Here is a 110,875-nt window from a genome sequence, read left to right on the forward strand (position 1 = left end):
CGACATCCTGTCGGGCCTGCTCTCGCAGGCGCAGGCGATGCTCGACAGCGGCGACCTGGAAGGCGCCGAGGCGCTGGTGGCGCGCGTGGTCGAAACCGACCCCAGCCATCTTGAACTGCCGGCGCTGCAGGCGCGCCTGGGCGAGGCGCGCCAGCAGCGCCAGCGCCTGCACGACGACGCGCTCGCGCAGTCCACGGCGCACCTGCGCGGCGGCGATCCCGAAGCCGCAGCGGCAGGGTTCCAGGCGATGCTGGCGCGCGAGCCGGGCTCGATCGAAGCGCGCCAGGGCCTGGACGACGCGGCCGCGATGATCGCCGCGCGGGCACGCCGCGAGGCAGCAGATTTTGATTTTGATGCAGCCGAAGCTTCGCTCGGCCTGGCCCAGGCCTGGGCACCGGACGCGCCGGCCATCGCAGACGCGCGCCGCCGCCTTCTGGAAGCGCGGGCCGCGCGCGGCCAGCTGCCGGCGGCGGCCGACGCCGATCCCGACCAGTTGGCCCGCCTGATCGCCCAGGCCCGGCGTGCGATGCAGCGTGGCGAACTGCTCGATCCGCCCGGCGAATCGGCCTGGGACCGGCTGCGCCAGGCGGCGGCGATCGCCCCGGATGCGCCGGCGTTGCGCGCGGCACAGGCCGAATACGACCGCCGCGCCCGCGCCTGCTTCGAGGACGCGCTGGCAAGCAACCGGCTGGCCAGCGCACAGTCCTGCCTGGATGCGCGCGCCCTGCGCGAGCCCGGCGGCGAGGGTCTTGCCACCGACCGCCGCCGTCTGGCCGACCGCTGGCTTGCGTTCGCCGATGAGCGCCTGGGTGCGAACGAGCTCGCGCTGGCGCGCCGCGCGATGCAGTCGGCGCAGGCGCTCGACCCGACCCACCCGGGCCTGGCCGCGATGGCCGAGCGCTTGGCGCGCGCGGGCGGCTAGCGCGGGCGCAGCGAGGCCAGCAGCGGCGCCAGCGTGGCGCGCACCGCGTCGGTGGAAAAATGCCGTCGCGTGTTCTCCAGGCCGCCTTGCGACAATCGCTGCCACAGGCCGGCGTCGTCGTGGAGGCGGACCACCGCATCGGCGAAGGCCTCTGGATCGTCAGCCACCAGCACGTCCTGGCCGTCCACCAGGTGCATGCCTTCCACCGCGCACAAGGTCGCGACCATCGGCAGGCCGTGCGCCAGGCTCTGGTTGACCTTGCCCTTCACGCCCGCGCCGTAGCGCAGCGGGGCCACGCCGACGCGCGAGCCCACCAGCAGCGGCACCAGGTCCGGCACGTAGCCGTGGAAGCGGACGCCGTCGAGTTCGCCGAGCGCGACGATCTCGTCGGGCGCGTCGCCGCCCACCAGGTGCAGTTCGATCCCGGGACGACGCGCGCGGATGCGCGGGAAGATCTCGCGCGCCAGCCAGAGCGCACCGTCCACGTTGGGCGGATGCCGGTAGCTGCCGACGAACAGCAGGCCCGCGCGTTCATCGAATGGACGCCCCGGGCCGTGCACCTCGTGGATGTTCGAGACCACCTCGACGGTGATGTCGGGCAGCAGTCCGGACAGCATCTGCTGCTCTGCCTGGCTGACCACCCAGGTCGTGTCGCTCTGCGCCATCAGCGCCAGCTCGGTCTTGCGGGTGCGGGCGGCCATCCGGTGCTGGGCGGCATCGCCGCTGACCTCGGCTTCGCGCAGCTCGCGCACGTGGTGCAGGTCCACGGTGTCGAACACCAGGTGCGCGCGGCGTGCATGGCTGCGCACCAGCGCCAGCAGCGGCGAGAGCACGTAGTGCCGGCTGGCGATCACCAGGTCGAAGCCGGGCCCGTGGCCGGCCATCCAGCCCGGGATGTCGCCCAGGTGCGGATGCCACCAGGCCTCGACGCCCAGCTGCTGCAGGGCACGGGTGTAGTCACCGTCGTGGGCGCGGTTCTCGGGGAAGAACGTCACGGAGCAGCCTTCCTCGCGCAGCACGCGCATCAGCGCCAGCATGCGCACCGATCCCGAATCGCGGTCCGGCGTCGGCGTGCACGCATCCAGCACCAGCACGCGATGGCGGCGGCCGCGTTCGCTGGCCAGCACCGGGTCGCTGCCGGGCGGCGCGTGGCTTGCCGCCAGCACGTCGCGCCAGCGCTCAAGGAACTTGCGATGGTTGCTGACCTGGTAGGCCTTGATGCCGCGGGTGAGGTCGGTGCCGCTGCTGATGCCCTCGTGGTGGATCACCACCGAGGCCGGCTGGTAGCGCACCTTCAGGCCGCGCGCGCGCAGGCGCATCGCCAGGTCGGTGTCCTCGTAGTAGGCGGGCGCATAGTGGTCGTCGAAGCCGTGCATCTGCAGGAACAGGTCGCGACGGATCGCGACGGCGGCCCCGGAGCAGTAGTCCACCTCGCGCACGAAGTTGTAGCGCGGGTGCTCGGGATCGTCGAAGCGACCATAGTTCCAGCCCGAGCCATCGGAGAACACGATGCCGCCGGCTTCCTGCAGCCGTCCGTCCGGGTAGACCAGCTTGCTGCCGGCCAGGCCGGTGTCGGGGTAGCGCTGGAAGGTGTCCAGCAGGGCGTCGAGCCAGCCCGGCATCACCGTGGTGTCATTGTTGAGGAACACCACGTACTCGCCCTTGGCCAGTTCGGCGCCGGCGTTGCAGGCGCCGATGAAACCCAGGTTGCGCGCATTGCGGTGGTAGCGCAGGCCGGGGATGCTGGGCAGAACGCGAGGCGAGGCGTCGGTGGAGGCATCGTCCACCACGATGACTTCAATGCTGCTCAGGTCGCCGCTGTCGGCCAGCGCGCGCAGGCAGGCCAGGGTGAAGTGCAGCTGGTTGTGCACGGGCACGATGATGCTGGCCCGGGGCGACGCGCTGCGGGGCAGGCGCAGCGCGCTGTCGGCCTGGACCGCGACCGGCAGCGGCGCGACGCGCGCCGCGGCCTGCTGGCGGCGGGCGGCCTGCCGATCGCGCACGCGCTGCCAGGTGCCGGCGATGCCGCGCACGCGCAGGCTCGACAGTCCCCGGCTCGCGAGCGAACGCAGGTGGCGACCGTGGTAGAGCATCGCCAGCAGGCGATTGTGCAGGCCCCGCGCGAACCGTCGCGGCACCGAGGTCATGCGCCAGAACGGACTGGCCCGCACCGCCGCCAGCAGGGCTTCCGCTTCGTCACGCTGCATCAGGGCGACGTCGCGCTGGCGCGCCAGGTCGTTGCTGTCGCGCTGGTAGTAGCCGTGGGCCTGGGCCAATTGCTGGTCTAGCTCGGCGATGTATTCCTCCAGGCGGTCGATCTCGTGCTGCTTTTCATCGCGCTCGATCTGCTGCTGGAGTTCCTCGATCCGGGACTGGCGGGCCTGCGACTCGAGCCGCAGGCGTTCCACCTCGCGCTGCAGTCCATGGGCCCAGTCGGCGCGCCGGGCGAGTTCTTCCGTGGCATCGGCCAGCTCCGAATCACGGCGCTGTAGACCCGTGCGAAGACGCGCGGCGGCCAGTTCCGCGGCCAGGCCCTGGATGCGGTGCAGGCCCGCGCCGCGGAAGCGCGGCGTGCGGATCTCCGCCGGCAGGGCGTCGCGCCAGGCGCGCGCCATGTCCTCCAGGCTGGGTTCGGCCGGCGCTGCCTCACGACGCACCGCCGCCAGCGGCGACCGGTCCCGCGCCAGCGCCGCCAGGGCCCGGTTGACGGCCGCGGCGTCCGGCTCGACGGTCCAGCCTCCGCCTTCGCGCTCGATGCGCTCGCGCGGTGCGCCCGGGGACGCGCACAGCACCGGCAGGCCCAAGGCGCGCATTTCCGACAGCACGTAGGCGAAGGTTTCGGGAACGGTGGCCGGCAACAGTGCGATGTCGGGTGCCAGGCGCTCGATCCAGTCCGGCAGCTCATCGCGCGCATAGTCGCGGTGCACGCTGACCCGGTCGCGGCCCTCGAAGCGTTCGCCGCGGTGGCCGGAGCCCAGCAGCGTCAGCTCGACGTCCGCAGGCAGGTCCTCGAGCATCGCCGCCAGCAGATCCTCGCCCTTGGCGCCGTTGATGCGGCCCGGCACGAGCACGCGCAGCTTGCCGTCGCCGCGCTCCGCCGGGGCCGGCACCGGGCGGTCGAAAGGCGCGAAGCCGTGCGGAATCACCGACCACGTCCGCGCGGCCAGCGCCGGCGCGATCCGGCACAGGCGATGTTTCGCGGCTTCGCTGGGCGCGACCAGGCGTGCCGCCGCGGCGTCCACCGCGCCGAGATACTGCTGGCGCAGGGTCCACCATGCAGGCGCCTCGCGGCCGGCGAGCAGGAAGGCGGGACCGGCCTCGCGCAGCCCGAGCTCCAGCGCGGCCAGGTCGTAGGCATCGTCCGGCGCGCGGCGGGTGTCGTGCAGCAGCGGCCACGCGGGATACGCGTCGTGCACGCAGATCGCGGTCGGCAGTCCCGTGCGCAACACGTCCAGGCTGTGGCCGATCAGCGACGACACCAGCACGGCGCCGATGCCCCAGGTGTCCACCAGCTCCGAGATCAGGTCCGCCACTTCCGGCGAATGCCCGTCGGTGAAGGCGATCGGCTGCGCCAGCGTCCAGGTGCGCAGGGGTGGCGCGGCGAGATCCTGGTGCAGGCAGAGGCGGCGGCCGAAGGGCATGCGGTGGTCATCGGTGCGCGCCACCAGCACCAGGTGCTCGCGACCGGTGTCGGCCCGCGCCAAGTCCCGCACGAAGCGCTCCACCCCGCCGCCCCAGTCGTGCAGCACGTGCAGCAGCACTGGCCTTGGCGCGGCCGGCCCTGCAGTTGTCGGGACATCCGGCTCAAGCCTGCCGATGCGCGCCTGAAGCGCGGCCAGCGGCAGCGGCAGTTCGTCCGGCCTTGGCGTCAGCGTCGGGCCAACGTAGGCGCAGGGAAGCAGCGCGGCCTGAAGGCCATCCTCCTGCACCTCACCCGGTGCCCGCCAGAGCGAACACACCGGTGACCAGTGCCGGCAGGGAAACAGCGCATGGTCGCCATGCAGCCAGGCGAGTCGCTCGCGTTGTGCCTGCGCCAGCGACGGCGGAAAGAGATGCCAATGACCGTCCACTGGGGACAGCACCTGCCAGGCTGCGTCCGAAGCTCGGGCGCCCAGCAGATGGCCCAGCGTCATGTCCGAAATCTGCGCATCGGCGCGCAGGAGCAGCACCTCCCGCCCCGGGTACAGCCGCACCGCGGCCTGCAGTGCCGCTTCGGGAGACGCGGCGATGCCCGGCACCTGGTCCAGCGCGGCGGCCTGACCTGGCAGCGTCGCTTCCGGCCCGGCCGGGGCGTGCGGCGCCCAGCGGGTCAGGACGGGAAGGGGGGAAGCATCCATGCGTGGCGTTCAGTCTCGGGTAGGGGCGCGGGGTCGGCGGCCTGCTAGACTCGCCGCACCTCCGGATTATCCATGTCCGTGCCTCGTAGCGCTCCCCCCAAAAAATCCGACACCGAAACCGCCCGCCCGCGCTGGCGCGGCTGGCTGTGGCGTGGCGCCCTGCTGGCGCTGGGCCTGGCCCTGGGCGTGGGCGTGCCGGTGCTGTGGATGTTCGACAAGCAGGTGCGTTCGGAATTCGACCAGCTGGCCTGGCAGGTGCCGACGCGGGTGTATGCCCGGCCGCTGCGGCTCGCGCCCGGGCTGCGCTTGGACGCGGCGACGCTGGAGCTGGAACTGGCCGCGTCCGGTTACCGCAAGGACGGCAGCGGCGACCTGCCCGGCACGTATGCCCGCAATGGCGGCCGTTTCCACATCGGTACGCGCGCCTACACCGACCTCGACGGCGTCGTGCCGGCGCAGCGGCTGGAAGTCGACCTGGCGGGTGGCAAGGTGGCCAGGCTGGCCGATCGCCGCGCTGCGCGTGCGCTGGAGTCCGCCCGCATCGATCCCTCGCGCATCGCCACGCTCTATGGCGGCAACGTGCAGGAAGAGCGGCGCCTGGTGCAGCTCAAGGAAGTGCCCACGCTGTTCGTCGCCGGCCTGCAGGCCGTCGAGGACCGCAACTTCAAGGACCACCACGGCATCGATCCCTGGGGCATGACCCGCGCGATGTGGGTCAACGTGCGCGAGGGCGAGCTCGAGCAGGGCGCCAGCACGCTCACGCAGCAGCTGGTGCGCAGCCTGTTCCTGACGCGCGAGAAGCGCTTCAGCCGCAAGTTCAAGGAAATCGCCTACTCGCTGATCATCGAGGCGCGCTACGACAAGCGCCGGATCATGGAGGCCTACCTCAACCAGGTCTACTTGGGGCAGCAGGGCAACCAGTCCATCCACGGCGTGGCCGCGGCCTCGGAGTTCTGGTTCGGGCGCGAGCTGGCCTCGCTGAGCACGCAGGACATGGCCCTGCTGGTGGGCATGATCCAGGGCCCGTCCATCCACGACCCGCGGCGCAAGCCCGAGGCGGCCAAGGCTAGGCGCGACCTGGTGCTGTCGGTGTGGCAGCAGCTGGGCCTGATCGACGCCGCCGAGGCCAAGCGCGCCAAGGCGGCGCCGCTGGGCGTCACCGCGCGGCCTGGCGTGGCGCGCAACCGCAATCCCGCCTTCATGGACCTGGTGCGGCGACAGCTGGCGCGCGACTATCCGGCCGACGCGCTGCGTGGTGCCGGCTTGAGCGTGTTGACCACGCTGTCGCCCTCGGCCCAGCTGCTGTCCGAGCAGGCGGTCAGCGGCACGCTGGCCAAGGTGCAGCGCAAGGACGGCCCCAGCCTGCAGTCGGGCATGGTGGTCACCGATACGCATACCGGTGAAGTGCTGGCCATGGTCGGCAACCGCGCCACCGACCAGCCCGGCTTCAACCGTGCGCTCGAGGCGCAGCGCCCCGTGGGCTCGCTGCTCAAGCCGATGGTCTACCTGCTGGCCCTGGCCCAGCCCAATCGCTGGTCGCTGGCGACGCCGGTGGACGATTCCCCGGTCAATGTCACGCTGCCCAATGGCAAGTCCTGGAACCCGGGCAACTCCGACGGCCGCAGCCACGGCACGGTGAGCCTGGTGGATGCCCTGGCGCAGTCCTACAACCAGGCGACGGTGCGCGTGGGCATGGACGTGGGGCCCGAGCGCCTGGCCGAGCTGCTCAAGGTGCTGGCCGGACTGCGCGCGCCGGCCAATCCGTCGCTGATCCTGGGCTCGGTGGACCTGAGTCCGTTCGCCATGGCGCAGGTTTACCAGTTCCTGGCCTCCGGCGGCGAAATCCAGCCGCTGCGCGCGGTGCGCGGCGTCATCGATCCGCAGGGCAAGGCGATCAACCGCTACGATTTCGAGGCCGAGCCCGCGAAGGAAGGCGATGCCATCGCGGCGCGCCTGGTCACGCTGGCGCTGCAGGACGCGGTCAGCCGCGGCACCGGCCGCTCGCTGCTGTCCGATGGCCTGGGCTCGCTGAACATCGCCGGCAAGACCGGCACCAGCAATGACAGCCGCGACAGCTGGTTTGCGGGGTACACCGGCGACCACCTGGCGGTGGTGTGGGTCGGCAACGACAAGAACGAGCCGACCGGCCTTTACGGCGCCACGGGTGCGATGCGGGTTTGGTCCGCGTTGTTCACCAAGCTGCCCAGCGCGCCGCTGAACGTGGGTGCGGCGGGGCTGGAGTGGGGGTGGGTGGACGCGGCGCAGTTCGCCACCACGGAAGAGAATTGCGAAGGCGCGCGGCGCTACGCCTTCGTCGCGGGTTACCTTCCGCCCGAGCACGTGAGCTGTGTGGACCGCAGCTGGCTGGACTGGTTCCGCTTTGGCGGCGACGATGGGCAGCAGGAGCGCCGTGACCGGCGCGATGAAGAGCGGCGCGAGCGCCGTGACGAGGAAAGGCGCGAATGAAGAAGATGCTGGTGATGGCCTGCGTGCTGGGCCTGGTGGCCTGCAGCAGCGGCAGTCCGCCGCCGGAGCGTGGCCGGCCGGTGGCCAAGGTCGATCCCGCGGCGCTGGTGGCGCAGGTGCGCGCGGCCGGCCAGCAGGGCAACGAGCTTGAGGTGCAGCCCCTGCGCGATCCGCAGGTGGAAGACCTGCGCGCCAGCGCCGAGGCGCTGGAGGCGGCGGGAAAGATCAAGCCCGCGATCGCGGCGCTGGACCGCGCGCTGCTGATCTCGGTCGGCGACCCTGACCTGCTGCAGTGGAAGGCCGAGCTGGCGCTGCTGCAGCGCGCCTGGCTTCCGGCCGAACAGCTGGCCAACGAATCCTTCACCCAGGGTCCGAAGCTGGGTGGCCTGTGCCGCCGCAACTGGACCACCATCGCGCTGGCGCGCAGCAGCCGCGGCGACGACGCGGGTGCGGAAGTGGCTCGGCGCCAGGTCGATGGCTGCACGGTGGCGCCGCCGGTCCGGATGTAAGTGGACGACCTGGCCGACCGCACGCGCGCGGCGCTGGCCGAAGGCGGACCGCTGGACGAGAAGCTCGAGGGCTACTCGCCCCGGGCGGCGCAGCTTCAGCTGGCCGAGGCCGTGGCCAGTGCGATGGACGAGCGCAGCACGCTGGTCGCCGAGGCGGGTACCGGCACCGGCAAGACCTATGCCTACCTGGTGCCGGCGCTGCTGTCGGGCCAGCGCGTGATCATTTCCACCGGCACGCGCGCGCTGCAGGACCAGCTCTACCATCGCGACCTGCCGCGGGTGCTGCAGGCGCTGGGCGCGGGGCTGAAGACGGCGCTGCTCAAGGGCCGCGCGAATTACCTGTGCCAGTACCGCCTGGAGCAGGCCAAGGGCGAGAAGTTCGCCAGCCGCGAGGTGGTCGCGCAGTTCCAGCGCGTGGTCGCGTGGGCCGGGCGGACCATGCGCGGCGATCTGTCCGAACTGGGCGACATCGCCGAGGATTCGCCGGTGTGGCCGCAGGTCACGTCCACGTCCGACAACTGCCTGGGCGGCGAGTGTCCGTTCTGGAGCGAGTGTTTCGTCGCCAAGGCTCGCCAGCAGGCGCAGGCGGCCGACCTGGTGGTGGTGAACCACCACCTGCTGCTGGCCGACCTGGCGATCAAGCAGGAGGGCTTCGGCGAAATCCTGCCCGGCGCGGCCGCCTTCGTGCTTGACGAGGCGCACCAGCTGCCCGAGCTCGCCTCGCAGTTCTTCGGAGAAGGCCTGGGCGCCAGGCAGTTGCTCGACCTGGCCCGCGACAGCCTGGCCGAGTGCAAGAACGTCACCGGCTCGCTGGCCAGCGTGATGTCGCCGGCCCGCAACCTCGAACACGCGATGCGCGAACAGCGCCTGGCGATGGACAAGCTGCCCCAGCGTGCCGCCCAGGCCCGCCTGATGGCGCATGCCCCCGCGGTCGCCGCGCTCGACGCCCTCGAACACGCCCTGTCCGAACTGCACCAGGCCCTGACGCCCCTGGCCGACGCCTCCCCCGGCTTCACCACCTGCGCCGACCGCGCCCGCGACCTCCTCCACCGCCTCCAAACCTGGCGCACCCCCGACCCGGAAAACATACCAGGTATGTTTTCTTCGACGGATGAGACTGACGGCGACGCCGCTCGTCTCAGCGACAAAGAAAACATACCTGGTATGTTTTCGGTGCGGTGGTTTGAGTTGACACAGCGGGGGTTTACGCTGCAGCGGACGCCGCTGGATGTGTCAGGGCCGCTGCGGCGGTATCGCGAGCAGAGCCGGGCGGCGTGGATCTTCACGTCGGCGACGATGGCGGTGGCGGGTGGCTTCGAACACATCGGCAAGCGCCTGGGGCTGGACCACCAGCGCGAGCTGCTGCAGCCCAGCCCGTTCGACTGGCCCCACCAGGCGCTGTGCTATTTGCCGCGCAACCTGCCCGAACCCAACAGCCGCGACTATGTCGGCGCGATGCTGGACGCGGTCTGGCCAGTGCTGGAAGCTTCGCAGGGCCGCGCCTTCCTGCTGTTCACCTCGCACCGCGCCCTGCGCGAAGCCGCCGAGATGATGCGCGACGCGCCCTGGCCGCTGTTCGTGCAGGGCACGGCGCCGCGCAACACGCTGCTGGAGCAGTTCCGCGCCTCCGGCAACGGCGTGCTGCTCGGCGCCGCCAGCTTCTGGGAAGGCGTGGACGTGGCCGGCGAAGCCCTCAGCGTGGTCGTGATCGACCGGCTGCCCTTCGCCGCGCCCGACGACCCGGTGCTGGAGGCGCGCCTGGATGCCGTGCGCCGCGCCGGCGGCAACCCCTTCCGCGACGAACAGCTGCCCCAGGCCGTGATCGCGCTCAAGCAGGGCGTCGGCCGCCTGATCCGCAGCCACCTCGACCGCGGCGTGCTTGTGCTGTGCGACCCGCGCCTGGTCGGCAAGTCCTACGGCCGCCTGTTCCTCGACAGCCTGCCGCCGTTCCCCCGCACGCGCGTGCTGGCCGACGTGCAGGATTTTTTTGCGACACAATCCGCGCCAGCCGCCGCCGTGGACGAGCCCGTGCCGTGAGCCGCCAGGAATCCGCCGCATGAAGCTGCTCGCTATCGAAACCAGCACCGAAGCCTGCTCGGTCGCCGTGTACGTGGACGGCGCCGTGCACGCACGGCATGAACTCGCACCGCGTCGCCACACCCAGCTGGTGCTGCCCTGGGCCGACCAGCTGCTGGCCGAGGCCGGGCTGCGCAAGTCTCAGCTGGACGCCATCGCGGTAGGCCGCGGCCCCGGCGCCTTCACCGGTGTCCGCCTGGCCATCGCCCTGGCCCAGGGCCTGGCGCTGGCGCTGGACCGCCCCGTGCTGCCCGTCTCCACGCTGGCCGTGCTGGCGATGCAGGGCCAGGGCCCGCACGTCGTGGCCGCGATCGATGCGCGCATGGGCGAGGTGTACCTGGGCCAGTTCCTTCGCGAGCACGATGGCCTGGTCACCGCGACGTCGGACGAACGCATCCTGCCGCCCGCGCGCGCCGAAGCGCTGGTGCAGCCGCATGCCGGCGTCGGCACCGGCTTCGCCGCCGAACAGGGCGCGCTGGTGACCGCGCTGGGCGCCGCCCTCTCGCATTTCGATGCCGCGGCCCTGCCGCGCGCCGCCGACCTGGCGCGACTGGCCGCCCGCGCCTGGACCCGCGGCGAGGCCGTCGCGCCCGACCACATCGAGCCCGCCTACCTGCGCGACAAGGTCGCACTGACCCTGGTCGAGCAGGGCAAGGCCTGACCGACCGGATCGCTTCCGAGGTAGGCGGCCGGCAGCGCGCCCCGCATAATGTGCCGGCCTCACCGGGAGCAACCTGATGGCCGAAGCCGTTCGCCACGACAAGACCGCGCGCCAGCTTCGCCTGCTGTCGGACGCGCTCGACACCGGCCGCCTCGGCCCGGTGCGTCGCCTGGTGAACACGCTGTCGCCCGCCGAGATCGGCAACCTGCTCGAATCGCTTCCCGCGGCCAAGCGCGGCATCGTCTGGGGCCTGGTCGATCCCGAGGACGACGGCGAAGTGCTGGTGCACGTGGGCGACGACGTCCGCGAAAGCCTGCTGGCCGAAATGGACCCCGACGAAATCGTCGCCGCGGTCGAAGACCTCGACATCGACGACCTCGCCGAACTGGCCGAGGACCTGCCCGACACGGTGATCGAGGAAGTCCTGAAGTCCATGGACCGCGAGAACCGCGAGCGCCTGGAGCAGGTGCTGAGCTACGGCGAGGACACCGCCGGCCGCCTGATGAACCCGGACGTGATCACGGTGCGCACCGACGTCACCGTGGACGTGGTGCTGCGCTACCTGCGCCTGCGCGGCGAGATCCCCGAGCACACCGACCACCTGTTCGTGGTCAGCCGGCGGCACCAGTACCTGGGCCGAGTCGCGATCGCGTCGCTGCTGATCCACGATGCCTCCACGCCCATCAACGAGCTGATCGACGACGAGCAGCCCGCGATCGCGGTGGACACGCCCGACACCGAAGTGGCGACGCAGTTCTCCGACCACGACTGGATCTCGGCGCCGGTGGTGGACGAGAACAACATCCTGCTGGGCCGCATCACCATCGACGACGTGGTGGACATCATCCGCTCCCAGGCCGAGCACCAGGCGCTCAGCGCCGCCGGCGTGGACGAGGAGGAAGACCTGTTCAGCCCGGTGCCGCGCGCATTCCGCCGGCGCGTGGTGTGGCTGGCGATCAACCTGGGCACGGCCTTCCTGGCCTCCAGCGTGGTCGGGCAGTTCCAGGGCACCATCGATCGCCTGGTGGCGCTGGCGGTGCTGATGCCGATCGTGGCCGGCATGGGCGGCAATGCGGGTACCCAGGTGCTGGCGCTGATGGTGCGCGGCCTGGCCCTGGGCCAGGTGGGCGCGTCCAACGTCAATGCGCTGCTGTGGAAGGAGCTGCGCGTATCGATGATGAACGGCGTGCTGATCGGCGGCATCGTCGCGCTGGCCACCTGGCTGTGGTTCGCGGACTGGCAGCTGGCGCTGGTGATCTTCGCGGCGATGGTGATTAACCTGATGTCGGCGGCGCTGGCCGGCGTGCTGGTGCCGATGACGCTCAAGCGCATGCGGCTGGATCCCGCCCTGGCCGGCGGCGTCATCCTGACCACGGTCACCGACGTGATGGGGTTCTTCTCCTTCCTCGGCCTGGCCACGCTGGTGCTGCTGCGCTGACATGGCCACGGTGTTCCTGCACCGCGTGGCGCGACTGCCCAATGCCTGGCTGCTGCTGTCGCTGATCACGCTGGTGGTGCTGTACCCGTTCCTCGAACCCTTCCAGGGCGGCCGCGCCGCCATCGCCGCGTTCGACCTGATGATCCTGTTCTCGGCCCTGCGCGCGGCCCGCGCCACCGGCCCGGAGGCGCGCATCGGCTACGTGCTGGTGTGGCCGGCGATCGCGCTGCACATCGCGGCGGCCTTCTATCCCACGGCCTGGCTGGTGCCGGCGAACCTGGCGACGCAAGCGGCCTTCCACGCCTTCGTGGTGGTCTGCCTGCTGCGCTACATGCTTCGTGACGAAGTGATGACGCTGGACGAACTGTTCGCGGCGGCGGGTCTGTACGTGCTGATGGCCTTCGTGTTCGCCTACCTGTACGCGCTGGTGGAAACCTTTTCGCCGGGCGCGTTTTTCATCAATCCCGCGAACAATCCCGACGGGATGACCCGCTGGTGGGAGCTGCTGTACTTCAGCTTCACCTGCCTGACCAGCGTGGGTTTCGGCGAGATCACGCCGGTCAGCGACCATGCGCGCTCGCTGGTGATGATCCAGCAGATGCTCGGGGTGCTTTACATCGCGCTGGTCATCTCGCGCCTGGTGGCGATGCAGGCCAGCCGCCGCCGCTAATTCGTACCAGGTATGTTTTTATGGGACGTCTGGCGAACACCGGACGCCGCACAAAAACATACCTGGTACGAATTATCCCTTGGGGTCAGTGCGCGCGGGCGGTGGCGTAGTGCACCAGGCCGCGCAGGGCCTGCAGCCAGGGTGACTCCGGCAGGCCGTCCAGCGCCTCGCCGGCCAGTGCGGCGTAGTGCGCGGCGCGCTGCTGGCTGTAGCCGATGCCGCCGGTCTGGCCGATCGCCGCCAGCACTTCGGGCATGGCCGTGGCGTCGCCCGCCTCGACGATGTCGCGCAGGCGCGCCCGCACCGCGTCGCTGCTGTGGGCCATCGCATGGATCAGGGGCAGGGTGGCCTTGCCTTCGGCGAGGTCGTCGCCCAGGTTCTTGCCCAGCGCGCCGGCGTCGGCGGTGTAGTCCAGCACGTCGTCGGCGATCTGGAAGGCCAGCCCGAGGTTCATGCCGAAATCGTGCAGCTGCTGCTGCACCTTCGCAGACGCGCCTGCCTGCAGCGCGCCCAGCCGGGTGGCGGCCGCAAACAGCACCGCCGTCTTGCGTTCGATCACGCGCAGGTAGGCGGCTTCGTCCGTATCGGGGTTGTGCACGTGCAGCAGCTGCAGCACCTCGCCCTCGGCGATCTGGTTGGTGGTGTCGGCCAGCACCTGCATCACCGCCATCGAGTCCAGCTCCACCATCAGCTGGAAGCTGCGTGAATACAGGAAATCGCCCACCAGCACGCTGGGCGCATTGCCCCACAGCGCATTGGCCGTCTTGCGTCCGCGGCGCAGGTCGGACTCGTCCACCACGTCGTCGTGCAGCAGGGTGGAGGTGTGGATGAACTCGATGATGGCCGCCAGCTGGTGCGGACCGGGGCCACCGTGGCCCAGCGCGCGCGCGGCCAACACCACCAGCATCGGCCGCAGGCGCTTGCCGCCGGCGGCGATGATGTGGTCGGAAATCTGGTTGATCAGCACCACGTCCGAGGCCAGCCGGCTGCGGATGAGGCGGTTCACCGCCTCCATGTCGCCGGCGGCGAGCTGCTGGATGTCGGCGATGCCGGGCAGGGAGGTAGCGGTGGCGTAGGCAGGCATGCCGTGATTATAGCGGGTGCCTCGCGGGCATCAGGTGACGCCGTCGGAAAACACCCGGTAGCGCCGCAGGTTCAGCCCGATCTGGTCGCCGGGCCGGGCGGTGGCGCCGGACGTGGCCGGCAGGTCCACCTCCACCGGACGCGCCTGTCCGGCAAGGCTGGCCTCCAGGATCAGGCGCCCGGCCAGCGTGCGCACCTCGGTGACGGTGGCCGCCAGTCCCTGGTCGGCGCCGACCACGTCGATGTCGTGCGGTCGTGCGAACAGCGTGGCGGCGCCCGTTGCCGGCGCAAGCACGGACAGGGGCGCGCGACCCTCGCCGGCCAGGAACTCGCCGTCCTGCACCTGTCCCCGGATCTGGTTGCTGCGACCCAGGAAATCGAACACGAACGGCGTGGCCGGCTCCGCATAGACCTGGTCCGGCGCACCGTCCTGCTCGATGCGTCCGCCGTTCATCACCACCACCCGGTCGGCCAGCTCCAGCGCCTCTTCCTGGTCATGGGTGACGAAGACCGTGGTGAACCCGGTCTCGTCGTGAATCCGGCGCAACCAGCGCCGCAGCTCCACCCGCACCCGGGCATCGAGGGCGCCAAAGGGTTCGTCCAGCAGCAACACGGTGGGCTCGATCGCCATGGCGCGGGCCAGGGCCACGCGCTGCTTCTGGCCGCCCGAGAGCTGGTCGGGCAGGCGGTCGCGCAGCTCCGACATCTGCACCAGCGCCAGCAGGTCACCGACCCGGCGGGTGATGGTGGCCGCATCGGGGCGGGTGGCGCGCGGGCGGCAGCGCAGCCCGAAGGCCACGTTCTCGAACACGCTAAGGTGCGGGAACAGCGCGTAGTGCTGGAACACGAAACCCACGCGCCGCTCGCGCAGCGACAGGCGCGTGGCGTCGCGATCGCCGAACAGCACGCGGCCGCCATCCACCGGCAGCAGGCCGGCGATCAGGCGCAGCAGGGTGGTCTTGCCCGAGCCCGACGGCCCCAACAGGGCCACCAGCTGGCCGGACGGAATCGCCAGGTCGGTGGGATGCAGGGCAGTGGTTGCCTCGAAGCGCTTGGACACGCCTTCGATCCGGATATCCATGCAGAGTCCTCAGTGTGCCCGGGCCCGGCGCGCCAACGCGTCGCCGTGCCGCCATTCCAGCCAGAGCTTCAGTCCCAGCGTCACCAGGGCCAGCAGCGCAAGCAGCGAGGCCACCGCAAAGGCGGCGGCGAAATTGAATTCGTTGTAGAGGATCTCGACCTGCAGCGGCATGGTGTTGGTCAGGCCCCGGATGTGGCCCGACACCACCGACACCGCGCCGAACTCGCCCATGGCCCGCGCATTGCACAGCAGCACGCCGTACAGCAGCGCCCACTTGATGTTGGGCAGCGTGACCCGCCAGAACACGGTCCAGCCGCCGGCGCCCAGCGAGGCGGCGGCCTCCTCCTGGTCGCGGCCCTGCTGCTGCATCAGCGGGATCAGTTCGCGCGCCACGAACGGGAAGGTGATGAAAATGGTGGCCAGCACGATGCCCGGCACCGCGAAGATCACCTTGATCTCGTGCTCGCGCAGCCAGCCGCCGAACCAGCCCTGCGCACCGAACAGCAGCACGAACACCAGGCCCGCCACCACCGGCGACACAGTGAAGGGCAGGTCGATGAAGGTCAGCAGCAGCCGCTTGCCGGGAAAGCTGAACTTGGTGATGGCCCACGCCGCCACGACACCGAACACCGCATTGGCCGGCACGCTGATCGCGGCCACCAGCAGGGTCAGCCGGATCGCGGCGCGGGTATCGGCTTCGGTCACCGCCGCCAGGTAGGCCTGCCAGCCCTGGCGCAGCGCTTCGACGATCACCACCGCCAGCGGCAGCAGCACCAGCCCGCCCAGCAGCAGCAGGGCCAGTGCTATCAGGCCCCGGCGCACCCAGGCCGGCTCGGCCGTGGGGTCGCGGAAGGCTTCAGTCCTGCTGTCCACGGGCCAGCCTCCTCTGCAGCAGGTTGAGCAGGAACAGCAGCACGAAGGACACCGCCAGCATCAGCGCCGCCACGGCGGTCGCGCCGTCGTAGTTGAATTCCTCCAGCCGGATCACGATCAGCAGCGGCGCGATCTCGGACACGTACGGCAGGTTGCCGGCGATGAAGATCACCGAGCCGTACTCGCCCACGCCGCGGGCGAAGGCCAGCGAGAACCCGGTCACCATCGCCGGCAGCACCTGCGGCAGCACCACGCGCCACAGCGTGGTGTAGCGGCGCGCGCCCAGCGACGCGGCCGCTTCCTCGTGCTCGCGGTGCAGTGCCTCCAGCACGGGCTGCACCGTGCGCACGGTGAAGGGCAAGCCGATGAACACCAGCGCCACCACGATGCCCAGCGGCGCATAGGCCACCTTCAATCCCAGCGGCTCCAGGAACTGGCCGATCCAGCCGTTGCCCGCGTACAGCGCCGTGAGCGCGATGCCCGCCACCGCGGTGGGCAGCGCGAACGGGAGATCCACGATCGCATCGGCCAGCGCATGCCCCGGGAAGCGGTAGCGCACCAGCACCCAAGCGATCAGGGCGCCGGCGACGACGTTGAACAGCGCCGCCGCCAGCGCCGTGCCGAAGCTCAGCTTCAGCGCCAGCAGCACGCGTTCGTCCGACAGCACCCGCCACCAGCCGTCCAGCCCCAGGCCTGCCGCATTCCAGACCAGGGCTGTGAGCGGCAGCAGCACGATCAGGCCCAGCCAGGCCAGGCTCAGGCCCATCGTCAGGCCGAAGCCCGGCAGCGGGCCGGCGACGGTGAACGGGCGGGTGGCGGCGAAGGCCATCAGCTCATCGTCCCGCGCGGTAGATCTGGTCGAAGGTGCCGCCGTCATCGAAGTGCAGCGCCTGCGCCTTCTTCCAGCCGCCGAACGCGTTGTCGATGGTCACCAGGGGCACCTTGGGGAAGGCCGCCAATGCCGACGGGTCGACCAGCGAGGGCAGGGCCGGACGGTAATGGTGCTTGGCCGCCAGGCGCTGGCCGCGTTCGGTGTACAGGAATTCCAGATAGGCCTGTGCGACCTCGCGCGTGCCGCGGCGATCCACCACCTTGTCCACCACCGCCACCGGCGGCTCGGCCAGGATGCTCAGGCTGGGCACGACGATTTCGAAGCCGTCGCCGCCCGCTTCGGCCAGCGACAGGTGCGCCTCGTTCTCCCAGGCCAGCAGCACGTCGCCGATGCCGCGGTTGACGAAGGTCGTGGTCGAGCCGCGCGCACCTGTGTCGAGCACCGGAACGTTCTTGAACAACTTCGCCAGGTAATCGAGCACCTTTTCGCCGCTGCCGCCGTACTCCTTGCTGGCCCAGGCCCAGGCGGCCAGGTAGTTCCAGCGTGCACCGCCGGAGGTCTTCGGGTTCGGCGTGATCACGGCCACGCCCGGCCGGGCCAGGTCGCCCCAGTCGCGGATGCCCTTGGGATTCCCCTTGCGCACCAGGAACACGATGGTGGACGTGTAGGGCGTGCTGTTGTGCGGCAGCCGGGTCTGCCAGTTGGCCGGCAGCAGCTTGGCCTTGTCCGCAATGGCATCGATGTCGAAGGCCAGCGCCAGCGTCACCACGTCGGCCTCCAGGCCGTCGATGACCGAGCGGGCTTGCTTGCCCGAGCCGCCGTGCGAGGCCTGGATGGTCAGCGTGTCGCCGGTCCGCGCCTTCCAGTCGGCGGCGAATTCGGCGTTGAGCTCGGAATAGAACTCGCGCGTCGGGTCGTAGGACACGTTGAGCAGGGTGATGTCCTTGGCCGCGGACAGGCCGCTGGCCAGGGCCAGGCTGGCCAGCGCCAGCGTCTTGGTGAATCGGTTCATGGTCATGGGCTCCGTAGTGTTGTCAGAAGGCAAGCTGCAGGCGCGTGAAGACGGTGCTTTCGTCTTCCCGGTCCGCGCCACCGGCGGCACCACCGTCGAAACTCGCGCGGGTGTGGTTAAGAACAAGTTTGAGGTTGCTGTTCAGGTACCAGTTCAGGCCCAGGCCCCAGGCCGTGGCGCGCGAGGCCGAGGCATTGGGGTCGGCGTAAAGACCGAAGGCGTCGTCGTCGACGTCCAGCTCGCCATAGCGGGCCACCAGCTCGAACGCACCCCAGCCTTCGCCGCCCACCGTGTAGGGACGGCTGGGCTTGACCACGCCGCGGTAGCCCGCGTCCTCGCCGGTGAGCACCCAGCTGCCGGTGAGCTGCCAGGCATCATGCGACAGCTCGGTGCGCGAGGCCGGGTTGCCGGCCAGCGCGACTTCCTGCTCCGACCGGATCGCCTCGGCCTGCAGGCCGAAGGCATTGCGGTAGTAGAACGCCTGCGGGGAGATCCGCGTGTGTCGCCCGTCCGCAAGCACGGTGGCGCGATAGTTGAAGAAGACGTTCTGTCCCGGTGTGCGGTAGCGCGGCAGGAAACTGTTGCCGGCGCCCTGCTTGTCGCCCACGCTGCCGGCCAGGCCGAAGCCCAGGCCAGACAAGGCATTGGCATCGTTCTTCCACGGTTCGAAGAACAGCCGGCCCGCGAATTCCAGTTCGCCGTCGGGATCGGTGGTCGGCGCATCGCGGCCATCCGGGGCGCCGTTGAAGACGCCGGCGGCGTAGCTCACGCGGCCCTGGGCCAGCTCGCCCTGCAGCTGCGCACCCAGGTCGCGGTTGGGCGCCAGCTCGGTCGGGAAGCCGCGTTCGATCAGGGCGATCGCGCCGCCCGACTGCAGGCGCTCCAGGCCGACCGGCCCCTTGAGCTTGCCCACGCGCAGCGTGTAGCGCGGATCGAACTTCACGTCCACGTAGGCATCGACGATGGTGGCGCTGTCGCCCGCGAACTCCGGCGTCAGCCGGAAACCGATCAGCGGACCGAGCGAACCTTCGAAGCTGGGGCGGATGCGGCGGAACAGGAAGCCGTCGTTGAAGGCCGGGGCATCGTCGCCCAGGAAGGCGCGATGGTCGGCCTGCACCAGGCCCTTGAAGCGGATTTCGTAATCGCCCTTGGGCGTATTCACCGACAGGCCCTTGTCGCCGACGGCGACCACCGGGGTGCTGGTGGCGCGCGTGACGGCCTCTTCCTGCTGGATCTCCAGCTGGCGCTCGAGGATGCGCAGCCGCTGGTCCAGCGCGGCGACCGGGTCGGTGCCGGCGGGTACCGGCTCGCCACCCGTGCCCAGGCGCTGTTCCAGCAGGCGCAGGCGTTCGGAAAGCGCCTGCAGGGTCGCCTGTTCTGAGGCGGGTTCGGCGGCGCTGACGGCGCCTGCCGCGAGCAGGGCCGCAAACAGCAAGGTTCGATGTGGCATGGGGACTCCTTGGAATTGGATGGGCATGGAGCCTCCAGCGGTCTGGTCGGCGGACGGAGGGGCCGGGCGCTCAGCGCGCGCCGGCGACGGGTGCGGACAGGTCCGGGTCGAGCTTCACTTTTTCGGTGCGGACCACCTGGACGATGCGCGACTGGTGCAGCACCACCTCCACGCTGCCGTAGGGCGTGGCGCGCAGGGCTTCGAGCACGGCCTGTTCCTGAGGACTGACGGCGGCGGGCGGGACGGGACTCACGGGCTTGCGGGGATCCATGGGGCCTCCTCGGGGGTCGGGTCGGATTGAGGGTCAGGCCGTGCCAGCAGCGCGCTGTCGCGGGCGAACTGGGCCAGGCTGCGGCGGTCGATCACCTGCGACATCGCCTCCCGCACCTCGCCCATCAGCAGGCGCACGGCGCAGCGGCCGGGGTCGGGGCAGTCATCGCAGGGCCGGTAGGCGGTGAGGCTGGCGCAGCGGATCGGGGCGATCGGGCCGTCCACCACCCGCACCACCTCGCCCACGGTCAGGGTTTCCGGGTCGCGGGCCAGGCGGTGGCCGCCCTGGATGCCGCGCCGGCTCTCGACCAGGCCGGCGTTGCGCAGTTCCACCAGGATCGCCTCCAGGAACTTGGCGGGCACGCTGGCGTCCTGGGCGATGCGGCGCGCCTGCAGCTGCCCGGGCAGGTGCTGGGCGAGCAGGGACAGGGCCCGGAGGGCGTATTTGGCTTTCATGGACAACATAATTCCGACCAAACCTATGGGGATTGGCCCGGCGCCACTACTGAAGCCTCGCAATCACTTGATTCCGGGAGGGAATGAGGGGTTCTCCGACCCGGTCCTGCAGGAATTCCGGCTGGCCGGGCCTGCCGGACCCGGGGCAGGGTGAGCTGGCTATAATCCCCAGTCGGCCCCCCGAACCCACCCCATTCAAGGAAGCGCCATGGCCCGCGGCATCAACAAAGTCATCCTGGTCGGCAACCTCGGCAACGACCCCGAGGTGCGCTACGCCCAGTCCGGCAGCGCCATCACCACCATTTCCGTGGCCACCAGCGAGAGCTGGAAGGACAAGGACGGCAACCAGCAGGAACGCACCGAGTGGCACCGGGTCAAGGCGTTCGGCCGCCTGGCCGAGATCATGGGCGAGTACCTGAAGAAGGGTCGCCAGGTCTACATCGAGGGCAGCCTGCGCACCGAGAAGTACACCGACAAGAACGGCGTCGAGAAGTACGCCACCGACATCATCGCCGACGAGATGCAGATGCTGGGCGGCATGGGTGAAGGCGGCGGCGGTGGCCAGCGGGGCGGCGGCGAGCGCAGCGAGCGCGCCCCGCGTCCGTCCGGCGGTGGCGGCGGCGACCGCGACCGCAGCGGCCCGCGCGGCGGCGGCGACTACGGTTCGCGCTCCGGCGGCGGCTCCGCGCCTCCCTCTTCGCGCAACGACGATCCGTTCCCGGACGACGACATCCCGTTCTGATCCGGCGTCGTCCTTCCAGAAACCAACCAGGGGCGCGGCCCCGGAGCAAGAATGCAGACTTGGCTAGTGACCGGCGGTGCCGGCTTTATCGGCGGTAACTTCGTGCTCGAGGCGGTGCGCTCGGGTGTTCGCGTCGTCAATCTCGATGCCCTGACCTATGCGGGCAACCTCGACACGCTGTCGTCGCTGGAAGGCCACCCGGGCCACGTGTTCGTGCAGGGCGACATCGGCGATGGCGCCCTGGTGTCGCGCCTGCTGGCCGAACACCGGCCCACGGCGGTGGTGAACTTCGCCGCCGAAAGCCACGTCGACCGCTCCATCGACGGCCCGGCGGCGTTCGTGCAGACCAACGTGGTCGGCACCCTGGCCCTGCTCGAAGCGGTGCGCGACTACTGGCGCAGCCTGGAAGGCACCGCCCGCGACGGATTCCGCTTCCTGCACGTGTCCACCGACGAGGTCTACGGCTCGCTGGGTGACGAAGGCAAGTTCACCGAGACCACGCCCTACGCGCCCAATTCGCCGTACTCGGCGTCCAAGGCCGCGTCCGACCACCTGGTCCGTGCCTTCCACCACACCTACGGGCTGCCGGTGCTGACCACCAACTGCTCGAACAACTACGGTCCGTTCCAGTTCCCGGAAAAGCTCATCCCGCTGATCATCCAGAAGGCGCTGGCCGGCGAACCGCTGCCGGTCTACGGCGACGGCCGCAACGTGCGCGACTGGCTGTTCGTCCAGGACCACTGCTCGGCCATCCGGCGCGTGCTGGAAGCCGGCCGTGTCGGCGAGACCTACAACGTCGGCGGCGAAGCCGAGCGCCAGAACATCGAGGTCGTGAAGACGCTTTGCGCCCTGATCGACGCGCGCCGCCCGCGCGAGGACGGCAAGCCGCGCGAATCTCAGATCACCTTCGTGAAGGACCGCCCGGGCCACGACCGCCGCTACGCCATCGACGCCGGCAAGATCCGCAGCGAGCTGGGCTGGTCGCCGGCGATGGACTTCGAGCAGGGCATGGCGGCCACGGTCGACTGGTACCTGGCCAACGCCGACTGGGTGTCGCGCGTGCTGGACGGCAGCTACCGGCTGGAACGCATCGGGCAGGAGTCCTGACATGGCGCGCAAGGGCATCATCCTGGCCGGCGGCTCCGGCACCCGGCTGTATCCGATCACCCAGTGCGTCAGCAAGCAGCTGCTGCCGGTGTACGACAAGCCGATGATCTACTACCCGCTCAGCGTGCTGATGCTGGCGGGCATCAAGGAAGTGCTGATCATCAACACCCCGCACGAGCAGGAGCTGTTCAAGCGCCTGCTCGGCGATGGCTCGCAGTGGGGCATGAAGATCGAATACGCGGCCCAGCCCAGTCCCGACGGCCTGGCCCAGGCCTTCCTGATCGGCCGCGACTTCCTGGCCGGCCAGCCCAGCTGCCTGGTGCTGGGCGACAACATCTTCCACGGCACCGGCCTGACCGACCTGCTGCAGCGCGCCGATGCGCGCCAGCAGGGCGCCACGGTGTTCGGCTACTGGGTCAGCGACCCGGAACGCTATGGCGTGGCCGAGTTCGACGCCGACGGCAAGGTGGTGGGACTGGAGGAAAAGCCGCTCAAGCCCAAATCCAACTACGCCGTCACCGGCCTGTATTTCTACGATGGCCGCGCCAGCGATTTCGCAGCCTCGCTAAAGCCGTCGCCGCGCGGCGAGCTGGAGATCACCGATCTCAACCAGTGTTACCTCGACGAAGGCCAGCTGCACCTGGAGCAGCTGGGCCGCGGCTACGCCTGGCTCGACACCGGCACCCACCAGTCACTGCTGGAAGCCTCCAACTTCATCGAAACCATCGAAGCGCGCCAGGGCCTGCGCGTGTGCTGCCCCGAGGAAATCGCCTGGGGTAATGGCTGGATCGACGACGCCCAGCTGCAGGCGCTGGCCAAGCCGCTGGCCAAGAATGGCTACGGCCAGTACCTGCTGTCGCTGGCCGCGCGTGGGGTGGTGCGTTGAAGGTGGTCCCGACCCCGCTGCCGGGGTGCGTGATCATCGAGCCGGCGGTGTTCGGCGACGCCCGCGGTTTTTTCTATGAAGGCTGGAACAAGGCCCGCTTCGCCGAACACGGCATGCACTTCGACTTCGTGCAGAGCAACGTCTCGTCCTCGTCGCGCGGCGTGCTGCGCGGCCTGCACTACCAGTGGCCCAAGCCGCAGGGCAAGTTCGTCAGCGTGCTCGAGGGTGAAGTGTTCGACGTGGCCGTGGACATCCGGCGTGGTTCGCCCACCTTCGGGCGCTCGACGGCGGTGCTGCTGTCGGCCGAGAACAAGCGGCACTTCTGGATTCCCGAGGGCTTCGCGCACGGCTTCGTCGTGCTGTCGGAGCGTGCGCTCTTCAGCTACCTCGTCACCGCGCCCTATGACAAGGCCGCCGACGCCGGCATCCGCTGGAATGACGCCAGCCTGGGCATCGACTGGCCGGTGAGTGCGCCGCAGCTGTCCGACAAGGATGCGGTCGCGCCGTTCCTGGCCGATGTTCCGGCCGAGCGGCTGCCCGTCTACGCCGCATGAGGATCCTGCTGCTGGGCGCCAACGGCCAGGTCGGCCATGCCTTGCGCCGCAGCCTAGCGCCGCTGGGCGAGGTGCTACCCATCACGCGCAGCGGCCAGTTGCCCGATGGCGGCGCCTGCCTCGTCGCGGACCTGGCCGACCCGGCGTCACTGCCAGGCCTGGTCGCCGGCGTGGCGCCGGACCTGGTGGTCAACGCCGGCGCCTACACGGCTGTCGACCGCGCCGAGGACGAGCCCGCGCTGGCGATGCGCGTCAACGCCGAGGCGCCCGCCGCGCTCGCCGCGGCCTGCGCCCGGGCCGGCATCGGCCTCGTGCATTTTTCCACCGACTACGTGTTCGACGGTACCGGTACGCGCCCGTACCGCGAGGACGATCCGGTGGCGCCGCTGGGCGTGTACGGGACCAGCAAATGGGCGGGCGAGCAGGCCGTGCGCGAAAGCGGTGCGGCCCACAAGATTTTCCGGCTGTGCTGGGTCTACGGTCCGCGCGGCGGCAACTTCCTGCTGACCATGCTGCGCCTGGCGCGTGAACGCCCGGTGCTGCGCGTGGTGTCCGACCAGATCGGCGCACCGACCGCGGCGCCACGCATCGCGAGTGCCGTCGCGGAGGCGCTGCGCGCCCAGCCCGGCCTGTCCGGCACCTGGCACCTGTCGGCCCAGGGCGAGACCAGCTGGCATGCCTTTGCCCAGGAAATCTTCCGGGAAAGCGTGGCGCGGGGGCTGCTCGACAAGGCGCCGGAGGTCGAGGCCATCCGCACCGACCAATACCCGACCCGCGCGCGCCGGCCGGCCTATTCGCACCTGGACACCGGCCGCTTCCGCCGTGACTTCGGCAAGGACATCGGCGACTGGCGCGAGGGACTCCAGGACGTGCTGGCAGAGCTTGCAGGCCAGGCGCCCGCCCCCTAATCTCCCTGCGACATCGTCCTTGGGGAAGGGAATGAAAACCGCACTGATCCTGCTGGGCCTTGCGGCCGGCAGCGCCGTCGCCGCCGAACTGCCGCCGATCGAGGACTTCATGCGTCCCTCGACCTACAGCAGCGCGCAGATTTCGCCATCGGGCAAGTACCTGGGCATCATCGTCGACCGCGGCGAGCAGGACGTGCTCACCGTGCTTCGCATGTCGGACCTCGGCCTGGTGCACGTCAACCAGTTGCCCGACGAGAAGAGCGTCGCCGGCTTCGAATGGGTGGGCGACGAGCGCCTGATCTTCACGGCCACGCGCAAGGTCGGCAATTTCGCGCCGCCCTCGTCCACCGGCGAGTGGTTCGCGGTGAATGCCGACGGCAGCCTGCCGCGGCCCGTGATCCACTACGGCGCGCGCACCGCCGGCGAGCGCGACAAGGCCGTGGGCAATGAAAGCTACAGCCTGATGGACCCGCTGGAGGACGATCCGCGCAATGTGCTGATGATCGCCACCTACCCGCGCTCGAAGGACGGCGCGGGCACCGCGCTGGTGCTGGTCGACACGGTGTCGGGCGACCGCAAGACCCTGCTGCGCGCGCCCAGCGAGAACTGCAGCCTGACCCTGGACGAGAAGAAGGAGGCGCGCTACGCGCTCTGCTTCGGTGACGAGGACGAGCAGGGCCGCTACGACACCGTCAGCGAGCTCTACCGCCGCGAGGCCGACGGCAAGTGGACCCTTGTCAACAAGTCCGGCCAGTCGGGCCAGCAGCTGAGCGTGGCCGGCACCAGCGTGGACGGGACGCTTTACGCCTTCCAGGACGACCGCAAGGGTCCGGCCGCGTTCGGCACCATCGATCGTGCCACGGGCAAGTTCACGCCGCTGTTCCAGGACAAGGTCGCCGAAGTCTCCATGCTGGTGACCTCGCCCACCGACGACACCGTGCTGGCGGTCGGCACCGAAGCCGGCGCGCCGCGCATCGAGCTGATCGACGAGCAGCACCCCGACACCGAGCTGTATGCCTCGCTGTCGGCGGCGTTCCCGGGCCAGCTGGTGAATTTCTCCAGCGCCACCCGCGACGGCAAGCAGTTCATCGTCTCGGTCTACAGTGACCGCAATCCGGGCGAGCTCTATCTCTACGACCGCGACACCGCCAAGGCCCGCTTCCTGCTCAAGCGGCGTGGCTGGATCGATCCGTCGCGTTCGGCCAGCGTCCGCCCGTTCTCCTTCACCTCGCGCGATGGCCTGCTGATCCACGGCTACGTGACCCTGCCCGCGGGTTCGACCGGCAAGAACCTGCCGCTGATCGTCAATCCGCACGGCGGCCCCATGGGTCCGCGCGACAACTGGGGCTACAACACCGAAGTGCAGATGCTGGCCAGCCGCGGCTATGCGGTGCTGCAGGTCAACTACCGCGGCTCCGGCGGCTTCGGCAAGGCCTTCCAGGACATGGCCTACGGGCAGTGGGCCACTGGCATCATGAACGACGTGATCGATGCGACGCACTGGGCGATCAAGCAGGGCATCGCCGACGCCGAGCGCGTGTGCATCTACGGCGCCAGCTTCGGCGGCTACTCGTCCATGATGGCGCCGGCGCGCGAGCCCGACCTGTACAAGTGCGCCTTCGGCTACGTCGGCAACTACAGCGCCGCCATCCAGATCAAGCTCAGCGATACCAGCAAGAGCGAGTCCGGCATGCGCTACCTGATGCGTGCCTACGGCAGCACCAAGGCCGAGCAGGACGCGATGTCGCCGATCAACCACGTCGACAAGATCACGCTGCCGGTGTTCCTTGCCGCGGGTGCCCGCGATCCGCGCTGCCCGCCCGAGCACACCGAGGCGATGTACGCGGCGCTGGAGAAGGCCGGCAACAAGCCCGAGGGCATGATCGTGCAGTCGGGCGAGATGCACGGCTTCTACAAGCTCGAGAACCAGGTGAACCTGTACACCCAGATGCTGGCCTTCTTCGGTCGCCACATCGGTGGCACGGTGGAGGTGGGCAAGCCTAGCGCCGAGGTGGCCAGCACCGGCGGGCGCTGATCACCCGCCGCCGATTCGCCCGGATCGAATGCCCGGGCGAATCCGCGGCACCTTGCACTTTCCGGGCGCGGCGCAGGGGCCTACCATGGGGCTTGGTCCCCAGAGGTGTTTGCCATGGCTCCGCGTCCGCTCCTGATCGCCCTGCTCGTCCCCCTGCTGCTCCCCGTCGCCGCGCAGGCGGCCAAACCCTTCGACGCCCGCGACCTGGTCACGCTCGACCGCGTGTCCGCGCCGACGCTGTCGCCGGACGGACGCAAGCTGGTGGTGGCGGTACGCGAGGCCGACTTCGAGGCCAACCGGGCCAGCACCGGGCTCTGGATCGAGGACCTGTACGCGCGCGATGCCGCGCCGCCGGTGCGTTTCACCGCCGAAGGCTTCAACGTCAACAGCCCGGCGTTTTCGCCCGACGGCTCGCAGGTTTATTTCCTCTCGTCCAAGTCCGGCTCGCAGCAGCTCTGGAAGCAGGCGGTAGCCGGCGGCGACGCGGTGCAGGTCAGCGACTATCCGCTGGACGTGGGCAGCTACAAGGTGTCGCCCGACGGTCGCGCGGTGGCGCTGAGCTTCGAGGTCTTCACCGACTGCGCCGACCTGGCCTGCACCAAGTCGCGCCTGGGCGCGACGGCGGCGAGCAAGGCCAGCGGCAGGGTTTACGACAGCCTGCTCGTGCGCCATTGGGACACCTGGGCCGATGGCCGGCGCAACCAGCTCTTCGTCGCCACCCTGGGCGAGGGCGGCCGCGCCGATGCGGCGCCGGTGCGCATCAGCACGGGCACCGTCGGCGACGTGCCGACCAAGCCCTTCGGCGATGCCTCCGAATACACCTGGTCGCCCGACGGCCAGTCGCTGGTCTACACCCAGCGTGCCGGTGACCGCGGCGAGGCCTGGTCCACCAATACCGACCTCTGGCAGGCCTGGGTGCGCGCGCGCCGCGCACCGCGCAACCTCACCGCCGGCAATCCGGCGCAGGACACCGGCCCGGTGTTCAGCGCCGACGGCAAGACCCTTTACTACCGCGCGATGAAGCGGCCCGGCTTCGAGGCCGACCGCCTCGCACTGATGGCGATGGACCTGGGCAGCGGCACCGCCCGCGAGATCGCGCCCGACTGGGACCGCTCGGCCGACGGCATCGCGCTGTCCGCCGACGGCAAGGCCATCTACACCCAGGCCTACGATGTCGGCACCCATCCCCTGTTCGCGGTGGACATCGCTACCGGCGGCGTGCGCAAGGTGCTGTCCGGCGGCACCATCGGCGCTTTCGACCTGCGCGGCGACACGCTGGCCTACACCCGCGACAACCTCAAGTCGCCGGCGCAGGCCTTCGTCGCGCGCGCCGACGGCAGCAATGAGCGCCAGATCACGCAGGCCAATGCCGACGTGCTGAACAACCTGGCCTTCGGCGACTACGAGCAGTTCAGCTTCAAGGGCTGGAATGACGAAACCGTGCACGGCTACGTGGTAAAGCCGGCCAACTTCGAGCCGGGCAAGCAGTATCCGGTCGCCTTCCTGATCCATGGCGGCCCGCAGGGCAGCTTCGGCGACAACTTCCACTACCGCTGGAACCCGCAGACCTATGCGGGCGCCGGCTTCGCGGTGGTGATGATCGATTTCCACGGTTCGGTCGGCTATGGCCAGGCGTTCACCGATGCGATCTCGCAGCACTGGGGCGACCGCCCGCTGGAAGACCTGCAGAAGGGCTGGGCCGCGGCCCAGGCCAAGTACACCTTCCTCGATGGCGACCGCGCCTGCGCGCTGGGCGGCAGCTACGGCGGCTACATGGTGGCCTGGATCGCCGGCAACTGGCCGGACGGCTTCAAGTGCCTGGTCAACCACGCCGGCGTGGTGGACACCCGCATCATGGGCTTCAACACCGAAGAGCTGTGGTTCACCGAATGGGAAAACGGCGGCACGCCGGTGCAGGTGCCGGAGAACTACGAGCGCTTCAATCCCATCAGGCATGTCGGCAACTGGAAGTCGCCGATGCTGGTCATCCACGGCCAGCTCGACTACCGCGTGCTGGTGGAGCAGGGACTGGCCAGCTTCTCGGCGGCCCAGCGCCAGGGCGTCGAAAGCCAGCTGCTGTATTTCCCCGACGAGAACCACTGGATCCTCAAGCCGCACAACAGCGTGCTCTGGCACGACACGGTCAACGCCTGGCTCAAGCGCTGGACCGCGGAGTGAGCTGATGGCGGGCGACGGCCTCGATCTCGACCGGCTGCGCAAGGGCTGCGCGCAGTGCTCGCTGCAGGTGCTGTGCCTGCCGGCGGGCATCGACGACGGCGAGCTGCGGCAGCTGGACGAGATCGTGCGCACGCGCCGGCCGCTGGATCCGGGCGAAAGCCTGTTCCGCGCCGGCGAAAGCCTGGGCTCGCTCTACGTCGCGCGCGAGGGAGCCTTCAAGACCCTGGCCACCAATGAAGAGGGCGAGACCCAGGTGATCGGTTTCCACCTGCCGGGCGAGCTGATGGGCCTGGATGCGCTGGGCAGCGGGCGCCACGCCTGCGATTCGGAAGCGCTTACTCGGGCCACGGTCTGCGAGATCCCGCTGTCGCAGCTCGAGTCGGTCTGCCAGCAGCTGCCGGGCCTGCAGCACCAGCTGCTGCGCATCATCGGCCAGGGCATCAACCGCGACCAGTCGCACATGGAAATGCTGGGCCGCCGGCAGGCGCCGGAGCGCATGGCGATGTTCCTGCACGGCCTGTCCGAACGCTACCGGCTGCTGGGCCGTCCGGCCGACATGTTCCTGCTGCCGATGAGCCGCGAGGACATCGCCAGCTTCCTGGGCATGGTGATCGAAACGGTGAGCCGCACCCTGACCAAGCTGCAGGACGACGGTGTGATTTCGGTGCGCGGCCGCCAGCTGCGGATCCTGGATCACACGCGGCTGGACGCCATCGTGCACTCGCCGGCGCGCACGTCCGGCACGCGCGCGGGCTGAGCCCGCTACAGCGACCGGCAGCCCAGCGCCTGCAGCGCCGCGTGCAGCGCCGGCATCCTTGCCAGCCACGGACCGGCCAGCGTCAGCAGGCCCGCGATCGCCACCAGCAGCGCACCGGCGATGCGCCAGCGCCGTTCGCGCACCAGGCCGCCGAGCCGCGCACCGCTCCACGTCAGCGGCACCATCGTGGCCAGCGTGCCCAGGCCGAAGGCCAGCATCAGCAGCGCACCGTGCAGCGCGCTGGCCTCCAGCCAGGCCGCGGCCAGCAGGGTGGTGGACAGCCCGCAGGGCAGCCAGCCCCAGAACAGGCCCATGACCCAAGGCCGCAGCGGGCCCGCCGCCGGCACCACGCGCGCCTGCACGGGCCGCAACAGGCGCCAGAACCAGGCCGCGCCGCGCGCCAGGAAACCCAGGCGCGCCGGCCACAGCAGTCGCGCCGCCACCAGCAGCAGCACCGCGCCCAGGCCGACGCGAAGTGCTGCTGCCAGGCCTTCGATACGCGCGACCGACAACAGGCCACTGCCGAGGCCGCCGACCAGCGCACCGGCCAGCGTGTAGCCGAGCACGCGCCCGCCGTTGAGCGCGAAGGCCGACCCCAGGCTGGGCCGCGCCAGCGTGCCGGCCAGGCCGGTGGCGATGCCGCCGCACATCGCGGCGCAGTGCAGGCCGCCCAGCAGGCCGGCCAGCAGCGCCGCCGTCAGCGTCAGCAGGTCAACGGGCATGGCTCAGGTGCCGGGCTCAGGCATCGTCCGCGCGCCGGGGCGCGGGCCGCTCGTCGTCGCCGAGAATGTCGAGCGACGGCGTGTCCAGGTCGTCGAACTGGCCGCGGCGCACCGCCCACAGGAAGGCGCCTATGGCGAGCATCAGCAGCACCAGCGAGATCGGGATCAGCGCAAGCAGGATGTTCATGGCTCGGCTCCGTCGCCGCGGCCCAGCCGCAGCGCATTCGCGGTGACCACCAGAGAGGACGTGGCCATGCCCAGCGCCGCCAGGCCCGGCGTGACCCAGCCCAGGGCTGCGAACGGCAGCGCCAGCAGATTGTAGGCCAGGGCCCAGGCCAGGTTCTGGCGCACGATGCGCCGGCAGCGGCGTGCCAGCCGCAGCGTCTGCGGCACCCTCGCCAGCGACGATCCAGTGAGCACGACGTCGGCGGCGCGGTGGGCCAGCGGCGCGCCGTCGGCCATTGCCATCGAGGCATCGGCGCCGGCCAGCACCGGCGCGTCGTTGATGCCGTCGCCCAGCATCAGCACGCGATGGCCCGCGGCCTGCAGCGCACGCACGCGGGCCAGCTTGCCTTCCGGGGACTGGCGGGCCGCGTAGTCGTCCACCTGCAGTAGCGCCGCGACGCGCGCGACTTCCTCGTGGCCGTCGCCGCTGAGGATGAGCGGCGTCACGCCGAGTGCCCGCAACGCGGCCACGGTGGCCTCAGCATCGGGACGCAGCGCGTCGCGCAGCGTGAAGCGCGCAAAGGCCTGGCGGCCGTCGCCGAGCCACAGCGCGCCGTCATCACCGCTTCCGGTGGCAAAGGGCGCGTGGCCGAGCCGATAAGCGCGGTTCGCGACCAGGCCGGACACGCCCTGGCTGGCGACCACCTGCATCGATGCCGCTGGTGCGACGCCGGGACGCGCGAACGCGGCCGCGATCGGATGGCCCGCCGCCTGCTCAAGCGCGGCCGCGACCTGCAGCCAGGGTTCGGGGTCGCCGCCGTCGGTCGCGCGCGCGGACGCCAGCTGCGGCCGGCCCAGGGTCAGGGTGCCGGTCTTGTCGAACACCACGGTGTCCACGCGGGCCAGCGACTCCAGCGCATCGGGCGACAGCGCCAGCACGCCGCGCCGCGCCAGGCTGGCATGCGCGCTGGTCAGCGCGGCCGGTACCGCCAGCGACAGGGCGCAGGGGCAGCTGACCACCAGCACCGCCAAGGCGATCTCGAACGCGCGCTCCGGCGCGACCTGCAGCCAGGCCACGTACACGCCGATCGCCACGGCGAACAGGCCGAGCACGAAGCGCATCGCCACCGCATCGGCCAGCCGCGCCAGGCGCGGGCGCTGCGCCTGGGCCTGCCCCACCGCGCGCGCCAGCTGCGACAGCCGCGTCTGGCTGCCGGTGTGCCGCACGCGCAGTAGCGCGACGCGGTCCCGGCAGACGCTGCCGGCATACAGCGCATCGCCGCGCTGCTTGGGCACGGGCACGGACTCACCGGTGAGCAGCGATTCGTCGAACGCCGCCGCGCTGTCCACCAGTTCGCCGTCGGCCGGCACCCCGTCGCCGGCGGCGACCTGCACCAGGTCGCCCGGCGCGAGCGACATCACCGGTACCTGCTCGCGCCTGCCGTCGGCCAGGCGCCAGGCCAGGGCCGGCTGCGCGCGCGCCAGCGTGTCCAGGCGCGCGCTGGCCTGGCGCCGCGCCATCAGCTCGAGGAAGCGCGCGGCCAGCAGGAACAGCACGAACATCACCGCCGCGTCGAACCACACGTGTGCGCCGCCGCGCAGCGTCTCCACCAGGCTGGCGCCGTACGCCAGCAGCACCGAGGTCGCCACCAGGGTGTCCATGCCGGGCCGAAGCCAGCGCAGTTCGCGCGCCATGCCGGCGAGGAACGGCCAGCCCGACCAGAACACCACCGGCGTGGACACCAGGAAGGTGATCCAGCGGAAGAAGTCGCGCGTGGCCAGCGACATTTCGCCGGCGGTGTCCAGGTACAGGGCCTCGGCGAACATCATGGTCTGGGTGGCGCCCAGCACCGCCACGCCCAGGCGCGCGATCAGCCGGTTGCGTTCGCCGCGGCGCTCGCGTTCGGCAAGTTCGCCCTGCGCCAGGTGCGGCCGGTAGCCCAGCGCCGCCAAGCGGGCCAGGATGCGCGACAGCGGCGCCTGCGTGGGCTGCCAGGCGATGCGCACGCGTCCGGTGACAGCGTTGGCGCCGACGTCGCGCACCCCGGGCTCGTGCAGCAGGGCGCGGTCGATCAGCCAGGCGCAGGCGGCGCAGCGCATGCCTTCCACCACCACCGTGATTTCACGACCGTCCGCCACCGCGACGGCGTGCCCCGCCTGCACGTCGTCGCGGTCCCAGGCCAGGTAATCGTCGGCGTCGGCCTGCACGCGCGGACCCTCGGCCGCGCGCAGGCGGTAGTAGTCGCCCAGGCCGGCATCACGGATCCAGCGCGCGGCGGCGCCGCAGCCTTCGCAGCAGACGGCCCGGTCGGTGCCGTCGATGCTGACGCGGGTGGACGGGTGACCGAGCGCCTGCCCGCAGTGGAAGCAGGTTTCGATCCGGGCGCGGTTCATGGCGCGGCGACGGCGGGCGTCATCGCCACGCTGGCATCGCCGGGCCAGTAGCGGCCGACCAGGCGCCAGCTGCCGTCGGCGGCGACCAGCTGCAGCTGCCAGGCATGGCGGCCGGCCAGCGTCGGCGGCGCGCGCCAGCCCTGGGATCCTGGCGCCAGCGCCAGCTCGCGGTCGAGGGCGGATTCGAGCGGGTGCACCAGGCGCAGGATCGGCGCGACCGGACCCGACGAAGGAAGTACGACCACCGTCGTGGCGTCCGCGCTGAGTTCGATACGCGCGCTGAGGCCACGCGCGGCCGCGGCCTCGTCGGCGGCCAGCGAGGCCTCCTGCATCTGCGCCGTGCGCTGCACTCGGTCGGGGTGGCTGTCGGTGGCGCGCGTGCCGGCCGCCAGCCAGAGCGTGTACACGCCGGCGGCCACCGTGAGCAGGGGAATGCCCAGTACCAGCCAAAGCACGGGGTTGTCGCGCCATCGCACGCGGGGGAAGACTTCCTTCATCACGGCGGCCCGAAGAAGCGGGTCTGTTCCTGCACTTCGATGCCGGCGTCGCTGGCCACCACGATCGTGATGTCGGCGCCGCCCCGCACCTGGCCGGCCGGAACCCGCAGCGTGACCGGCACCGTCAGCACTTCTTCCGCGCGCGCCAGGTGCTCGGCGCCCGCTTCCACCAGCGCCACGCCTTGTGCCCCCTGAACTGACACGCGGAACACGTGCGCGGTCCGGTCCTTGTTGACGATCCGCAGCGTATAGGCATTTTCGATGCTGCCGTCGTCGGCGATGCGATACAGCGCGTTTCGGTCGCGCATCACGTCCAGCAGCAGCGGCGTGCGCGACGCGATGCCGACCGCGAAGCCGGTGAAGATCGCCACCAGCAGGGCCCCATAGATGATCACGCGCGGGCGGATGATGCGGCTGGGTTTGCCTTCCAGCGCGTTTTGCGTGGTGTTTCGCACCAGGCCACGCGGATAACCGAGCTTGTCCATCACCGAATCGCAGGCGTCCACGCAGGCGCCGCAGGCGATGCACTCGTACTGCAGGCCATTGCGGATGTCGATGCCGGTGGGGCAGACCTGCACGCACAGGGTGCAGTCGATGCAGTCGCCCAGGTCCTCGGGGGAGTCCACCGCCGGCGGCGGGGGCAGGCCGCGCTGTTCGTCCACCACCAGCCCGGTGGTGGCGCGGGCGCCGGCGCGCAGGTCGGCGGCGCTGCGGTGCTGGGCCGCATGCACCACCGCGCTGGTGGCCACGTCCAGCGACAGCAGACCCCGCGCGCGCGCCAGCACGCTGGCGAGCTGGCTCTTGCGGCGCGGGCCGCGGGGTTCGCCGCGCATCGGGTCGTAGGCGACGATCAGGGTGTTGCGGTCGAACATGGCGCTCTGGAAGCGCGCGTACGGGCACATGTACTTGCACACCTGCTCGCGCAGCACGCCGGCGTTGCCCCAGGTGGCCAGCGAGTAGAACAGCACCCAGAACAGTTCCCAACCACCCCATTCGAAAGGAGACAGGCGAGCGGCCAGGTCGCGGATCGGCGTGAAGTAGCCCACGAAGGTGAAGCCGGTCCACAGCGCGAACGACAGCCAGAGCACGTGCTTGGCGGCCTTGCGCAGGATCTTCGCGCGCGACCACGGGGCCGCGTCCAGCTTCATGCGCCGGGCGCGGTCACCCTCGGTCCAGCGCTCCATCCAGAGGAAGACTTCCGTCCACACCGTCTGAGGGCAGGCGTACCCGCACCACAGCCGCCCCGCCAGCGCGGTGAAGAAGAACAGCGACAGCGCGGCCATGATCAGCATCAGGGCCAGGTAGAAGAAATCCTGCGGCCAGAAGCTCAGTCCAAACACATAGAAGCGGCGTGCCGGCAGGTCGAACAGCACCGCCTGGCGACCGTCCCAGCCCAGCCAGGCGAAGCCGTAGTACATGCCCAGCAGCCAGATCACGGCGGCCTTGCGCAGGCGCTGGAAGCGACCGTCCTGCTCGCGCGGGTAGACCTTGCGCTCGGAAACGTACAGCGCCACCTCGTCCACCAGGTCCACCGGGATCGGCCGGGTCATGCCGGGTCAGTCCTTCGGCAACGGATGGTTGAAGCGGCTGGCCGGGCGCAGCAGGATCCAGGTGAAGGTGCAGGCGCTGGCCGTGCAGGCCCAGAACATGAAGAAGCCCAGGGTGTAACCAAGTCCCCGACTGATGTCGATGTCGGGGAAGGTGATGTCGCGCAGCACCAGCGGGTCCACGAAGGCAAAGAACACCATCGTCGCCACGCCGGCCGCGAAGAAGCTGGGCCACAGGATGGCGCCGAGCCGCTGCGCCATCGGGCGCGGCGGGTGGTCGAACGCCGGGGCCGCTTCCACCTTCATGGCGTGGGCCTGGCCTCGGTGCCGTGCGACAGCGACCAGACGTAGGCCGCCGCCAGCCGCACGCGGGTCTCGCCGATGATCGGGCCGTGCGCGGGCATCATGCCGGCGCGGCCGGCGTGCAGGCCTTCGCGGAGGGTGTCGAAGTCACGGCCGTACAGCCAGATGTTGTCGGTCAGGTTGGGGGCACCAAGCGCCGGATTGCCCTTGCCGTCCACGCCGTGGCAGGCCGCGCAGATGCCGGCGAAGCGTGCCTTGCCGGCTGCGGCCAGGGCCGGATCGGTGCGCGTGCCGGACAGTCCCTGCACGTAGGCCACCACTTCGGTCACGCCGATGTCGCCGCCGATGGCCGGGGCCAGCGCCGGCATCGCCGCCTGGCGGCCGTCGTGGATGCTGGTGAAGATGTCCTGCGGCGTGCCGCCCCACTGCCAGTCGGCATCGGTGAGGTTGGGGAAGCCGCGGGCGCCGCGCGCATCGGCGCCGTGGCACTGGGCGCAATGGTTGGCGAACAGGCTGGCGCCGAAGGCCACGGCCTGCGGATCGCGGGCTACCTCGTCGATCGGCATCTTCTCGAAGCGCCCGTAGGCTAGCTGAAGGCGCGCGTCCGCATCGGCCTTGTCGGCGTCGTGTTCGCGCGCCGAGGTCCAGCCCGAGCTGCCGGCGAAGTTGCCCAGGCCCGGGTACCAGGCCAGGTAGCCGATGGCGAACACGATGGTGAGGTAGAACAGGTTGATCCACCAGCGCGGCAGCGGCTTGTTGTATTCGGTGAGGTCACCGTCCCAGACATGGCCGGTGGTTTCGGAGGTATTGGCATCGGACTTGCGCTTGCGCGCGGTCCACCACAGCAGCCAGGCCGTGGCCAGGATGTTGAGCGCCACCAGGGCGATGACGTAGATCGACCAGCCGGTGGTCATGGCGCGTCCTCGGGGTTTTCAAGGGGAATGCGGGCGGCGTCGTCGAACTCGGGCTTGCGGCGTCCGCTGTAGGCCCAGGCGGCGCCGGCCAGGAAGGCCAGCAGGGCGGCGACGGTGACGAATCCAGTGATCATGTCGGTCAGCCCTTGGGAGCCTGCAGGCCCAGGCCCTGCAGGTAGGCGATGAGCGCGTCGAGCTCGGTCTTGCCGGCGACGTCGGCGGCCGCGGCGTCGATCTGCGCGTCGGTGTAGGGGTCGCCCAGGGTCTGCAGCGCGCGCATGTTGCGCACGGTGGCGCTGGCATCCACCGGCACGTTCGCCATCCACGGGTAGCCGGGCATGTTCGACACCGGCACCACGTCGCGCGGGTTGATCAGGTGCGCGCGGTGCCAGTCGTTGGAATAGCGGCCGCCGATGCGCGCAAGGTCCGGTCCGGTGCGCTTGCTGCCCCACTGGAAGGGACGGTCGTACACCGACTCGCCGGCCAGGGAGTAATGGCCATAGCGCTCGGTCTCGTGTCGCAGCGTGCGCACCATTTGCGAGTGGCAGTTGTAGCAGCCCTCGCGCACGTAGATGTCGCGGCCCGCCAGCTGCAGGGCGGGGTAGGGCGTGATGCCGGCGATCGGCTTCACGGCCTCGGCCTGGTACATCAGCGGCACGATCTCGGCCAGTCCGCCGAAGGAGATGACCACGGCGATCAGGATGGCCATCCAGCCGATGTTGGTTTCGATTTTTTCGTGGCTCATGTCCGTGTCCTCAGGCGTGGCCGGGCTGGATGGCGGGCGGCAGCACCGGCGTGGCCACCAGTCCCCGCGCCTGCTGGAAGGTGCGCACCATGTTCACCACCATGATCACCATGCCCGCCACCACCAGCGCGCCGCCGAAGAAGCGGATCAGGTAATAGGGGTAGTTGAACTTGACGATCTCGACGAAGGCGTAGGTGAGGCTGCCATCCGGATTGCTGGCGCGGGCCATCAGGCCCTGGCCGATGCCGGCGACCCACATCGAGGCCGCGTAGAGCACCACGCCGATGGTGTGCACCCAGAAGTGCAGGTCGATCATCTTCATCGACGCCATGTCCTTCAGGCCCAGGCAGCGCGGGATCACCATGTAGATCGAGCCGATGGAGATCATGGCCACCCAGCCCAGCGCGCCGGAGTGCACGTGGCCGATGGTCCAGTCGGTGTAGTGGCTCAGGGCGTTGACGGTCTTGATCGACATCATCGGGCCCTCGAAGGTGCTCATCATGTAGAACGAGATGGCCACCACCATGAACTTGATGATCGGATCGGTGCGCAGCAGGTGCCAGGCGCCCGAGAGCGTCATCACGCCGTTGATGGCACCGCCCCACGAGGGCGCCAGCAGGATCAGCGAGAACACCATGCCCACGCTCTGCACCCAGTCCGGCAGCGCCGTGTAGTGCAGGTGGTGCGGGCCGGCCCACATGTAGATCGCGATCAGCGCCCAGAAGTGCACGATCGACAGCCGGTAGGAGTAGATGGGCCGGTTGGCCCGGCGCGGCACGAAGTAATACATCATGCCCAGGAAGCCGGCGGTGAGGAAAAACCCGACCGCGTTGTGGCCGTACCACCACTGCACCATCGCATCCACCGCGCCCGAGTACACCGGGTAGCTGTGCAGCAGGCCAGCCGGAATCGCCAGCGAGTTGACGATGTGCAGCAGCGCGACCGCGATGATGAAGGAGCCGTAGAACCAGTTGGCGACGAAGATGTGCTTGACCCGCCGCCTGGCGATGGTGCCGAAGAACACCACGCCGTACGCCACCCAGACCAGGGTGATGAGGATGTCGATCGGCCAGGCCAGCTCGGCGTATTCCTTGCCCTGCGTGTAGCCCAGCGGCAGCGTGACCACCGCCGCCAGGATCACCGCCTGCCAGCCCCAGAACACGAAGGCGGCCAGCTTGTCCGAGATCAGCCGCACGTGGCAGGTGCGCTGGACCACGTACAGGCTGGTCGAGAACAGCGCGCAGCCGCCGAAGGCGAAGATCACCGCGTTGGTGTGCAGCGGACGCAGCCGGCCGAAGCTCAGCCAGGGCAGGTCGAAGTTGAGCGATGGCCAGTACAGCTGGGCGGCGATCAGCACGCCCACCACCATGCCGACCAGTCCCCAGACCACGGTCATCACTGCGAACTGCAGCACGACCTTGTCATTGTAGGTGTCAGCCTTGTTGTCGAGCGTCATCGGAGAGCCCCTGTTTGCCTGGCGTGGAGTATGGGCAGCGGCTTCGAAGCGACGCTTGATCGAAGTCAATTCAGGCCGCGCCTGGCGTGGACGGGGGCGCGGGGCCCCGTGCCAGCATCGGCGCACGCGCCCGGGAGGGTCTGTGCGGCAAGCCACATGGCGGCATTGCCACCGTCGCGACGCGCGGCGGGCTACTCTGCACCCCGGCCATCCGCCGCCCCCGGGACTTCCCATGAACACCAGCGCAAACAACCCAGCCGGACCCGACACACCGGGTGCCCGCGACCTCTTCGCCGCCCATGCGCTGGCCGCGCTGATCGGCGGGCCCAAGCTCGCCGGCGTGCCGCGCGCGGATCCCGCGGGCATGGCCCGCCAGGCCTGGGAATATGCCGATGCGATGATGCGCGCCCGCGCCGGCGGCTGATTCAGACCGCGCGGGCCTGCGCGACCGGCAGCGCCGCGTGCAGGTAGCGGTCGAAGCAGGCCGCGATCACCCTGAGCAGCATGCGCCCGCGCGGCGTGGCGCCGAACGCGCCAGGTTGCTGCCAGGCCAGGCCGTCGGCGACCAGCGCGGAGAGGCGCTTCAGGTCCGGCGCGAAATAGGCCGCGAACGTGATGCCGTGGCGCTCCTCCAGCGTGGCGATGTCCACTTCGCCGCGGCACATCAGCTGCTGGATCAGGTCGGCGCGCAGCAGGTCGTCCGCGTCCAGCACCAGGCCCCGCCAGGTCGGCAACTGGCCGGCGTCGATGGCCGCTTCCCAGGCCTTGAGCTCGCGCGGGTTCTGGCTGTAGGTGTCGCCGACGTGGCTGATCGCGCTGACCCCGAGGCCGATCAGGTCGCAGTCGGCGTGCGTGGTGTAGCCCATGAAGTTGCGGTGCAGGTCGCCGCGCTCCTGCGCCAGCGACAGCTCGTCCTGCGGCAGCGCGAAGTGATCCATGCCCACATGGCGGTAGCCGGCCGCCGACAGCGCCTCGATCGCCAGCCGCAGCAGGCCCAGCTTGGCCTCGGGGTCGGGCAGCTGGCTCTCGTCGATCTGGCGCTGTGGCTTGAACAGGCTGGGCATGTGCGCGTAGCTGTAGATGGCCAGCCGGTCGGGGCGCTGCGCGATCACGGTGTCCAGCGTGCGGGCGAAACCTTCGAGGTTCTGGCGCGGCAGGCCGTAGATCAGGTCGATGTTGACCGACTGGAAGCCGCGCCGGCGGCAGGCCGTGATCACGGCGTTGGTTTCCTCCACCGACTGCAGGCGGTTCACGGCCTGCTGCACGACCGGGTCGAAATCCTGCACGCCCAGGCTGGCGCGGTTGAAGCCCATGAAGGCCAGGGCCTCGATGTCGCCGGGCTGGATCGCGCGCGGATCGATCTCGATCGAGAAGTCGCGCGAGGGCGACTGGCTGAACCGGAAACGGCTGGCCAGCTCCTCCATCAGTTCGCCGATCTCGCGCGAGCTGACGAAATTGGGCGTGCCGCCTCCCAGGTGCAGTTGCACCACCTCGCGGTCGCGGTCGAACAGGGCGCCGACCCGCGCCGCCTCGGCGCCGAGCCGGGCCAGGTAGGGCGCGGCGCGGCCGGGGTCGCGGGTGATGACGCGGTTGCAGCCGCAGTAGTAGCAGGGGCTGGCGCAGAAGGGCAGGTGCACGTAAAGGGACAGCGGCCTGGGAATCGGGTCCTGGTTGCTGCACTGCGCCGCCCGGGTGAATTCGGCGGGCCCGAAGCCGGCGCCGAACTGCGGCGCGGTCGGGTAGGAGGTGTAGCGCGGGCCCGGCCGGTCGTGGCGACGCAGCAGGTCCGGGTCGAACGGGGGAATGGCGGCCATGGTGCGCAGGCTAGGGCGGCGACGGCCCTGGCGCCTTGACCTCGATCAATCCGGGGCCTGGCCCGGGCGGGTCAGATCCAGCGGGCGCGGCGCAGCACCACGAACAGGCCGCCGACGATCGCGGCGGTGGCGCCGATCAGGATCCAGTAGCTGTACCGGCCGCCCAGCTCGGGCATGTGGGTGAAGTTCATGCCGTACCAGCTGGCCACCAGGGTCGGCGCGGCCAGCAGGCCGGCCCAGCCGGCCAGCCGCTTCACCACCTCGCCCTGGGCCACCGTGACCAGGGCCAGGTTGACCGACATGGCCGCCGTCAGCATCTCGCGCAGGGTGTCGGTGGCGTCGTTCACGCGCAGCGTGTGGTCGAACACGTCGCGGAAGTACAGCCGCATTTCCTCGCCCACCAGCTGGGTGTGCACGCGGGTGAGCTGGCCGGTGATGTCCTGCATCGGCGCCACCGCCAGCCGCAGCCGGGTCAACTCGCGCTTGAGTTCGTAGAGCTTGACGATGGTCTCGCGGCGGAAGCTTTCGGCGAAGATGTCCTGCTCGAGCTCGTTGAGCTTGTCGCGGAACTCGTCGACGATCGGCAGGTAGTTGTCCACGATGAAATCAAGCACGCCGTAAAGGCCGTAGCTCGGTCCGATGGCCAGCAGCTCGGGCTCGCGTTCGCAGCGGGCGCGCACCGGTGCATAGGACAGCGAGGCGCCGTGGCGCACGGTCAGCAGGTAGCGCGGGCCCATGAACACATGCGTTTCGCCGAAGGCCACCTGGCCGGCGATGGCCTGGGCGGTGTGCACGGCGATGAACAGTGAATTGCCGTAGGCCTCGATCTTGGGACGCTGGTGTGCGTGGTGGGCGTCCTCGATGGCCAGGTCGTGCAGGTCGAATTCTTCCTGCAGGCTGTCGAGCAGCGATTCCTCCGGTTCGTACAGGCCGACCCAGACGAAGCTGCCGTCGTCCACGGCCAGCACATCGCTGATCTGCTCCAGGGTGATGTCGCGCTTGCTGCCGTCGCGGCCGTAGGCCACGCAGTTGACCACGCAGGCGGGCGTGGCCGGGGCGGGGGCCACGGCGTCGGCGGGAGTCAGCGAAGGCGGGGGCGTGGGGGTGTTCATCGCGGCATCATCGGCGGCCGCGGCCGGGGCGGCAAGTCGCGCCGCCTCAGGCCGGGGCGTCGGCGCGCGGCACGAAGCTGCGCAGCAGGGCCCAGTGCAGCGGCAACAGCAGCAGCACCCACTCCACGTTCTCCTGCGGGCGGAACGGCAGGAACTTCAGGAAGCCCGCGACCGCGGCGCAGCCCACCACGGCCCACAGCAGCCAGCGGAAGCGCGGGCCGGGCTGGCGGCCCCGCAGCAGGGCCCAGCCGCCGGGCAGCAGGGCCAGGCACAGCGGGCTGAGCAGCAGCAGGTTTTCGTTGGCGTAGCCGGCGACGTGGGCGCTGGCGGTCCAGATCAGCAGCATCACCGTGCCCAGCAGGCCGGCCAGCGTCCAGAAGCCCAGTGCGGCGGCGGCCAGGGCCCGCGGCGCTCGGCGCCGGGCGAACAGGGCCAGGGCGGCCAGCGCGAGTCCGGCGAACAGCGCCGGCACGCGCAGGCGCGGGGCTTCGTCGGGCGGCTGGCCGACGCGGTGCGGCAGCAGGGTTTCTTCGCTGGCCACCAGCGGGCGGCCGTCCTCGCCACGGGCCTCGCGCAGCGCATCGCGCAGGCGCATCGGGATGAAGCTTTCGTCCCAGCGCGACAGCGGCCGGTCGGCGTAGGCGCCCAGGCCCAGGTGGAAGCCGATCGCCATCCACGGCGCTGGCGCCGCCAGGCGCACCGATTCACTGCGGTAGGTGTTGCCCTGCGAGCGCCCGGTGAGCTGGGGCTTGAGCCGGCCGCCCAGGGCTTCGTCGAGCGCATCGCGGACCTTGGTGGAGCAGTTGCTGGTGTAGTAGTCGTAGGTGTAGCGGGCGTTTTCCGGGCGGGCGTTTTCCGCCAGCGCCCGGGCCAGCGCGGTGGCGCGCGCGGGCTCCAGGTCGAGCCACTGCACGCCGACGCCGCGGCCCAGCTCGGCGTAGCGGGCCAGGTCCTGCTGAAGTGGCAGCGCGACCAGCAGGTACTGCATGCGGCCGCGGATGAAGTTGGGTACGAAGCCGGGTTCGTCCAGGTCGAAGTAGCCGAAGTTGTAGGCGATCTCGCGGCCGGTGGCCGGGTCCTGCACCACGATGGCGTTGTGGCCGAAGCGTTCGAAGAAGATTTCGCCCGGCTCCATGGTCACCACGCCGATGCGCGGGGCCGGTGGAGCCGGAACCCCCTGTGCCATGGCCGGCCAGCACAGCAGTGCCGCGAGCCAGAGCAGCACGGCCGCCGCGAAGGGCGGCCGCTCAGTCCGGGGCATGCACGCTGAGCACGAAGGTGTGCACGCGCCGGCGGTCGGCGCGGCCGACGCGGAAGTGGAAGCGACCCAGGGCCAGCTCTTCGCCGGCCTCGGGCAGGTGGCCGATGGCGGCGGTGACCAGGCCGCCGATGGTGTCGTATTCGTCGTCGTCGAAGTCGGCGCCGAACTGGTCGTTGAAATCGGAGATCGGCGTCAGCGCGTCCACCATGAACTGGCCGTCGGCCTGGGCGGCGATCAGCTTGGCCTCGTCGGCGTCGTCGTGCTCGTCGTCGATCTCGCCGACGATCTGCTCCAGCACGTCCTCGATGGTGACCAGGCCGGCCACGCCGCCGTGTTCGTCCACGACGATGGCCATGTGGTTGCGCGAGAGGCGGAATTCCTTCAGCAGCACGTTCAGGCGCTTGGATTCGGGGATCAGCACGGCGGGGCGCAGCAGTTCGCGCACGCTGGCGGGGCCGCCGTCGGCCACCATGCCGCGCAGCAGGTCCTTGGCCAGCAGGATGCCGAGGATTTCGTCGCGGTCTTCGCCGTGGACAGGGAAGCGGGAGTGGCCGGATTCGACCACCAGCTTCATCAGGTCCAGGAACTTGGCGTCCAGGGGCAGGGACACCATCTGGGAGCGGGGCACCATGATGTCGCCAACCTGCTGCTCGGACACCGACAGCGCGCCCTCGAGCATCTTCAGGGTATCGGCGCCCAGCAGGCCGTTGGCCTGGGCGTCGCGCAGGATCTCGACCAGGTCGTCCCGGGTCTGGGGTTCGCCGGAAAAGGCCAGGCTCAGGCGTTCAAGCCAGGAGCGGCGTTCCGGCGGGCTACTAGGGGAATCTTCGGACATCTCGGCTGGGCAGGCGCCACCAGGGGCGGGCCCCCGATTGTAGCCATCTTCCGTAAACCGCACCGCGTATTTCTTCAGTCTCAATGAGACTGAAAACATACCAGGTATGTTTTCAGTAGGGGTCGGGGAGGCCGAGGGTGGCGAGGATCTCGCGTTCGAGTTGCTCCATGGCCTCGGCTTCGCGGGTGTCCTCGTGGTCCAGGCCCAGCAGGTGCAGGACGCCATGGATGGTGAGGTGGGCGTAGTGGGCCGACAGGGGCTTGCCCTGTTCCTGGGCCTCGCGGGCCACCACCGGGGCGCAGATCACCAGGTCGCCCAGCAGGGGCAGGTCCACGCCTTCGGGCAGTTCGGCCGGGAAACTGAGCACGTTGGTGGCGTAGTCCTTGCCGCGGTAGTGGCGGTTCAGGGCCCGGCCTTCCTTGGTGTCCACCAGCCGGATGGCCAGGTCGGCGCGGCGGATCCGGCCCTGCGCCGCGGCCGCCGCCCAGCGCCGGAAGCTGACCGCCGACGGGATGCCCGCCCGCGGCAGGCCATAGCTCACGCTCACGTCCAGCTGGACCGGACCCCGGGTCATTCCTGCGACTCCTTGCCGTCGCGCGCATCGTAGGCCCGCACGATCCGGGCCACCAGCGGGTGCCGCACCACGTCGTGGGCGGTGAAGAAGGTGAAGCTGATGCCCTCCACCCCGCGCAGCACGTCGATGGCGTCGCGCAGGCCCGACTTCTGGTGCTTGGGCAGGTCGATCTGGCTCAGGTCGCCGGTGATCACCGCGGTGGAGCCGAAGCCGATGCGGGTCAGGAACATCTTCATCTGCTCGACCGAGGTGTTCTGCGCCTCGTCCAGGATCACGTAGGCATCGTTGAGCGTGCGACCGCGCATGTAGGCCAGCGGCGCGATCTCGATCACGTTGCGCTCCAGCAGCTTGGCCACCTTCTCCACGCCCAGCATTTCGTAAAGCGCGTCGTACAGCGGCCGCAGATAGGGGTCGACCTTCTGGCTCAGGTCGCCGGGCAGGAAGCCCAGCTTCTCGCCGGCCTCCACCGCCGGCCGCACCAGCAGCAGGCGCTGCACCCGCGACTCGTTAAGGGCCTCGACCGCGCTGGCCACCGCCAGGAAGGTCTTGCCGGTGCCGGCCGGACCGATGCCGAAGTTGATGTCGTGCGTGGCGATGGCGTGCAGGTACTTGACCTGGTTGTCGCCGCGCCCGCGCACCGTGCCGCGCTTGACCTTGATGCTCACGTCCTGCGGCGAGTAACCCTCACCACCCGCGATGCGTTCCAGGCTGGCGCTGCCCAGGTGCGCATGGATCTTGTGCGAATCCAGGGTCTCGGACGCGGCCTCCTCGTACAGCCGGCGCAGCAGCGCCTCCGCCGCCGCGGCCGGCTTGGCCTCCCCGGTCACGCGGAACACGAAGCCGCGGTTGGCGATTTCCACGCCCAGGCGCAGTTCCACCTGCCGCAGGTGCTCGTCGAACGGACCCGACAGGTTGGCCAGGCGTTCGATGTCTTCGGGTTCGAGGACGAATTCGCGGTGAGGGGTGGGTTTTTTCATTTTTTTTGCCACGGATTTACGCGGATGGACGCGGATAAAAAGCGATGCCCGGCTGGACTGACGCGTGCAAAAGAGTTCACGGCGAACACGGAAGTGGAAGCTTCGGTGTAGCCAGTGTGCCCTCACTCACCAACGAATTCCCGCGCGAATGAAATCCGGTTTTATCCACGTTCATCCGCGTAAATCCGTGGCAAAAATCAACCCACCACCTCGCCCCGCAGCGAATTGGTGCGCGCCTCGGTAATGCGCACGTCCACGAACTGGCCCACCAGCCGCGCTGCGCCCGGGAAGTTGACGTTGCGCATGTTCTCGGTCTTGCCGGTCAGCTCGCTGGCGTCGCGCGCGCTCGGGCCTTCTACCAGCACCGACTGCACGCTGCCCACCATGGCCTCGGAGATGCGCCGCGCATTGGCGTTGATCGCGTCCTGCAGCCGGCGCAGCCGCGCATTGGCCACGTCCGCCGGCACCTCGTCGGCCAGGTTGGCCGCCGGCGTGCCCGGCCGCCGCGAATACGCGAAGGAGTAGCTCTGGTCGAAGCCGATGTCCTCGATCAGCTTCATGGTGGCCTCGAAATCGCGTTCGGTCTCGCCCGGGAAGCCCACGATGAAGTCCGAGCTGATCACGATGCCCGGCTTGGCCTCGCGCAGGCGCCGGATCTTGGCCTTGTATTCCAGTGCGGTGTGGTTGCGCTTCATCGCCGACAGGATGCGGTCCGAGCCCGACTGCACCGGCAGGTGCAGGAAGCTGGCCAGCTGCGGCACGTCGCGGTGCGCCTGGATCAGCGCATCACTGAATTCCAGCGGGTGCGAGGTGGTGTAGCGGATGCGCCCCACGCCCGGGATGCGAGCCACCGCGCGCACCAGCAGCGCCAGGTCGGCCACGTCGCCGTCGGCCATCGGGCCGCGGTAGGCGTTGACGTTCTGGCCCAGCAGGTGGATCTCGCGCACGCCCTGGGCCGCGAGCTGCGCGACCTCCAGCAGCACATCGTCGAACGGACGCGACACTTCCTCGCCGCGCGTGTAGGGCACCACGCAGAACGAGCAGTACTTGCTGCAGCCCTCGATGATCGAGACGTAGGCGCAGGGGCCCTCGGCGCGCGGTTCCGGCAGCCGGTCGAATTTCTCGACCTCGGGGAAGCTGATGTCCACCTGCGGCCGGCCGGTCTCGCGGCGCGCGTCGATCATGCCGGGCAGGCGATGCAGGGTCTGCGGCCCGAACACCAGGTCCACGTAGGGTGCGCGCCGCAGGATGGCCTCGCCCTCCTGGCTGGCCACGCAGCCGCCCACGCCGATCAGCACCGGCTTGTCGGCCTTGAGCTTCTTCCAGCGGCCCAGGCGCGAGAACACCTTCTCCTGCGCGCGCTCGCGGATCGAGCAGGTGTTGACCAGGATGACGTCGGCCTCGGCCTCGTCGGTGGTCAGCTCCAGGCCGTGCTGGTCGGCGAGCACGTCGGCCATCTTGGCCGAGTCGTACTCGTTCATCTGGCAGCCGTGGGTTTCGATGAAAAGCTTGCCCTTGGCGGGCGCATTCACGGGCATGGCGGCGGTTAATCCGTTCCGTGGGGGGCGGCATTGTAACCCCCGGCCCGGCCGCCCGGCCCCCCGGGTGCTTGGCAACGGGCCCGGGTTGGAGTAAACCTCGCCGGCATGACCGCCTGTCGCGCGCTGACGCTGGCCTGCCTGATCCTTGCCGCCCCGGCCGGGGCCGGCACGCTGTACAAGTGCACCGGCGCCGACGGCATTCCCAACTACACCGGCAAGCGCGTGGCCGGGGCCAGTTGCAAGGTCGTGACCACCTACACCGCGGCCGACTCCCGCCCGCGAGGACCGGCGCCCGTGGCGGCGCCGTCCCCGCCGCCCGCCGCGGCAACCGCCGCGACGGGTACCGCCTCCGCGCCCCGCGCCGTGCCCACCGGGCGGGTCGAATTCCGCACCGCGTCCCCGGGCCAGACACTGGCCGCGGCCAACCGGCCCAGTGGCGCCCGCGTCACCCGCGGCGCGATGTACAAGTTCGAGCGCGACGGCATCACCCACTACACCAACGTGCGGCCGGGCGGCGATGCCGGCGCCAAGATGCTGTTCAGCTACGTCGAGACCTGCTACGCCTGCGGCCTGCTGCCGGGCGTCGATTTCTCCAGCGTGCGCCTCAACACCGAGGCCTATGCCGCTGAGGTCCGTGCCGCCGCCGCCGAGTTCGGGGTCGAGGAGGCCATCGTCCGGGCCATCATCCACGCCGAGTCGGCCTACCGGCCCAATGCGGTCTCCCACGCCGGTGCCCAGGGCCTGATGCAGCTGATCCCGGCCACGGCCGCGCGCTTCGGCGTGTCCGACGTGTTCGACCCCAACCAGAACATCCGCGGCGGGGTGCAGTACCTCGCCTGGCTGCTGAAGCGCTTCAACAACGACCTGACCCTGGCCGCGGCCGGCTACAACGCCGGCGAGGGCGCCGTGGACCGCCACGGCGGCGTGCCGCCCTATGCCGAGACCCAGCGTTACGTGGTCCGGGTGGGCCAGCTGGCCGAGCGCTACCGCGGGGCCCTGGCCGCGAATTGAACCGCCGGCCGGCGTTGTCCCTGCCTCGCTCCCTCCGCTACAATTGCGCGTCTTTGCGGGCCCCCCGGGGTTACGCATCTCGTTTTTCAGCCACTTAGCAAGATTTTCGGAGAGCCGGATGGCTAACGAAGGGGTCAACACAGGTCGCCGCCGCTTCCTGACCGCCACCACCGCCGTGGTCGGCGCGGTGGGCGCGGCAGCGGTCGCGGTGCCGTTCATCAGTTCCTGGAAGCCCAGCGCCCGCGCCAAGGTCGCCGGTGCCCCGGTGGACGTGGACATCAGCAAGATCGAGCTCGAGCCCGGCATGCGCATGATCGTGCAGTGGCGCGGCAAGCCGGTCTGGATCTTCCGCCGCACGCCCGAGCAGCTGGCCGCCCTCAAGGGCCTTGACGGCCGCCTGCGCGACCCGGCCTCCGAGAACGCCGACCAGACCCCCGCCTTTGCCAAGAACGAGGCCCGCTCGATCAAGCCCGAGCTGGCGGTCATCGTCGGCATCTGCACCCACCTGGGCTGCTCGCCCAGCTACGTGCCCGAGCTGCAGCCGCAGGCCTTCGACAGCGAATGGCAGGGCGGCTTCTACTGCCCGTGCCACAACTCGCGTTTCGACCTGGCCGGCCGCGTGTTCCAGGGCGTCCCGGCGCCTTCCAACCTCGAAGTGCCGCCGTACCATTTCGTCGACGACAACCACCTGGTCGTCGGTGTCGCCCCCGAGGGAGCCGCGTAATGGCCAACCTGATCACCCGCAAGGCCGAGGACGTCATCGGCTGGTTCAACGACCGTACGCCCGGCCTGCTGCCCTTCTACAAGAAGCACATGTCGGAGTACTACGCTCCGAAGAACTTCAACCTCTGGTACTACTTCGGCTCGCTGGCGCTGCTGGTGCTGGTCAACCAGATCGTCACCGGCATCTTCCTGACGATGCACTACAAGCCGAGCGCGGCGGAAGCCTTCGCCTCGGTCGAGTACATCATGCGCGACGTGGAGTGGGGCTGGCTGATCCGCTACATGCACAGCACCGGCGCCTCGCTGTTCTTCATCGTCGTTTACCTGCACATGTTCCGCGGCCTGATCTACGGCTCCTACCAGAAGCCGCGCGAGCTGGTCTGGGTGCTGGGCATGCTGATCTTCCTGGTGCTGATGGCCGAGGCCTTCATGGGCTACGTGCTGCCCTGGGGCCAGATGTCGTACTGGGGCGCGCAGGTGATCATCAACCTGTTCGGCGCCATCCCGGTGGTCGGCGGCGACCTGACCGAGTGGATCCGCGGCGACTACCTGGTGGCCGACGCCACGCTCAACCGCTTCTTCGCCCTGCACGTGATCGCGCTGCCGCTGGTGCTGCTGCTGCTGGTCGTGCTGCACCTGGGCGCGCTGCACGAGGTCGGTTCCAACAACCCCGACGGCGTGGACATCAAGAAGGTCAAGGACAAGGAAACCGGCAAGCCCAAGGACGGCATCCCCTTCCACCCGTACTACACGGTGAAGGACCTGTTCGGCGCCGGCTTCTTCCTGATCCTGTTCGCCTTCATCGTCTTCTTCGCCCCGGCGATGGGCGGCTGGTTCCTGGAGTGGGACAACTTCATCCAGGCCGACCCGCTGGTCACCCCGGCGCACATCAAGCCGGTGTGGTACTTCACGCCCTACTACGCAATGCTGCGCGCCATCCCCGACAAGTTCTTCGGCGTGGTGGTGATGGGTGGCGCGACCCTGATCCTGTTCCTGCTGCCGTGGCTGGACCGCTGCAAGGTCCGCTCCATCCGCTACCGCCCGCTGCTGCACAAGATCCTGATCGGCATCTTCGCGGTCTCGTTCGTGGTGCTGGGCTGGCTGGGCGCGCAGTCCGGTTCCGACGCGCAGAAGCTGGTGGCGCAGATCCTCACCGCCTACTACTTCGCGTTCTTCATCTTCATGCCCTTCTGGTCCGCGATGGGCCAGACCAAGCCAGTTCCCGAGCGGGTGACCACGCATGACTAAGCTGCGCCTCTTCGCCCTCCTGCTGGCGTTCGCGCCGGCGCTCGGCCTGGCCGCCGGCGGCGGCCCGCTGGAGGCCTCGGGCACCGACCTGAGCGACCGGGCCTCGCTGCAGCGCGGCGCCGGCCTGTACATGAACTATTGCTCGGGCTGCCACTCGCTGTCCCTGCACCGCTACTCGCGCATCGGCGAAGACCTGGGCCTGACCCAGGAGGAAGTCGAGCAGAACCTGATCCTGGGCGAGGCCAAGTACGGCGAGAACATCAGGACCGGCATCGCGCCCGGCGACGGCAACGCCTGGTTCGGCAAGGCCGCACCCGACCTTAGCCTGGTGGCCCGCGCCAAGCTCGGCGGTGCCGACTGGGTGTACTCCTACCTCAAGGGTTTCTACGTCGACGAAACCCGCCCGATGGGCTGGAACAACACCGTGTTCCCGGGTGCCTCGATGCCGCACGTGCTGTGGGAGATGCAGGGCATCCAGCGCCCGGTCTACGGCGAGTCGCACGACGGCGCCGCGCCGCACGTCGAAAAGCTCGAGCTGGCCACGCCCGGTCGCCTCGACGCCCGCCAGTACGACCAGGTGGCGCGCGACATCAGCGCCTTCCTGCAGTACGTGGCCGAACCGGCCGCGCTCAAGCGCGAGTCGCTGGGCGTCTGGGTGCTGCTGTTCCTGGCCTTTTTCACCCTCATCGCCTACCTGCTCAAGAGCGAGTACTGGCGCGACGTGCACTGAGGCCCCCGGGCCTGTTGGCAGCAGAAGGCCGCCTCCGGGCGGCCTTTTGCATGATGGGGCCGGTCAGGGGCCGTGGCGGTCCGCGTCGCGGGCAGCCGGTGGCTTGCGGCGGACCGGGGATTTCGGGCAGGGTTAGGGCTTCGGGTGACCGCTAGCAGGGGCTGGCGGCGCCGCGTGAGGGAACCCCGATGGCTGCCAGTCCGCGCATCCGCAACGCCCTGACCCTGTTCTCCGCCCGCGACTGCGTGGTCTGCCACCGGGTCCGGCTGGTGCTGGCGGCCAAGGGCGTGACCTACGAACTGGTGCCGGTGGACCCGGGCAACCCGCCTGAAGACCTGGTGGACCTCAATCCCTACCATTCCGTACCGACCCTGGTGGACCGCGACCTGGTGCTGTATGCCGCCTCGGTGGTGTCCGAATACCTGGACGAGCGCTACCCGCATCCGCCGCTGATGCCCGTGGATCCGCTGTCGCGCGCGCGCCTGCGCCTGGCGATGCTGCGGCTTGAACACGAGTGGGTGCCGCACGTGCAGTCCATCCAGCACGGCAACAAGGCCCAGGCCGACGCCGGCCGCAAGCGCCTGAAGGAACTGCTGATCGCGGCGCTGCCGCTGTTCAAGGCCTCCAAGTTTTTCCTCAACCCCGAGATGAGCCTGGCCGACTGCGCGATCGCGCCGATCATCTGGCGCCTGCCGGCCCTGGGCGTGGTGCTGCCCAAGGAAGCCAAGCTGATCGAGGACTACGGCATGCGCATCTTCCGCAACCCGGCCTACCTGCGCAGCCTCACGCCCGAAGAAAAATCCCTGCGCGAGCTGCCGCCGTGACCGAGCCGGTCGCCGCGATGGGCTCCAACCGCCCCTACCTGCTCCGGGCGCTCAACGAGTGGATCTGCGACAACGGCATGACGCCCTACCTGCTGGTGGACGCCGCGCGCGACGGCGTGCAGGTGCCCAGCTCGGCGGTGAAGGAAGGCCGCGTAGTGCTCAACATCGCCCCGCGCGCGGTGGCGCACCTGGTCATCGACAATCGCGAGGTGCGCTTCATGGCCCGCTTCGGCGGCGTCAGCCAGTCGGTGCAGGTGCCGGTGACCGCCGTGCTGGCGATCTACGCCCAGGAAACCGGGCAGGGCATGATGCTCCCGGAGGACGGCGCCACGCTGCCCGAGGATTCGCCCGATCCGGCGCCGGCGCCGGACGCGGGCGGCGACGGCCCCAAGCGCAGCCACCTGCGCGTTGTGAAGTAAGCGGTTAAGGCCCTCAGGCCGGACTGTCCTGCGGTGGCATCGGACCCACCAGCGAATGCAGGCGGCGCCCATGCAACACGATGCGTCCGGCGCGACGGTCCTCGCCGCCCACCGAATACTCGAAGCCGTAGTGGCGCTCCAGCCCCAGCCAGCCGTCCGACCCGCGGCGCAGGCGCATCTTGAGCAGGTGCACGCTCTGGTCGAGCCATTGCACGCCGGCACGTGCGCAGGCCACCTGGCCCAGGCGGGTGGCGGTTTCGGCGGCCGCGCGGCCGGCAAACCAGAACACGGCGACGGCCATGGCCGCGATTAGGAAGAGCAGGGTCGATAACATGCCGCCAATGTGGGGCCGTCGCTGCCCGCCCGCAAGCCGCCCCCCTGCCGGCTGGCGCCGCGCATGGATAAGATAGGCCCGGATGCCGGCCCTTGGGGCCTTCGCCAATTCGCAGGAGAGCGAAGATGAAACTGGTGTTTCCCAACGGCGAACATGCCCAGGTGCTGCTCAATTCGGGCGTGAACAGGATCGGCTCGGCCTCCGAGGGTGCGGTGGTGCTCACCGACCCCGCCATCGCCGGCCTGCACTGCGAGATCCACGTCACCAGCACCGGTGCCAACCTGCAGGTGCCTGCGGGCGGCGGACCGGTCACGGTCAACGGCAAGCCGGTGTCGGACATCATGGCGCTGCGTGGCGGCGACCAGATCGGCCTGGGTCCGGTGATGGCCAAGTTCGTCGTGGTCGAGGCGGCCCGCAGCCAGCCTGCGCCCGGCGTGGTGCCGGGCTCGGATGAAGACTCGGGCGCCACCCGCGTGCGCATGGCCGTGCCCAAGTACGTGCTGCGCGGCGTGTCTGGCGCGGTGTTCGGCAAGGTGTTCCCGGTGGCCGGTCCGGTGGTCATCGGCCGCGCGGTGGAGTGCGACATCTCCGTGCAGGCCGAAGAAATTTCCAGGCGCCACGCCCTGGTCAAGCCCACGCAGGATGGCCTGTCGGTCGAGGACCTGGGTTCGTCCAATGGCACCTACATCAATGCGAAGCGCGTGCAGCAAGGCTTCCTCAATGCCGGCGACGAACTGCGGCTGGATGCGGTGCGTTTCATCGTGGTCGCGCCGGGCATGGAAATGGCCCAGCAGACGTCGCGCATGGCGGCGGCCTCGGATTCGTCGGCCTCCGACCGCAGCGCCGCGGCGCCAGGCATGAGCAAGTGGGTGCCGATCATGCTGACGGCGGCCGCGATCCTGGCCACCGTGGCGCTGGTGATGAGCCGCGGCTGACGCACCGCGCAGGGCCCCGCTCTCAGCCGGGCGGGGATCCCAGGCGCAGCGACAGGTCCAGCGCCTGCACGTGTTTGGTGAGTGCGCCGACCGACACGAAATCCACGCCGGTGGCGGCGATCGCGGGCAGGCGCTGCAGGTCCACGCCGCCAGATACTTCCAGCGGAATGCGTCCACCGGCCATGGCCACGGCGGCCTGGAGGTCGGCCGCGCTGAAGTCATCCACCAGGATGCGTTCGCAGCCGGTGGCCAAGGCCTGCGCCAGTTCGTCCAGGTCCTCGACCTCGATGATCAACGGCAGCGCGGGGTGCATCGCGCGCGCGGCCGCGGCGGCCGCGGCGATCGAGCCGGCCGCGTGGATGTGGTTTTCCTTCAGCATCACGGCGTCGTACAGGCCCATGCGGTGGTTGCTGCCGCCGCCGGCGCGCACCGCGTACTTCTGCGCCTGGCGCAGGCCGGGCAGGGTCTTGCGGGTATCGAGGATGCGGGTGCGGCTGCCCGCGACGGCCGCCACGTAGGCCGCGGTGCGCGTGGCCGTGGCCGACAGGGTCTGAAGAAAATTGAGCGCCGGGCGTTCGGCACTGACCAGGGCGCGGGTGCGGCCTTGCAGCGTGACCAGCACCGTGCCCGCGTCAACGGCCTGGCCTTCCTGCACGCGCCAGTCCAGGCGCGCCTGCGGGTCCAGCGCCAGGAAACAGGCATCGAACCACGGACGTCCGGCAATGACGCCGGATTCCTTGGCGATCACGTAGGCCCGGGCCGGATCGTCGGGCAGCAGCGCGGCGGTGGCATCGCCCGGGCCTAGGTCTTCGGCCAGGGCGCGGGCGACGTCGTCCTGCACGAGGGCAGGCGAAGGCGGCGTCGGCAGCGTGGCCATCAGCGCGGGAAGTCGGCGACCTGCGCGGTGGCGATGGCCTCGTCGGCCAGCAGCACCGGGATGCCGTCATCCACGCGATAGACCAGGCGACGGTCGCGCGACACCAGGGCTTCCGCCAGCGGCTCGCCCTGCGGGCCACCATCGGCGCGGGTGACGCCGCCGGCGGCGATGGCCCGGTTCAGCGCCGCCAGCTCGGCTGCGTTCAACAGGGCCAGCGGCTGCTTGGTGGTGGGGCAGCAGAGGATGTCCAAGAGCTTGCGGTCCATGGGCGCGGCTGTGTCCGGCGGGGGCTTGGGTCTAGAATAGCGTTTTGCCGACGCCGCCCGCCATGAACGAACGTGCCGCCGCAAGCCAGGTCGCTGCTTCCCCGCTGGTCGGGGTGGTCATGGGTTCGCGCTCGGACTGGGAGACGATGCAGCACGCCGTCGCCCGGCTCGAACAGCTCGGTGTGCCGCATGAAGTGAGGGTGGTCTCGGCGCACCGCACGCCCGAACTGCTGGTGGACTACGCACGCGGCGCCAGTGCGCGCGGCCTGCGCGCCATCATCGCCGGTGCCGGCGGCGCCGCCCACCTGCCCGGCATGATCGCGGCGATGACCGCGGTGCCGGTGCTGGGCGTGCCGGTGCAGAGCAAGGCGCTCAACGGGCTGGACTCGCTGCTGTCGATCGTGCAGATGCCCGCGGGCGTGCCGGTGGCCACCTTCGCGATCGGTGCGGCGGGTGCCGCCAATGCCGGCCTGTTCGCCGCGGCGATGATCGCGCCCGGCGACGCCGCCGTGCGCGCCGCGCTCGACGAATTCCGCAGCCGCCAGACCCGCGACGTGCTCGACCATCCGGATCCGCGCCAGCCGTGACCACCGTCGGCATCCTCGGAGGCGGGCAGCTGGCCCGCATGCTCGCGCTCTCGGGCGCGCCGCTGGGCCTGCGCTTCCTGGTGCTCGACACCACGCCGGATGCCTGCGCCGCGCAGTTCGCGCCGCTGCTGCAGGCCGACTACCGCGACGAGACCGCGCTGGCACAGTTCGCCGACCGCGTGGACGTGGCCACCTTCGACTTCGAGAACGTGCCGGCCGAAAGCGCGCGCTGGCTGGCCGACCACGTGCCGGTCTTCCCCAGTCCTCGCGCCCTGGCCGTGGCGCAGGACCGGCTGGCGGAGAAGACCCTGTTCCGCGAGCTCGGCATTCCGGTGCCCGAGTTCGCGGCCATCGACAGCCGCGCTTCGCTGGACGAAGCGCTGGCGCGCATCGGCACGCCCTGCATTCTCAAGACCCGCCGCCTGGGCTACGACGGCAAGGGCCAGTTCCGCCTGCGCTCGGCCGACGATGCCGGCGCCGCCTGGGACGCGCTCGGTGCGCAGGCCGATACGGTGGGCCTGATCCTGGAAGGCTTCGTCGCCTTCCAGCGCGAGCTGTCGGTGGTCGCGGTGCGCGGCCGAGATGGCGAACTGCGCGCCTGGCCGCTGACCGAGAACTGGCATGAGTCGGGCATCCTCTCGGCCAGCCTGGCGCCGGCGGCGGTGGACGAAGCGCTGCAGGCCCAGGCGCTGGCCGCCGCGCGCAAGGTGGCCGAGGCCCTGGACTACGTCGGCGTGTTCGCGCTCGAACTGTTCCTGCGCGACGGCGTGCTGCTGGCCAACGAGATGGCGCCGCGCGTGCACAATTCCGGGCACTGGACCATCGAGGGTGCACGCACCTCGCAGTTCCAGAACCACCTGCGCGCCGTGCTGGGCCTGCCGCTGGGCGATACCCGCGCGGTGGGCCACAGCGCCATGCTCAACTGGATCGGCACCCTGCCGACTCCGCTGCCGGTGCTGTCCGAGGCCTGCGGGTACTGGCACGACTACGGCAAGTCCGCGCGCGAAGGCCGCAAGGTCGGCCATGCCACCCTGCGCGCCGAATCGCGCCAGGAGCTGGCATCGGCACTCGAACAGGTCGGTCTGGCGCTGGGCCGCGAAGCCCAGGTGGCGGCGGTGGTGGAACGACTTCGCGAAGCCTGAGACGCGGGCGCCTAGGCCGGATCGGCCGCCGGAAAAACGACGACGTGGGCCAGGTCCGGACGCACGCGCACGCGCTGCCCCGGCGTGCGCTGCTGATGGCTGGGGAACAGCGCGCTGAGCGCGGTACCGTCGTCCAGCCGCAAGGTGTGCAGGCTTTCAGCGCCGCGGAACGCGACCGCGCTCACCTCGGCCTCGATGCCGCCGGTGTCGGTCGGCACCAGATCGTCGGGACGCAGCAGCACGCGCACGTCGCTGCCGATCGCCCAGGGCAGGCCGGCGATCACGTCCAGCTCGCCGAGCGCGGTGGCCACGCGGTTGCCCGCGATCACGCGCGCCGGCAGGAAGCGGCCGTCGCCGACGAACGAGGCCACGAAGGGCGTGGCCGGCCGATGGTAGAGCTCGAAGCCCGGGGCCCACTGCAGCAGGCGGCCGGCCTGCATCACGCCCACGGTGTCGGCGAAGGCGAAGGCTTCCTCCTGGTCGTGGGTGACCAGCAGGGCGGCAATGCCCAGCCGCTTGAGCAGCGCGCGCAGGTCGTCGCGCAGGCGGCCGCGCAGGTCCGCGTCCAGGCTGGAGAAGGGCTCGTCGAGCAGCAGCAGGTCGGGCCGCGGGGCCAGCGACCGCGCCAGCGCCACGCGCTGCTGCTGGCCGCCGGAGAGTTCGTGAGGGTAACGGGAGGCCAGCGATTCCAGCCCGAGCAGGGCCAGGGTTTCCAGCGATCGCGGGCCGCGGGTCGCGGTGTCGAGGCGGTGCAGGCCGAAGGCCACGTTGTCGGCCACCGTCATGTGCGGAAACAGCGCCAGGTCCTGGAACACGAAGCCCAGGCCCCGCTTTTCCGGCGGCAGGGGCCGGGCGTCCACGCCCCGGAGCTGCAGCGTGCCGGCCGTGGGCTCGTGGAAGCCCGCGATGGCGCGCAGCAGGGTGGTTTTGCCGCAGCCGCTGGGGCCGAGCAGGCAGCCCAGTTCGCCGGGCTGCAGCGCCAGGCCCACGTCGATCACCGCGGCCTGTCCTGCGTAGGCGCAGGACAGGCCCTGGATCGCGAGCAGGGGCCCGTTGGGGTGCATCAGGCCATCTGGCTGGCGACGAAGTCCCAGTTCACCAGGTTCCAGAAGGCTTCCACGTACTTCGGGCGCGCGTTGCGGTAGTCGATGTAGTAGGCGTGCTCCCAGACGTCGCAGGTGAGCAGGGCCTTGTCGGTGCCGGTGAGCGGGGTGGCCGCGTTCGGGGTGCTGACCAGGGCCAGGGAGCCGTCCGGACGCTGCACCAGCCAGCCCCAGCCCGAGCCGAAGGTGGTGATGGCGGTCTGAGAGAACTGCTCCTTGAACGCCGCGAAGGAACCGAAGGACTTGGTGATCGCCTCGGCCAGCTTGCCGGTCGGCTCGCCGCCGCCCTTGGGCTTGAGGCAGTTCCAGTAGAAGGTGTGGTTCCAGACCTGGGCGGCGTTGTTGAACATGCCCCCCTGCGACTTGCGGATGATGGTCTCGAGGTCCATGTCGGCGAACTCGGTGCCTTCGATCTGCTTGTTGAGGTTGGTGACGTAGGTCTGGTGGTGCTTGCCGTAGTGGAAATCGATGGTCTCGGCCGAGATGTGCGGCTCGAGGGCGGCGCGGTCGTAGGGCAGGGCGGGCAGTTCGATGGCCATGGGGGATCTCCGGTTGCTAGGGGCTGGGCGCCGTCGGGCGGCGCGTTGGCCGTATAATTCTAGCCCTATCGCGCGCCCGCCTCCGGGACGCGCCCTGAACGGAGTTTTCCATGAACGTCCTGGACCGCATCAAGGCCGAGGTCGAAGGCCACCCGATCGTGCTTTTCATGAAGGGCACGCCGCAGTTCCCGATGTGCGGCTTCTCCAGCCGCTCGGTGCAGGCGCTGAAGAACGCCGGCGCCGCGGGCTTCCACAGCATCAACGTGCTCGAGGACCCGGAGATCCGCGCGAACCTTCCGCGCTACTCCGACTGGCCGACCTTCCCGCAGCTCTTCATCAACGGCGAGCTGATCGGTGGCTGCGACATCACCGTCGAGCTGCTCGACAGCGGCGAGCTGGCGCGCATGGTCGCCGAGGCCCAGAAGGCCGCATGAACCCGGCGGCGTCGGCGCTGCCGGCGGTTCCGGCCGATGCCCTGGCCGGACGCACGGTGCTGGTCACCGGGGCACACGGTGGCCTCGGCGCGGAGGCCGCCAAGGCCTGCGCGCGCGCGGGCGCCACGGTGGTGCTGCTGGGCCGCCGCGTGCCCAAGCTCAACCGCGTCTATGACGCCGTGAAGGCGCTCGGCCCCGAGCCCGCGCTGTATCCGCTGGACCTGGCCGGCGCCGATCCGGCCGACTATGCCGAGCTGGCGGCCAAGGTCGCCGCCGAGCTGGGTGGCCTGCACGGCCTGCTGCACTGCGCCGCCGAGTTCAACGGGCTGGCGCCGCTGGAGGCCACCGCGCCCGAGGCCTTCGTGCGCAACCTGCACGTGAATCTCACCGCGCCCTGGCTGCTGACCCAGGCCTGCCTGCCCTGGCTGCGCAAGGCGGCCGACAGCGCGGTGGTGTTCGTCACCGACGAGCCGGCGCGGGTCGGCAAGGCCTACTGGGGTGCCTACGGGCTATCGAAGCTCGCGCTGGGACATCTGGTGGCGCAGCTCAGCGCCGAGACCGACCAGACCGCCGTGCGGGTGTCGGGCCTGGAGCCCGGCCCGATGCGCACCGACCTGCGCGCCCGCGCCTACGCCGACGAGGCCCAGCTGCGCGTCCCGGGCCCGGCCAGCTACGCGCCGGCCTGCGTGCACCTGCTGTCCGCCGCCGGTCGCGACCTGCGCGGCCAGGTCTGGGCGCCCCGGGTGCCGGCATGACCACGCTCTCGGCCGCCCTGCTGCTGTTCCTGATCCTGGACCCGCTGGGCAACATCCCGGTGTTCCTGGGCCTGCTCAAGCCCTTGGCCCCGGACCGGCGCCGGATCGTGCTGGTGCGCGAGCTGCTGATCGCGCTGGGCGTGCTGCTGGCCTTCATGTGGGGCGGCAAGTACGTGCTCGAGGCCATGCACCTGCGCCAGGAGTCGGTGTCCATCGCCGGCGGCATCGTGCTGTTCCTGATCGGCCTGAAGATGATCTTCCCCAGCGCGGAGGGCATGTTCGGCGAGGTGCCCGACGGCGAGCCCTTCATCGTGCCCATGGCCATTCCCCTGGTCGCGGGTCCGTCGGGCATGGCCGCGGTGATGCTGCTGGCCAGCCAGGAACCCGACCGCATGGGCGACTGGACCCTGGCCCTGGTGCTGGCCTGGGCCGGCACCGCGGCCCTGCTGTTCTCTGCCACCTACCTCTACCGGATGCTCGGCATGCGGGTGCTGGTGGCGGTGGAGCGGCTCATGGGCATGCTTTTGGTGGCCATTTCGGTGCAGATGCTGCTCGATGGCGTCGCCACCTACCTGCGGGCGGCCCCCGGCGCCTGAGCCGGCGCCCGCGCCCGGCAGCCAGCGGCCCGTGGGGTGACGCCCGTCCCGATCCTGTCACCTGAATGACATGTGACCGGGGTACCGTGTTAAACTCTTGTTATTGCCGGGGAACGCAGGGGACACCCTTCCTGGGCAAGTCATCAAGGACTAGCCACGCCTGGCCCGTCAGGCACAGCGGCGGGACGCCGCGACTCTCTTTCTATAGCCACTAAAATCAGGGTTAACCACCATGACCAATCGCAACCGGGTTCGGCTCTCGCAGCTCTCCCTCGGCCTCGCCATCGCCCTTGCGGCGGCGCCGGCCTTCGCCCAGAACACCACCGCCGCCGTCGGCGGCCGCATCGTCAGCGGCGATTCGCAGCCGGTTGCCGGCGCGCAGGTGACCATCGTGCACGCCCCGTCGGGCACCGTCAGCAACGCCACCACCGGCGCTGACGGCCGCTACTCCGCGCGCGGCCTGCGCGTCGGCGGCCCGTACACGATCACCATCGTCAAGGACGGCGTGACCGAGACCCGCGAAGGCGTGTACCTGCAGCTGGCCGAGACCACCGCGGTCGACGCCACCCTGGGCCAGGGCGACACCACCACGCTGGACGTGGTCGAAGTCACCGGCACCGCGATCCAGTCCGAAGTGTTCAGCGCCAGCAACATGGGCGCGACCACGGCCGTGAACCGCGAGCAGCTGGACGCGTTCGCGTCCATCCAGCGCAACCTGCAGGACTACGCCCGCCTCGACCCGCGCCTGTCGCAGACCGACAAGGAGCGCGGCGAGATCTCGCTGGGCGGCCAGAACAGCCGCTTCAACTCGATCACCATCGACGGCGTGAACACCAGCGACACCTTCGGCCTGGAAGCCAACAACCTGCCGACGGCGAAGCAGCCGATTTCGATCGACACCATCGAGTCGGTGCAGATCAACGTCTCCAACTACGACGTGACCCAGACCGGCTACACCGGCGCCAACATCAACGCCGTCACCAAGTCGGGCACCAACGAGTTCTCCGGCACCCTGACCTACGTGTACCGCGACGACCGCCTGGCCGGCGACCGTCTCAACACCACCAGCGGCGAATACTTCGACTCCCCGGAGTTCGAGGAAGAGACCAAGGGCATCACCTTCGGTGGCCCGCTGATCAAGGACCGCCTGTTCTTCTTCGCGGCCTATGAAGAGTTCACCAGCTCGCGCCTGGCGCCCGAGTTCGGCCCGATCGGCAGCGAGTTCACCAACGTCGGCATCACCCAGGCGCAGATCGACCAGACCATTGCCATCGCCAACGGTTACGGCATGGACGTCGGCACGCAGGAATTCCCCACCGACGCCGAACTGAGCGTCGAGGACTCGCTGCTCAAGCTCGACTGGAACATCACCGACGCGCACCGCATGAGCCTGCGCTACAACAAGACCGAGCAGTCCGAGCCGATCTACTACGGCTTCGGCATCCGCAGCCTGTCGCTGTCCTCGCACTGGACCACGCAGGAGAAGGTGTTCGAGAGCCTGGTCGGCCAGCTGTTCAGCGACTGGTCCGAGAACTTCTCGACCGAGCTCAAGATCGCGCGCCGCACTTACGACAGCGTGTTCAACAACAACTCCGACCTGCCGACCGTGTCGGTGCAGTTCACCGACCCGACGCCGCCGGGTGTGCCCAGCGGCACCCGCACGCTGCTGATGGGTACCGAGAACAGCCGTCACTTCAACCAGCTCAACACCGAGACGACCAGTGCCTACTTCGCCGGCAACCTGTTCATCGGTGACCATGAGCTGAAGTTCGGCATGGACTACGACGACAACGAGATCTTCAACGCCTTCCTGCAGAACACCAAGGGCAACTACGTGTTCTCCTGCCTGTTGGCCTCGCAGTGCGCCAACAGCTTCCAGGCCGGTCGCCCGTTCACCTACACCTCGCAGCAGCCGCGCGCCGGCCTGACCCTGCAGGACGGTGCCGCGCAGTGGTCCAACCAGAACATCGGCCTGTTCATCCAGGACACCTGGTCGGTCAACTACAACCTGACCCTGATGGCCGGCATCCGCCTGGATACGCCGAACATCGACGAAGAGCCGCTGTTCAACGCCGCCGCCAACGCCGCCACCATCGCCCGCACCAGCACCTTCGGTCGCCAGACCGGCGGTTTCGGCTATGACAACAGCGTCACCATCGACGGCAAGGAGCTGATCCAGCCGCGCTTCGGCTTCAACTACACCTTCGATAGCGAGCGCCCGACCCAGCTGCGCGGTGGCTTCGGCCTGTTCCAGGGCGCGGCGGCCAACGTCTGGCTGTCCAACCCGTACTCCAACACGGGCCTGGCCACCCAGGTGTTCTCCTGCGGCGGTTCTTCGCCGGCCTGCCCCCTGGGCTCGATCTTCAGTGGCGATCCGGACAACCAGCCTCGCCCCGTGGGCAGCCAGCCGGCCGCCAACGTCGACATCATCGATCCGGACCTGGAGCAGCCGGCCATCTGGAAGGCCAACCTCGCGTTCGAGCATGAGCTGCCGTTCTGGGGCCTGGTCGCGTCCGCCGAGCTGCTGCTGACCAAGACCGAAACCGGCATCTTCTACGAGCACCTGAACCTGGGCCAGGCCACCCGCATCGGTCCGGACGGCCGCGAGCTGTACTGGAACGCCAACGGTTACAACCCGGCCAACTGGAACGCCGCTGGCCAGGGCACCGGCACCACGTCGCGCGCCAGCAGCAACTCGTCCTTCGGCAACGTGATCCTGGCCCGCCCGAGCGACAAGGGCCACGGCGAGATGCTGACGGTGAGCCTGTCCAAGCCCATGTCCAACGACTGGGCCTGGAGCCTGGCCTACACCTACGCCGACGCCACCGACGTCAGCCCGCTGACCTCGTCCACGTCGAACTCGAACTGGAACGGCCGCATGATCTTCAACCCGAACGAGGAAGTGGAGGCCACCTCCAACTACCTCGTGAAGGACCGCTTCTCGGGTGCGCTGCAGTGGCGCCGCAACTTCTTCGGCGACTACAAGACCGAATTCGCGGTGTTCTACGAAGGCCGTCGCGGCAAGCCGTACAGCTGGACCTACATCAACGACTTCAACGGCGACGGCATCGCCGGAAACGACCTGATGTACATCCCGAACCCGGGCGAGGTCTCGTTCCGCGACCGCAACGGCAACGGCACCGGTGACGAAGAGGCCGCGTTCTGGGCCATCATCAACGCCAACCCGGAGCTGCGCGGCAACGTCGGCCAGGTGGTGGACCGCAACAACAGCTACAACCCCTGGATCAACTCGTTCGACGTGCGCATCAGCCAGGAACTGCCGGGCTTCTTCAAGGGCAACAAGACCGTCATCGCCCTGGACATCCTCAACGTCGGCAACCTGCTGAACAAGGACTGGGGGCAGATCAACGAGATCGGCTTCCCCTCCAACCGCAGCTTCGTCTGGTACAACGGCCTGGATGCCCAGGGTCGCTACGTGTACAACGTCGGCGGCGTCGAGGATCCGGTCAACCGCCAGGCCCGCGGCGAGTCCTCCTGGGCTGCCCAGCTGACCCTGCGCTACGAGTTCTGATAGCGCGGCACTGAGAAACAGGACGGCCGGCGGGAAACCGCCGGCCGTTTTCTTTTGGCGACGTCCGGGATAGGGCGGTGCGCCCGGCCGGTGGTAGAGTCCCCGGTCCAACGACAAGACGACAGCAAAGAGCAACCGATGAGCGACAACCCGAGCAAGCTGGCCACCGTCAACACCCGCATCTCCCCGCGCGGCGGCCTGGACATCCTTTCCCGCGATGAAGTGGCGCGCCTGCACGACGCCTCCACCGGCGGCCTGCGCGAAGTGCTGCGCCGCTGCGCGCTGGCCGTGCTGACCACCGACAGTTCCGACGACGACCCGCGCGCGGCCTCGCTGCGCTACCCCGATTTCGACATCGAGGTGCTGCAGCAGGACCGCGGCATCAAGATCGAACTCAAGGAAGCGCCCGCCACCGCCTTCGTGGACGGCGAGATCATCCGCGGCATCGCCGAGAACCTGTTCGCCGTGGTGCGCGACATCGCCTACAACGCCAACGAAGTGCACGGCAGCAACAAGTTCGACCTGGGCACCAGCTCGGGCATGACCAGCGCCGTGTTCGAGATCCTGCGCAACGCCCGCGTGATGCGCTCGTTCCAGGACCCGAGCCTGGTGGTGTGCTGGGGCGGCCACTCGATCAACCGCGATGAATACCTGTACACCAAGAAGGTCGGCTACCAGCTGGGCCTGCGCGGCCTGGACATCTGCACCGGCTGTGGCCCGGGCGCGATGAAGGGCCCGATGAAGGGCGCCACCATCGCCCACGCCAAGCAGCGGCACGGGCGTCCGCGCTACATCGGTATCACCGAGCCCGGCATCATCGCGGCCGAGTCGCCGAACCCGATCGTCAACCACCTGGTGATCATGCCGGACATCGAGAAGCGGCTGGAGGCCTTCGTGCGCCTGGGCCACGGCATCATCGTGTTCCCGGGCGGCGTCGGTACCGCCGAGGAAATCCTGTACCTGCTGGGCGTGCTGCTGCACCCGGCCAACGCCGAGCTACCGTTCCCGCTGATCCTCACGGGCCCGGCCGCGTCGGCCGCCTACTTCGAGCAGATCGACCAGTTCCTGCGCCTGACCCTGGGCGACGCCGCCACCTCGCGCTACCGCATCATCGTGGACGATGCCGCCGAAGTGGCGCAGGTGATGCGCCAGGGCATCCGCAAGGTGCGCGAGCATCGTCTGAAGGAACAGGACGCCTTCTTCTTCAACTGGTCGCTGCACCTGCCGGAAGAGTTCCAGCTGCCGTTCGCGCCCACCCATGCGGCGATGGCGGGACTCAACCTGCACCGCGACCAGCCGCCGCACCTGCTGGCGGCCGACCTGCGGCGCGCGTTTTCGGGCATCGTCGCCGGCAACGTCAAGGAGGAGGGCATGCGCGAGATCGAGCGCCATGGTCCCTTCACCATCGATGGCGACCGCGACATCATGCGCGCGCTGGATGCCCTGCTGGACGCCTTCGTCGAGCAGCGCCGCATGAAGATCAACGGCACCTACCGGCCCTGCTACCGCGTCGTCGGCGGCTGAGGCCGGCGCCGCTCAGGCCGCATCGAGCGGCAGGTGGATGGTGGCGACGTAGCGGCCATCCACTATCTCGGTGTCCAGCCGGCCGCGGCCCTGGCTGAGCGCGATGATGCGCTCACGCGCGGAGATCAGGCCCACCTGGTGTCCGCTGGCCGGCTGGCCGCCGGAGCGGGGCAGGCCGTTGCTGACGATGACCCGCACCGAGGCACGGTCCAGTTCCACCCGCACCAGCACGTCATTGCCGTCGGCGGACGGCTCCACGCCGTGGCGGATGGCGTTTTCCACCAGCGGCTGGATCGACAGGGTCGGCACCTGCACGGGCGGAAGCTGGTCGGGCAGGTCCCAGCTCAGCCGCAGCCGGTCGCCGAAGCGCAGCGATTCGATCTCGAGGTAGCGCCGGGCGAGGGCCAGTTCGTCGGCCAGCGGGATTTCCCGCGGCCCCGACAGGGCCGCGCGGAACAGGTCGGCCAGGTCCAGCAGCAGGCGCTCGGCCTCGCCGGGCCGCGCGTGCACCAGCGCCGCCCCGGTGTTGAGCGTGTTGAACAGGAAGTGTGGACGGATCCGCGCCTGCAGGGCCTCCAGTTCCGCCTGCTTGGCCAGCACGGCCAGGCGCCGGGCGCGCAGGTGGTTCTGGTAGGCGGCCAGGCCCAGCAGGCCGATGGTGAGCGCCATCAGGCTCAGCCGCAGCAGGAAGTCCAGCCAGCCGCGGCCGGCCATCGGCATCAGTTCACCCAGCAGCAGCCAGGTGGCGGCCCCGGTGAGCCAGGTGCTCAGCATCAGCAGGCCCAGCGCCATCCACGCCACCCGCGGCCCGGTGAGCCGGGACAGGGAGTCACGCAGCAGGTAGAGGCCGCCGAGGGTCAGCATCGTGATCCACTGGATCAGCAGCGAGGCCAGCCCGAAGTAGGTGATCCGGTCGCCGTCGAAGCCGGGCGCCAGGGCCAGCAGCACGGCCACGGCCTCACCCGCCAGCACCACCGCCACGATCGCGGGGCCCTGCCAGAGCACTTCCAGCGGATTGGGTTGGGACCTGGGCGGGGCCACGCGGACTCGGGGAGGCGGGGTGGCGACCATGATGCCGCGTGTGCGAGGCCTGCGATACCGGGCCCGGCCGCCCGGGACCTTGGACGGGCCGCCCGTCGGTCGGCGCTGGCGGGGCGGACGGGACGGGGCTAGGGTGCGATGGCAGACATGTAGGGGTAGGCAATGACGACGACATCCGACCGCAAAGGACGCAGCGCCCAGGCCGGGCCGCGCCTCCGGCGCCAGGCGGGCTTCAACCTGCTGGAGTTGCTGGTGGTCCTGATCATTCTTGGCGTGCTGCTGGCAGTTGCGTTCCCCAGCTTCCGCTTCGTGGTCAACAGCTCCCGGATCACCAATCCTGCCAACGAGCTGCTGGCGACGATGCAGCTGGCGCGCATGGAGGCCATCCGTCGCAATGCGCGTACGGTCGTATGTCGCTCCCAGAACCCGAATGCCGCCGCCCCGACCTGCACGACCGCCGCAGGCAATTGGGATGGCTGGGTGGCCTTCGTGGACACCAACCGCGACGGTGCGGTCACCGCTGGCGAGCTGGTGCTTCGGGCCGTGCCCATGAATGCCCCGGCCACGCTGGTGTCCAGCCCGGCCATTTCCGGTGCCAGCAACCGGGTGGTGTTCCGGCCGGATGGCCTTGCGCGAACGCCGGCCGGCGCCTTGCTGGCCGCGCGCCTGCGGGTCTGTGTTCCGGAAACCACGCCCTCCGACAATGCCCGTGACCTGACCATCACCCAGGGCAGCCGCCTGGTGGTGGTGCGTTCCACCGCCGTCATCACCTCCGGTGCCTGCGCGGCCCCGGCCAATCCGTAAGGACCTTCCGCCATGACCCGGGTCTTCCACCCCATGAATCGCCGATCCCGCCACCGGGGCGCCACCCTGCTGGAAGTGCTGATCGCCGTACTCATCCTCGCCATCGGCATGCTGGGCGTTGCCGCGATGCAGGCCACCTCCCTCCGCAACAGCCAGGGTTCGCTCGAGCGCAGCCAGGCGGTGGTGCAGAGCTACGCCATCCTCGACGCGATGCGCTCCAACGTGTTGGTCGCGCGCGCCAACGGCTACAACCTGCCGGTCACCTGCGTGGCGCCGGCCGCCGCCGGCAGCCTCGTCAATTTCGACCAGAACGCCTGGATCACCTCGCTGCAGACCACCATGGGCGCGTCGGCGTGTGGCGGCATTGCCTGCGCCGCCAATGTCTGCGAGATCACCGTGCGCTGGAATGACACGCGCAGCACTGGTGGCATCGACGCGCAGGAACTCAAGACCCGGAGCCGCATATGAATCCCGCCTCCCGCAACAGGCTTCGCGCCCGCAGCCAGTCCGGCTTCAGCCTGATCGAGCTGATGATCGCGCTTTTGCTGGGCCTGTTGGTCAGTGCCGCCGCGATCGGAATGTTCATCTCCAACGCACGCACGCACCGTACGACGGAAAGCCTTTCGCGCGTGCAGGAAAGCGCCCGGATCGCATTCGAGCTGATGGCCCGTGACCTTCGCGAGGGCAGCGGCAACCCCTGCTCCAACGAACTCCAGGTCACCAACCGCGTCACCAACTACACCACCAACTGGTGGAGCAACTGGGACCGCGCGGCGGTGAGCCGCGGCGTCATCGGATACGAGAACGGCGCGCTTCCCGGGACGCTGGCCGGCACCGACGCCGTGGAGGTCATTGGTGCCTCCGGAGCGGGCGTGCTCGTCAGCAACCATACGCTGGGCTCCAATACCCTGCGCGTGAACAACGCGGCGCACGGTTTTGTCACCAACGACCTGCTGATGGTCTGCGACAACCGGCTGGTCAGCATCTTCCCCGCGACGGTCTCCGGTGTTGACATCGTCCATCCGGCCAACCTGGGAATCAACGGTACCGCGTTCACCTACACCGACAACGCGATGGTGTCGCGCCTCATGGCCAGCCGCTGGTTCGTGGCAGCCAATGGCCGCGGTGGCAACTCCCTTTTCCGTACCTCGTTGCGCACCGGCGCAGCGGTGCAGGAAGAGGTGGTGGAGGGCGTGCAGGACATGGAAATCCTGTACCTGCTGCCCGGCGCCAATGCCTACCAGCCTGCCAACAACGCGGCGGTGGCCGCGCGCTGGCCGGAAGTGCAGGCGGTGCTGGTGCGCATCTCGCTGGTCGGCGCCGAAGCCGACGGCACCGATGGGCAGGCGCTGCGCCGCCAGCTCGAACACGTGGTCACCCTGCGGAACCGAAACGCATGAACAAGCCTAATCCCGTGTCCCGGCCAGGTCGCCAGAAGGGCGTCGCGCTGCTGATCGTGCTGATCCTGCTGCTGGTCATGACCCTGCTCGGCCTGGCCAGCCTGCGCGGCTCGCTGATGGAAGAGCGGATGAGCTCAAGCGTGTACGACCGCGGTATCGGTTTCCAGGCGGCGGAGGCCGCGCTGCGCGAGGCCGAAGCGCTGGTGGCCACGAACCCCGCCTTCCCGACCTCGGGCAACTGCGTGGCTGGCCTGTGTCCGCGCCGCACCAACGTCGCCGATACGGACCAGGAGTACTGGATCTCCGCGGCCTCGGCCTGGCGAAATGCCACGGTGGACGTCAACGTCGACAACGACGGTGCGGGCGCACTTGCGGCCATCACCACGACGCCGCAGTTCCTGGTCGAGCCGCTGGGACCCGGGCCGAACTGGTTTGCCTGCGAACGAGAGATTCCGGTCAACGCCCTTTGCCTCACGCCCCGATTCCGGGTCACCGCCCGCAGCGCTGCTGCCGGTCGTGCCCAGGTTACCTTGCAGACCACCGTTAGCACGCCTTGAGCGGACGGAGTAAAACCATGAACACCCAGTACGATCGTCCTTCGTCCCGCAGCGGCCTGCACGCGCCGGCGGTCCTGGCTGCCGCCTTCGCGACCCTGTTCGCGCTGCCGGTGCAGGCCGCGATCGACATTCCCAATGCTCCGCTGCAGGTCGGTGGCAACGTTCCGCCGAACATCATGTTCATCCTGGACACCTCCGGCTCGATGGAGGACACCAACCTGATTGACAATACGATCTCGATCAGCGGCGGCGGACTGACCACCAACGACCTCTCGGCACGGCTCTACCTGCGCAACACGCTGTACTACAACCCCAATGCGACGTATGCCCCGTGGCGCCGCGACTACGGCACGCCGCTGCCGACGCCGTCCTACAACGCCGCCTACGACAGCCTGGAACTGGCCAGCGGCAACCTGAATCTTCAGGACAGCGTCCAGACCTACTACGTGCCCAAGCCGGGTGCGACCGACCTGACGGACGGCACCCAGTACTACCGCTACCAGATCCTGACCAATGGCCGGGTGGTGCGCAGCGAGCGGCAGGAGGTGAGCACCACGACGGAAGTCCTGGTCAACCTTTCCGGGCTGTCCGCCAACCGCAATAACTGGGTCGGCGGCGGCACCGGTGCCACCGCGCCCGGCAACATCAGTTTCGTCGTGCCGGCCAACACCACCAACATGACCGTCACGCTTTCGGGCAGTGATGCCAACGCCAATCTGTACCTGCGTCGCAACAATGCACCGACCACGGGTACCTACGACTTCATCAACAACGGCAACTCGAGCAACGAGAGCCGCTCGGTCAACAATCCAAACACCGGCACCTGGTACGTCGGTGTGCGCGCCGCGGACAACAACAACAACGATGGCTTCGCCAACGTGCAGCTGGTCGTCCAGATCACGACGGGCGACCCGGCCACCGGCGAGGCCAGCGCGGGCTGCGCCACTTCGCTCACCGGCTGGGGCTGGCGCAACTGCACCTACACGACCCCGACCGGTCGCAGCGAGGCGGCCGAGCGCCAGAACTTCGCCACCTGGTTCTCCTACCACCGCACCCGCATGAAGGCCGCCAAGGCGGGCGTGAGCTACGCCTTCTCCGACCTCGGCGAGGATTTCCGCGTCGGTATCGCGGGCCTGAGCAGCATCAACAGCCGCATTCCGGTGGGCAGCGATGGCGGCCTCTTCCGCAACAAGACCACGGCCCCGGTGAGCAACAACCGTGCGGCGTTCTTCGACACGGTGTTTGGCATGACGGCCAACGGCTTTACGCCCCTGCGTACCGCCCTCCGCCGCGTGGGCGAGTACTACCGTGAAACGGGCAACACCGGTCCCTATGCCGGCACCGGCACCACCCAGCTGGCCTGCCGCCAGAACTTCTCCATCCTCACCACCGACGGCTACTGGAACAACAACGACGACATCGCCTCGAGTAACTTCACATCGATGAGCGGTGACGAGGACGCTGGCACAACCATCAACGGTGAGCTTGGCGCGACCTATACCTATACGCCGGCCCGCCCCTACGAGTTCAGCCAGCAGGGCACCCTCGCCGACGTCGCGATGCACTACTGGAAGACCGACCTGCGACCGGATGGCGCCACCGGCCTGGACAACAATGTGCCCAGCTCGTCGGCCAATCCGGCGTTCTGGCAGCACATGGTCACCTTCGGCATCTCGCTCGGCCTCAAGGGCACGCTCGACTCGTCCACCGACCTTCCGGCGATCACCGCCGGTACCCTGAACTGGGGTGCAGTGAACGAGGGCAACGACGAGGATCCGGACAAGATCGACGACCTCTGGCACGCCGCGGTCAATTCGCGCGGCTCCTTCGTGGCCGCCACCGACCCCAATGCCTTCGCAGCCGCCATCCGCAACGCGCTGGCCACGGTGGTCGAGCGCACGGCGTCGAGCTCGAACGTGGCCGCCAACAGCACGTCGCTGACGTCCGAGACCCGGCTGTTCCAGGCGCGCTATGTCAGCGGCCGCTGGATCGGCGAGCTGGCGGCGTATCCCGTCTCCGGCACCACGATCTCGGAAACCCCGAGCTGGGTGGCTACCGAGGAGATCCCGGCGCCTGGCGCACGCACCATCATCACGTGGAATGGATCGGGCGGCACCAACTTCCCGTCCCCGGCGCAGGCCGCGGCGCTCAATTCGCCCATCGCCGGCGTGTCCGACTACATCCGCGGCGTTCGGACGCTGGAGGCTGCGCAGAACAATGGCGGCAACTTCCGTGACCGGCTCAATGTCCTGGGCGACATCATCCACAGTTCGCCCGTCTACGTTGAAGACACCGACACGGTGTACGTCGGCGCCAATGACGGCATGATGCACGCCTTCGACGCCAGCACCGGTGAAGAGCAGTTCGCCTACGTGCCGGGCAATATCGACCTTGCCAGCCTCGAGAGCATGTCCAGCATCAACTATGGCCATGCCTACTTCGTCGATGGCCCGATCGCGGTGTCTGCGCTCGAGGACATCCCCGGCACCAACTATCTGGTGGGCAGCCTGGGCCGCGGCGGCAAGGGTGTGTACGCCCTGGACGTCACCGACCCCAGCTCCTTCGGCAACGGCGACGTGCTCTGGGACCATGACCCGGTCAATCACGACAAGATGGGCATGGTACTCAGCACTCCGCTCATCACCCGCCTCAACAACGGCGACGTCGGCGTGATCGTGGCGAACGGGCCCAACAGCACCGGCGACACCGCGGTGCTCTATGTGCTCAATGCCGCCACCGGCGCGGTGCTTGCGGAGATCGATACCGGCACGGGCACGGGCTGGGGCGGGGCGACGGCGCCCAACGGCCTGTCCGGCATTCGCGGTTTCGACGTGGACGGCAACAAGACCATCGACTACGTCTACGGCGGCGACCTGCGTGGCAACGTCTGGAAGTTCGACCTGACGGCGACCACCCCGGCCACCTGGGATGACGCTGACAAGCGCCGGATCATGTTCACGGCGGTGGATTCGGCCAGCAAGCGGCAGCCGATTTCGGGCACGCCGGCCGTCGGCATCGATCCGCTGACCTACAAGACCTGGGTGTTCATCGGCACCGGCCGTTACATGAACGCGGATGATCTGGCCCGCTCCGACGGCACGCCCAACACCGACGTCCAGACCTGGTATGGACTTATCGATGACGGCACGGCAATCACCGGCCGCGGTCAGCTGCAGCAGCGCCGTATCGCGGCCGTGGCCACCATCAATGGTCGCCGCGTTCGTGCCTTCGAGGCCAACAGCGCGCTCAACGCCACGGTGAAGGGCTGGTACATCGACCTCGTCACGCCGCCCGCCCCGGGTACGGCCGAGGGTGAGCGAATGATCGGCGCCAACAGCCTGGTGGGTACGACGCTGATTTCGTCGAGCATCACGCCCCGAGGCGAAGCGTGCGAGAGCGGTGGCAGCGGCTTCGTCAACGCCCTCAACGCCTTCTCCGGCTCCAGCGTGGCCACGCCATTCTTCGATGCCGACAACGACGGCGCCTTCAGTGACGACACCATCGACATCGGCGGCGGCGTACTGGTGGGCGTTGGTTCCTATGACGCCGGCGTGGACATGGTGGGCGACTCGGTGATCTCGGGTAACCTGCTGATGGTGGGCGGCTCGAATGCCCAGCGCGGCCGGGTGCCGGTCGACCTGTCGGAAATCTACGGACGAAAGTCCTGGCGCGAAGTGATTGGAGATTGACGCATGCAGACCAAACGACACGCTCCTGCCTTTGCGGGCCGTAGTCCGGGTGCAACCAGGCGTGTGGTTGCAAGGGGCTTCACGCTGCTCGAGCTGATGATCGTATTGCTGATCATCGGCATCCTCGCGGGCATCTCGTACGCCAGCTACCAGAACAACGTGATTGAATCGCGCAGGAAGGCGGGAGCCTCCTGCCTGATTGAAGCCGCACAGTTCATGGAGCGCTACTACACGACGACGCTGACCTATGTGGGCGGGAACGTGCCTGCCCTCAGCTGCCGCAATGAATTGGCGCAGTTCTACACGATTGCGCTCAACGGCGTTCCCACCGCAACAACCTATACTCTCAACGCCACACCGAACCCCGGCAGCCAGCAGGCCATTAAGGATACGAAGTGCGGCACGCTGGGCATCAACCAGGCGGGCATCAAGTCGGAGTCGGGCACCGGCACGGTTGCCGACTGCTGGTAAGCCTCGGTGGACCACGCAACAAAAAGGCCTGCGGAATCCGCAGGCCTTTTCATTTGAAGCTGGCGCCCGAAGTTGGACTCGAACCAACGACCCCCTGATTAACAGTCAAGTGCTCTAACCGGCTGAGCTATTCGGGCAGGGAGTCGCGTATTTTAGCGGCTGACGCCGGGGCGTCAAGCGCCGAGGCACTCCGGGTGGTCCGGGGCCATCCGTTCCATCCGCGGCCTGCCGGCGTTGCTGACGATGATCCGGCGTCCTTCCACCCGGCGGTCACCGCTGCAGATCCGCAGCGTCAGGTTGCTGCCCGAGGCGCGGCCGTCGGGCAGGTAGCGCAGCAGGCTGCGCGCCTGGACGCTTCGGATACGCACGCCGGCAGCAGGCATCACGTGCTGCAGGATCTGCCCCGGGTCCAGCGGCTGACGGGCCCGCGCCTCGTCGAGAAACACCAGCCAGCCGGTGTCCCAGATGCCATCCTCGCGACAGCGCCCCAGCGGGTCGGCGGGGCAGATGCTGACCGGAAAGCCCCGCTGCACGGCATTCAGCCGCGCCGTCACCAGGCTGGCGCTGAGCTCGTGGCTGGCGGCCTGGGTCTGCATCTGGTTCTTCAGCTGCATGAACGAGGGCAGGCCCAGGGCCAGCAGCACGCCCATCACGGCCAGTACGGCGGCCAGTTCGGGCAGTGAGTATCCGTGCCTGGGCAGGCGCATCGTCGGCTCCGCTGGGGGGTGAACCCCAGTCTGGTCCGCGCCCGCGCACCCTTGAATCCGGCAAGCGGGCGACCCCATGTAGGAGTCCGGCGCAGCGCGCCGTCAGGAGGGCTCCCCTCCGCTGGCTATACTCCCTGATTGCCCCGCGAGGACGTCCCCCGTGTCCGAACGCTTCGAACTCGTCCCCCCCTACCAGCCCGCCGGCGAACAGCCGCAGGCGATCGAAAAGCTGATCGCCGGCTTCGAGGCCGGCCTGGCGCAGCAGACCCTGCTGGGCGTCACCGGCTCGGGCAAGACCTACACCATCGCCAACGTCATCCAGGCCGTGCAGAAGCCCACCCTGGTGCTGGCGCCGAACAAGACCCTGGCGGCGCAGCTGTACGGCGAGTTCAAGTCCTTCTTCCCGAACAACTCGGTCGAGTACTTCGTCAGCTACTACGACTACTACCAGCCCGAGGCCTACATCCCGAGCACCGACACCTTCATCGAGAAGGACAGCAACATCAACGAGCACATCGAGCAGATGCGCCTGTCGGCGACCAAGGCCCTGCTCGAGCGCCGCGATTCGATCGTCGTGGCCAGCGTTTCGGCCATCTACGGCCTGGGCGACCCGAACGAGTACTTCCGGATGGTCCTGCACCTGGTCAAGGGCGACAAGATCGACCAGCGCGAGCTGATCCGCCGCCTCACCGAGATGCAGTACAGCCGCAACGAGACCGAACTGGTGCGCGGCGCCTTCCGCGTGCGCGGCGAGGTGATCGACGTGCACCCGGCCGAGTCCGAGATCGAGGCGCTGCGGATCGAGCTGTTCGACGGCGAAATCGAGAACATCGCCCAGTTCGACCCGCTGACCGGCCACATCACCCGCAAGCTGCAGCGCTACACCCTGTACCCGAAGTCGCACTACGTCACCACGCGGCGCACCGTGCTCGACGCGATCGAGACCATCAAGGTCGAGTTCAGCGCGCGCATGGAGGAGCTGTACAAGGCCAACAAGCTGCTCGAGGCCCAGCGCCTGCAGCAGCGCACCATGTACGACATCGAGATGATGGCCGAGGTCGGCTTCTGCAACGGCATCGAGAACTACAGCCGGCACCTGACCGGCCAGATGCCGGGCGAGCCGCCGCCCTGCCTGTTCGACTACCTGCCGCCGGACTCGCTGCTGGTGGTGGACGAGTCGCACGTGACCATTCCGCAGCTGGGCGCCATGTACAAGGGCGACCGCTCGCGCAAGGAAACCCTGGTCGAATTCGGCTTCCGGCTGCCCTCGGCGCTGGACAACCGGCCGCTGAAGTTCGAGGAGTGGGAGCGCCGCGCGCCGCGCAGCATCTACGTCTCGGCCACGCCCGGAAAGTACGAACTGGGCAAGTCCGGCGACCAGGTGGTCGAGCTGCTGGTCCGCCCCACCGGCCTGATCGACCCCGAAGTGGAGATCCGCCCGGTTGCCACGCAGGTGGACGACGTGCTGTCGGAGATCACCGAGCGCGTGAAGCTGGGCGACCGCGTGCTGATCACCACGCTCACCAAGAAGATGGCCGAGAACCTCACCGACTACCTGGCCGAGCACGAGGTCAAGGTGCGCTACCTGCACTCGGACGTGGACACGGTGGAGCGGGTCGAGATCATCCGCGACCTGCGCCTGGGCGTGTTCGACGTGCTGGTGGGCATCAACCTGCTGCGCGAGGGCCTGGACATGCCCGAGGTCTCGCTGGTCGCGATCCTGGACGCCGACAAGGAGGGCTTCCTGCGCTCCACCGGCTCGCTGATCCAGACGATCGGCCGCGCCGCCCGCAACGTGCGCGGCAAGGCCATCCTCTATGCCGACCGCATCACCAATTCGATGAAGGCCGCCATCGACGAGACCGACCGCCGCCGCCAGCGCCAGGTCGACTACAACCTCGAGCACGGCATCACCCCGACCAGCATCGTGCGCGCGGTGATGGACGTGATGGAGGGCGCACGCGCCGAGCCCGAGGAGGCCAAGGGCCGCGGCAAGTCCCGCAAGGTGGCCGAAGACAAGACCGACTACGCCCTGATGGACCCGGGCCAGCTGGCCGCTCGCCTCAAGCAGCTCGAGACCCGCATGCACCGCCACGCCCAGGACCTGGAGTTCGAGGACGCGGCCCGGATCCGCGACGAGATCCACCGCCTGCGCACCCAGGGCCTGATGGCCTGAGGCCGGGCAGGGCGCCGGGCCGCCCGTCGGGCTTGGCCTGCCGGGGCCCGCTTGTTATACTTCCCGGCCATCGTGGGCGGTTAGCTCAGCGGTAGAGCATTACCTTGACATGGTAGGGGTCACAGGTTCGAACCCTGTACCGCCCACCACTTCCGGCCAACGGAAGTGACCGATGGACGCAACGGCCAGGCCTCATGCCTGGCCGTTCTGCTTTTCAGGCCACGGCCATGCGGTGCCCGCGCAGGCGCTCGTAGACCGGCCGGCAGGCCTCGGCCACGGCCCGTGCCGGGCCGGAAAGCGCCGTCTCCCGCGCCCGCCAGGGCTCGAAACCCGTGGACTTCCACACCGCGTCGTACCAGTGCGGCGCCCAGATGCCGTCGCTGTCCCGCGGGCCGGCCGGCCAGGCCAGCATCCGCGGGGTGAATTCGATGCCCAGCCGCGCGCACAGCGCCCGCAGGTGGGCTTCAGGGGCCTGCAGGAAGTCGCCGGCGTCGATCACCATCGGCGCCTCGCCGTTGTGCTCGGCCAGCAGGTCGAACAGGCGGCCCTGCTGCGGCAGCCCGATGTCCTCGGGCGTGACCGTGGCGCGCGACTTCAGGTAGGACGCGACCACTTCGGACGGATCGCGGATCAGCATCACGTTGGTCAGAGCGAACACCCAGTCCATGGCCATGTCCGGCAGCAGGTGGTGGCTCATGTGCTTCTGGTACCAGACCGGCCGGTCGCCCGGGATCGGGCCCGTCAGTGCGCGGGCGACGCGCCGCCAGTCGGTCTCGCCGTCGGCGATCACCTCGTCGCGGCCGGGATGGTCCAGCCCGGTCGCCGCCAGGTAGGCCGCGTACAGCGGCTCGTCGCTCACCACGCAGTCGGGCCGGTTTTCCCAGGCCCGCATCATCGCCGTGGAGATGTTGCGCGGGCCGCTCCACATCGCGATCCGCAGGCCGCTCATGCCAGCCGCTCCGCGCCGCGCAGCATCACGTCCCGCTGCACCAGCTCCCGGTACAGGCCCTGCAGCCGGGCCACCATCGGCCCGGGTGTTCCGTCGCCGATCACGCGGCCGTCGATGGACTTCACCGGCACCACGCCGGCGAAGGTGCCGGTGGTGAAGGCCTCCTCGGCCGAATACGCCTGCGCCAGGGTAAAGTTCTTCTCGAAGCAGGGGATGCCCGCCTCGCGGCAGACCCGCAGCACGTTGGCGCGGGTGATGCCGCCCAGGCAGTAATCGCCGGTGGACGTCCACACCTCGCCCTTGCGCACGATGAAGAAGTGGGTGGAATTGCAGGTGGCGACGAAGCCGTGCGGGTCCAGCATCAGCGCCTCGTCGGCGCCGGCCGTGTAGGCCTGCACGCAGGCCGTGATGCAGTTGAGCTTGCTGTGGCTGTTGAGCTTGGGGTCCTGCACGTCCGGGTAGCCCCGGCGCACGTGCACGGTGAACAGCGTCAGGCCGGTGGCCAGGGTCTCGGGCTTGGCCATCTTGAACTCGGGGATGATCACCACCGTGGCCGGCCCCACCGTCACCCGCGGGTCCTGGTAGGGCGTGCGCTTCACGCCGCGGGTCACCATCAGCCGCAGGTGCACGCCGTCGTGCATGTCGTTGGCGGCCAGGGTCTCGCGGATGGCGCGCTCCAGGCCGGCGCGGTCCAGGCCGATGTCCATGGCGATCGCCTTGGCGCCCTCGAAAAGCCGGTCCAGGTGTTCGTCCAGGAACACCGGCTGCCCCGACACCACCCGCAGGCCTTCCCACACGCCATCCCCCAGCACGAAGCCGCTGTCGAACACCGATACCGTGGCCTCGGCCCGCGGCTTGAGCTGCCCGTTGATCCATATCCGGATGTGGGCGTTGCGCGGATCGTCGTGGAAGTCGTGGATGCTCTGCGCCATGGTCTGGTTTCCGGGTGGGCCTCGCCCCGAGTCTAGCCGGAAACGCCTGAATTCATTGACTTTCAGGGCCCACGCGCCTACCTTGGTGGCCTGGACCAACCATCAAGGTGGCCCCGGGAAACCGGCGCCGAGCGTGCGACATGAGCACTACTGCCCGCCACTGATCGCGTCCCCCAGGTCCCGCATCCATGAAGGGCGCCTGGCGCCCTTTTTTATTGCCAGAAGAACCCATGATCAACATCACGCTCCCCGACGGCAGCCAACGCCAGTTCGACCATCCCGTGTCGGTGATGGAAATCGCCCAGTCCATCGGCCCCGGCCTGGCCAAGGCCACCGTCGCCGGCAAGGTGGACGGCCGCCTGGTCGACGCCAGCGACCGCATCGACCACGACGCCCGCCTGCAGATCATCACGCCCAAGGACGAGGAGGGCGTCGAGATCATCCGCCACTCCTGCGCGCACCTGGTGGGCCACGCGGTGAAGCAGCTGTTCCCGGGGGCCAAGATGGTGATCGGTCCGGTCATCGCCGAGGGTTTCTACTACGACATCTGGAACGAAAAGCCCTTCACCCCCGACGACCTGGCCGCGATAGAAAAGCGCATGGCCGAACTCATCGCGAAGGACTACGACGTCATCAAGAAGGTCACCCCGCGCGACGAGGTGATCGCGGTGTTCACCGCCCGCGGCGAGGACTACAAGCTGCGCCTGGTCGAGGACATGCCCGACGAGCAGGCCATGGGCCTGTACTACCACGAGGAATACGTGGACATGTGCCGCGGCCCGCACGTGCCCAACACGCGTTTCCTCAAGGCCTTCAAGCTCACCCGCGTGTCCGGCGCCTACTGGCGCGGCGACTCCAAGAACGAGCAGCTGCAGCGTATCTACGGCACCGCCTGGGCCGACAAGAAGCAGCTCGAGGCCTACATCACCCGCGTCGAGGAAGCCGAAAAGCGCGACCACCGCCGCATCGGCAAGCAGCAGGAACTCTTCCACCTGCAGGAAGAGGCGCCGGGCCTGGTGTTCTGGCATCCCAAGGGCTGGCAGCTTTGGCAGGTGGTGGAGCAGTACATGCGCCGCGTCTACCGCACGTCCGGCTACCAGGAAGTGCGTTGCCCGCAGATCCTGGACGTGTCGCTGTGGAAGCAGTCCGGGCACTGGGACAATTACAAGGACAACATGTTCTTCACCGAGTCGGAGAAGCGCACTTATGCGCTCAAGCCGATGAACTGCCCGGGCCACGTGCAGGTCTTCAACCAGGGCCTGCACAGCTACCGCGACCTGCCGATCCGCTACGGCGAGTTCGGCGCCTGCCACCGCAACGAGCCCACCGGCGCGCTGCACGGCATCCTGCGCGTGCGCGGCTTCACCCAGGACGACGGCCACATCTTCTGCACCGAGGCCCAGATCGAGGCCGAGGTCACCGCCTTCCACCGGCAGGCGCTGGCGGTGTACGCCGACTTCGGCTTCAGCGACATCCAGATCAAGATCGCCCTGCGCCCGGAATCGCGCCTGGGCGACGACGCCACCTGGGACCGGGCCGAAGCGGCCCTGCGCTCGGCCCTGGGCGCCTGCGGGGTGGAATGGCAGGAGCTGACGGGCGAGGGCGCCTTCTACGGCCCCAAGATCGAGTACCACCTCAAGGACGCCATCGGCCGCACCTGGCAGCTGGGCACCATGCAGGTGGACTTCATGATGCCGTCCCGCCTGGGCGCCGAGTACGTGGACGAAAGCTCCACCAAGCGCCACCCGGTCATGCTGCACCGGGCCATCGTCGGTTCGATGGAGCGTTTCATCGGCATCCTGATCGAAAACCACGCCGGCGCCTTCCCGGCCTGGCTGGCCCCGGTCCAGGCGGTGGTGATGAACATCACCGACGCCCAGGCCGACTGGGTCGAGTCGGTCCGGAAAACCCTTGCGAATCAAGGCTTCCGGGTGGCGTCGGATTTGCGGAACGAGAAGATCGGCTATAAGATCCGCGAGCACACGCTGCAAAAAGTCCCGTACCTGCTGGTGGTTGGCGACCGCGAGAAGGAAAATGGGATGATTGCGGTGCGCACGCGGTCCGGGGAGGACCTGGGGTCGATGCCGGTCGAGGCCTTCCTCGACAAGCTGCGCGCGGAGAATGGCCCGGTCGCCTGAGCACGGCGGCCGGATCGGTTACAACCAACTGGGAACACGCGAATCAATACTTCATCTACAGACAAGGGCAACCGCAAGAATCTCGAGATCCGGGTCCCGCGCGTGCGCGTGATCGGCCTCGATGGCGAGATGGTGGGCGTGCTGACGCGCGACGAAGCGCTCGCACTGGCCGAGGAATCCGGCGTGGACCTGGTGGAAATCCAGCCCACGGCCGATCCGCCGGTCTGCCGCATCATGGATTACGGCAAGTACAAGTTCGACCTGCAGAAGAAGGCCAACGCGGCCAAGAAGAAGCAGAAGATCGTCGAGATCAAGGAACTCAAGTTCCGCCCGACCACCGACGATGGCGACTACAACATCAAGCTGCGCAACCTCCGCCGGTTCCTGGAGGAGGGCGACAAGGTCAAGGTCAACATCCGCTTCAAGGGGCGCGAGATGGCGCACCAAGAGCTGGGCATGGAGATGGCCAAGCGCATCGAGGCCGACCTGGCCGATGAAGTGGTCATCGAGCAGCGCCCCCGCCTCGAGGGCCGCCAGATGATCATGATGGTCGCCCCCAAGAAAAAGTAAGCCACGCTACCCAAGGCGTTGGTTTTGTTGCATAATTCGCGGCTCGCCGGCTTCCCGGCGGGTCCCCGGTGCGGCATCCGGGCCCGGTCCATCGGGCGAAGCCGTCATGGACCAGTCACGTTTTCCAAAAGAAATCAGCGACTTACAAGCCGACACGGGCAGGACGGAAAGAGTGGCGCAAGCCACCGCCCAGGTCAGTAACCAAAAAACCCAAAAGGGACTCCCATGGCCAAGATCAAGATCAAGACCAATCGAGCGGCCGCAAAACGCTTCCGGAAGACCGCTTCCGGCAAGTTCAAGGCGGGCCACGCGAACCGTAGCCACATCCTCACCAAGAAAGCCACCAAGCGTAAGCGCAACCTCCGCCAGACGAACCACGTCCGGGCCGAGGATGCAGGCCGCCTGATGCGCCAATTGCCCTATCTCTGAGGAGGACTGAACCATGGCACGAGTCAAGCGTGGTGTTACGGCGCGCCGCCGGCACAAGAAAATCATCAAGATGGCGAAGGGCTACTACAACGCCCGTCGCAAGGTCTTCCGCGTCGCCAAGCAGGCCGTCACCAAGGCCCTGCAGTACGCCTACATCGGTCGCAAGCAGAAGAAGCGCCAGTTCCGCAGCCTGTGGATCGTCCGCATCAATGCGGCGGCCCGCCTGCACGGCCTGAGCTACAGCCGCTTCATGAATGGCCTGCTCAAGGCGAACATCACCCTGGACCGCAAGGCCCTGGCTGACATCGCCATCCACGATCCCGCCGCCTTTGGCGCGATCGCCGAACAGGCCAAGCGCGCTCTCGCGGCGTAAGGCCATCGCCCGCGGCGGCACGCCGCCAGTGGGCACGAAGAGATGGGGAAGGGCGAGAGTCCTTCCCCATTTTGTTTTCAGGCTGGCACATTCCACGACGGGCCGCGCATGACCGAACTCGAACAGCTCACCCACTCCGCGCTGGCGCAGATCGCCGCCGCCGACAGCCTCGATACCCTCGATGCGCTGCGCGTGGCCCTGCTCGGCAAGTCCGGCAGCATCACCGGCCAGCTCAAGCAGCTCGGCGCCCTGGCCCCCGACCAGCGCAAGCTGGCGGGCGAGGCGGTGAACCGTGCCAAGGACGCCGTCGGCGAGGCCATCACCGGGCGCAAGTCCAGCCTGGAACAGGCGGCCCTGGCGCAGCGCCTGGCCTCGGAGCGCATCGACGTGACCCTGCCGGGCCGCGGCGACCTGCCCGGCAACCTGCACCCGGTCTCGCGCACGCTCGAGCGCATCACCGACATCTTCGCGCGCCTGGGCTACCAGCTGGCCGACGGCCCCGAGATCGAGGACGACCACCACAACTTCGAGGCGCTCAACTTCCCGCCGCACCACCCGGCGCGCGCCATGCACGACACCTTCTACTTCCCGCCCGACGCCGCGGGCGTGGCGCGGCTGCTGCGCACGCACACCTCGGGCGTGCAGGTGCGTTTCATGGAAAACAACAGACCGCCGCTGCGCATGATCGCGGCCGGCAAGGTCTACCGCAGCGACTCCGACCAGACCCACACGCCGATGTTCCACCAGGTCGAAGGCCTGCTGCTGGACGAAACCTCCAGCTTCGCCGACCTCAAGGGCACCCTGGCCGAATTCGTGCGCGCCTTCTTCGAGCGCGACTTCGAGATGCGCTTCCGTCCGAGCTATTTCCCCTTCACCGAACCCTCGGCCGAGGTGGACATCGCCTGGACCCAGCCCGACGGCAGCACGCGCTGGCTGGAAGTGCTGGGCTGCGGCATGGTCCACCCCAACGTGCTGCGCGCCTGCGGCATCGACCCCGAGAAGTACACCGGCTTCGCCTTCGGCCTGGGCGTCGAACGCTTCGCGATGCTGCGCTACGGCGTCAACGACCTGCGCAGCTTCTTCGACAACGACGTCCGCTTCCTCAGGCAGTTCGCCTGACCCGTTCGCTGGCCCTCTAGGAACCCACCCATGAAATTTCCGGAAAGCTGGCTCAGGGAGCACGTGGCCACCGACGCCACCCGCGACGAGCTGTCCGCCCGCCTGACCGCGATCGGCCTGGAGGTCGAGGACGCGCAGGTGATCGGCGAAGGCCTGGACGGCGTCGTGGTCGCGCAGATCCTGTCCTGCGAGAAACATCCCGAAGCCGACCGCCTGCAGGTCTGCCAGGTCGCCATCGGCGCCGGCACCGTGCAGATCGTCTGCGGCGCGCCGAACGCCCACCCGGGCCTCAAGGCGCCGCTGGCCACGGTCGGCGCCACGCTGCCGGGCGGCATCCAGATCAAGGCCGCCAAGCTGCGCGGCGTGGATTCGCAGGGCATGCTGTGCTCGGCCAAGGAGCTGGGCGTGGATCCGGATGCGTCCGGCCTGCTCGAGCTGCCCGAGGATGCGCCGGTCGGCACGCCCCTGGCCGCGCTGCTGGGCCTGCCCGATGCCAGCTTCGAGCTCAAGCTCACGCCCAACCGCGCCGACTGCTTCAGCGTGCGTGGCGTCGCCTTCGACGTGGCGGCGGCGCTGGGCACCCAGGTCAGCGCGATGCAGATCCCCGAGGCCACGGTCACCAGCCAGGCCGCGCTGCAAGTGCAGCTTCAGGCCGGCGCGGATTGCCCGCGCTTCTGTGGCCGCATCGTCGAAGGCCTGGATGCCGCCGCGCGCACGCCGCTGTGGATGTCCGAGCGCCTCAAGCGCGCCGGGCTGCGGCCGATCAGCCCGCTGGTGGACATCACCAACTACGTGATGCTCGAGCTGGGCCAGCCGCTGCACGCCTTCGATGCCGACAGGCTGACCGGTCCTCTGATCGTCCGCCATGCGCGCCAGGGCGAAACCCTGACCCTGCTCGACGAGCGCGAGGTCACGCTGGACCCGGGCTTCCTGCTGGTCACCGACAACGACCGCGCCGCGGCGCTGGGCGGCGTGATGGGCGGCTGGGACACCCGCGTCACCGACGCCACCACGCGCGTGTTCTTCGAGGCCGCGCACTGGGCGCCCAGCGCCATCATCGGCCGGGCCCGCAAGCTGGGCATGCATACCGACGCCGGGCACCGCTTCGAGCGCGGCGTGGATCCGCAGCTGCCGCGCTACGCGGTCGAACGCGCCACCGCGCTGGCCCTGCAGATCCTGGGCGGCCAGGCAGGCCCGCTCACCGAGGCCACGTTGCCTGAACACCTCGCTGCGCCCACCGCCGTGGTGCTTCGCCGCGAACGCCTGCAGCGCGTGCTGGGCATCAGCGTGCCCGGCGCCGAGGTCGAGCGCATCCTGCGCGCCCTGGGCATGCAGGTATCGGCCACGGACCAGGGCTGGAGCGTGGTGCCGCCGAGCCGTCGCTTCGACATCGCGATTGAAGAAGACCTGATCGAGGAAATCGCCCGCATCCACGGCTACGACGCCATCCCCACCACCACGCCCACCGGCCAGATCCGGTTGGTGGCGCCGTCCGAGACCCGCGTGGCCGACGCCGTGCTGCGCCGCCAGCTGGTCGGCCGCGGATTCGTCGAAGCCATCAACTACGCCTTCGTGGATGCCCGCACGCTGGCCGCGTGGCAGCTCGACGAGGGCGCGGTGGCCCTGGCCAACCCGCTCAGCGCCGAGCTGGGCGTGATGCGCACCTCGCTGCTGCCCGGCCTGGTGGACGCGCTGGCCCGCAACCGGGCCCGTCAGCAGCCGCGCGTGCGCCTGTTCGAGCTGGGCCGCAGCTTCCGCCAAGGGCCGGACGCCCCGATCGAGACCGCCCGCATCGCCGCCGTGGCCTGCGGCCCGCAGTCGGCCGAGCAATGGGCCGTACCGCAGCGCGACGTGGACTTCTACGACCTCAAGGCCGACGTCGAGGCCCTGCTGGCCCTGGCCGGCGCCCGAGCCGAGTTCCGCGCCGATGACCGCCCGCAGGGCCACCCGGGCCGCAGCGCCTCGGTCTGGCGCGACGGCGCCTGCATCGGCTGGGTCGGCCACCTGCACCCGGCCCTGGCCCGGTCCCTGGACCTGGACGGCGAGGTGGTGGGCTTCGAGCTCGACCTGGGCGCCGTGGCGGCCCGCGCCGTACCCCGGGCCGGGGAGCTGTCGCGCTTCCCGTCCGTCCGCCGGGACATCGCGCTCGTCGTGCCGGAAACCACCCCGTGGGCGGCCCTGGAGGCCAGCCTGAAAACCGCCCTGGGCGGCCTGCTGCGCGAGGTCCGGCTGTTCGACCGCTACGTCGGTCCTGGCCTAGACGCCGGCTCAAAGAGTCTGGCTATGGGCTTGATTCTGCAGGACGTTTCACGCACCCTAACTGACCGCGACGCCGACCAGGCCGTCGCCACCGCCCTCGAGGCGCTGGCCAAGGACTGTGGCGCGAGGTTGCGGTCATGATGGCCGCCGGCAACGGCGGGTTACAGGGGATGTTATGGCACTGACCAAGGCCGAAATGGCCGAGCGTCTGTTCGAGGAAGTTGGCTTGAACAAGCGCGAGGCCAAGGAATTCGTTGACTCCTTCTTCGACGTGTTGAGGGAAGCGCTGGAGCGTGGGCAGCAGGTCAAGCTGTCGGGCTTCGGCAACTTCGACCTGCGGCAGAAGAACCAGCGGCCCGGCCGCAACCCCAAGACCGGCGAAGAGATTCCGATCTCCGCCCGCACCGTCGTGACTTTCCGCCCCGGCCAGAAGCTGAAGGAGCGCGTGGAAGCCTACGCCGGAGGCACCCATGCTTGATCCGGGCAGCAACCGGGAACTGCCGGCCATCCCGGCCAAGCGTTACTTCACCATCGGTGAGGTCAGCGAGCTCTGCGACGTCAAGCCGCACGTGCTGCGCTACTGGGAAACCGAATTCACCAGCCTCAAGCCGGTCAAGCGCCGCGGCAACCGCCGCTATTACCAGCGCCACGACGTGCTGATGATCCGCCAGATCCGCGGCCTGCTGTACGAACAGGGCTACACGATCTCCGGCGCGCGCCAGCGGCTGGAGGGCGAGGTGGGTCGGGTCGAGACCAGCATGTCGGCCCAGATCGTCAAGCAGGTCCGCATGGAGCTGGAAGAAGTGCTGCAGCTGCTCAGGCGCTGAGACTTCACGTATAATCGCCAGCCCGGCCCACGCCGGGGCAACAAAGAATCGGGGCGTAGCGCAGCCTGGTAGCGCACTAGCATGGGGTGCTAGGGGTCGTGAGTTCGAATCTCACCGTCCCGACCAATTCGAAAGGCCTTCCCGCATCCCCACGGGAAAGCAGCAAAGCCCGCCTTCCGGCGGGCTTTTTGTTTCCGAGTCCCCGTAACTGCGACGCGTCAGCCGTCCTTGGCTTCGCCGCGTTTCGTGCTGCGCGCATCCGCTTCGCCGGTGGCCTTGGCCTCTCCGCCCGTGGCGGCGCGACGCGCGGCGAAGCTGCACTCGGCATCCTCGCCGGGACCGGTTTCGACCAGCGCCAGCAGTGCCGCCGGCGGCGCCAGCGAGTACAGCGCCGCGGCCACCGCGCCACGCAGCGCCAGCGGGCCGCCCTGCGGCCGGATGGTGGGATCGCGCAGCGTGCCGCGCACGCGCAGCGGCGAGCGCAGGCTGAAGGGGCTGATGTCCTTGGGCCGCGGCTTGAGCAGCAGGTCCAGGCTCTCGTCGCCCAGGTCGATGCTGCCCTCGGCCAGCAGCAGGGTGTCGGTGGTGTCGAAGGCGAACTCGCGCGCGGTCATCACGCCATCCGCCACCGCGAAGTCGGCGAAGCCGCAGCGCACCGGCACCACCTTGTCCTTGCCGATCAGGAAGCGCAGCGCCTCGGCGATGTCCAGGCCCGCCAGCTCCAGCGTCAGGTTGCTGATGCGGCCGCGGCCCATCGCCACGCCGATGTCGCCATTGGCGGTGCCCAGCAGCGACGCCACCGAATTGCCGCGCCCGCTGATCTGGATGCGGCCACCGACGCGGCCGGCGCTCTCGGGCGCGCCCTTGGGCACCAGCTTGGGCAGTTCGAGCCGGCGCGCCCGCAGGTCGATCTCGGCCGCGATCGGGTCCTGGCGCGAGTCCAGCCGCACGCGGCTGCGCAGGTCGCCGCCGGCCAGGCCCAGCACCATCGGGTCCAGGCGCAGGTCGCCGTCCACCAGCTTCAGGTGCGCGTCCATGGATTCCAGCGGCAGCGTGGGCGAGGTGACGCGCTCGGCGCGCAGGCGCACGTCGGCATCCATCGAACGCAGCTTGGACAGGTCGTAGGGGCGCTCCGGGAAGAAGCGATTGCTCGGGGTCACCTGCGCCTCGCGGTTGCCTTCCCCGACCTGCGGCGTGCCGCCGATGAAGCCGGCAAGGTCGTCGAAGTCCAGGCGACGCGACACCAGGTCGGCGCGCAGGAAGCTGCGCTCCGGCGCGGAATCCACGCTGACGTCGCCGGCCAGGTCGGAGTCGCCCACCGTGCCGCTCATGTCGGTGTAGCTCCATACCGCGCCGGTGCGGCTCAGGCGGCCTTCCAGGTCGTAACGCGAGGTGCGCGGGATGGCCAGCCCCAGCAGGGGATACAGCTGCGCCATGTCATCGCCGGAAAGCTCGAAGCCCAGGTTGAAATCCTGCAGCTGCAGCGGCGCCGACAGGCCACCGAAGGCGCGGGCGCGGGTGCTGCCGGCATTGGCCACCAGGTCGATGCGGAAACGGTTCGCCTGGTCCACCAGCTCCAGCGGCGAGTCCACCCGGCCCTGCAGCTGGAAATCATTGCCGCGGTAGCGGCCGTCGCCGTTGAGCAGCAGCGGCGCCAGGCCGCCGTCGGCCGGCGCTTCGCCGCTGCGCACGGCGACGCTGAGATCGGTGCGGAACTTGGCCTCGACCAGATGGAACTGGCCGTCGCTGACCCACAGCTGGTCGATGCGCGGGAACTGCGTGGCTTCGGCCCTGGGCTCGTCTTCGCGGAAGTTCCAGTTCGCCTGGCCGGCATCGTTGCGCGCCAGGCGCAGCACCGGCGTGGTCAGCCGCACGGCCGGCAGGTGCGGATCGCCCCGGAACAGCGACCACAGCCGCAGGTCCACCTCGGCATGGTCCACGCGCAGCATCTCGCGTTCCTCGGCCCAGTCGGCATTGCCCAGCACCACGCCATCGGCGATCACCGTAGGCTGGAACCAGGTCCAGTCCACGTCCAGGTCGCCTTCGATGCGGAACTCGCGGCCGGTGGCCGCCTCGACGCGGCGCTCCAGCGGGCCCTTGAACCAGTTCCAGTCGAACAGCAGCACCAGCAGCAGGATCAGCAGGGCCAGCCGGCCCCAGGCCTTCTGCCGCCGCGTGACGGACGACCAGCGCAGTGGCCTGGAGGCGCGGGAACGTGCGGGGTAAGGGTTCATGGCCCGAGTCTAGGCGCGCCAGCCTGAAGCGTGTCGAAGCCCAGCGGCTGCGGTTCACTTTTGTGCGCAGGGTGCGAAGGCCGGAAACACGAAGCCCGCCTTTCGGCGGGCTTGCGTGGCTGCACTGCCAGGGAAGCCCTGGTACGGACGGCTCAGCTGTCGAACAGCGCCGCATCCAGCGCCAGCAGGTTGCCGCTGCCGCTGCGCATCGCCGCGGCGTGGGTCTGCGTGCGCGGCAGGATGCGCGCGAAGTAGAAGCGCGCCGTCTCGCGCTTGGCGGTGCGGAAGTCCGCCGGGTGCGTGCCCTTGTCGGCCGCGGCCACCGCCTTGGCCCACCAGAACGCCAGCGCCACGTAGCCCGAGTAGAACAGGTAGTCCACCGAGGCCGCGCCCACTTCATCGGCGTTGGCCATCGCCTTCTTGCCCACTTCCATGGTCAGCTCGCCCCACTGCTTGGCGATCTCGGCCAGCGGCAGCACGAATTCGGTGAGCGTGGCATCGGTGGCGTGCTCGGTGCAGAAGGCCTGGATCATCTTCAGGAACTGCTGCAGGCCGGCGCCCTGCAGCTGCATGGTCTTGCGGCCCAGCAGGTCCAGCGCCTGGATGCCGGTGGTGCCCTCGTAGATGGTGGTGATGCGGGCGTCGCGCGCCAGCTGCTCCATGCCCCATTCGCGCACGTAGCCGTGGCCGCCGAAGCACTGCAGCGCGTGGTAGGTGCACTCGTTGCCCCATTCGGTCAGCAGGCCCTTCACGATCGGGGTCAGGAAGCCCAGCAGCACGTCGGCTTCCTTGCGCTCGGCCTCGTCGGTCGAGCGCTCCAGCACGTCCACCAGGGTGGCGGCGTGCAGCGCCAGCATGCGGCCGCCTTCGGCCAGCGCCTTGCAGGTGAGCAGCATGCGGCGGATGTCGGGATGCACGATCAGCGGATCGGCCGGCTTGTCGGGGAACTTCGCGCCCGACAGCGCGCGGCCCTGCAGGCGGTCACGCGAGTAGTCCAGCGCGTTCTGGAACGCACGGTCGATCAGGGCCAGGCCCTGCAGGCCCACGGCCAGGCGCGCGGTGTTCATCATCGTAAACATCGCATTGAGGCCCTTGTTCGGCTGCCCGATCAGGTAGCCCTGGGCGCCGTCGAAGTTCATCACGCAGGTGACCGAGCCGTGGATGCCCATCTTGTGTTCGATCGAGCCGCACCACACCGCGTTGCGCTCGCCGACGGTGCCGTCGCGCGCCACTTTCACCTTGGGCACGATGAACAGCGAGATGCCCTTCACGCCGGCGGGCGCGTCCGGCAGGCGCGCCAGCACCAGGTGGATGATGTTGTCGGTGAAGTCGTGCTCGCCGCCGGTGATGAAGATCTTGGTGCCGCTGACCTTGTAGCTGCCGTCGGCCTGCGGTTCGGCCTTGGTCTTTAGCAGGCCCAGGTCGGAGCCGCAGTGCGGCTCGGTCAGGCACATGGTGCCGGTCCACTGGCCGGCGATGATCTTCTTGAGGAAGACTTCCTGCTGCCAGGCCTCGCCGTGGTGCTTGAGCGCTTCGGTGGCGCCGTGCGAGAGCAGGGGATAGTTGCCCCAGCTCAGGTTGGCCGCGTCGATCATTTCTTTCAGCGCTGCGCCGAAGCTTTCCGGCAGGTCCTGGCCGCCCATGGCCTCGGGCGCGGTCAGGCCGCTCCAGCCGCCGTCGACGAACTGCGCATAGGCCTCCTTGAAGCCCGGCGGGGTGGTCACGGCGCCGGTGGCCTTGTCGTGCACGCAGCCCACTTCATCGCCCACACCGTTGAGCGGCGCCAGCACGGTCTGGGTGAACTTCGCCGCTTCGTCCATCACCGCGTCCAGCAGGTCGCGGGTGGCGTGCTGCACGCCGAGCTTCTGGTAGAGCTTGTCGGCTTCGATCACGTCGTAGAGCGCGAACTTCATGTCGCGCACGGGGGCGGTATAGCGGTTCATTCGTGGGTCGTCCTGGAAAGGGTCAGCGCAGCACGCCGGGCAGGCCGGGCACCGGGTTGAGGGCACTGGGGTAGTCGAAGGCGTCGTCGGTACCAGGATCGCTGCTGAGCAGGCGGCCGCTGAGCTGGTAGCGCACGGCGCGGTTGTTGGCGAAGGCCTGGTCCACGGCGGCCTTGGCGCCGGCGGAAGGAGTGAACACGTGCTTCACCAGTTCGATCGAGCCCGGGCCGACGGTGATGCCGGGGTCCAGGTCCATGCGCGCGGCCTCGACGCCGCCGACGGTGAGCGTGGCCTGCAGGCGCGAGAACCGCATCGGCACCGTGCTGAAGTTCTGGATGCGCACGTCGGCGGCCCACTGGCCGTCGGTCTGCACGCGCAGTTCCTGCAGGCGGGCCTGGGGCGGGAACACGCGTTTGGGCGGGCCGCTGGCGCAGGCGGCGAGCAGGGAAATCAGCAGCAGGACCAGGGCGGTTCGCAGGATGCGCATGGGATCACCGGACGGCTGTGGAAACCCGTCGAGCATACCAGCCCGTACGTAGCCCCAGCAGCCGGCGCGGACGGCCGCGGCGGCTGATCAGTCGGGCTGGACCACCACGATCAGCTCGTCGAGCTGGTAGCCCAGCGTGCGCGCCCGGGCCTTGAGGCCCTCGAAGGTCTTGGCATCCATCGTCGGCCCGCGCGACAGGAACCACAGGTACTCGCGGTCGGGCTCGCCGACGATGGCCCACTGGTAGTCCTCGTCGATCGCGATCACCCAGTAGTCGGCCCAGACCATGGGCAGGAAGGACAGCCAGCCCGGGGCGAAGCGCACCTCCAGCTTGGCCGGGTCGTCGCCGGCCTGGCGCGCCACGCCTTCGGATTCCATGCGCTCGCCGTCGGCCTTGGTGCAGGCGTTCTTCACCGTGATGCCGCCTTCCGGGCGCGGCGTGTAGGTGGCGGTGATGTCGCGCACGCACTTGCGCTCGAAGTACATCGGCAGCCGCGCGATCTCGTGCCAGGTGCCGGCGTAGCGCGCGGTGTCGAGCTCGGGCACGGCCTTGAGCGGCTGCTCGGCCAAAGCGTGGCGGGGCAGGGCCAGGCCTGCCCCGATGAGCAGGACCAGGGCGAAGGCGAGGGGGCGGGTCATGGCGGTCTCCAGTGCTTGCATGCGCACAGGGTAAGGACCGCACCCATGCATACCCCGTGAACCGGCTCAGGGGGCTGGCGGGGTTTCGTTCATCTCGCGCTCCAGCCGGGCCTGGAATTCGTCGAAGCCCAGGCCCTCGTCGGCGGCCTCCTGGTGCGCCGCCGCGCGCAGGGTTGCCGAGAACACCAGCTGCACCTCGCGGCCCTCGCTGCGCAGCAGGGCCGCGGCCCGCTTGATGATGGCCAGCACGTGCGCGGCGCTGTGCGAGCTGCCGGCGATCTTGCCGCCCAGGCCCAGCACCCACTCGTTGTCCTTGAACACGATGCCGCCCAGCAGCTTGCCCTGCTCATCGCGCAGTTCGGCATGCGGCGCGCCCAGCTTGTGGGCCGGGATGGGCTTGGGCGCCTTGGCGTCCGCCCGCTTGCGGGCATCGCGCCGGGACTTGGAGTTGATGGACATGGCGCGGCATCCGGTTTTCTTCGGGCGACAGTCTAGCCGAGGCCCCGGCCTGGGGCCGGGGCTCCGGTGCCCGAAGGCCGTGCAGCACTCAGCCGGTCGCGCGGCCCCAGCGACCTCGCTGCACCTGGTCTTGGGCCTCGAGCCCGGACCAGACGTAGGTGAGGTCGCGCGAGAACAGGTCCAGCCACCAGCCGCGGTTGCGGAACAGGGCGTAGTGGGTCGACTCGGTGATGATGGACTGCGGACGTCCGGCAACTTCCAGGCAGTGCCCGTCCAGCGGGCCGCCGATCAAACAGGCTTTCATAGGACTCCCCTCCTATCGGGCGCGGGGGCGCCCGGAGTCGAATCTATGCCTGCGTCACCAAACTGCAAACCACCGCACGCGGGAACTGCGACGTGGGTCGCATTTGGGCGCCGCATTGACGCACGCCTTCATTCGATGGGTTGGCCAAGCAGCGCGCGAAGGTCGGGCGGCACGTCCATCGGCAGCGTCGGGCTGACGTTGGCGCCACCGGTGTTGCCGACCGGCACCCAGATGCGCGAGAAGACTGCGGCGGCGGCGATGCGCAGCAGCTGTCCGCGGATTTCCCGGCGGTCGCGCCGCTGCCAGCCGACGCGCAGCATGCCCAGGTGGCTCTTGACGTGCCGCCAGGTGCGCCGCTGGCCGAGGATGTGCGCGCGCTCGAGGTGATGGAAGGCGCGATCGAAGTGGCCGGCGCGGCGTGCCGCTTCGGCAAGGCGCCATTCCGCGTCGAAGGCCTGGGCGAGTCTGTCCATGTCGTGGTTCCGTCGTGTGCAGGCGATACCGCCATCGCCAAGGGTCCGCAGCGGGGGTTACCCTAAAGCCCGTAGTCGCTACAGGGTCAAGCCCCGGGAGAGACCATCGTGAAGATCGGCGAAGTCGCCACCGCCAGCGGCTGTCATCTCGAGACGATCCGGTACTACGAGCGCATCGGTTTGCTGCCCGCGCCCGCGCGGACGGCCAGCGGATACCGGGCTTACTCGACGCAGGATGTGCAGCGCGTGCGCTTCATCACCCGGGGCCGCGATCTCGGTTTCAGCCTGGACGAAATCCGCAGCCTGCTGAGGCTGACCGAAGATCCGGACCTGTCGTGCGAAAAGGCGGACGAACTGGCGCGACAACATCTCACCGGCATCCGGCAACGGATTGACGAGCTGCGGCGGATGGAACGAGAGCTGTTGAGTACCGTGCAGGCCTGCGCCGGAGGCCGGCGGGCTGCATGCTCGATCCTGGAGGCGTTGCAGGCGCCAGCTTCGTTCAGCTCACGTCCGCGGCGGCGGATGATTGCCCGCAGTCTTGCTTGAACCGCAATGCGATCGCGATTGCATTGGTCAAAAAGCAGCACGCCCCGACTGGCACAGAGCTAGGCGGGGCGCGGCTTGGAATATGGTGGCCGAGGACGGAATTGAACCGCCGACACGGGGATTTTCAATCCCTGCGGTTGGAGTTCCGAAAGATGCCGGAAAGTGTCCGGGTGAGTGTTTAAACGCGGTTTTTGCCTGAATTCGCGTCTTGCATCGTTCCAGAATGTCCCCTACAGTCCCTGATAATTCAGGGACTGAGCAGGGACGGCAATGGCGATCACTGTCCGAGCGCTTGAAACCTTGGCCCCAGGCCGCTGGCTCAGCGAGGCAGGCAATCGGAATGAGGGCGCCCTGCGGGCAAAGGGCGGTCCGCATGGGGCGCGCTTCTACTTCCGCTACCGGAACTCAGGCGGCACCTACGACGATCTGCCGCTCGGGAAGTTCGATGCCAAGGGGCGGGATGGCATGACTCTCGTAGCAGCTCGGGCGCGTTCAGGCGAGCTGGTCCGACGCTATCGGGCGGGAGAGTCGGACCTCCGGCTGGCGATTGAAACCGAACGGCGCGAGGGCGAACGCGAGCTGGCTGCGAAAGTGAAGGCGCTGGCGGAGTCCGAGGCCCGCCGTGCCGCGTGCCTGGGGGTCCTCCTGGGGGCCTACGTGAAGCAGTTGGAGCGGGACGGCAAAGCGAGCGCCGGCGCCGTCCTGAGGGCTTTGGAACGGCACGTACGCGATCCTTGGCCCAAGCTCTGGGCGACCCCGGCCGATGACGTCGCCATGGACGACCTGCTGGCCGTCATTGCCCGTGTATCTGATGCGGGCAAGCTCACTGAGGCCCGCAAACTGCGGGCGTACCTACTCGCTGCGTACAAGGCGGCCGTCCGGGCCAGGCAGGATGCTCGCGGCCACCCAGCACTTCGTGAGCTGCGGATCTCGTCCAATCCCGCGCGGGACCTGGCCGCGATTGACGGGGGCGCGGGGGCGCGGGAGCGCGCGTTGTCTCTGGCTGAGCTGCGGGCCTACTGGCGGCGGGTTAATGAGCTGCCTGATCCTGCGGGCGCATTGCTGCGGTTCCATCTCGTGACGGGAGCGCAGCGCGTCGAGCAATTGGCGAGGCTGCAGGTTGCGGACATCGATTTGGATGGAGGCACCATGCGACTTCGTGATGGCAAGGGTCGTCGCAAGTCTCCCCGCCTACATGACGTGCCGCTACTGCCTGAGGCGCTTGCCTCTATTCGGGCCATGGCGCCCCAGCGCACGGGGGCGTTCGTCTTCACGGTAACTGCGGGGAGGAGCGGGGCGGCCTATTCAACAGTCCTTCACCGCGTCCGCGAAATCGTGGCGGCCATGGGCGAGGCGGGGGAGTTGGAGAAAGGCGCCTTCACGGTGGGCGATCTGCGCCGGACCGTGGAGACTCGACTTGCCGCAGAAGGGGTAAGTACGGAGATCCGTGCGCAGCTGCAGTCGCACGGGCTCGGCGGTGTCCAGGCGCGCCACTACGACCGGCATGACTATCTGGTCGAAAAGAAGAGTGCGTTGAAAACGCTTCTGCGGCTCATGGAGGGCAACGCCGCCACGGTCACGCCAATCCGGAAGCGTCGGACTTGAGGGGAGCGAGATGGCCAAGAAGGATACAGCAGCCAAAATTGACCCGGCCTTGCGCCGCGCTGCATTGACAGCCCTTGACGCTGGCATCGAAGAAGCCAACCGGCGTGCAAAGGGCGAATTCGATGGCTTGCTCGGATCGTTGGATCCCGGGGGCTCTCGGCTCCTTAGCGATATCGTGGACGAGCTGCGAAGCGTGCTGCTGGATAAGTACACCGACGAGGAGGCTAGGGCACTGATCGCAGAGTTTGAGCCTCGCCTGGGCTATCGGAACATGCCAGTGGTTCCGGATGACGTCGATCTGGCCTTGCGACTCCTGAACCTGGTGGCGAGCGCCCTTCGTTGTGAGCCAGGACGCCGGCAGGAGTTATTCCTGGGGCCGCGCGACGCGCGTCGCCAGCAAGGTACACGTAAGCCGCGACGTCCGGAAGTGAACGAATGGATTGAGCGTCAGCTTCGTCGCGAGCCGGGCGCTAAGTCTCCGGAATTATGGTCGCGCAGACCGGATTGGATGGAAGATCAGGTCGGCTACGAGCGCTTCTCCGATCGCGTTACCGACGTCCGGAAGATGCTGAAAACGGGCGCTAGTAAATAGCGACCGAATTGGGGCAGAGAGTTCACCGGCGCCCGCTCTGTTCCCGGGCGTCCACGGAGAAACCATGTCCCGCACCGCCACTCCCCTTGAAACCCAGTTGCTGCGCCTCCCGACAATGATTCGGCGGACTGGCCTCAGCCGCTCCTCCATCTACCGTCGGGTCGCCGCCGGCACGTTTCCCTCGCCCGTCAAGATCGGGGAGCGCTCCTGCGCCTGGGCAAGCCACGAGGTTGATGCCTGGATCGCCGCGACGATCGCCCTACGTGACGGTGGCGGCCGTGTCGCCCGCTGACGGTCTTCACCCGCAGGCCAGCATCAGGAAGGCGGTCAAACGGCGTCAGAAAGCCAAAGGGAGGCGGTCCTCGGGGACATACTTCCTCATTCCTACCGTGGTCCTGGATTCGCCGGCCTTCTGCTCGTTGAGCACGAAGAGCAAGGCGCTTCTATTGGACATGGGGGCACAGATACGTGGGCGCCACAGCAACGGGGATATATCCGCAACCTACAACTTGTTGCTGAAACGGGGGTGGAACTCCAAGGAGACCATCGCCAACGCGCTCGCCGAACTTCTGGAAAAGGGGCTCATCGAAAAGACCCGGCAGGGCTTTCTCCGGCGCTGCAGCTTATTCGCCTTCACCTGGTGGGGCATCGAAGACCCCAGCGGGAAGCTCGACGTATCGCCAAACCCGGTCCCTTCGGACCTCTGGAAGCACTACAAAAAGAACGCCGCGCCCACCCCGAGTAGCGGGGCAAAGCCAGACCGGTAGTCGGGGCAAATCACAATCCGCAACAATTCTTACGGTAGTTTTGCCCCTGCCAGCGGGTCATAACGACATTTCCATGGGCCTATTTGGCCCGATAGTCGTACTCCTTCTCAGTAGCTCCATGTGCGTAGCACGGTGAAGGGCCGTACCTGGGAGAGCTGGGTCGAGCAGCCGGCCACAACTCGGGCCTAATCAGATCAGAGAACTGGCAGCAATACGCGCACGCGCGTGCGCGCGAAGCGGCTAGTCCGCCAAATTTCGCCAGCCGCCGACGTGGTTAGACTTGCGTGGGCACACCTTTCTCCGCACGCATCGCGCGCGCGCGCGAGGCAGGAAGTGCAACGGCGTCCCAGTAATACTCTCACGACTTTTCCATCCGCTCGCGAAGCATTGCTACCAACGCCGCTAAGTCAGTCCGGCGTGCATGGGAGACAGCTTGGCTGCGGCTCGATGTTTGACTTTGCGGCCGTTGACTTCGCGGCCCTGCTTGGATCTCAAGCGCATCCCGAAGTGGAGCGTCTAGAAGGCCGTAGTTGGGGTATGTTTCGGATCGAGTTCGACGCCCCGGAACGTAGGCTCGCGTTCTCCTGTGCTATGAGGGCGATGTGGGTCGCTGTGCACCAACTGACCAGCGACTACGCGGGTGTCGCTTTCCATCAGCTTGTGCAAAAGTCCGCTGCGAAATCACCAGCAGAACCGGCCGTTACCGCTCAGCTCCCGAACTACCTTCCATGACCGTAGTCACGAATCGCGGCGACAAAGTCGGTTAAGGCCTCGTCAGCTGGCTCTACCGTCAGCGTGAGAGCTAGAAATCCGGCAAGTACAAAAACACTCGTGGGCCAAGACTCGAATGGCAGAGATACCACAGCTGCTGTCAGGCAGAGGTGGTAGCCCCACTTCAATGAGCGCAGCCAGAAATCCGGAACTTGCTTCGCCCAGGGATCGACCGGTGCGCCCACAGGCGAAGTCTGAGCGGGCTTGGATGCATTTGCGCTCGACGGGGGTTGGCTAGGGCGAGCGGGTTGTCCGGGACTCGGGACGTCCGAAATAGCCACTAGTTGCTCGCCCGTCAACACGTGTGTCGGCTTCAACATTCCCTCGCTGATGAGTGCCTCCAAGAAGTCGTCATCCTCTCGGGAAGATCCCTCAGCAGCAAAGTGGTCAAGGTAGAAGCGCAGCTTGAATCGCTGAACAGACGCGATCCCGGTAAGCGGTAAGAGCACCTCGAAATCATTCACAGAAATGAGCGAACCGTCGCTCGAAAAAATCTCGGCGTACGCGTCCTCATACGAAGTTGTGAGTCGAAGATTTCCCTTGCGCGTACGATACCCGGAAGCGATTGGCCAGATCCTAAGCCAGTCGGATTCATCGCCCGTCGGATCAAACTCGCTTGGGAAGCCGACGTAGACCTTGCCGGTGTTTAGCGTGATCAACAAGGACGACTTACGTGCCAATGCATCGACCGCGGCCTCTTCAATTTCGTTGAAATTCTTGCGTCCTGCGAGGAATCGAAGGCGAGCGTTCCGGAAAAAAGGAGCGTTCAGTAGCAGCGGCAACACGAACGCCAAGAACGCAGACCAGAGCCCCACGCCAAGTGCGGTCTGATACGAGCGTTCAGGCGCCGACTTATCGCCGTCCGGACGTACAGGGTGGGCCGTCGCAACCGCAGTAGCTGCCGGACTGGGCTCGGAGGAGCTGAAAATAACGTTGCCATGCACCACAAGCGAGGCGGTCTCTGCCGGTTGGGGTCGTGCCGGGGAGTTGTCTTGTCCTTCCTGGGCGCCCTTGCCGCCTTGGCTTGCCGCCTTGTCGTCATCGGAAGCCTTGGGTGCCAACTGGGCCAACGAATGCATTGCCGACTCGTAGCCGTCGTGTTTCAACGCGGCCGCGTGAAGGAAGATTGCCAGAAAGCCTACATAACCGGCCATGAGCGCCGCCCCGAAATACTGGGGGTGGCCCTCTGCCCGCATCGCAGACGATCGGGTGGGTAGGAAAAGGCGGTAAACATTCCAGCCGCAGGCCAAAACAAACAGACCGATCGCAACAAAACTCACGGGCTAGCCAGCGGGCTGCCGGCGCGGCTTCACTCTTGCGGCCCGCATAGACCTCAATACGCGCCCCAAGTCTCGTGCCGCGCTTATCTCGCTGGTCAATTGACCAGACTTGAAAACAGCATCTTTGTCTGTGACCAAGCGGCCCCGCATGTCTAGCGACACGAGTTTCGCAATCTGCCAGACCTTGGACTTGGCTTTGGGTGGGGCGGGGTCGTTCATTTCACGAGTATTGCACAGGATTGTGCCGTGAACATCAATGGTGGCGTAACGACCCGGGCGGCCCTCTGACGCAGTTGGGACGCCGTCAAATTTGCTCGCCTTGGAGGAGGCTTTCAATCTTGGGGCGGCCTATGCCGGGTCGGCGGTCCGGAATGCCGGCCCTCGCTCGGAGTGAGGCCTCCGGCGTCACCCGGCCCTCACGCGCCAGGGCTGCCATCCCAAGAGGAGCTGTTTAGGGATGGCTGGAGCAGCAAGGGCAACAGTCGAGTGCGAGAGGTCCTGCCCGAGGTCCGTAGCCTGCGCCGGCCTAGCGTTCTAGGAGAGTGGATCCCTAATTGGAGGCCTAAGAGGGCTTGGGTAACAGGCACCACGGCGTTCGGTCGGGGTATAGAAGCGAACAAAGCCCTGCAAGTAGCACTTGGGCATCGTTGGCTGCCAACGGAAGAGATGCTTCGCCCCAGAACTCCTTGAGCTGGGATGTTTGCCAGAAATCATGCCCAATTTTGAAGACACGATTCTCGCCCTTCTCAATTCTCGGAAGGTAGAAACTGGCATAAGTTTCGGGAATAAAAGCATTTATGTTGCAGTGGTCAATGTCAACAAGGCCGACATCAAACTCTTCTTCCAATCCATACCTTATGCCACACATAAGTAGGGACATAAGCAACATGGACGGGTTGGCTAGCCAACGCCATCCGTCGAACTTTCCATGCTTCCTACGCAGCAAGAACTCCACAATCTCGCTCGGCGGAATGCGAGAGTCGGCGATGACGCCGTGATGATTGGTTGCGTCGTTGAACATCAGGCCAAGCACGGTCTCAAATCGCCCATGGGCGGCCGTTCCAAAGAAACCGTCAGCCGCAATCAGTATGAGCGGTGCCTGATCCTCGGAAATCGAGGCGCAGGACAAGGAGTAGGTATCTAACAGGCAGTCAAGTAATTTCAGGACGTACGGTGGCGGTGCTTCGCCCAAGACTCTTAGTGAAAAGGCAGTCCATGCCAGGATCTTTGAGATTCGCAACGGAAGGAAGAAGAGTTCTCCGGCGCCCGTGTTCCCAACTAGCGTGTATGGATGCTCTGCAAGCGACTCAGTTGTTCTCTCAATAACACCAAGTGCTTCATGTGCAATTCCTTCCATTTCTTGAAGTACGAATTGTTGAACCGCCTCTGACTCGGAAACGTCATTTACTAGGTAAGCGATGCAAGCTGAACGAACTTCGGTCGGCCGGAATGGGTCCGGGTGATTGCGGCACGCGAGCGACAACGAGGAGGAAACCTGGCGAGCCAATTGGAGGGATTGTTCGGGCGATGGGTTCGCCTCGGATCGAAGCCTCAGCATCGCGTCACGGACTTCCGCCTGGTCAATTCCCGCCGAGGCTCTACCGTGAAGCTGGAACAACTGAGCCTTCGCTTCCTTCGAGATTGGGCCGATGCCGGCCGAATTACCGAGCGCCCGCCGGACCGGACTATCATCTGAAACATGGGGATTCGCACAAAAGCGGGCTGCGCCAGTAAGGTGGACACCCCAATAAACGGGTGACTGGCCTGTTCGTTCGCGAACCGACACCGCAACATGTTTCGCCACCTCCATGAGGTCCAGGTGGGCTGTCATGTCCTGAACGAAAGTCTTCCCAGTGATGCACTCGACTAAGGCAGACGTACAGAAGCCGCCTTGGTCGTCCTCCATTGCCGGCTGATCCCGCGTGCATGCTGCAAGTAGACTAAGGCCGAATGAATCTAGAGTGCCGATTGTCCTTGGGTTCAATGAAGTGGCGATATCGTCTGCCACTCCGCCACTCTGGCATGCGTCCACAATTATATTGGCGTGGATCGGCCGACAGTCTTGAATAAGAACAAGCAGGTTAGAAAAGGACAAGCTTGTTGCCGCTAGTGAGTTGCGGTCGGTGTTGCGAGCGCAGAGGAACAGCCGATTGTCACGAACCTCCCCGTGTCCGGCAAAGTAGAAGGTCAGGTCTTCAATGGTTTCCTGTGCAATCTTCGCAAACGCTTCCTGTACTGCCGTTGCAGTGGGAGATAACAAAAGAAGAACGGTGTCAGTTCCATTCTCTAATGCTTCCGAGACATTTCGCGCATCGAGCTCTGCGCTCGTGAGGTCGGATAGCGTGGTGCTTTCGTAAGTGTTGCACCCGACCACAATTGCGATTCGCGTCATTCTCGCTCCTCCCGGAACTTTGATCGTCTATCGACCTCTGCCTGATTCGCTTTCTCCTTTTTTCGCTCAATGAGCTCGTCCATCCGCTTCTTGAACTCAGGGCTAGCGCTTTCAATGGCAGCTATTAACGGCGCTGCGTCGGCGGTATGGATCTGTGGTAGTTCGACTTCACCGGTTTCGGATACAGAGAACTCGATCTTTGAAATCATCTCGTAAAACATTTCTGCCAGATTCACAGGTTCGCCTTTAACGACATTGCCGGTTCTGTCGCAGGTGTTACCTATGAGCTGATAGAACGCGCGTTGCTGTTCGTCATGCATCTGGGCGAACATCGAGTGGACTGATTCCTCCACTAGAGAAAGGTCGCCGTTGACAATCCGGGCAAACGGGATCGCCACCTCGGCTGACATTTGTTTTAAGTTCCCATCAGAGCCAGCCTCGTTTGCCGGCTGGGTCCACCGCAAGCCGTGCGTGAGATGAAGGCGGTTCCGGGGCGCAAGCATTTCTGAATGCGCAGCGTCCTGCAGCGCTTGTAGCTTGGAGGCAAATGACGCTTGGACCTCGTTGCTTGCAATCACGCTCGGATGGAACGGATACGACCTCGGCATGCTCTCGTCCTCGTGGCCTCTCGTTCAGCACAGTCTGCCGCAACCGTGGTCCACGAAGGCGGAGCAGGCTGCCTGGGAGAAGCGCGCCCGCACCGAGTGTGCGCAACCGGCGGCTCAATTGGCCGATCAGGGACGCTGTGGGGACTTTTTCGAGGGTGCCGGGATAGGGACGACCACCCGAGGGCGTCGTACACCGGTAAGGCGGCGAAATGTAAAGAAAAAATGGTGGCCGAGGACGGAATTGAACCGCCGACACGGGGATTTTCAATCCCCTGCTCTACCAACTGAGCTACTCGGCCAGGATGTGGCTGGCGCGCCGGGCCGGGGCCGGGCGAGCGCGAGATGATAGCGGAGCGGCCCGCCGCGAGGCAAGCCGCCGCATCGGCAGCCCACGGCGCCCGGTTTCTATTACAACCGTAAATAGATACTGAACGACAATCCCGCCGCCCCTGTCCGCAGCGCTTTTGCGGGAGTAGGGTGGCCTCGTGGTCCACGTCCGGACCCATTCAAGGAGATCCCCATGTCCTCCCGTCTTGCCCTGATGTCCCTGTCCGCTGCGCTGGCCCTGGGCCTGGCCGCGCCGACCCTCGTTGCCGCCAAGGCCGACCCTGTGCAGGAGGCCAAGCGCCTCGAGGCCGCCACCGCCAATGCCGGCGAGCCGGTGGAGCGCGTGCGCTTCCTGCGTCCGATCGACAGCTACGAAGTGGTCGGCGAGCAGCACGTCCTGATCTGGGAAACCCAGCAGAAGGCCTGGCTGGTGGACCTGCGCAAGAGCGCCGCCTGCCGCGACCTCGACCGCGGCATCACCGTCGGCATCGAGAACAACCACGACACCATCAGCACCAAGAACGCCTACATCGTTGGCGAGTACGGTGTGCGCTGCAAGATCATGCAGCTGCGCGAGGTGGACGTGCCGGCGATGCGCCGGATGGAACGCGGCGAAGTGGCCACGGCCGAGTGAAGCACGCCGCCTGGCCCGACAGGCCGCACGCCCAAAGGAAAAGGCCCGCGCAATGCGGGCCTTTTCGTTGGAGCCGCACCGATCGGTCAGGCGTCGGGCGCGACGTAGCCTGCCGGCTTCTCGGCGCCGCCGGCGAACAGGAACTTCTCCATCTCCGCCTCCAGGAAGACCCGGTGCTCGGGATTCATCGGAGACAGCCGGTTCTCGTTGATCAGCATCGTCTGGTGCGCCAGCCACTGCTGCCAGGCCTCGCGGCAGATGTGCTCGAACACGCGCTTGCCCAGCGGGCCGGGCCAGGGCACGAAGGCCAGCCCCTCGGCTTCGTGCTGCATCTTTTCGCAGAAAACGGTGCGGCTCATGGCGTCAGGCTTCCCAATAGTTTCTTGACCGGTGCCGGCAGGCCCACGTCGACCAGGCGGTCGAAGGGCTGCCAGCGCAGGTGCTCATTGTCTCCCACGTTGGCGCTGCTGCGCTCGGCGCGCCAGCTCAGCGGCTCGATGTGCAGTCGGTAGTGGCTGAAGGTGTGCTCGATCAGCGGCAGCGGCTCGGCTGCATCGAAGTCCGCGCGGGCGTGCTGGCCAAGGAAGGCGCGCGCCTCGTCGTGGTCGCCCGCTTCGGGCAGCGACCACAGTCCCGACCACACGCCGGTGGGTGGACGCCGCACCAGCAGCACGTGGCCCTGGTCATCGCGCACCAGCAGCATCAGCGTGCGCCGCTCGGGAAGGGGCTTGCCGGGCTTGGCCTCGGGCAACTGTTCCACCAGCCCCTCGCGACGCGCCACGCAGTCGTCCTGCAGCGGGCACAGCACGCAGGCCGGGTCGTGGCGCGTGCAAAGCGTGGCGCCAAAATCCATGATCGCCTGCGTGTAGTCGGCCATGCGCGATTCCGGCAGCGCGGCTTCCGCGATCTGCCAGAGCTGCTTTTCCACCGCGCTGCCCCCGGGCCACCCGCCGATGCCGTGGTAGCGGCACAGCGTGCGCTTGACGTTGCCGTCCAGGATCGCCAGCCGCTGCCCGTGCGCCTGCGCCAGGATCGCGCCGGCGGTGCTGCGGCCGATGCCCGGCAGCGCCGACAGCGCCTCGAAATCCTGCGGCAGTTCGCCGCCGTGCTGCTGAACGCACAGCTGCGCGGCCTTGTGCAGGTTGCGGGCGCGGGCGTAGTAGCCCAGGCCGGCCCACAGCGCCAGCACGCGGTCGGGTTCGGCGGCGGCCAGCGCGGGCAGGGTGGGCAGGGCCTCAAGGAAGCGCAGGTAGTAAGGAATCACCGTCTGCACCTGCGTCTGCTGCAGCATGATTTCCGAAAGCCAGACGCGGTACGGCGTGCGCGGATGCTGCCAGGGCAGGTCGTGGCGGCCATCGCGGTCGTACCAGGCCAGCAGGCGGTCGGCGAAGTCGCTCATTGCGCGTCCTGCGCGGGCGCAGCCGCCGGCGCGTCTTCCTCGATGCGGACGCGCACGCCTTCCAGCGTGGCGCCGCCGACGCTCAGCTGCGGCGTTTCCATCCGGCCCACCAGTGGCGGCAGCGGCGAAGCGGAGGCCTTGTCTAGCCAGGCCAGGACCTCGGGCACCGCCAGTTCGGTATCGAGCCGGGTCTGGTCCTGCACCAGGCGCAGCGAAAGCGGATCAGCCAGGTCGGTGTCGCCCTCATAGGCCAGGCTGAAATCGAATGGCGCCTCCGATGTGGACAGCGGCTCGGGCAGCGCGGGCCAGTCTTCCGGCCATGCCTGCAGCTGGCCGGCCAGCTTGAAACCGAGCCTGTCGCCGAACCGGGCCTCGCCGCTGGCCTTGAAGCTGGGCAGCGGCGACTGCGAGTCCAGGGTGATGCTGTCCAAGGTCAGCAAAGTGGTGTCGGTGCTGGCATCGAAACTGCCGCCCAGGTCCAGCGTCATCGGCGCGTCCACCGCGTCCATGCGAAGCCGGCCATTGCCGCCCGCGCTGAAGTCCGACTGCAGGCTGGCCTTCGCGATCGCGAGCCGACCCTCGAAGTCGAGCGTCGTGCCGTCGCCGCTGTAGATGAAGGCCACTTCGGCATCCGCGGCCTCATCCGGCGCAAGCCGCGGCAGCGAAAGCGACAGCCCGCCGATGCGCCAGCCGTCGCCCACCACGCTGCCGTCGTTGACGTAGACGCCATCGGTGAAGGTCGGCAGCTCGAACGGTGACTCCGGCCGCGTCGCCTGCCAGGCCGACAGCGCGGCCAGGTCCAGCAAGGGCTGGTCCAGCTGCACGCGCGTGATGACCAGGGACTCACCGCCCAGGATCGTGTCCCAGGGCAGCGAAACCTCGGCGCGTGCGGCGCTGAGCAGTGGCCGGGCGGCACCGGGCTGGCGCGCGGTCAGGCCCGGCAGCACCAGCCGCGGCTCCGGCCGCAGCGCGTACTCCGGGCTGCCGTCAATGCGCAGTTCAAGTCCCAGCGAATCGCCCAGCCGCTGCAGCACGGTGGCCGTCAGCCGCGTCGGTTCCAGCTGGCGGTCCACCCACCACGCAGCCACGCCGGCGAGCACCGCCAGCACCGCAAGCACCCAGGGCCAGCGGCGACGTCGCGCGGGCTTCACCGGGGCTGCCGTCACTCACTCACCCAGCGTGCCGGGCAGCAGCGCATCCACGAAACCTTCCGGGTCGAACACACGCAGGTCCTCGGGCTTCTCGCCCAGGCCCACGTAGCGGATCGGGATGCCGAACTCGCGCGCCAGCGCGAACACCACGCCGCCCTTGGCGGTGCCATCGAGCTTGGTCACCACCAGGCCGGTCACCTTCACCGCGGCGTTGAACTGGCGCAGCTGGTTCACCGCGTTCTGCCCGGTGGTGCCGTCGATCACCAGCAGCACTTCATGCGGCGCGCGCTCGTCCACCTTGGCGATGACGCGGCGGATCTTGCCCAGTTCCGCCATCAGGCCCTGCTGGGTGTGCAGGCGGCCGGCGGTGTCGGCGATCAGGATGTCCACGCCGCGCGCCTTCGCGGCCTGGATGCCGTCGAACGCGACCGAAGCCGCGTCGGCGTTCTGGCCCTGCGCGACCACCGCCACGTTGTTGCGCTCGCCCCAGATCTTCAGCTGTTCCACCGCGGCCGCGCGGAAGGTGTCGCCGGCCGCCAGCATCAGGCTGTGGCCGTCGAGCTGGAAGCGTCGCGCCAGCTTGCCGATGGTGGTGGTCTTGCCGACGCCATTGACGCCGACGGTGAGGATGACGAAGGGCCGGGCTTCCGCATCGATTTCCAGCGGCCGCGCCACCGGCTTGAGCATGGCCAGCAGGTCGTTGCGCAGCGCGGCGAGCAGGGCCTGTGCGTCGGCGAACTCGCGCGCCTTCATGCGCTTGCGCAGCCGCTCGATGATCTCGCCGGTGGCGGTGATGCCCACGTCGGCGCTGACCAGTGCGGTCTCGATCTCGTCCAGCAGGTCTTCGTCCAGCTTCGGGTTGCGCGAGAACAGGCCGCCCAGGCTGCGCGCGAACAGGCTGCCGCCCAGCGTGCCCTTCATCGCCTCGCGGCCCTCGATGCGCTCCATCTCGGCGCGCGCCGCCTTCTGCTCCTGGTGCACGGTGAAGGCGCGGGCCAGGTCGTCCGGGCTGAAGCCCTGGCGCGCGGGCGCCGCCGCGGGTTTGGCCGGCTCGGTCTTTTCGGGTTTCTTCTTCAGGAAATCGAACATCGCGCTGCTTTCGCGGACAATGGCGCGATGTTACCACCCGGCCCCCGGACTCCCCGATGAACCAGCGCCCGCCCGGCGTCGTCCGCATCATCGCCGGCCACCTGCGCGGCTCGAAGCTGCCCGTGGCCGACCGCCCCGGCCTGCGCCCCAGCACCGACCGGGTACGCGAGACCCTGTTCAACTGGCTGCAGGGCGTCACCCCCGGCGCCCGCGTGCTGGACCTGTTCGCCGGCACCGGCGCCCTGGGCTTCGAGGCGGCTTCGCGCGGGGCAGGGCAGGTGCTGCTGGTGGAGAAGGACTCCGGCCTGGCCGAGTCCCTGCGCGCCACCGCCGCCCGGCTCAAGGTGGCCAACCTGCAGGTGCAGCAGGCCGATGCCCTGGCCTGGCTGCGCGGCCCGGCCAAGCCGCGCTTCGACCTGGTGTTCCTTGACCCGCCCTTCGACGCCGGACTTTGGGAGCCGGCGGCCGCGGCCCTGGCGCCGTGGCTGGCCCCCGGCGCGCTGATCTACGTCGAAACGCCGGTCAATGCGACGCCAACGCTGCCCGCGCACTGGCTGCCCCATCGCCAGGCCCAGACCCGCGAGCTGCGCTACGCCCTGTTCCGTGCGCCCCCCAGCCAGGTCCCGGAATCGGCTGCTATAGTGATGGGCGAACCCAATCCGCAGGGCAAACCTTCGGCATGAGCCTGGCCCGAAACCGTGTCGCGCTGTACCCCGGCACCTTCGACCCGATCACCAATGGCCATATCGATCTGGTGGCCCGGGCGTCGACCCTGTTCGAAAAGGTGATCGTCGGCGTGGCCGAAAGCCCCGGCAAGGGCCCGGCCCTGCCCCTGGACGAGCGCGTGGGCCTGGCCCGCACGGCCCTGGCCGGCTACGGCAACGTCGAGGTGCGCGGCTTCAATTCCCTGCTGGCCCATTTCGTCCACGAGATCGGCGCCGGCGTGCTGCTGCGCGGCCTGCGCGCGGTGTCGGACTTCGAATACGAATTCCAGCTGGCCAGCATGAACCGGCACCTGATCCCGGACGTCGAGACCCTGTTCCTGACGCCGGCCGAACAGCACAGTTTCATTTCTTCCAGCCTGGTGCGCGAGGTTGCCCGGCTCGGCGGTGATGTGTCCGGGTTCGTGCACCCGGCCGTCGCGCAGGCCCTGTCCACCCGATGGAAGCGTTCCTGAGACCCACTCACATAAGAGGTATCGCCATGAACCGCGTTTTTGCTCCGATTGCCCTGCTGCTCTCGCTCACCGTGCTCGCCGGCTGCCAGAAGGAAGAGGCCGCGCCGCCGCCGCCGGCCGCCCTGGTCGCGCCGACCGACAGTGACGACGCCGCGTGGAAGGCCTACCTGGGCCAGGTGGTCAACGCCAACCAGGCCGGCGTCACCGACCGCATCTTCCCGTACTACCTGCCGATGAACAGCGCCGAGCCGGCCGAAGGCGACCAGGACGGCAAGACCCAGTACGACCGCCAGCTCGAAAACGTCACCGCCGTCGTGCAGCGCACCGTGCTGCCGGGCAACCTGCTGGCCTTCGGTTCGCCGGACAGCGCCAAGATGGCCGACCTGATCGTCGCCGCCTTCGCAAACCCGGATCCGAATGCGCTCAAGGGTTCGCAGGTGCTGTTCATCGGCAAGCCGGCCGACAGCGATCGCGTCAAGGCGGCGGTGGAAGCCGCCGGCGGCAAGTACATCTTCGTCGAAGCCAAGTGAGTCGCGGCGCGCGTCCCGGCCCTGCGCCGGGACGCGGCGCCTTGCCATGTCCCTGCTGATCAACCAGCTCTGCATCAACTGCGACGTCTGCGCCCCGGCCTGTCCCAACGACGCCATCAGCCAGGGCGAGACCATCTACGTGATCGACCCGCGCCGCTGCACCGAGTGCGTGGGCCACTTCGACGAGCCGCAATGCGTGGTCGTCTGCCCGGTCGAGTGCATCGACCTGGACGCCACCCGGCCCGAATCCCGCGAGCAGCTGCTCGCCAAGTATCTGCAGCTGCAGCAGGAGCCCACCGCGTGACCCGAATCCTTTGCCTTGCCCTGCTGCTGTTCGCGCCACTGGTCGGCGCCGAGGCGCCGCGCGCGCCCGCGACGCCGCCGCACCAGGGCGGCGTGGCCAGCGCCAACGCCTACGCCACCGACGCCGGGCTGGAAATCCTGGCCAAGGGCGGCAATGCCTTCGACGCCGCGGTGGCGGTCAGCGCAACGCTGGGCCTGGTGGAGCCCGAGAGCTCGGGCCTGGGCGGCGGCGGCTTCCTGCTGCTGCACGTGGCCAAGGACGGGCGCGATGTGTTCGTGGATGCGCGCGAGCGCGCGCCGCTGGCTTCAGCCCGCGACATGTTCCTGGATGCAGCCGGCAATGCCGACCGCAAGAAATCCACCGAAGGCGCGCTGGCCGCCGGCATCCCTGGCACGCCCGCGGCGCTGGAACACCTGGCGGTGCGCTACGGCAAGCTGCCGCTGTCGGAGTCGCTGGCCCCGGCGATCCGGCTGGCGCGCGAAGGCTGGAAGTTCGGCCCCAAGAACGCCGCGATGCTGGGCTTCCGCCGCGACGCGATCGCCGCCACGCCCGCGGCGGCCGCGCTGTTCCTGCGCGACGGCCAGGTGCCGGCGCAGGGCACGCTGATGCGCAACGAGGACTACGCCCGCACGCTGGAGCGCATCGCCCGCGAGGGCGCCGACGGCTTCTACCGCGGCGACTACGCGCGTCGTCTGGTGGCTGGCGTGCGCAAGGCCGGCGGCATCTGGACCGAGAGCGACCTGGCCGAATACCGCGTGGTCGAACGTGCGCCGTTGCGCTTCAAGCACCGCGGCTTCGAGATCGTCACCGCGCCGCCGCCGTCGTCGGGCGGCGTGGCCCTGGCCACCATCCTCAACGTGCTCGAGCCCTACGGCTACGAGAAGATGGACAAGGTGCCGCGCACCCACCTGGTGGTGGAAGCGATGCGCCGCGCCTACCGCGACCGCGCCGTCTACCTGGGCGACCCGGACTTCGCGCAGGTGCCGGTACCGCTGCTGACCAGCCGCGACTACGCCGCGGGCCTGCGCGCGGGCATCAGCGCCGAGCGCGCCACGCCCAGCGACATGCTGCCCGGCGTCACCGCCGCCGCCTCGCGGCCCGACACCACGCATTTCTCCATCATCGACGCCGAGGGCAACCTGGCCGCCGTCACCCAGACGGTGAACCTGCCCTACGGCAATTCGCTGGTGGTGCCGGGCACGGGCTTCCTGCTCAACAACGAGATGGACGATTTTTCGGTGAAGCCGGGCGTGCCCAATGCCTTCGGCCTGGTCGGTGACGACGCCAACGCGATCGCGCCGGGCAAGCGTCCGCTGTCGTCGATGACGCCGACCTTCCTGATCGGCAAGGACCGCGTGGCCGTGCTGGGCACGCCGGGCGGCAGCCGCATCGTCACCATGGTGCTGCTGGGCCTGTTCGAGCTGATGGACGGCGGCGGCGCGCAGGCGGCTGCGGATGCGCCGCGTTTCCACCACCAGTACCTGCCGGACCAGCTGTCGGCCGAGCCCGAGGCCTTCACCGCCGAGGAAGCCGCCCAGCTCAAGGCGCGCGGCCACGACGTGCAGATCGGCGACCGCAGCTGGGGCAACATGCAGGTGGTGATGTGGCACCGCGACACCGGCAAGGTCGAGGCCGGCACCGACCCGCGCTGGAAGGGCGTGGGCAAGGGTTCGTCTTCGGACGCCGCTTCCATTTACCGCTGACCGCGCGAAGGAGGGCAGCATGAAACTCTGGTCAATCATGGGCAACTCGCAGCGCCTCGACGGCGGCGCGATGTTCGGCAATGCGCCGCGCGCGATGTGGTCGCGCTGGATCGCGCCCGACGAGGAGAACCGCATTCCGCTGGCCTGCCGTGCGCTACTGGCCAGCCCGCTCAATGGCAAGACCGTGCTGTTCGAGACCGGCATCGGCGCCTTCTTCGAGCCGAAGATGCGCGAGCGTTTCGGCGTTGTCGAGGATCGGCACGTGCTGCTCGACTCGCTGGCGAAGGCCGGCTTCTCGCACGAGGACGTGGACGTGGTGGTGCTCAGCCACCTGCACTTCGACCACGCCGGCGGCCTGCTGTCGGCCTGGCGCGAAGGCGAGGCGCCGTCGCTGCTGTTCCCGAACGCCACCTACGTGGTGGGCGCCGAACACTGGGCCCGCGCCAACGACCCGCACGCTCGCGACCGCGCCAGCTTCATCCCCGAGCTTGCGCCGCTGCTGCAGGCCAGCGGCCGGCTGGAAGTGGTGCAGGGTGAACATTCACGCGCGCTGGGCGACGCGGTGCGCTTCCACTACAGCCAGGGCCACACGCCGGGCCTGATGCTGGCCGAGATCACCGGCGCGGCCGGCGCCGACGGCCAGCCGCACGGCGGCCTGGTGTTCTGCGCCGACCTGATCCCGGGCCGGCCCTGGGTGCACGTGCCGATCACGATGGGCTACGACCGCTACCCGGAACTGATCATCGACGAGAAGCGCGCCTTCCTCGAAGACAAGCTGGCGCGCAACGTGCATCTTTATTTCACCCACGACCCGGACTGCGCGCTGGCGCAGGTGACCCGGGATGCGAAGGGCAAGTTCGGTACCACCCACGAAGTCGCCGAATTGTCGGCGCGACCCCTGGCCGCCTGAGGAAACCACCATGCGCACCCTGCTGATCCTGCCGCTGCTGTTGCTGGCCCCGTCCGCCTTCGCCGCCAACTACGGCGCACCGATGCCCGAGGGCGAGCCCGTTTCGATCGACGTGGCCGCGCGCGACCCCGCCGCGCATGGCGGCGCACCTGCCAAGTTCAGCGGCCGCATCACCGAGGTCTGCCAGAAGAAGGGCTGCTGGGTCGTGCTGGAACACGAAGGCGCCACCGCCCGCGTGATGGCCAAGGACCATGGCTTCGAAGTGCCCAAGGATTCGACGGGCGCCGCCGTGGCCTACGGCGTGCTCGAGCAGGAGCCCATCAGCGCCGAACATGCGCGCCACCTGGTCGAAGACGACGGCGCCAAGGCGCCGGCCGAGCGCGAGCTGCGCATCGTGGCCACCGCCATCGAGATCGCCGACTGAGCGACCGCCGTCATATGCCTGTGACATGGCGGCGTTGAAATACGGGGTCACGCCGCACCGGAACCCGCCATGTCCCAGGAATCCCTGCTTGCTTCCCGCCGCCGCCTGCTCAAGGCCGGTGGCCTGGGCCTTGGCGCCGCGGCGCTGGGCCTGAGCCCGGTCGGCCGCCTGCTGGCCCAGGCCGGCAGCCGCGACCACGTGCACCCCGGCTACGGCCCGCTGTCGGTGGTGCGCGACGGCAACACCGGACTGCCGCTGCTGAAGCTGCCGCAGGGCTTCAGCTACGTCAGCTTCGGATGGACCAACGAGCCGATGGCCGATGGCCAGCGCACGCCCGATTCGCACGACGGCATGGGCGTGGTGCGCGCCGACGGCGACATCCTCACCGTGGTCCGCAACCACGAGGTCAAGGCGGGCTGGGGCAGCTTCGCGCCGGCCTCGGCCACGTATGACCCGCGCTGCGGCGGCGGCACCGCCACCTTGCGCTTCGATGCGCGGCAGGGTCGCTTCCTCGACGCGCGGCCCTCGCTGGGCGGTACCGTCAACAACTGCGCCGGCGGCACCACCCCCTGGGGCACGTGGCTGAGCTGCGAGGAGTTCGTCAGCGCCGCCGGGCCGGTGGATCTGGCCAGCGTCACCCACGAGCTGTCGCACGACCACGGCTTCGTGTTCGAAGTGCCGGCCGACGGCCTGTCGCGCGCCGAGCCGCTGCTGGCCATGGGTCAGTTCAAGCACGAGGCGGTGTCGGTGGATCCGGCCACGGGCATCTTCTACCTCACCGAGGACGTCGAGCCCGAGGCCGGCTTCTACCGCATGATCCCGAAAGTGCCGGGCGAGCCCGTGCGCGGCGGGCGGCTGCAGATGCTCAAGGCGGTGGGCGCGCCCGACCTTCGCTCGGGTCGCCGCACGGGCGAGCGCTTCAAGGTGGAATGGGTCGAGATCGAGCAGCCCGAGCGCGGCGTGGACAGCGAAGGCGGGCCGCGTGGACTGGTGCGGCAGGGCCTGGCCGGCGGCGGCTCGCGCTTCACAAGGCTCGAGGGCTGCATCGTCGGCGACGGCCGCGTCTACTTCACCGCCACCAACGGCGGTGATGCCGCCTGCGGCCAGGTCTGGGCCTACCATCCGCGCGAGCAGATGCTGGAACTGGTGTTCGAGTCGCCCGACCCGCTGGTGCTGGACTACCCGGACAACGTGGTGCTCAGCCCGCGTGGCGGCCTGGTCATCTGCGAGGACTCCGAGCAGCCGGTGCAACGCCTCTACGGCATGACCGCGCAGGGCGGCCTGTTCGAGTTCTGCCGCAACAACGTGCGGCTGGATGGCGCGCTGGGCTTCGCCGGCGACTTCCGCGAAGAGGAATGGGCCGGCGCCTGTTTCTCGCCGGACGGCAAGTGGCTGTTCGCCAATGTCTACGCGCCCGGTTTCACCGTGGCCATCACCGGCCCCTGGCAGCCCGGCCTGATCTGACCGGCATTGCAGGCATTGCGGCGGGCGGCGATGATGCCGCCTGTCCCGCCCTTGCCTGGAAACATCGATGATCACGCTCCTGTATGCCGCGCTCTGCACCCTGCTGGTGCTCTATCTCTCCGGGCGCGTGATCGCGGTGCGCCTGCGCCGGCGCATCGGCATCGGCGACGGCGGTGACCACGACCTGCAGCGGCGCATCCGGGTACATGCCAATGCGGTGGAGTACCTGCCGCTGGCCCTGCTGCTGCTGGGCGGCATGGAGCTCAACGGCTATCCCAATGCGGTGATCCACGGCTTCGGCATCACGCTGGTGGTCTCCCGCCTGCTGCACGCCTGGGGCCTGAGCCGCAGCTCCGGCGCAAGCCCCGGCCGCTTCGCCGGCGTGCTGCTCACCCTGCTGCTGATGCTGGCCATGTCGGTCTTCGCCATCGTCGGCTACGTGCAGCCGCTGCTGGCTGTCGACCAGACCGTCGAGGAAAT

At 68.7% G+C, this 110,875-nt stretch carries 109 protein-coding genes, 4 tRNA genes and 1 pseudogene (2 of these 114 only partly in view); 62 read left to right on the plus strand and 52 right to left on the minus strand.

What is annotated here, in order from left to right; all coding sequences use genetic code 11:
* Positions 1–922, plus strand: partial view of a hypothetical protein gene (locus tag ACOQFR_RS15055; protein WP_421383411.1) — the 3' portion only. 680 nt of this gene lie to the left of the window's left edge; only the last 922 of its 1,602 coding nucleotides appear in the window; its start codon lies off the left edge, out of view; it ends in the stop codon at positions 920–922.
* Here the strand turns inward: ACOQFR_RS15055 and ACOQFR_RS15060 are convergent.
* Positions 919–3,069 carry a glycosyltransferase gene (locus ACOQFR_RS15060; protein ID WP_421383693.1) on the minus strand — a complete coding sequence of 717 codons (2,151 nt, stop codon included), beginning with the start codon at positions 3,067–3,069 and terminating at the stop codon, positions 919–921. The two genes, ACOQFR_RS15055 and ACOQFR_RS15060, sit on opposite strands and share 4 nt — an antisense overlap.
* Positions 3,070–3,585: 516 nt before the next feature.
* Positions 3,586–5,259: pseudogene (locus tag ACOQFR_RS15065) on the minus strand (glycosyltransferase); the annotation flags it as partial.
* 72 nt (positions 5,260–5,331) lie between these two features.
* On the opposite strand from ACOQFR_RS15065, the gene mrcB reads away from it, so the two are divergent.
* The 6 genes from mrcB (at position 5,332) to ACOQFR_RS15095 (ending at position 13,079) form a co-directional block, all read left to right on the plus strand.
* Complete coding sequence (mrcB, locus tag ACOQFR_RS15070) at positions 5,332–7,725, plus strand: penicillin-binding protein 1B (RefSeq protein ID WP_421383413.1); 2,394 nt, start codon at positions 5,332–5,334, stop codon at positions 7,723–7,725.
* Entirely contained in the window at positions 7,722–8,234 is a 513-nt protein-coding gene (locus ACOQFR_RS15075; protein ID WP_421383415.1) for a hypothetical protein, read from the plus strand. The genes mrcB and ACOQFR_RS15075 overlap by 4 nt, the downstream gene beginning before the upstream one ends.
* Positions 8,235–10,271 (plus strand): ATP-dependent DNA helicase, encoded by a 2,037-nt coding sequence (locus tag ACOQFR_RS15080; protein ID WP_421383417.1) that lies wholly within the window; start codon positions 8,235–8,237, stop codon positions 10,269–10,271.
* A 19-nt stretch (positions 10,272–10,290) separates the two neighbouring features.
* The gene (gene tsaB, locus ACOQFR_RS15085; RefSeq protein WP_421383419.1) at positions 10,291–10,971 is read left to right on the plus strand and encodes a tRNA (adenosine(37)-N6)-threonylcarbamoyltransferase complex dimerization subunit type 1 TsaB; all 681 of its coding nucleotides are present in this window, start codon (positions 10,291–10,293) and stop codon (positions 10,969–10,971) included.
* Between the two features lie 76 nt (positions 10,972–11,047).
* Positions 11,048–12,409 (plus strand): magnesium transporter, encoded by a 1,362-nt coding sequence (gene mgtE / locus ACOQFR_RS15090; protein ID WP_421383421.1) that lies wholly within the window; start codon positions 11,048–11,050, stop codon positions 12,407–12,409.
* A gap of 1 nt (position 12,410) precedes the next feature.
* A complete protein-coding gene (locus ACOQFR_RS15095) occupies positions 12,411–13,079 on the plus strand; it encodes a potassium channel family protein (RefSeq protein WP_421383423.1) in 669 nt (222 codons plus the stop codon).
* Positions 13,080–13,164: 85 nt separating this feature from the next.
* On the opposite strand, the gene ACOQFR_RS15100 is transcribed toward ACOQFR_RS15095, so the two are convergent.
* The 8 genes from ACOQFR_RS15100 to ACOQFR_RS15135 form a co-directional block, all read right to left on the minus strand.
* Positions 13,165–14,163: a polyprenyl synthetase family protein gene (locus tag ACOQFR_RS15100; RefSeq protein WP_421383425.1), complete on the minus strand. Its 999-nt coding sequence runs from the start codon at positions 14,161–14,163 to the stop codon at positions 13,165–13,167.
* Between the two features lie 30 nt (positions 14,164–14,193).
* Positions 14,194–15,243, minus strand: coding sequence for a sulfate/molybdate ABC transporter ATP-binding protein (locus ACOQFR_RS15105; RefSeq protein ID WP_421383427.1), 1,050 nt, complete (start codon positions 15,241–15,243; stop codon positions 14,194–14,196).
* Between the two features lie 9 nt (positions 15,244–15,252).
* A complete protein-coding gene (gene cysW / locus ACOQFR_RS15110; protein WP_421383429.1) occupies positions 15,253–16,116 on the minus strand; it encodes a sulfate ABC transporter permease subunit CysW in 864 nt (287 codons plus the stop codon).
* On the minus strand, positions 16,100–16,945 hold the full coding sequence (gene cysT / locus ACOQFR_RS15115; protein ID WP_421383431.1) for a sulfate ABC transporter permease subunit CysT: 846 nt from the start codon (positions 16,943–16,945) through the stop codon (positions 16,100–16,102). Before cysT ends, cysW begins: the two co-directional genes overlap by 17 nt.
* A gap of 4 nt (positions 16,946–16,949) precedes the next feature.
* Positions 16,950–17,966, minus strand: a complete 1,017-nt coding sequence (locus ACOQFR_RS15120; protein ID WP_421383433.1) for a sulfate ABC transporter substrate-binding protein — start codon at positions 17,964–17,966, stop codon at positions 16,950–16,952.
* A 16-nt stretch (positions 17,967–17,982) separates the two neighbouring features.
* Positions 17,983–19,410 (minus strand): OprO/OprP family phosphate-selective porin, encoded by a 1,428-nt coding sequence (locus ACOQFR_RS15125; RefSeq protein WP_421383435.1) that lies wholly within the window; start codon positions 19,408–19,410, stop codon positions 17,983–17,985.
* A 70-nt stretch (positions 19,411–19,480) separates the two neighbouring features.
* Positions 19,481–19,681, minus strand: coding sequence for a DUF2292 domain-containing protein (locus tag ACOQFR_RS15130; RefSeq protein WP_421383437.1), 201 nt, complete (start codon positions 19,679–19,681; stop codon positions 19,481–19,483).
* The gene (locus ACOQFR_RS15135; protein WP_421383439.1) at positions 19,660–20,136 is read right to left on the minus strand and encodes an RrF2 family transcriptional regulator; all 477 of its coding nucleotides are present in this window, start codon (positions 20,134–20,136) and stop codon (positions 19,660–19,662) included. Before ACOQFR_RS15135 ends, ACOQFR_RS15130 begins: the two co-directional genes overlap by 22 nt.
* Before the next feature lie 208 nt (positions 20,137–20,344).
* Between ACOQFR_RS15135 and ssb the strand changes: the two genes are divergently transcribed.
* The 8 genes from ssb (at position 20,345) to ACOQFR_RS15175 (ending at position 29,303) form a co-directional block, all read left to right on the plus strand.
* Positions 20,345–20,878 carry a single-stranded DNA-binding protein gene (gene ssb, locus ACOQFR_RS15140; RefSeq protein ID WP_421383441.1) on the plus strand — a complete coding sequence of 178 codons (534 nt, stop codon included), beginning with the start codon at positions 20,345–20,347 and terminating at the stop codon, positions 20,876–20,878.
* A 51-nt stretch (positions 20,879–20,929) separates the two neighbouring features.
* Positions 20,930–21,985: a dTDP-glucose 4,6-dehydratase gene (rfbB, locus tag ACOQFR_RS15145; RefSeq protein WP_421383443.1), complete on the plus strand. Its 1,056-nt coding sequence runs from the start codon at positions 20,930–20,932 to the stop codon at positions 21,983–21,985.
* 1 nt (position 21,986) lies between these two features.
* A complete protein-coding gene (gene rfbA, locus ACOQFR_RS15150) occupies positions 21,987–22,871 on the plus strand; it encodes a glucose-1-phosphate thymidylyltransferase RfbA (RefSeq protein ID WP_421383445.1) in 885 nt (294 codons plus the stop codon).
* Positions 22,868–23,425, plus strand: coding sequence for a dTDP-4-dehydrorhamnose 3,5-epimerase (gene rfbC / locus ACOQFR_RS15155; RefSeq protein ID WP_421383447.1), 558 nt, complete (start codon positions 22,868–22,870; stop codon positions 23,423–23,425). Before rfbA ends, rfbC begins: the two co-directional genes overlap by 4 nt.
* Positions 23,422–24,333, plus strand: a complete 912-nt coding sequence (gene rfbD, locus ACOQFR_RS15160; protein ID WP_421383449.1) for a dTDP-4-dehydrorhamnose reductase — start codon at positions 23,422–23,424, stop codon at positions 24,331–24,333. The genes rfbC and rfbD overlap by 4 nt, the downstream gene beginning before the upstream one ends.
* A 31-nt stretch (positions 24,334–24,364) precedes the next feature.
* Positions 24,365–26,368, plus strand: a complete 2,004-nt coding sequence (locus ACOQFR_RS15165; protein WP_421383451.1) for an alpha/beta hydrolase family protein — start codon at positions 24,365–24,367, stop codon at positions 26,366–26,368.
* A 114-nt stretch (positions 26,369–26,482) separates the two neighbouring features.
* Positions 26,483–28,546, plus strand: coding sequence for a prolyl oligopeptidase family serine peptidase (locus ACOQFR_RS15170; RefSeq protein WP_421383453.1), 2,064 nt, complete (start codon positions 26,483–26,485; stop codon positions 28,544–28,546).
* 4 nt (positions 28,547–28,550) lie between these two features.
* Positions 28,551–29,303 carry a helix-turn-helix domain-containing protein gene (locus ACOQFR_RS15175; RefSeq protein ID WP_421383455.1) on the plus strand — a complete coding sequence of 251 codons (753 nt, stop codon included), beginning with the start codon at positions 28,551–28,553 and terminating at the stop codon, positions 29,301–29,303.
* Positions 29,304–29,308: 5 nt separating this feature from the next.
* Here ACOQFR_RS15175 and ACOQFR_RS15180 read toward each other — a convergent pair whose 3' ends face one another.
* The 10 genes from ACOQFR_RS15180 to ccoN are packed head-to-tail and all read right to left on the minus strand — an operon-like array spanning position 29,309 to position 38,046.
* Positions 29,309–30,025 carry a sulfite exporter TauE/SafE family protein gene (locus tag ACOQFR_RS15180; protein WP_421383457.1) on the minus strand — a complete coding sequence of 239 codons (717 nt, stop codon included), beginning with the start codon at positions 30,023–30,025 and terminating at the stop codon, positions 29,309–29,311.
* 16 nt (positions 30,026–30,041) lie between these two features.
* Entirely contained in the window at positions 30,042–30,212 is a 171-nt protein-coding gene (gene ccoS / locus ACOQFR_RS15185; protein ID WP_421383459.1) for a cbb3-type cytochrome oxidase assembly protein CcoS, read from the minus strand.
* Positions 30,209–32,584: a heavy metal translocating P-type ATPase gene (locus ACOQFR_RS15190; protein WP_421383461.1), complete on the minus strand. Its 2,376-nt coding sequence runs from the start codon at positions 32,582–32,584 to the stop codon at positions 30,209–30,211. The genes ccoS and ACOQFR_RS15190 overlap by 4 nt, the downstream gene beginning before the upstream one ends.
* On the minus strand, positions 32,581–33,081 hold the full coding sequence (locus tag ACOQFR_RS15195; protein ID WP_421383463.1) for a FixH family protein: 501 nt from the start codon (positions 33,079–33,081) through the stop codon (positions 32,581–32,583). Before ACOQFR_RS15195 ends, ACOQFR_RS15190 begins: the two co-directional genes overlap by 4 nt.
* Entirely contained in the window at positions 33,081–34,631 is a 1,551-nt protein-coding gene (locus ACOQFR_RS15200; RefSeq protein ID WP_421383465.1) for a 4Fe-4S dicluster domain-containing protein, read from the minus strand. The genes ACOQFR_RS15195 and ACOQFR_RS15200 overlap by 1 nt, the downstream gene beginning before the upstream one ends.
* A gap of 6 nt (positions 34,632–34,637) precedes the next feature.
* Positions 34,638–34,934 (minus strand): hypothetical protein, encoded by a 297-nt coding sequence (locus ACOQFR_RS15205; RefSeq protein ID WP_421383467.1) that lies wholly within the window; start codon positions 34,932–34,934, stop codon positions 34,638–34,640.
* Positions 34,931–35,845 carry a cytochrome-c oxidase, cbb3-type subunit III gene (gene ccoP, locus ACOQFR_RS15210; RefSeq protein ID WP_421383469.1) on the minus strand — a complete coding sequence of 305 codons (915 nt, stop codon included), beginning with the start codon at positions 35,843–35,845 and terminating at the stop codon, positions 34,931–34,933. Before ccoP ends, ACOQFR_RS15205 begins: the two co-directional genes overlap by 4 nt.
* Entirely contained in the window at positions 35,842–35,979 is a 138-nt protein-coding gene (locus ACOQFR_RS15215; protein WP_421383471.1) for a CcoQ/FixQ family Cbb3-type cytochrome c oxidase assembly chaperone, read from the minus strand. Before ACOQFR_RS15215 ends, ccoP begins: the two co-directional genes overlap by 4 nt.
* Before the next feature lie 5 nt (positions 35,980–35,984).
* On the minus strand, positions 35,985–36,590 hold the full coding sequence (gene ccoO / locus ACOQFR_RS15220) for a cytochrome-c oxidase, cbb3-type subunit II (RefSeq protein WP_421383473.1): 606 nt from the start codon (positions 36,588–36,590) through the stop codon (positions 35,985–35,987).
* A 10-nt stretch (positions 36,591–36,600) separates the two neighbouring features.
* Positions 36,601–38,046 (minus strand): cytochrome-c oxidase, cbb3-type subunit I, encoded by a 1,446-nt coding sequence (gene ccoN, locus ACOQFR_RS15225; RefSeq protein WP_421383475.1) that lies wholly within the window; start codon positions 38,044–38,046, stop codon positions 36,601–36,603.
* A 232-nt stretch (positions 38,047–38,278) separates the two neighbouring features.
* Here ccoN and ACOQFR_RS15230 point away from each other — a divergent pair, with 232 nt between their 5' ends.
* Positions 38,279–38,470 (plus strand): hypothetical protein, encoded by a 192-nt coding sequence (locus tag ACOQFR_RS15230; RefSeq protein WP_421383477.1) that lies wholly within the window; start codon positions 38,279–38,281, stop codon positions 38,468–38,470.
* 1 nt (position 38,471) lies between these two features.
* Here the strand turns inward: ACOQFR_RS15230 and hemN are convergent, their stop codons facing one another.
* The 7 genes from hemN to miaB all read right to left on the minus strand — a co-directional run bounded on the left by hemN (position 38,472) and on the right by miaB (position 46,157).
* The gene (gene hemN / locus ACOQFR_RS15235) at positions 38,472–39,860 is read right to left on the minus strand and encodes an oxygen-independent coproporphyrinogen III oxidase (RefSeq protein ID WP_421383479.1); all 1,389 of its coding nucleotides are present in this window, start codon (positions 39,858–39,860) and stop codon (positions 38,472–38,474) included.
* 71 nt (positions 39,861–39,931) lie between these two features.
* Positions 39,932–40,972, minus strand: a complete 1,041-nt coding sequence (locus ACOQFR_RS15240; protein WP_421383481.1) for a magnesium and cobalt transport protein CorA — start codon at positions 40,970–40,972, stop codon at positions 39,932–39,934.
* A 46-nt stretch (positions 40,973–41,018) separates the two neighbouring features.
* A complete protein-coding gene (locus tag ACOQFR_RS15245; protein ID WP_421383483.1) occupies positions 41,019–42,233 on the minus strand; it encodes a DUF4105 domain-containing protein in 1,215 nt (404 codons plus the stop codon).
* Complete coding sequence (locus ACOQFR_RS15250) at positions 42,220–43,068, minus strand: HlyC/CorC family transporter (RefSeq protein WP_421383485.1); 849 nt, start codon at positions 43,066–43,068, stop codon at positions 42,220–42,222. The genes ACOQFR_RS15245 and ACOQFR_RS15250 overlap by 14 nt, the downstream gene beginning before the upstream one ends.
* A gap of 112 nt (positions 43,069–43,180) precedes the next feature.
* Positions 43,181–43,642, minus strand: coding sequence for an rRNA maturation RNase YbeY (ybeY, locus tag ACOQFR_RS15255; RefSeq protein WP_421383487.1), 462 nt, complete (start codon positions 43,640–43,642; stop codon positions 43,181–43,183).
* On the minus strand, positions 43,639–44,619 hold the full coding sequence (locus ACOQFR_RS15260; RefSeq protein WP_421383489.1) for a PhoH family protein: 981 nt from the start codon (positions 44,617–44,619) through the stop codon (positions 43,639–43,641). The genes ybeY and ACOQFR_RS15260 overlap by 4 nt, the downstream gene beginning before the upstream one ends.
* Positions 44,620–44,816: 197 nt before the next feature.
* On the minus strand, positions 44,817–46,157 hold the full coding sequence (gene miaB, locus ACOQFR_RS15265) for a tRNA (N6-isopentenyl adenosine(37)-C2)-methylthiotransferase MiaB (protein WP_421383491.1): 1,341 nt from the start codon (positions 46,155–46,157) through the stop codon (positions 44,817–44,819).
* A gap of 108 nt (positions 46,158–46,265) precedes the next feature.
* Between miaB and ACOQFR_RS15270 the strand changes: the two genes are divergently transcribed.
* The 6 genes from ACOQFR_RS15270 (at position 46,266) to ACOQFR_RS15295 (ending at position 51,115) form a co-directional block, all read left to right on the plus strand.
* Positions 46,266–47,171, plus strand: coding sequence for a lytic transglycosylase domain-containing protein (locus ACOQFR_RS15270; RefSeq protein WP_421383493.1), 906 nt, complete (start codon positions 46,266–46,268; stop codon positions 47,169–47,171).
* A gap of 118 nt (positions 47,172–47,289) precedes the next feature.
* Positions 47,290–47,895 carry a ubiquinol-cytochrome c reductase iron-sulfur subunit gene (gene petA, locus ACOQFR_RS15275; RefSeq protein WP_421383495.1) on the plus strand — a complete coding sequence of 202 codons (606 nt, stop codon included), beginning with the start codon at positions 47,290–47,292 and terminating at the stop codon, positions 47,893–47,895.
* On the plus strand, positions 47,895–49,142 hold the full coding sequence (locus tag ACOQFR_RS15280; RefSeq protein ID WP_421383497.1) for a cytochrome b: 1,248 nt from the start codon (positions 47,895–47,897) through the stop codon (positions 49,140–49,142). Before petA ends, ACOQFR_RS15280 begins: the two co-directional genes overlap by 1 nt.
* On the plus strand, positions 49,135–49,872 hold the full coding sequence (locus ACOQFR_RS15285) for a cytochrome c1 (RefSeq protein WP_421383499.1): 738 nt from the start codon (positions 49,135–49,137) through the stop codon (positions 49,870–49,872). Before ACOQFR_RS15280 ends, ACOQFR_RS15285 begins: the two co-directional genes overlap by 8 nt.
* Positions 49,873–50,060: 188 nt before the next feature.
* On the plus strand, positions 50,061–50,696 hold the full coding sequence (locus ACOQFR_RS15290) for a glutathione S-transferase N-terminal domain-containing protein (protein ID WP_421383501.1): 636 nt from the start codon (positions 50,061–50,063) through the stop codon (positions 50,694–50,696).
* The gene (locus ACOQFR_RS15295) at positions 50,693–51,115 is read left to right on the plus strand and encodes a ClpXP protease specificity-enhancing factor (protein WP_421383503.1); all 423 of its coding nucleotides are present in this window, start codon (positions 50,693–50,695) and stop codon (positions 51,113–51,115) included. Before ACOQFR_RS15290 ends, ACOQFR_RS15295 begins: the two co-directional genes overlap by 4 nt.
* Positions 51,116–51,128: 13 nt before the next feature.
* Here ACOQFR_RS15295 and ACOQFR_RS15300 read toward each other — a convergent pair whose 3' ends face one another.
* Positions 51,129–51,449 carry a DUF3301 domain-containing protein gene (locus ACOQFR_RS15300; RefSeq protein ID WP_421383505.1) on the minus strand — a complete coding sequence of 107 codons (321 nt, stop codon included), beginning with the start codon at positions 51,447–51,449 and terminating at the stop codon, positions 51,129–51,131.
* Positions 51,450–51,574: 125 nt separating this feature from the next.
* Here ACOQFR_RS15300 and ACOQFR_RS15305 point away from each other — a divergent pair, with 125 nt between their 5' ends.
* Positions 51,575–52,384: an FHA domain-containing protein gene (locus tag ACOQFR_RS15305; protein ID WP_421383507.1), complete on the plus strand. Its 810-nt coding sequence runs from the start codon at positions 51,575–51,577 to the stop codon at positions 52,382–52,384.
* A 22-nt stretch (positions 52,385–52,406) separates the two neighbouring features.
* Here the strand turns inward: ACOQFR_RS15305 and nadC are convergent, their stop codons facing one another.
* On the minus strand, positions 52,407–53,261 hold the full coding sequence (nadC, locus tag ACOQFR_RS15310) for a carboxylating nicotinate-nucleotide diphosphorylase (RefSeq protein ID WP_421383509.1): 855 nt from the start codon (positions 53,259–53,261) through the stop codon (positions 52,407–52,409).
* The gene (locus tag ACOQFR_RS15315) at positions 53,261–53,527 is read right to left on the minus strand and encodes a Trm112 family protein (RefSeq protein WP_421383511.1); all 267 of its coding nucleotides are present in this window, start codon (positions 53,525–53,527) and stop codon (positions 53,261–53,263) included. Before ACOQFR_RS15315 ends, nadC begins: the two co-directional genes overlap by 1 nt.
* A 62-nt stretch (positions 53,528–53,589) precedes the next feature.
* Between ACOQFR_RS15315 and purE the strand changes: the two genes are divergently transcribed.
* The gene (gene purE / locus ACOQFR_RS15320) at positions 53,590–54,114 is read left to right on the plus strand and encodes a 5-(carboxyamino)imidazole ribonucleotide mutase (RefSeq protein WP_421383513.1); all 525 of its coding nucleotides are present in this window, start codon (positions 53,590–53,592) and stop codon (positions 54,112–54,114) included.
* Positions 54,111–55,256: a 5-(carboxyamino)imidazole ribonucleotide synthase gene (locus tag ACOQFR_RS15325; RefSeq protein ID WP_421383515.1), complete on the plus strand. Its 1,146-nt coding sequence runs from the start codon at positions 54,111–54,113 to the stop codon at positions 55,254–55,256. Before purE ends, ACOQFR_RS15325 begins: the two co-directional genes overlap by 4 nt.
* 11 nt (positions 55,257–55,267) lie before the next feature.
* Here the strand turns inward: ACOQFR_RS15325 and ACOQFR_RS15330 are convergent, their stop codons facing one another.
* Positions 55,268–56,320 carry an ABC transporter ATP-binding protein gene (locus ACOQFR_RS15330; RefSeq protein WP_421383517.1) on the minus strand — a complete coding sequence of 351 codons (1,053 nt, stop codon included), beginning with the start codon at positions 56,318–56,320 and terminating at the stop codon, positions 55,268–55,270.
* Entirely contained in the window at positions 56,320–56,898 is a 579-nt protein-coding gene (locus tag ACOQFR_RS15335) for a superoxide dismutase (RefSeq protein WP_421383519.1), read from the minus strand. Before ACOQFR_RS15335 ends, ACOQFR_RS15330 begins: the two co-directional genes overlap by 1 nt.
* A gap of 110 nt (positions 56,899–57,008) precedes the next feature.
* Here ACOQFR_RS15335 and grxD point away from each other — a divergent pair, with 110 nt between their 5' ends.
* From grxD to ppnN, 5 genes are all read left to right on the plus strand, one after another.
* Positions 57,009–57,332: a Grx4 family monothiol glutaredoxin gene (gene grxD / locus ACOQFR_RS15340; protein ID WP_421383521.1), complete on the plus strand. Its 324-nt coding sequence runs from the start codon at positions 57,009–57,011 to the stop codon at positions 57,330–57,332.
* Positions 57,329–58,087: an SDR family NAD(P)-dependent oxidoreductase gene (locus tag ACOQFR_RS15345; RefSeq protein ID WP_421383523.1), complete on the plus strand. Its 759-nt coding sequence runs from the start codon at positions 57,329–57,331 to the stop codon at positions 58,085–58,087. Before grxD ends, ACOQFR_RS15345 begins: the two co-directional genes overlap by 4 nt.
* A complete protein-coding gene (locus ACOQFR_RS15350; protein WP_421383525.1) occupies positions 58,084–58,683 on the plus strand; it encodes a YhgN family NAAT transporter in 600 nt (199 codons plus the stop codon). Before ACOQFR_RS15345 ends, ACOQFR_RS15350 begins: the two co-directional genes overlap by 4 nt.
* Positions 58,684–58,915: 232 nt before the next feature.
* Entirely contained in the window at positions 58,916–62,215 is a 3,300-nt protein-coding gene (locus ACOQFR_RS15355; RefSeq protein WP_421383527.1) for a TonB-dependent receptor, read from the plus strand.
* A 138-nt stretch (positions 62,216–62,353) separates the two neighbouring features.
* A complete protein-coding gene (gene ppnN, locus ACOQFR_RS15360; protein WP_421383529.1) occupies positions 62,354–63,739 on the plus strand; it encodes a nucleotide 5'-monophosphate nucleosidase PpnN in 1,386 nt (461 codons plus the stop codon).
* Positions 63,740–63,751: 12 nt separating this feature from the next.
* On the opposite strand, the gene ACOQFR_RS15365 is transcribed toward ppnN, so the two are convergent.
* On the minus strand, positions 63,752–64,780 hold the full coding sequence (locus ACOQFR_RS15365) for a sensor histidine kinase (protein WP_421383531.1): 1,029 nt from the start codon (positions 64,778–64,780) through the stop codon (positions 63,752–63,754).
* Between the two features lie 162 nt (positions 64,781–64,942).
* On the opposite strand from ACOQFR_RS15365, the gene ACOQFR_RS15370 reads away from it, so the two are divergent.
* From ACOQFR_RS15370 to ACOQFR_RS15395, 6 genes are read left to right on the plus strand one after another with little or no spacing between them, the layout of a single operon-like run.
* A complete protein-coding gene (locus ACOQFR_RS15370) occupies positions 64,943–65,584 on the plus strand; it encodes a GspH/FimT family pseudopilin (RefSeq protein WP_421383533.1) in 642 nt (213 codons plus the stop codon).
* A 33-nt stretch (positions 65,585–65,617) separates the two neighbouring features.
* Positions 65,618–66,052, plus strand: coding sequence for a type IV pilus modification protein PilV (gene pilV, locus ACOQFR_RS15375; RefSeq protein ID WP_421383535.1), 435 nt, complete (start codon positions 65,618–65,620; stop codon positions 66,050–66,052).
* Positions 66,049–66,984: a prepilin-type N-terminal cleavage/methylation domain-containing protein gene (locus ACOQFR_RS15380; protein WP_421383537.1), complete on the plus strand. Its 936-nt coding sequence runs from the start codon at positions 66,049–66,051 to the stop codon at positions 66,982–66,984. Before pilV ends, ACOQFR_RS15380 begins: the two co-directional genes overlap by 4 nt.
* The gene (locus ACOQFR_RS15385; protein WP_421383539.1) at positions 66,981–67,541 is read left to right on the plus strand and encodes a pilus assembly PilX family protein; all 561 of its coding nucleotides are present in this window, start codon (positions 66,981–66,983) and stop codon (positions 67,539–67,541) included. Before ACOQFR_RS15380 ends, ACOQFR_RS15385 begins: the two co-directional genes overlap by 4 nt.
* A 17-nt stretch (positions 67,542–67,558) precedes the next feature.
* Positions 67,559–71,230: a PilC/PilY family type IV pilus protein gene (locus ACOQFR_RS15390; RefSeq protein WP_421383541.1), complete on the plus strand. Its 3,672-nt coding sequence runs from the start codon at positions 67,559–67,561 to the stop codon at positions 71,228–71,230.
* A 3-nt stretch (positions 71,231–71,233) separates the two neighbouring features.
* Positions 71,234–71,701, plus strand: coding sequence for a type IV pilin protein (locus ACOQFR_RS15395; RefSeq protein WP_421383543.1), 468 nt, complete (start codon positions 71,234–71,236; stop codon positions 71,699–71,701).
* A 60-nt stretch (positions 71,702–71,761) separates the two neighbouring features.
* On the opposite strand, the gene ACOQFR_RS15400 is transcribed toward ACOQFR_RS15395, so the two are convergent.
* Both ACOQFR_RS15400 and ACOQFR_RS15405 read right to left on the minus strand, forming a co-directional pair.
* Positions 71,762–71,838, minus strand: a tRNA-Asn gene (locus ACOQFR_RS15400).
* A 36-nt stretch (positions 71,839–71,874) separates the two neighbouring features.
* Positions 71,875–72,408, minus strand: a complete 534-nt coding sequence (locus tag ACOQFR_RS15405; RefSeq protein ID WP_421383545.1) for a GspH/FimT family pseudopilin — start codon at positions 72,406–72,408, stop codon at positions 71,875–71,877.
* 160 nt (positions 72,409–72,568) lie between these two features.
* On the opposite strand from ACOQFR_RS15405, the gene uvrB reads away from it, so the two are divergent.
* Both uvrB and ACOQFR_RS15415 read left to right on the plus strand, forming a co-directional pair.
* Entirely contained in the window at positions 72,569–74,584 is a 2,016-nt protein-coding gene (gene uvrB, locus ACOQFR_RS15410; protein WP_421383547.1) for an excinuclease ABC subunit UvrB, read from the plus strand.
* 74 nt (positions 74,585–74,658) lie between these two features.
* Positions 74,659–74,733 (plus strand) — tRNA-Val (locus ACOQFR_RS15415).
* A gap of 65 nt (positions 74,734–74,798) precedes the next feature.
* On the opposite strand, the gene ACOQFR_RS15420 is transcribed toward ACOQFR_RS15415, so the two are convergent.
* Positions 74,799–75,533 carry a hypothetical protein gene (locus ACOQFR_RS15420; RefSeq protein WP_421383549.1) on the minus strand — a complete coding sequence of 245 codons (735 nt, stop codon included), beginning with the start codon at positions 75,531–75,533 and terminating at the stop codon, positions 74,799–74,801.
* A complete protein-coding gene (locus tag ACOQFR_RS15425; protein WP_421383551.1) occupies positions 75,530–76,465 on the minus strand; it encodes an aminotransferase class IV in 936 nt (311 codons plus the stop codon). Before ACOQFR_RS15425 ends, ACOQFR_RS15420 begins: the two co-directional genes overlap by 4 nt.
* Before the next feature lie 230 nt (positions 76,466–76,695).
* Here ACOQFR_RS15425 and thrS point away from each other — a divergent pair, with 230 nt between their 5' ends.
* The 9 genes from thrS to ACOQFR_RS15470 all read left to right on the plus strand — a co-directional run bounded on the left by thrS (position 76,696) and on the right by ACOQFR_RS15470 (position 84,306).
* A complete protein-coding gene (thrS, locus tag ACOQFR_RS15430) occupies positions 76,696–78,603 on the plus strand; it encodes a threonine--tRNA ligase (protein WP_421383553.1) in 1,908 nt (635 codons plus the stop codon).
* 42 nt (positions 78,604–78,645) lie between these two features.
* Positions 78,646–79,173, plus strand: coding sequence for a translation initiation factor IF-3 (gene infC / locus ACOQFR_RS15435; RefSeq protein ID WP_421383695.1), 528 nt, complete (start codon positions 78,646–78,648; stop codon positions 79,171–79,173).
* A 225-nt stretch (positions 79,174–79,398) separates the two neighbouring features.
* Positions 79,399–79,602, plus strand: a complete 204-nt coding sequence (gene rpmI / locus ACOQFR_RS15440; protein ID WP_421383555.1) for a 50S ribosomal protein L35 — start codon at positions 79,399–79,401, stop codon at positions 79,600–79,602.
* Between the two features lie 13 nt (positions 79,603–79,615).
* A complete protein-coding gene (rplT, locus tag ACOQFR_RS15445) occupies positions 79,616–79,975 on the plus strand; it encodes a 50S ribosomal protein L20 (RefSeq protein ID WP_421383557.1) in 360 nt (119 codons plus the stop codon).
* A gap of 108 nt (positions 79,976–80,083) precedes the next feature.
* Positions 80,084–81,094, plus strand: a complete 1,011-nt coding sequence (pheS, locus tag ACOQFR_RS15450; protein WP_421383559.1) for a phenylalanine--tRNA ligase subunit alpha — start codon at positions 80,084–80,086, stop codon at positions 81,092–81,094.
* A gap of 30 nt (positions 81,095–81,124) precedes the next feature.
* Positions 81,125–83,494: a phenylalanine--tRNA ligase subunit beta gene (gene pheT, locus ACOQFR_RS15455; RefSeq protein WP_421383561.1), complete on the plus strand. Its 2,370-nt coding sequence runs from the start codon at positions 81,125–81,127 to the stop codon at positions 83,492–83,494.
* A 34-nt stretch (positions 83,495–83,528) separates the two neighbouring features.
* The gene (locus tag ACOQFR_RS15460) at positions 83,529–83,831 is read left to right on the plus strand and encodes an integration host factor subunit alpha (protein WP_421383563.1); all 303 of its coding nucleotides are present in this window, start codon (positions 83,529–83,531) and stop codon (positions 83,829–83,831) included.
* On the plus strand, positions 83,824–84,180 hold the full coding sequence (locus tag ACOQFR_RS15465; protein ID WP_421383565.1) for a MerR family transcriptional regulator: 357 nt from the start codon (positions 83,824–83,826) through the stop codon (positions 84,178–84,180). Before ACOQFR_RS15460 ends, ACOQFR_RS15465 begins: the two co-directional genes overlap by 8 nt.
* A gap of 49 nt (positions 84,181–84,229) precedes the next feature.
* Positions 84,230–84,306: transfer RNA gene (locus ACOQFR_RS15470), tRNA-Pro, on the plus strand.
* A gap of 92 nt (positions 84,307–84,398) precedes the next feature.
* On the opposite strand, the gene ACOQFR_RS15475 is transcribed toward ACOQFR_RS15470, so the two are convergent.
* The 7 genes from ACOQFR_RS15475 to ACOQFR_RS15505 form a co-directional block, all read right to left on the minus strand.
* Entirely contained in the window at positions 84,399–86,414 is a 2,016-nt protein-coding gene (locus tag ACOQFR_RS15475) for an AsmA family protein (RefSeq protein ID WP_421383567.1), read from the minus strand.
* Between the two features lie 152 nt (positions 86,415–86,566).
* Positions 86,567–88,357 (minus strand): acyl-CoA dehydrogenase C-terminal domain-containing protein, encoded by a 1,791-nt coding sequence (locus ACOQFR_RS15480; protein ID WP_421383569.1) that lies wholly within the window; start codon positions 88,355–88,357, stop codon positions 86,567–86,569.
* Between the two features lie 22 nt (positions 88,358–88,379).
* Positions 88,380–88,844 (minus strand): LEA type 2 family protein, encoded by a 465-nt coding sequence (locus tag ACOQFR_RS15485; RefSeq protein WP_421383571.1) that lies wholly within the window; start codon positions 88,842–88,844, stop codon positions 88,380–88,382.
* 87 nt (positions 88,845–88,931) lie between these two features.
* Complete coding sequence (locus tag ACOQFR_RS15490; protein WP_421383573.1) at positions 88,932–89,483, minus strand: lipocalin family protein; 552 nt, start codon at positions 89,481–89,483, stop codon at positions 88,932–88,934.
* A gap of 66 nt (positions 89,484–89,549) precedes the next feature.
* On the minus strand, positions 89,550–89,942 hold the full coding sequence (locus ACOQFR_RS15495) for a hypothetical protein (RefSeq protein WP_421383575.1): 393 nt from the start codon (positions 89,940–89,942) through the stop codon (positions 89,550–89,552).
* Positions 89,943–90,030: 88 nt separating this feature from the next.
* Positions 90,031–90,246, minus strand: coding sequence for a hypothetical protein (locus tag ACOQFR_RS15500; protein WP_421383577.1), 216 nt, complete (start codon positions 90,244–90,246; stop codon positions 90,031–90,033).
* Between the two features lie 128 nt (positions 90,247–90,374).
* Entirely contained in the window at positions 90,375–90,719 is a 345-nt protein-coding gene (locus tag ACOQFR_RS15505) for a DUF3703 domain-containing protein (RefSeq protein ID WP_421383579.1), read from the minus strand.
* A 108-nt stretch (positions 90,720–90,827) separates the two neighbouring features.
* Here ACOQFR_RS15505 and ACOQFR_RS15510 point away from each other — a divergent pair, with 108 nt between their 5' ends.
* The 5 genes from ACOQFR_RS15510 (at position 90,828) to ACOQFR_RS15530 (ending at position 94,232) form a co-directional block, all read left to right on the plus strand.
* The gene (locus ACOQFR_RS15510) at positions 90,828–91,268 is read left to right on the plus strand and encodes a MerR family transcriptional regulator (RefSeq protein ID WP_421383581.1); all 441 of its coding nucleotides are present in this window, start codon (positions 90,828–90,830) and stop codon (positions 91,266–91,268) included.
* Positions 91,269–91,538: 270 nt separating this feature from the next.
* Positions 91,539–92,873, plus strand: a complete 1,335-nt coding sequence (locus ACOQFR_RS15515; RefSeq protein ID WP_421383583.1) for a site-specific integrase — start codon at positions 91,539–91,541, stop codon at positions 92,871–92,873.
* A gap of 10 nt (positions 92,874–92,883) precedes the next feature.
* Positions 92,884–93,465 (plus strand): hypothetical protein, encoded by a 582-nt coding sequence (locus ACOQFR_RS15520; RefSeq protein WP_421383585.1) that lies wholly within the window; start codon positions 92,884–92,886, stop codon positions 93,463–93,465.
* 64 nt (positions 93,466–93,529) lie between these two features.
* The gene (locus ACOQFR_RS15525; protein WP_421383587.1) at positions 93,530–93,757 is read left to right on the plus strand and encodes a helix-turn-helix transcriptional regulator; all 228 of its coding nucleotides are present in this window, start codon (positions 93,530–93,532) and stop codon (positions 93,755–93,757) included.
* A gap of 127 nt (positions 93,758–93,884) precedes the next feature.
* On the plus strand, positions 93,885–94,232 hold the full coding sequence (locus ACOQFR_RS15530; protein WP_421383589.1) for a hypothetical protein: 348 nt from the start codon (positions 93,885–93,887) through the stop codon (positions 94,230–94,232).
* 719 nt (positions 94,233–94,951) lie between these two features.
* Here ACOQFR_RS15530 and ACOQFR_RS15535 read toward each other — a convergent pair.
* From ACOQFR_RS15535 to ACOQFR_RS15550, 4 genes are all read right to left on the minus strand, one after another.
* Positions 94,952–96,283 (minus strand): hypothetical protein, encoded by a 1,332-nt coding sequence (locus ACOQFR_RS15535; RefSeq protein WP_421383591.1) that lies wholly within the window; start codon positions 96,281–96,283, stop codon positions 94,952–94,954.
* A gap of 562 nt (positions 96,284–96,845) precedes the next feature.
* Positions 96,846–98,675, minus strand: coding sequence for a caspase family protein (locus tag ACOQFR_RS15540; protein WP_421383593.1), 1,830 nt, complete (start codon positions 98,673–98,675; stop codon positions 96,846–96,848).
* Complete coding sequence (locus ACOQFR_RS15545) at positions 98,672–99,283, minus strand: hypothetical protein (protein ID WP_421383595.1); 612 nt, start codon at positions 99,281–99,283, stop codon at positions 98,672–98,674. The genes ACOQFR_RS15540 and ACOQFR_RS15545 overlap by 4 nt, the downstream gene beginning before the upstream one ends.
* Before the next feature lie 223 nt (positions 99,284–99,506).
* Positions 99,507–99,582: transfer RNA gene (locus ACOQFR_RS15550), tRNA-Phe, on the minus strand.
* Positions 99,583–99,803: 221 nt separating this feature from the next.
* Between ACOQFR_RS15550 and ACOQFR_RS15555 the strand changes: the two genes are divergently transcribed.
* A complete protein-coding gene (locus tag ACOQFR_RS15555) occupies positions 99,804–100,244 on the plus strand; it encodes a DUF6491 family protein (protein WP_421383597.1) in 441 nt (146 codons plus the stop codon).
* A gap of 86 nt (positions 100,245–100,330) precedes the next feature.
* Here the strand turns inward: ACOQFR_RS15555 and ACOQFR_RS15560 are convergent, their stop codons facing one another.
* The 4 genes from ACOQFR_RS15560 to ftsY are packed head-to-tail and all read right to left on the minus strand — an operon-like array spanning position 100,331 to position 103,883.
* Positions 100,331–100,603, minus strand: coding sequence for an oxidative damage protection protein (locus ACOQFR_RS15560; RefSeq protein WP_421383599.1), 273 nt, complete (start codon positions 100,601–100,603; stop codon positions 100,331–100,333).
* Positions 100,600–101,643, minus strand: coding sequence for an A/G-specific adenine glycosylase (gene mutY / locus ACOQFR_RS15565; RefSeq protein ID WP_421383601.1), 1,044 nt, complete (start codon positions 101,641–101,643; stop codon positions 100,600–100,602). The genes ACOQFR_RS15560 and mutY overlap by 4 nt, the downstream gene beginning before the upstream one ends.
* A complete protein-coding gene (locus ACOQFR_RS15570) occupies positions 101,640–102,809 on the minus strand; it encodes a hypothetical protein (protein WP_421383603.1) in 1,170 nt (389 codons plus the stop codon). Before ACOQFR_RS15570 ends, mutY begins: the two co-directional genes overlap by 4 nt.
* Positions 102,810–103,883, minus strand: coding sequence for a signal recognition particle-docking protein FtsY (gene ftsY / locus ACOQFR_RS15575; RefSeq protein ID WP_421383605.1), 1,074 nt, complete (start codon positions 103,881–103,883; stop codon positions 102,810–102,812). It lies immediately after the preceding gene.
* A gap of 56 nt (positions 103,884–103,939) precedes the next feature.
* On the opposite strand from ftsY, the gene rsmD reads away from it, so the two are divergent.
* The 9 genes from rsmD to ACOQFR_RS15620 form a co-directional block, all read left to right on the plus strand.
* Positions 103,940–104,566, plus strand: coding sequence for a 16S rRNA (guanine(966)-N(2))-methyltransferase RsmD (gene rsmD, locus ACOQFR_RS15580; RefSeq protein WP_421383607.1), 627 nt, complete (start codon positions 103,940–103,942; stop codon positions 104,564–104,566).
* Positions 104,563–105,060, plus strand: a complete 498-nt coding sequence (gene coaD, locus ACOQFR_RS15585; RefSeq protein ID WP_421383609.1) for a pantetheine-phosphate adenylyltransferase — start codon at positions 104,563–104,565, stop codon at positions 105,058–105,060. The genes rsmD and coaD overlap by 4 nt, the downstream gene beginning before the upstream one ends.
* 26 nt (positions 105,061–105,086) lie before the next feature.
* Positions 105,087–105,590: a hypothetical protein gene (locus tag ACOQFR_RS15590; protein WP_421383611.1), complete on the plus strand. Its 504-nt coding sequence runs from the start codon at positions 105,087–105,089 to the stop codon at positions 105,588–105,590.
* A 46-nt stretch (positions 105,591–105,636) separates the two neighbouring features.
* A complete protein-coding gene (locus tag ACOQFR_RS15595) occupies positions 105,637–105,894 on the plus strand; it encodes a YfhL family 4Fe-4S dicluster ferredoxin (RefSeq protein ID WP_421383613.1) in 258 nt (85 codons plus the stop codon).
* Positions 105,891–107,597 carry a gamma-glutamyltransferase gene (gene ggt, locus ACOQFR_RS15600; protein ID WP_421383615.1) on the plus strand — a complete coding sequence of 569 codons (1,707 nt, stop codon included), beginning with the start codon at positions 105,891–105,893 and terminating at the stop codon, positions 107,595–107,597. The genes ACOQFR_RS15595 and ggt overlap by 4 nt, the downstream gene beginning before the upstream one ends.
* A gap of 19 nt (positions 107,598–107,616) precedes the next feature.
* The gene (locus ACOQFR_RS15605) at positions 107,617–108,507 is read left to right on the plus strand and encodes an MBL fold metallo-hydrolase (RefSeq protein ID WP_421383617.1); all 891 of its coding nucleotides are present in this window, start codon (positions 107,617–107,619) and stop codon (positions 108,505–108,507) included.
* Between the two features lie 10 nt (positions 108,508–108,517).
* Positions 108,518–108,931: a DUF4920 domain-containing protein gene (locus ACOQFR_RS15610; protein ID WP_421383619.1), complete on the plus strand. Its 414-nt coding sequence runs from the start codon at positions 108,518–108,520 to the stop codon at positions 108,929–108,931.
* A gap of 69 nt (positions 108,932–109,000) precedes the next feature.
* On the plus strand, positions 109,001–110,395 hold the full coding sequence (locus tag ACOQFR_RS15615; protein WP_421383621.1) for an alkaline phosphatase PhoX: 1,395 nt from the start codon (positions 109,001–109,003) through the stop codon (positions 110,393–110,395).
* A gap of 67 nt (positions 110,396–110,462) precedes the next feature.
* On the plus strand, positions 110,463–110,875 hold the 5' portion of the coding sequence (locus ACOQFR_RS15620; RefSeq protein WP_421383623.1) for an MAPEG family protein. The gene runs 4 nt beyond the window's last position; only the first 413 of its 417 coding nucleotides appear in the window; its start codon is at positions 110,463–110,465; its stop codon lies off the right edge, out of view.

The sequence above is a fragment of the Arenimonas sp. MALMAid1274 genome, from assembly GCF_049195245.1.
Classification (GTDB): domain Bacteria; phylum Pseudomonadota; class Gammaproteobacteria; order Xanthomonadales; family Xanthomonadaceae; genus Arenimonas.

Bases quoted from the DNA above. Each gene is read 5' to 3' on its own strand.
- ACOQFR_RS15560 (WP_421383599.1), bottom strand. From the start codon at position 100,603: ATGAGCCGCACCGTTTTCTGCGAAAAGATGCAGCACGAAGCCGAGGGG.
- ACOQFR_RS15460 (WP_421383563.1), top strand. From the start codon at position 83,529: ATGGCACTGACCAAGGCCGAAATGGCCGAGCGTCTGTTCGAGGAAGTT.
- ACOQFR_RS15505 (WP_421383579.1), bottom strand. From the start codon at position 90,719: ATGGACAGACTCGCCCAGGCCTTCGACGCGGAATGGCGCCTTGCCGAA.
- ACOQFR_RS15475 (WP_421383567.1), bottom strand. From the start codon at position 86,414: ATGAACCCTTACCCCGCACGTTCCCGCGCCTCCAGGCCACTGCGCTGG.
- ACOQFR_RS15230 (WP_421383477.1), top strand. From the start codon at position 38,279: ATGAACACCAGCGCAAACAACCCAGCCGGACCCGACACACCGGGTGCC.
- ACOQFR_RS15500 (WP_421383577.1), bottom strand. From the start codon at position 90,246: ATGAAAGCCTGTTTGATCGGCGGCCCGCTGGACGGGCACTGCCTGGAA.
- ACOQFR_RS15280 (WP_421383497.1), top strand. From the start codon at position 47,895: ATGGCCAACCTGATCACCCGCAAGGCCGAGGACGTCATCGGCTGGTTC.
- ACOQFR_RS15305 (WP_421383507.1), top strand. From the start codon at position 51,575: ATGAAACTGGTGTTTCCCAACGGCGAACATGCCCAGGTGCTGCTCAAT.
- coaD (WP_421383609.1), top strand. From the start codon at position 104,563: ATGAGCCTGGCCCGAAACCGTGTCGCGCTGTACCCCGGCACCTTCGAC.
- ACOQFR_RS15245 (WP_421383483.1), bottom strand. From the start codon at position 42,233: ATGCCCCGGACTGAGCGGCCGCCCTTCGCGGCGGCCGTGCTGCTCTGG.
- ACOQFR_RS15540 (WP_421383593.1), bottom strand. From the start codon at position 98,675: ATGACGCGAATCGCAATTGTGGTCGGGTGCAACACTTACGAAAGCACC.
- ACOQFR_RS15075 (WP_421383415.1), top strand. From the start codon at position 7,722: ATGAAGAAGATGCTGGTGATGGCCTGCGTGCTGGGCCTGGTGGCCTGC.
- ACOQFR_RS15350 (WP_421383525.1), top strand. From the start codon at position 58,084: ATGACCACGCTCTCGGCCGCCCTGCTGCTGTTCCTGATCCTGGACCCG.
- ACOQFR_RS15215 (WP_421383471.1), bottom strand. From the start codon at position 35,979: ATGATCACTGGATTCGTCACCGTCGCCGCCCTGCTGGCCTTCCTGGCC.
- ACOQFR_RS15105 (WP_421383427.1), bottom strand. From the start codon at position 15,243: ATGGATATCCGGATCGAAGGCGTGTCCAAGCGCTTCGAGGCAACCACT.
- ACOQFR_RS15330 (WP_421383517.1), bottom strand. From the start codon at position 56,320: ATGCACCCCAACGGGCCCCTGCTCGCGATCCAGGGCCTGTCCTGCGCC.
- ccoO (WP_421383473.1), bottom strand. From the start codon at position 36,590: ATGAGCCACGAAAAAATCGAAACCAACATCGGCTGGATGGCCATCCTG.
- ACOQFR_RS15130 (WP_421383437.1), bottom strand. From the start codon at position 19,681: ATGGATCCCCGCAAGCCCGTGAGTCCCGTCCCGCCCGCCGCCGTCAGT.
- ACOQFR_RS15195 (WP_421383463.1), bottom strand. From the start codon at position 33,081: ATGAAGGAAGTCTTCCCCCGCGTGCGATGGCGCGACAACCCCGTGCTT.
- ACOQFR_RS15555 (WP_421383597.1), top strand. From the start codon at position 99,804: ATGTCCTCCCGTCTTGCCCTGATGTCCCTGTCCGCTGCGCTGGCCCTG.
- rsmD (WP_421383607.1), top strand. From the start codon at position 103,940: ATGAACCAGCGCCCGCCCGGCGTCGTCCGCATCATCGCCGGCCACCTG.
- ACOQFR_RS15290 (WP_421383501.1), top strand. From the start codon at position 50,061: ATGGCTGCCAGTCCGCGCATCCGCAACGCCCTGACCCTGTTCTCCGCC.
- ACOQFR_RS15285 (WP_421383499.1), top strand. From the start codon at position 49,135: ATGACTAAGCTGCGCCTCTTCGCCCTCCTGCTGGCGTTCGCGCCGGCG.
- ACOQFR_RS15315 (WP_421383511.1), bottom strand. From the start codon at position 53,527: ATGGACCGCAAGCTCTTGGACATCCTCTGCTGCCCCACCACCAAGCAG.
- mgtE (WP_421383421.1), top strand. From the start codon at position 11,048: ATGGCCGAAGCCGTTCGCCACGACAAGACCGCGCGCCAGCTTCGCCTG.
- ssb (WP_421383441.1), top strand. From the start codon at position 20,345: ATGGCCCGCGGCATCAACAAAGTCATCCTGGTCGGCAACCTCGGCAAC.
- thrS (WP_421383553.1), top strand. From the start codon at position 76,696: ATGATCAACATCACGCTCCCCGACGGCAGCCAACGCCAGTTCGACCAT.
- ppnN (WP_421383529.1), top strand. From the start codon at position 62,354: ATGAGCGACAACCCGAGCAAGCTGGCCACCGTCAACACCCGCATCTCC.
- ACOQFR_RS15425 (WP_421383551.1), bottom strand. From the start codon at position 76,465: ATGGCGCAGAGCATCCACGACTTCCACGACGATCCGCGCAACGCCCAC.
- ACOQFR_RS15420 (WP_421383549.1), bottom strand. From the start codon at position 75,533: ATGAGCGGCCTGCGGATCGCGATGTGGAGCGGCCCGCGCAACATCTCC.
- ACOQFR_RS15385 (WP_421383539.1), top strand. From the start codon at position 66,981: ATGAACAAGCCTAATCCCGTGTCCCGGCCAGGTCGCCAGAAGGGCGTC.
- rplT (WP_421383557.1), top strand. From the start codon at position 79,616: ATGGCACGAGTCAAGCGTGGTGTTACGGCGCGCCGCCGGCACAAGAAA.
- ACOQFR_RS15520 (WP_421383585.1), top strand. From the start codon at position 92,884: ATGGCCAAGAAGGATACAGCAGCCAAAATTGACCCGGCCTTGCGCCGC.
- rfbB (WP_421383443.1), top strand. From the start codon at position 20,930: ATGCAGACTTGGCTAGTGACCGGCGGTGCCGGCTTTATCGGCGGTAAC.
- ACOQFR_RS15200 (WP_421383465.1), bottom strand. From the start codon at position 34,631: ATGACCCGGCCGATCCCGGTGGACCTGGTGGACGAGGTGGCGCTGTAC.
- ACOQFR_RS15100 (WP_421383425.1), bottom strand. From the start codon at position 14,163: ATGCCTGCCTACGCCACCGCTACCTCCCTGCCCGGCATCGCCGACATC.
- rfbD (WP_421383449.1), top strand. From the start codon at position 23,422: ATGAGGATCCTGCTGCTGGGCGCCAACGGCCAGGTCGGCCATGCCTTG.
- ACOQFR_RS15525 (WP_421383587.1), top strand. From the start codon at position 93,530: ATGTCCCGCACCGCCACTCCCCTTGAAACCCAGTTGCTGCGCCTCCCG.
- ACOQFR_RS15060 (WP_421383693.1), bottom strand. From the start codon at position 3,069: ATGACCTCGGTGCCGCGACGGTTCGCGCGGGGCCTGCACAATCGCCTG.
- ACOQFR_RS15190 (WP_421383461.1), bottom strand. From the start codon at position 32,584: ATGAACCGCGCCCGGATCGAAACCTGCTTCCACTGCGGGCAGGCGCTC.
- tsaB (WP_421383419.1), top strand. From the start codon at position 10,291: ATGAAGCTGCTCGCTATCGAAACCAGCACCGAAGCCTGCTCGGTCGCC.
- ACOQFR_RS15490 (WP_421383573.1), bottom strand. From the start codon at position 89,483: ATGACCCGCCCCCTCGCCTTCGCCCTGGTCCTGCTCATCGGGGCAGGC.
- ACOQFR_RS15485 (WP_421383571.1), bottom strand. From the start codon at position 88,844: ATGCGCATCCTGCGAACCGCCCTGGTCCTGCTGCTGATTTCCCTGCTC.
- ACOQFR_RS15240 (WP_421383481.1), bottom strand. From the start codon at position 40,972: ATGAACACCCCCACGCCCCCGCCTTCGCTGACTCCCGCCGACGCCGTG.
- ACOQFR_RS15135 (WP_421383439.1), bottom strand. From the start codon at position 20,136: ATGAAAGCCAAATACGCCCTCCGGGCCCTGTCCCTGCTCGCCCAGCAC.
- ACOQFR_RS15390 (WP_421383541.1), top strand. From the start codon at position 67,559: ATGAACACCCAGTACGATCGTCCTTCGTCCCGCAGCGGCCTGCACGCG.
- ACOQFR_RS15545 (WP_421383595.1), bottom strand. From the start codon at position 99,283: ATGCCGAGGTCGTATCCGTTCCATCCGAGCGTGATTGCAAGCAACGAG.
- ACOQFR_RS15165 (WP_421383451.1), top strand. From the start codon at position 24,365: ATGAAAACCGCACTGATCCTGCTGGGCCTTGCGGCCGGCAGCGCCGTC.
- ACOQFR_RS15345 (WP_421383523.1), top strand. From the start codon at position 57,329: ATGAACCCGGCGGCGTCGGCGCTGCCGGCGGTTCCGGCCGATGCCCTG.
- pheT (WP_421383561.1), top strand. From the start codon at position 81,125: ATGAAATTTCCGGAAAGCTGGCTCAGGGAGCACGTGGCCACCGACGCC.
- ACOQFR_RS15515 (WP_421383583.1), top strand. From the start codon at position 91,539: ATGGCGATCACTGTCCGAGCGCTTGAAACCTTGGCCCCAGGCCGCTGG.
- pilV (WP_421383535.1), top strand. From the start codon at position 65,618: ATGAATCGCCGATCCCGCCACCGGGGCGCCACCCTGCTGGAAGTGCTG.
- ACOQFR_RS15170 (WP_421383453.1), top strand. From the start codon at position 26,483: ATGGCTCCGCGTCCGCTCCTGATCGCCCTGCTCGTCCCCCTGCTGCTC.
- grxD (WP_421383521.1), top strand. From the start codon at position 57,009: ATGAACGTCCTGGACCGCATCAAGGCCGAGGTCGAAGGCCACCCGATC.
- ACOQFR_RS15395 (WP_421383543.1), top strand. From the start codon at position 71,234: ATGCAGACCAAACGACACGCTCCTGCCTTTGCGGGCCGTAGTCCGGGT.
- ACOQFR_RS15590 (WP_421383611.1), top strand. From the start codon at position 105,087: ATGAACCGCGTTTTTGCTCCGATTGCCCTGCTGCTCTCGCTCACCGTG.
- hemN (WP_421383479.1), bottom strand. From the start codon at position 39,860: ATGGCCGCCATTCCCCCGTTCGACCCGGACCTGCTGCGTCGCCACGAC.
- ccoN (WP_421383475.1), bottom strand. From the start codon at position 38,046: ATGACGCTCGACAACAAGGCTGACACCTACAATGACAAGGTCGTGCTG.
- ACOQFR_RS15595 (WP_421383613.1), top strand. From the start codon at position 105,637: ATGTCCCTGCTGATCAACCAGCTCTGCATCAACTGCGACGTCTGCGCC.
- mutY (WP_421383601.1), bottom strand. From the start codon at position 101,643: ATGAGCGACTTCGCCGACCGCCTGCTGGCCTGGTACGACCGCGATGGC.
- ccoP (WP_421383469.1), bottom strand. From the start codon at position 35,845: ATGACCACCGGCTGGTCGATCTACGTCATCGCCCTGGTGGCGCTCAAC.
- ACOQFR_RS15465 (WP_421383565.1), top strand. From the start codon at position 83,824: ATGCTTGATCCGGGCAGCAACCGGGAACTGCCGGCCATCCCGGCCAAG.
- ACOQFR_RS15120 (WP_421383433.1), bottom strand. From the start codon at position 17,966: ATGACCATGAACCGATTCACCAAGACGCTGGCGCTGGCCAGCCTGGCC.
- purE (WP_421383513.1), top strand. From the start codon at position 53,590: ATGAACGAACGTGCCGCCGCAAGCCAGGTCGCTGCTTCCCCGCTGGTC.
- ybeY (WP_421383487.1), bottom strand. From the start codon at position 43,642: ATGACCCGGGGTCCGGTCCAGCTGGACGTGAGCGTGAGCTATGGCCTG.
- cysT (WP_421383431.1), bottom strand. From the start codon at position 16,945: ATGGCCTTCGCCGCCACCCGCCCGTTCACCGTCGCCGGCCCGCTGCCG.
- ACOQFR_RS15270 (WP_421383493.1), top strand. From the start codon at position 46,266: ATGACCGCCTGTCGCGCGCTGACGCTGGCCTGCCTGATCCTTGCCGCC.
- ACOQFR_RS15615 (WP_421383621.1), top strand. From the start codon at position 109,001: ATGTCCCAGGAATCCCTGCTTGCTTCCCGCCGCCGCCTGCTCAAGGCC.
- ACOQFR_RS15300 (WP_421383505.1), bottom strand. From the start codon at position 51,449: ATGTTATCGACCCTGCTCTTCCTAATCGCGGCCATGGCCGTCGCCGTG.
- ACOQFR_RS15405 (WP_421383545.1), bottom strand. From the start codon at position 72,408: ATGCGCCTGCCCAGGCACGGATACTCACTGCCCGAACTGGCCGCCGTA.
- ACOQFR_RS15495 (WP_421383575.1), bottom strand. From the start codon at position 89,942: ATGTCCATCAACTCCAAGTCCCGGCGCGATGCCCGCAAGCGGGCGGAC.
- ccoS (WP_421383459.1), bottom strand. From the start codon at position 30,212: ATGAACATCCTGCTTGCGCTGATCCCGATCTCGCTGGTGCTGCTGATG.
- ACOQFR_RS15250 (WP_421383485.1), bottom strand. From the start codon at position 43,068: ATGTCCGAAGATTCCCCTAGTAGCCCGCCGGAACGCCGCTCCTGGCTT.
- rfbA (WP_421383445.1), top strand. From the start codon at position 21,987: ATGGCGCGCAAGGGCATCATCCTGGCCGGCGGCTCCGGCACCCGGCTG.
- pheS (WP_421383559.1), top strand. From the start codon at position 80,084: ATGACCGAACTCGAACAGCTCACCCACTCCGCGCTGGCGCAGATCGCC.
- ACOQFR_RS15125 (WP_421383435.1), bottom strand. From the start codon at position 19,410: ATGCCACATCGAACCTTGCTGTTTGCGGCCCTGCTCGCGGCAGGCGCC.
- ACOQFR_RS15605 (WP_421383617.1), top strand. From the start codon at position 107,617: ATGAAACTCTGGTCAATCATGGGCAACTCGCAGCGCCTCGACGGCGGC.
- nadC (WP_421383509.1), bottom strand. From the start codon at position 53,261: ATGGCCACGCTGCCGACGCCGCCTTCGCCTGCCCTCGTGCAGGACGAC.
- miaB (WP_421383491.1), bottom strand. From the start codon at position 46,157: ATGCCCGTGAATGCGCCCGCCAAGGGCAAGCTTTTCATCGAAACCCAC.
- ACOQFR_RS15175 (WP_421383455.1), top strand. From the start codon at position 28,551: ATGGCGGGCGACGGCCTCGATCTCGACCGGCTGCGCAAGGGCTGCGCG.
- ACOQFR_RS15260 (WP_421383489.1), bottom strand. From the start codon at position 44,619: ATGAAAAAACCCACCCCTCACCGCGAATTCGTCCTCGAACCCGAAGAC.
- rpmI (WP_421383555.1), top strand. From the start codon at position 79,399: ATGGCCAAGATCAAGATCAAGACCAATCGAGCGGCCGCAAAACGCTTC.
- ACOQFR_RS15180 (WP_421383457.1), bottom strand. From the start codon at position 30,025: ATGCCCGTTGACCTGCTGACGCTGACGGCGGCGCTGCTGGCCGGCCTG.
- mrcB (WP_421383413.1), top strand. From the start codon at position 5,332: ATGTCCGTGCCTCGTAGCGCTCCCCCCAAAAAATCCGACACCGAAACC.
- ftsY (WP_421383605.1), bottom strand. From the start codon at position 103,883: ATGTTCGATTTCCTGAAGAAGAAACCCGAAAAGACCGAGCCGGCCAAA.
- ACOQFR_RS15095 (WP_421383423.1), top strand. From the start codon at position 12,411: ATGGCCACGGTGTTCCTGCACCGCGTGGCGCGACTGCCCAATGCCTGG.
- ACOQFR_RS15610 (WP_421383619.1), top strand. From the start codon at position 108,518: ATGCGCACCCTGCTGATCCTGCCGCTGCTGTTGCTGGCCCCGTCCGCC.
- ACOQFR_RS15380 (WP_421383537.1), top strand. From the start codon at position 66,049: ATGAATCCCGCCTCCCGCAACAGGCTTCGCGCCCGCAGCCAGTCCGGC.
- ACOQFR_RS15370 (WP_421383533.1), top strand. From the start codon at position 64,943: ATGACGACGACATCCGACCGCAAAGGACGCAGCGCCCAGGCCGGGCCG.
- ACOQFR_RS15355 (WP_421383527.1), top strand. From the start codon at position 58,916: ATGACCAATCGCAACCGGGTTCGGCTCTCGCAGCTCTCCCTCGGCCTC.
- ACOQFR_RS15205 (WP_421383467.1), bottom strand. From the start codon at position 34,934: ATGAAGGTGGAAGCGGCCCCGGCGTTCGACCACCCGCCGCGCCCGATG.
- ACOQFR_RS15335 (WP_421383519.1), bottom strand. From the start codon at position 56,898: ATGGCCATCGAACTGCCCGCCCTGCCCTACGACCGCGCCGCCCTCGAG.
- petA (WP_421383495.1), top strand. From the start codon at position 47,290: ATGGCTAACGAAGGGGTCAACACAGGTCGCCGCCGCTTCCTGACCGCC.
- ACOQFR_RS15480 (WP_421383569.1), bottom strand. From the start codon at position 88,357: ATGAACCGCTATACCGCCCCCGTGCGCGACATGAAGTTCGCGCTCTAC.